91 protein-coding genes and 9 pseudogenes are annotated in these 110,935 nt (G+C 72.8%); 63 read left to right on the plus strand and 37 right to left on the minus strand.

Annotation, left to right across the window (positions count from 1 at the left end):
• Nucleotides 1-284: 284 nt before the first annotated feature.
• Nucleotides 285-734: pseudogene (locus ACFY2B_RS35505) on the minus strand (helix-turn-helix domain-containing protein); the annotation flags it as partial.
• A 222-nt stretch (nt 735-956) separates the two neighbouring features.
• Between ACFY2B_RS35505 and ACFY2B_RS35510 the strand changes: the two are divergent.
• From ACFY2B_RS35510 to ACFY2B_RS35545, 8 genes and pseudogenes are all read left to right on the plus strand, one after another.
• Nucleotides 957-1,400: pseudogene (locus tag ACFY2B_RS35510) on the plus strand (DNA-binding response regulator); the annotation flags it as partial.
• A gap of 376 nt (nt 1,401-1,776) precedes the next feature.
• Nucleotides 1,777-3,243 (plus strand): MFS transporter, encoded by a 1,467-nt coding sequence (locus tag ACFY2B_RS35515; RefSeq protein ID WP_390767167.1) that lies wholly within the window; start codon nt 1,777-1,779, stop codon nt 3,241-3,243.
• 318 nt (nt 3,244-3,561) lie between these two features.
• On the plus strand, nt 3,562-3,849 hold the full coding sequence (locus ACFY2B_RS35520; protein ID WP_390767168.1) for an ArsR family transcriptional regulator: 288 nt from the start codon (nt 3,562-3,564) through the stop codon (nt 3,847-3,849).
• Nucleotides 3,850-4,215: 366 nt separating this feature from the next.
• Complete coding sequence (locus ACFY2B_RS35525) at nt 4,216-5,052, plus strand: undecaprenyl-diphosphate phosphatase (protein WP_390767169.1); 837 nt, start codon at nt 4,216-4,218, stop codon at nt 5,050-5,052.
• Between the two features lie 110 nt (nt 5,053-5,162).
• A complete protein-coding gene (locus ACFY2B_RS35530; RefSeq protein ID WP_390767170.1) occupies nt 5,163-5,399 on the plus strand; it encodes a hypothetical protein in 237 nt (78 codons plus the stop codon).
• 294 nt (nt 5,400-5,693) lie between these two features.
• The gene (locus ACFY2B_RS35535) at nt 5,694-6,710 is read left to right on the plus strand and encodes an asparaginase (protein ID WP_390767171.1); all 1,017 of its coding nucleotides are present in this window, start codon (nt 5,694-5,696) and stop codon (nt 6,708-6,710) included.
• Between the two features lie 177 nt (nt 6,711-6,887).
• The gene (mptB, locus tag ACFY2B_RS35540) at nt 6,888-8,282 is read left to right on the plus strand and encodes a polyprenol phosphomannose-dependent alpha 1,6 mannosyltransferase MptB (RefSeq protein WP_390767172.1); all 1,395 of its coding nucleotides are present in this window, start codon (nt 6,888-6,890) and stop codon (nt 8,280-8,282) included.
• Nucleotides 8,279-9,649 (plus strand): glycosyltransferase 87 family protein, encoded by a 1,371-nt coding sequence (locus ACFY2B_RS35545; RefSeq protein ID WP_390767173.1) that lies wholly within the window; start codon nt 8,279-8,281, stop codon nt 9,647-9,649. Before mptB ends, ACFY2B_RS35545 begins: the two co-directional genes overlap by 4 nt.
• Nucleotides 9,650-9,732: 83 nt before the next feature.
• Here the strand turns inward: ACFY2B_RS35545 and ACFY2B_RS35550 are convergent.
• Together ACFY2B_RS35550 and rho are read right to left on the minus strand one after the other, a co-directional pair.
• Nucleotides 9,733-10,851, minus strand: a pseudogene (locus ACFY2B_RS35550) (D-alanyl-D-alanine carboxypeptidase family protein); the annotation flags it as partial.
• A gap of 166 nt (nt 10,852-11,017) precedes the next feature.
• On the minus strand, nt 11,018-12,166 hold the full coding sequence (rho, locus tag ACFY2B_RS35555) for a transcription termination factor Rho (protein ID WP_390767174.1): 1,149 nt from the start codon (nt 12,164-12,166) through the stop codon (nt 11,018-11,020).
• Between the two features lie 586 nt (nt 12,167-12,752).
• Here rho and ACFY2B_RS35560 point away from each other — a divergent pair.
• The 9 genes and pseudogenes from ACFY2B_RS35560 (at nt 12,753) to ACFY2B_RS35600 (ending at nt 22,859) form a co-directional block, all read left to right on the plus strand.
• A pseudogene (locus ACFY2B_RS35560) lies at nt 12,753-13,991 on the plus strand (cytochrome P450).
• Nucleotides 13,992-14,523: 532 nt separating this feature from the next.
• Nucleotides 14,524-15,939, plus strand: coding sequence for a cytochrome ubiquinol oxidase subunit I (locus ACFY2B_RS35565; protein WP_390767175.1), 1,416 nt, complete (start codon nt 14,524-14,526; stop codon nt 15,937-15,939).
• A complete protein-coding gene (locus tag ACFY2B_RS35570) occupies nt 15,936-16,925 on the plus strand; it encodes a cytochrome d ubiquinol oxidase subunit II (protein WP_390767176.1) in 990 nt (329 codons plus the stop codon). Before ACFY2B_RS35565 ends, ACFY2B_RS35570 begins: the two co-directional genes overlap by 4 nt.
• Before the next feature lie 20 nt (nt 16,926-16,945).
• Nucleotides 16,946-18,373 carry a S8 family serine peptidase gene (locus ACFY2B_RS35575; RefSeq protein ID WP_390767177.1) on the plus strand — a complete coding sequence of 476 codons (1,428 nt, stop codon included), beginning with the start codon at nt 16,946-16,948 and terminating at the stop codon, nt 18,371-18,373.
• 253 nt (nt 18,374-18,626) lie between these two features.
• Nucleotides 18,627-19,487: a formate/nitrite transporter family protein gene (locus tag ACFY2B_RS35580; RefSeq protein ID WP_390767178.1), complete on the plus strand. Its 861-nt coding sequence runs from the start codon at nt 18,627-18,629 to the stop codon at nt 19,485-19,487.
• A 181-nt stretch (nt 19,488-19,668) separates the two neighbouring features.
• Entirely contained in the window at nt 19,669-20,406 is a 738-nt protein-coding gene (locus ACFY2B_RS35585; protein WP_390767179.1) for a nuclear transport factor 2 family protein, read from the plus strand.
• Complete coding sequence (locus ACFY2B_RS35590) at nt 20,403-20,744, plus strand: YciI family protein (RefSeq protein ID WP_390767180.1); 342 nt, start codon at nt 20,403-20,405, stop codon at nt 20,742-20,744. Before ACFY2B_RS35585 ends, ACFY2B_RS35590 begins: the two co-directional genes overlap by 4 nt.
• Entirely contained in the window at nt 20,741-21,994 is a 1,254-nt protein-coding gene (locus tag ACFY2B_RS35595; protein ID WP_390767181.1) for an RNA polymerase sigma factor, read from the plus strand. The genes ACFY2B_RS35590 and ACFY2B_RS35595 overlap by 4 nt, the downstream gene beginning before the upstream one ends.
• Nucleotides 21,995-22,133: 139 nt before the next feature.
• The gene (locus ACFY2B_RS35600) at nt 22,134-22,859 is read left to right on the plus strand and encodes a class I SAM-dependent methyltransferase (RefSeq protein WP_390767182.1); all 726 of its coding nucleotides are present in this window, start codon (nt 22,134-22,136) and stop codon (nt 22,857-22,859) included.
• Between the two features lie 8 nt (nt 22,860-22,867).
• Here the strand turns inward: ACFY2B_RS35600 and ACFY2B_RS35605 are convergent, their stop codons facing one another.
• The 3 genes from ACFY2B_RS35605 to ACFY2B_RS35615 form a co-directional block, all read right to left on the minus strand.
• Complete coding sequence (locus ACFY2B_RS35605) at nt 22,868-23,722, minus strand: GntR family transcriptional regulator (protein WP_390767183.1); 855 nt, start codon at nt 23,720-23,722, stop codon at nt 22,868-22,870.
• A 203-nt stretch (nt 23,723-23,925) separates the two neighbouring features.
• On the minus strand, nt 23,926-24,894 hold the full coding sequence (locus tag ACFY2B_RS35610; protein ID WP_390767184.1) for an acetylxylan esterase: 969 nt from the start codon (nt 24,892-24,894) through the stop codon (nt 23,926-23,928).
• Nucleotides 24,895-25,238: 344 nt separating this feature from the next.
• Nucleotides 25,239-25,820, minus strand: coding sequence for a hypothetical protein (locus ACFY2B_RS35615; RefSeq protein ID WP_390767185.1), 582 nt, complete (start codon nt 25,818-25,820; stop codon nt 25,239-25,241).
• 461 nt (nt 25,821-26,281) lie between these two features.
• Here ACFY2B_RS35615 and ACFY2B_RS35620 point away from each other — a divergent pair, with 461 nt between their 5' ends.
• The gene (locus tag ACFY2B_RS35620) at nt 26,282-27,205 is read left to right on the plus strand and encodes an NADP-dependent oxidoreductase (RefSeq protein WP_390767186.1); all 924 of its coding nucleotides are present in this window, start codon (nt 26,282-26,284) and stop codon (nt 27,203-27,205) included.
• The gene (locus ACFY2B_RS35625; protein WP_390767187.1) at nt 27,202-27,951 is read left to right on the plus strand and encodes a GNAT family N-acetyltransferase; all 750 of its coding nucleotides are present in this window, start codon (nt 27,202-27,204) and stop codon (nt 27,949-27,951) included. The genes ACFY2B_RS35620 and ACFY2B_RS35625 overlap by 4 nt, the downstream gene beginning before the upstream one ends.
• A gap of 10 nt (nt 27,952-27,961) precedes the next feature.
• Here ACFY2B_RS35625 and ACFY2B_RS35630 read toward each other — a convergent pair whose 3' ends face one another.
• Nucleotides 27,962-28,363 (minus strand): MarR family winged helix-turn-helix transcriptional regulator, encoded by a 402-nt coding sequence (locus tag ACFY2B_RS35630; protein WP_390767248.1) that lies wholly within the window; start codon nt 28,361-28,363, stop codon nt 27,962-27,964.
• Nucleotides 28,364-28,868: 505 nt separating this feature from the next.
• Between ACFY2B_RS35630 and ACFY2B_RS35635 the strand changes: the two genes are divergently transcribed.
• Entirely contained in the window at nt 28,869-29,645 is a 777-nt protein-coding gene (locus ACFY2B_RS35635; RefSeq protein WP_390767188.1) for a putative protein N(5)-glutamine methyltransferase, read from the plus strand.
• A gap of 195 nt (nt 29,646-29,840) precedes the next feature.
• Here the strand turns inward: ACFY2B_RS35635 and ACFY2B_RS35640 are convergent, their stop codons facing one another.
• On the minus strand, nt 29,841-31,919 hold the full coding sequence (locus ACFY2B_RS35640) for a SpoIIE family protein phosphatase (RefSeq protein ID WP_390767189.1): 2,079 nt from the start codon (nt 31,917-31,919) through the stop codon (nt 29,841-29,843).
• 462 nt (nt 31,920-32,381) lie between these two features.
• Between ACFY2B_RS35640 and ACFY2B_RS35645 the strand changes: the two genes are divergently transcribed.
• Together ACFY2B_RS35645 and ACFY2B_RS35650 are read left to right on the plus strand one after the other, a co-directional pair.
• Nucleotides 32,382-33,263: a hypothetical protein gene (locus tag ACFY2B_RS35645; protein ID WP_390767249.1), complete on the plus strand. Its 882-nt coding sequence runs from the start codon at nt 32,382-32,384 to the stop codon at nt 33,261-33,263.
• A 126-nt stretch (nt 33,264-33,389) separates the two neighbouring features.
• Nucleotides 33,390-33,764, plus strand: a complete 375-nt coding sequence (locus ACFY2B_RS35650) for a hypothetical protein (RefSeq protein ID WP_390767190.1) — start codon at nt 33,390-33,392, stop codon at nt 33,762-33,764.
• Nucleotides 33,765-33,879: 115 nt separating this feature from the next.
• On the opposite strand, the gene ACFY2B_RS35655 is transcribed toward ACFY2B_RS35650, so the two are convergent.
• From ACFY2B_RS35655 to ACFY2B_RS35680, 6 genes are all read right to left on the minus strand, one after another.
• On the minus strand, nt 33,880-34,485 hold the full coding sequence (locus tag ACFY2B_RS35655; RefSeq protein ID WP_390767191.1) for a hypothetical protein: 606 nt from the start codon (nt 34,483-34,485) through the stop codon (nt 33,880-33,882).
• A 183-nt stretch (nt 34,486-34,668) separates the two neighbouring features.
• On the minus strand, nt 34,669-35,661 hold the full coding sequence (locus tag ACFY2B_RS35660; protein ID WP_390767192.1) for a fibronectin type III domain-containing protein: 993 nt from the start codon (nt 35,659-35,661) through the stop codon (nt 34,669-34,671).
• Nucleotides 35,662-36,054: 393 nt separating this feature from the next.
• Nucleotides 36,055-36,465, minus strand: coding sequence for a PTS-dependent dihydroxyacetone kinase phosphotransferase subunit DhaM (locus tag ACFY2B_RS35665; RefSeq protein WP_376531203.1), 411 nt, complete (start codon nt 36,463-36,465; stop codon nt 36,055-36,057).
• On the minus strand, nt 36,458-37,057 hold the full coding sequence (dhaL, locus tag ACFY2B_RS35670) for a dihydroxyacetone kinase subunit DhaL (protein WP_390767193.1): 600 nt from the start codon (nt 37,055-37,057) through the stop codon (nt 36,458-36,460). Before dhaL ends, ACFY2B_RS35665 begins: the two co-directional genes overlap by 8 nt.
• A 46-nt stretch (nt 37,058-37,103) precedes the next feature.
• Nucleotides 37,104-38,096: a dihydroxyacetone kinase subunit DhaK gene (gene dhaK, locus ACFY2B_RS35675; protein WP_390767194.1), complete on the minus strand. Its 993-nt coding sequence runs from the start codon at nt 38,094-38,096 to the stop codon at nt 37,104-37,106.
• A 445-nt stretch (nt 38,097-38,541) separates the two neighbouring features.
• The gene (locus ACFY2B_RS35680) at nt 38,542-39,483 is read right to left on the minus strand and encodes an alpha/beta hydrolase family protein (RefSeq protein ID WP_390767195.1); all 942 of its coding nucleotides are present in this window, start codon (nt 39,481-39,483) and stop codon (nt 38,542-38,544) included.
• Between the two features lie 201 nt (nt 39,484-39,684).
• On the opposite strand from ACFY2B_RS35680, the gene ACFY2B_RS35685 reads away from it, so the two are divergent.
• Nucleotides 39,685-40,275, plus strand: coding sequence for a TetR/AcrR family transcriptional regulator (locus ACFY2B_RS35685; RefSeq protein WP_390767196.1), 591 nt, complete (start codon nt 39,685-39,687; stop codon nt 40,273-40,275).
• A 116-nt stretch (nt 40,276-40,391) separates the two neighbouring features.
• Here ACFY2B_RS35685 and ACFY2B_RS35690 read toward each other — a convergent pair.
• Nucleotides 40,392-40,795, minus strand: a pseudogene (locus ACFY2B_RS35690) (LysR substrate-binding domain-containing protein).
• A gap of 10 nt (nt 40,796-40,805) precedes the next feature.
• Here ACFY2B_RS35690 and ACFY2B_RS35695 point away from each other — a divergent pair.
• On the plus strand, nt 40,806-41,858 hold the full coding sequence (locus tag ACFY2B_RS35695; protein ID WP_390767197.1) for an MFS transporter: 1,053 nt from the start codon (nt 40,806-40,808) through the stop codon (nt 41,856-41,858).
• On the opposite strand, the gene ACFY2B_RS35700 is transcribed toward ACFY2B_RS35695, so the two are convergent.
• Nucleotides 41,842-42,957 (minus strand): PP2C family protein-serine/threonine phosphatase, encoded by a 1,116-nt coding sequence (locus tag ACFY2B_RS35700; RefSeq protein WP_390767198.1) that lies wholly within the window; start codon nt 42,955-42,957, stop codon nt 41,842-41,844. The genes ACFY2B_RS35695 and ACFY2B_RS35700 overlap by 17 nt on opposite strands.
• A 256-nt stretch (nt 42,958-43,213) precedes the next feature.
• Between ACFY2B_RS35700 and ACFY2B_RS35705 the strand changes: the two genes are divergently transcribed.
• Complete coding sequence (locus tag ACFY2B_RS35705; RefSeq protein ID WP_390767199.1) at nt 43,214-43,351, plus strand: hypothetical protein; 138 nt, start codon at nt 43,214-43,216, stop codon at nt 43,349-43,351.
• A gap of 32 nt (nt 43,352-43,383) precedes the next feature.
• On the opposite strand, the gene ACFY2B_RS35710 is transcribed toward ACFY2B_RS35705, so the two are convergent.
• The 3 genes and pseudogenes from ACFY2B_RS35710 to ACFY2B_RS35720 form a co-directional block, all read right to left on the minus strand.
• Nucleotides 43,384-43,710, minus strand: coding sequence for a hypothetical protein (locus ACFY2B_RS35710; RefSeq protein ID WP_390767200.1), 327 nt, complete (start codon nt 43,708-43,710; stop codon nt 43,384-43,386).
• A 182-nt stretch (nt 43,711-43,892) separates the two neighbouring features.
• Nucleotides 43,893-44,048 (minus strand): DUF6131 family protein, encoded by a 156-nt coding sequence (locus ACFY2B_RS35715; protein ID WP_390767201.1) that lies wholly within the window; start codon nt 44,046-44,048, stop codon nt 43,893-43,895.
• 165 nt (nt 44,049-44,213) lie between these two features.
• Nucleotides 44,214-46,204, minus strand: a pseudogene (locus ACFY2B_RS35720) (heavy metal translocating P-type ATPase).
• Nucleotides 46,205-46,319: 115 nt separating this feature from the next.
• Between ACFY2B_RS35720 and ACFY2B_RS35725 the strand changes: the two are divergent.
• The 5 genes from ACFY2B_RS35725 (at nt 46,320) to ACFY2B_RS35745 (ending at nt 50,852) form a co-directional block, all read left to right on the plus strand.
• A complete protein-coding gene (locus tag ACFY2B_RS35725) occupies nt 46,320-46,703 on the plus strand; it encodes an ArsR/SmtB family transcription factor (protein ID WP_390767202.1) in 384 nt (127 codons plus the stop codon).
• 360 nt (nt 46,704-47,063) lie between these two features.
• On the plus strand, nt 47,064-47,306 hold the full coding sequence (locus ACFY2B_RS35730) for a hypothetical protein (RefSeq protein WP_390767203.1): 243 nt from the start codon (nt 47,064-47,066) through the stop codon (nt 47,304-47,306).
• The gene (locus tag ACFY2B_RS35735; protein ID WP_390767204.1) at nt 47,299-48,396 is read left to right on the plus strand and encodes a response regulator; all 1,098 of its coding nucleotides are present in this window, start codon (nt 47,299-47,301) and stop codon (nt 48,394-48,396) included. Before ACFY2B_RS35730 ends, ACFY2B_RS35735 begins: the two co-directional genes overlap by 8 nt.
• A gap of 236 nt (nt 48,397-48,632) precedes the next feature.
• Complete coding sequence (locus ACFY2B_RS35740) at nt 48,633-49,955, plus strand: PP2C family protein-serine/threonine phosphatase (RefSeq protein ID WP_390767205.1); 1,323 nt, start codon at nt 48,633-48,635, stop codon at nt 49,953-49,955.
• 237 nt (nt 49,956-50,192) lie between these two features.
• Nucleotides 50,193-50,852 (plus strand): SDR family NAD(P)-dependent oxidoreductase, encoded by a 660-nt coding sequence (locus ACFY2B_RS35745; RefSeq protein WP_390767206.1) that lies wholly within the window; start codon nt 50,193-50,195, stop codon nt 50,850-50,852.
• A 137-nt stretch (nt 50,853-50,989) separates the two neighbouring features.
• Here ACFY2B_RS35745 and ACFY2B_RS35750 read toward each other — a convergent pair whose 3' ends face one another.
• On the minus strand, nt 50,990-51,577 hold the full coding sequence (locus ACFY2B_RS35750; protein ID WP_390767207.1) for a TetR/AcrR family transcriptional regulator: 588 nt from the start codon (nt 51,575-51,577) through the stop codon (nt 50,990-50,992).
• Between the two features lie 87 nt (nt 51,578-51,664).
• On the opposite strand from ACFY2B_RS35750, the gene ACFY2B_RS35755 reads away from it, so the two are divergent.
• Both ACFY2B_RS35755 and ACFY2B_RS35760 read left to right on the plus strand, forming a co-directional pair.
• Nucleotides 51,665-52,588 carry an SDR family oxidoreductase gene (locus ACFY2B_RS35755; protein WP_390767250.1) on the plus strand — a complete coding sequence of 308 codons (924 nt, stop codon included), beginning with the start codon at nt 51,665-51,667 and terminating at the stop codon, nt 52,586-52,588.
• A gap of 117 nt (nt 52,589-52,705) precedes the next feature.
• Nucleotides 52,706-53,161 carry an RpiB/LacA/LacB family sugar-phosphate isomerase gene (locus tag ACFY2B_RS35760; protein ID WP_390767208.1) on the plus strand — a complete coding sequence of 152 codons (456 nt, stop codon included), beginning with the start codon at nt 52,706-52,708 and terminating at the stop codon, nt 53,159-53,161.
• Nucleotides 53,162-53,432: 271 nt separating this feature from the next.
• Here ACFY2B_RS35760 and ACFY2B_RS35765 read toward each other — a convergent pair whose 3' ends face one another.
• Entirely contained in the window at nt 53,433-53,798 is a 366-nt protein-coding gene (locus tag ACFY2B_RS35765) for a DUF6479 family protein (RefSeq protein ID WP_390767209.1), read from the minus strand.
• Nucleotides 53,799-53,936: 138 nt separating this feature from the next.
• On the opposite strand from ACFY2B_RS35765, the gene ACFY2B_RS35770 reads away from it, so the two are divergent.
• The 4 genes from ACFY2B_RS35770 to ACFY2B_RS35785 all read left to right on the plus strand — a co-directional run bounded on the left by ACFY2B_RS35770 (nt 53,937) and on the right by ACFY2B_RS35785 (nt 58,804).
• A complete protein-coding gene (locus ACFY2B_RS35770) occupies nt 53,937-54,311 on the plus strand; it encodes a ferredoxin (RefSeq protein ID WP_376531164.1) in 375 nt (124 codons plus the stop codon).
• A gap of 90 nt (nt 54,312-54,401) precedes the next feature.
• Nucleotides 54,402-55,580, plus strand: coding sequence for an acyl-CoA dehydrogenase family protein (locus tag ACFY2B_RS35775; RefSeq protein ID WP_390767210.1), 1,179 nt, complete (start codon nt 54,402-54,404; stop codon nt 55,578-55,580).
• 802 nt (nt 55,581-56,382) lie between these two features.
• Nucleotides 56,383-57,711, plus strand: coding sequence for a glycoside hydrolase family 25 protein (locus ACFY2B_RS35780; RefSeq protein ID WP_390767211.1), 1,329 nt, complete (start codon nt 56,383-56,385; stop codon nt 57,709-57,711).
• Nucleotides 57,712-57,904: 193 nt separating this feature from the next.
• A complete protein-coding gene (locus ACFY2B_RS35785) occupies nt 57,905-58,804 on the plus strand; it encodes an oxygenase MpaB family protein (protein ID WP_390767212.1) in 900 nt (299 codons plus the stop codon).
• Nucleotides 58,805-58,849: 45 nt separating this feature from the next.
• On the opposite strand, the gene ACFY2B_RS35790 is transcribed toward ACFY2B_RS35785, so the two are convergent.
• Nucleotides 58,850-59,608: a PIG-L family deacetylase gene (locus ACFY2B_RS35790; protein WP_390767251.1), complete on the minus strand. Its 759-nt coding sequence runs from the start codon at nt 59,606-59,608 to the stop codon at nt 58,850-58,852.
• Nucleotides 59,609-59,881: 273 nt separating this feature from the next.
• Between ACFY2B_RS35790 and ACFY2B_RS35795 the strand changes: the two genes are divergently transcribed.
• From ACFY2B_RS35795 to ACFY2B_RS35815, 5 genes are all read left to right on the plus strand, one after another.
• Nucleotides 59,882-62,107 (plus strand): tetratricopeptide repeat protein, encoded by a 2,226-nt coding sequence (locus ACFY2B_RS35795; protein WP_390767213.1) that lies wholly within the window; start codon nt 59,882-59,884, stop codon nt 62,105-62,107.
• Nucleotides 62,108-62,220: 113 nt separating this feature from the next.
• On the plus strand, nt 62,221-63,783 hold the full coding sequence (locus tag ACFY2B_RS35800; RefSeq protein WP_390767214.1) for a phytoene desaturase family protein: 1,563 nt from the start codon (nt 62,221-62,223) through the stop codon (nt 63,781-63,783).
• A 208-nt stretch (nt 63,784-63,991) separates the two neighbouring features.
• Nucleotides 63,992-65,104 carry a nitronate monooxygenase gene (locus tag ACFY2B_RS35805; protein ID WP_390767215.1) on the plus strand — a complete coding sequence of 371 codons (1,113 nt, stop codon included), beginning with the start codon at nt 63,992-63,994 and terminating at the stop codon, nt 65,102-65,104.
• Nucleotides 65,101-66,651, plus strand: a complete 1,551-nt coding sequence (locus ACFY2B_RS35810; RefSeq protein ID WP_390767216.1) for an acyl-CoA synthetase — start codon at nt 65,101-65,103, stop codon at nt 66,649-66,651. The genes ACFY2B_RS35805 and ACFY2B_RS35810 overlap by 4 nt, the downstream gene beginning before the upstream one ends.
• Nucleotides 66,652-66,779: 128 nt before the next feature.
• Nucleotides 66,780-68,282, plus strand: coding sequence for an acyl-CoA synthetase (locus ACFY2B_RS35815; protein WP_390767217.1), 1,503 nt, complete (start codon nt 66,780-66,782; stop codon nt 68,280-68,282).
• A 76-nt stretch (nt 68,283-68,358) separates the two neighbouring features.
• On the opposite strand, the gene paaK is transcribed toward ACFY2B_RS35815, so the two are convergent.
• Nucleotides 68,359-69,654, minus strand: a complete 1,296-nt coding sequence (paaK, locus tag ACFY2B_RS35820; protein ID WP_390767218.1) for a phenylacetate--CoA ligase PaaK — start codon at nt 69,652-69,654, stop codon at nt 68,359-68,361.
• 222 nt (nt 69,655-69,876) lie between these two features.
• On the opposite strand from paaK, the pseudogene ACFY2B_RS35825 reads away from it, so the two are divergent.
• Nucleotides 69,877-70,819, plus strand: a pseudogene (locus ACFY2B_RS35825) (alpha/beta fold hydrolase).
• Here the strand turns inward: ACFY2B_RS35825 and ACFY2B_RS35830 are convergent.
• On the minus strand, nt 70,777-72,396 hold the full coding sequence (locus tag ACFY2B_RS35830) for an acyl-CoA synthetase (RefSeq protein ID WP_390767219.1): 1,620 nt from the start codon (nt 72,394-72,396) through the stop codon (nt 70,777-70,779). The pseudogene ACFY2B_RS35825 and the gene ACFY2B_RS35830 sit on opposite strands and share 43 nt — an antisense overlap.
• A 175-nt stretch (nt 72,397-72,571) precedes the next feature.
• Here ACFY2B_RS35830 and ACFY2B_RS35835 point away from each other — a divergent pair, with 175 nt between their 5' ends.
• From ACFY2B_RS35835 to ACFY2B_RS35865, 7 genes are all read left to right on the plus strand, one after another.
• Nucleotides 72,572-73,372, plus strand: a complete 801-nt coding sequence (locus ACFY2B_RS35835; protein WP_390767220.1) for a crotonase/enoyl-CoA hydratase family protein — start codon at nt 72,572-72,574, stop codon at nt 73,370-73,372.
• A gap of 42 nt (nt 73,373-73,414) precedes the next feature.
• Entirely contained in the window at nt 73,415-74,356 is a 942-nt protein-coding gene (locus ACFY2B_RS35840) for a Zn-ribbon domain-containing OB-fold protein (protein WP_390767221.1), read from the plus strand.
• A complete protein-coding gene (locus tag ACFY2B_RS35845; protein ID WP_390767222.1) occupies nt 74,353-75,423 on the plus strand; it encodes a thiolase domain-containing protein in 1,071 nt (356 codons plus the stop codon). The genes ACFY2B_RS35840 and ACFY2B_RS35845 overlap by 4 nt, the downstream gene beginning before the upstream one ends.
• Nucleotides 75,420-76,586 carry a thiolase domain-containing protein gene (locus tag ACFY2B_RS35850; protein ID WP_390767223.1) on the plus strand — a complete coding sequence of 389 codons (1,167 nt, stop codon included), beginning with the start codon at nt 75,420-75,422 and terminating at the stop codon, nt 76,584-76,586. The genes ACFY2B_RS35845 and ACFY2B_RS35850 overlap by 4 nt, the downstream gene beginning before the upstream one ends.
• A gap of 82 nt (nt 76,587-76,668) precedes the next feature.
• On the plus strand, nt 76,669-76,911 hold the full coding sequence (locus ACFY2B_RS35855; protein WP_390767224.1) for a DUF397 domain-containing protein: 243 nt from the start codon (nt 76,669-76,671) through the stop codon (nt 76,909-76,911).
• A gap of 147 nt (nt 76,912-77,058) precedes the next feature.
• Nucleotides 77,059-78,003 carry a universal stress protein gene (locus tag ACFY2B_RS35860; protein ID WP_390767225.1) on the plus strand — a complete coding sequence of 315 codons (945 nt, stop codon included), beginning with the start codon at nt 77,059-77,061 and terminating at the stop codon, nt 78,001-78,003.
• A gap of 198 nt (nt 78,004-78,201) precedes the next feature.
• Nucleotides 78,202-78,699, plus strand: coding sequence for a hypothetical protein (locus ACFY2B_RS35865; protein ID WP_376534794.1), 498 nt, complete (start codon nt 78,202-78,204; stop codon nt 78,697-78,699).
• A 27-nt stretch (nt 78,700-78,726) separates the two neighbouring features.
• Here the strand turns inward: ACFY2B_RS35865 and ACFY2B_RS35870 are convergent, their stop codons facing one another.
• Entirely contained in the window at nt 78,727-80,697 is a 1,971-nt protein-coding gene (locus ACFY2B_RS35870) for an N-acetylmuramoyl-L-alanine amidase (protein ID WP_390767226.1), read from the minus strand.
• A gap of 354 nt (nt 80,698-81,051) precedes the next feature.
• The gene (locus ACFY2B_RS35875) at nt 81,052-82,191 is read right to left on the minus strand and encodes an aminoglycoside phosphotransferase family protein (protein WP_390767227.1); all 1,140 of its coding nucleotides are present in this window, start codon (nt 82,189-82,191) and stop codon (nt 81,052-81,054) included.
• Between the two features lie 254 nt (nt 82,192-82,445).
• Between ACFY2B_RS35875 and ACFY2B_RS35880 the strand changes: the two genes are divergently transcribed.
• Nucleotides 82,446-83,939, plus strand: coding sequence for a hypothetical protein (locus ACFY2B_RS35880; protein WP_390767228.1), 1,494 nt, complete (start codon nt 82,446-82,448; stop codon nt 83,937-83,939).
• Between the two features lie 81 nt (nt 83,940-84,020).
• On the opposite strand, the gene ACFY2B_RS35885 is transcribed toward ACFY2B_RS35880, so the two are convergent.
• Entirely contained in the window at nt 84,021-85,475 is a 1,455-nt protein-coding gene (locus ACFY2B_RS35885; protein ID WP_390767229.1) for a SpoIIE family protein phosphatase, read from the minus strand.
• A gap of 362 nt (nt 85,476-85,837) precedes the next feature.
• On the opposite strand from ACFY2B_RS35885, the gene ACFY2B_RS35890 reads away from it, so the two are divergent.
• Complete coding sequence (locus tag ACFY2B_RS35890) at nt 85,838-86,251, plus strand: SsgA family sporulation/cell division regulator (RefSeq protein ID WP_390767230.1); 414 nt, start codon at nt 85,838-85,840, stop codon at nt 86,249-86,251.
• 91 nt (nt 86,252-86,342) lie between these two features.
• On the opposite strand, the gene ACFY2B_RS35895 is transcribed toward ACFY2B_RS35890, so the two are convergent.
• Both ACFY2B_RS35895 and ACFY2B_RS35900 read right to left on the minus strand, forming a co-directional pair.
• On the minus strand, nt 86,343-87,362 hold the full coding sequence (locus ACFY2B_RS35895; protein ID WP_390767231.1) for a Gfo/Idh/MocA family protein: 1,020 nt from the start codon (nt 87,360-87,362) through the stop codon (nt 86,343-86,345).
• A 61-nt stretch (nt 87,363-87,423) separates the two neighbouring features.
• On the minus strand, nt 87,424-88,518 hold the full coding sequence (locus ACFY2B_RS35900; RefSeq protein ID WP_390767232.1) for a chemotaxis protein: 1,095 nt from the start codon (nt 88,516-88,518) through the stop codon (nt 87,424-87,426).
• Between the two features lie 128 nt (nt 88,519-88,646).
• Here ACFY2B_RS35900 and ACFY2B_RS35905 point away from each other — a divergent pair, with 128 nt between their 5' ends.
• Nucleotides 88,647-89,072, plus strand: coding sequence for a hypothetical protein (locus ACFY2B_RS35905; RefSeq protein ID WP_390767233.1), 426 nt, complete (start codon nt 88,647-88,649; stop codon nt 89,070-89,072).
• A 351-nt stretch (nt 89,073-89,423) separates the two neighbouring features.
• Complete coding sequence (gene asnB, locus ACFY2B_RS35910; RefSeq protein ID WP_390767234.1) at nt 89,424-91,265, plus strand: asparagine synthase (glutamine-hydrolyzing); 1,842 nt, start codon at nt 89,424-89,426, stop codon at nt 91,263-91,265.
• On the opposite strand, the gene ACFY2B_RS35915 is transcribed toward asnB, so the two are convergent.
• Together ACFY2B_RS35915 and ACFY2B_RS35920 are read right to left on the minus strand one after the other, a co-directional pair.
• Nucleotides 91,258-91,773 carry a DUF4232 domain-containing protein gene (locus ACFY2B_RS35915; protein ID WP_390767252.1) on the minus strand — a complete coding sequence of 172 codons (516 nt, stop codon included), beginning with the start codon at nt 91,771-91,773 and terminating at the stop codon, nt 91,258-91,260. The two genes, asnB and ACFY2B_RS35915, sit on opposite strands and share 8 nt — an antisense overlap.
• Nucleotides 91,774-92,014: 241 nt before the next feature.
• Nucleotides 92,015-93,580, minus strand: a complete 1,566-nt coding sequence (locus ACFY2B_RS35920; protein ID WP_390767235.1) for an alpha/beta hydrolase — start codon at nt 93,578-93,580, stop codon at nt 92,015-92,017.
• A 237-nt stretch (nt 93,581-93,817) separates the two neighbouring features.
• Here ACFY2B_RS35920 and ACFY2B_RS35925 point away from each other — a divergent pair, with 237 nt between their 5' ends.
• Nucleotides 93,818-94,504, plus strand: coding sequence for a chaplin (locus ACFY2B_RS35925; RefSeq protein ID WP_390767236.1), 687 nt, complete (start codon nt 93,818-93,820; stop codon nt 94,502-94,504).
• A 243-nt stretch (nt 94,505-94,747) separates the two neighbouring features.
• Here ACFY2B_RS35925 and ACFY2B_RS35930 read toward each other — a convergent pair whose 3' ends face one another.
• Nucleotides 94,748-95,230, minus strand: coding sequence for a nucleoside deaminase (locus ACFY2B_RS35930; protein WP_390767237.1), 483 nt, complete (start codon nt 95,228-95,230; stop codon nt 94,748-94,750).
• A gap of 272 nt (nt 95,231-95,502) precedes the next feature.
• Here ACFY2B_RS35930 and ACFY2B_RS35935 point away from each other — a divergent pair, with 272 nt between their 5' ends.
• Nucleotides 95,503-96,288: a GNAT family N-acetyltransferase gene (locus ACFY2B_RS35935; protein ID WP_390767238.1), complete on the plus strand. Its 786-nt coding sequence runs from the start codon at nt 95,503-95,505 to the stop codon at nt 96,286-96,288.
• An 81-nt stretch (nt 96,289-96,369) separates the two neighbouring features.
• Here ACFY2B_RS35935 and ACFY2B_RS35940 read toward each other — a convergent pair whose 3' ends face one another.
• Complete coding sequence (locus tag ACFY2B_RS35940) at nt 96,370-96,633, minus strand: GlsB/YeaQ/YmgE family stress response membrane protein (RefSeq protein ID WP_390767239.1); 264 nt, start codon at nt 96,631-96,633, stop codon at nt 96,370-96,372.
• Nucleotides 96,634-96,848: 215 nt separating this feature from the next.
• Here ACFY2B_RS35940 and ACFY2B_RS35945 point away from each other — a divergent pair, with 215 nt between their 5' ends.
• Nucleotides 96,849-98,297 carry a hydrolase gene (locus tag ACFY2B_RS35945; protein WP_390767240.1) on the plus strand — a complete coding sequence of 483 codons (1,449 nt, stop codon included), beginning with the start codon at nt 96,849-96,851 and terminating at the stop codon, nt 98,295-98,297.
• 48 nt (nt 98,298-98,345) lie between these two features.
• Here ACFY2B_RS35945 and ACFY2B_RS35950 read toward each other — a convergent pair whose 3' ends face one another.
• Together ACFY2B_RS35950 and ACFY2B_RS35955 are read right to left on the minus strand one after the other, a co-directional pair.
• On the minus strand, nt 98,346-101,114 hold the full coding sequence (locus ACFY2B_RS35950) for a sugar-binding domain-containing protein (RefSeq protein WP_390767241.1): 2,769 nt from the start codon (nt 101,112-101,114) through the stop codon (nt 98,346-98,348).
• 233 nt (nt 101,115-101,347) lie between these two features.
• Complete coding sequence (locus ACFY2B_RS35955) at nt 101,348-102,529, minus strand: ROK family protein (RefSeq protein WP_390767242.1); 1,182 nt, start codon at nt 102,527-102,529, stop codon at nt 101,348-101,350.
• Between the two features lie 174 nt (nt 102,530-102,703).
• Here ACFY2B_RS35955 and ACFY2B_RS35960 point away from each other — a divergent pair, with 174 nt between their 5' ends.
• Both ACFY2B_RS35960 and ACFY2B_RS35965 read left to right on the plus strand, forming a co-directional pair.
• Nucleotides 102,704-104,158 carry an APC family permease gene (locus ACFY2B_RS35960; RefSeq protein ID WP_390767243.1) on the plus strand — a complete coding sequence of 485 codons (1,455 nt, stop codon included), beginning with the start codon at nt 102,704-102,706 and terminating at the stop codon, nt 104,156-104,158.
• Between the two features lie 107 nt (nt 104,159-104,265).
• Nucleotides 104,266-105,033, plus strand: a complete 768-nt coding sequence (locus ACFY2B_RS35965) for an ArsR/SmtB family transcription factor (protein ID WP_390767253.1) — start codon at nt 104,266-104,268, stop codon at nt 105,031-105,033.
• 69 nt (nt 105,034-105,102) lie between these two features.
• Here the strand turns inward: ACFY2B_RS35965 and ACFY2B_RS35970 are convergent, their stop codons facing one another.
• Nucleotides 105,103-105,564: an SPW repeat protein gene (locus ACFY2B_RS35970; RefSeq protein ID WP_390767244.1), complete on the minus strand. Its 462-nt coding sequence runs from the start codon at nt 105,562-105,564 to the stop codon at nt 105,103-105,105.
• 778 nt (nt 105,565-106,342) lie between these two features.
• On the opposite strand from ACFY2B_RS35970, the gene ACFY2B_RS35975 reads away from it, so the two are divergent.
• The 4 genes from ACFY2B_RS35975 to ACFY2B_RS35990 all read left to right on the plus strand — a co-directional run bounded on the left by ACFY2B_RS35975 (nt 106,343) and on the right by ACFY2B_RS35990 (nt 109,342).
• The gene (locus ACFY2B_RS35975) at nt 106,343-106,510 is read left to right on the plus strand and encodes a hypothetical protein (RefSeq protein ID WP_390767245.1); all 168 of its coding nucleotides are present in this window, start codon (nt 106,343-106,345) and stop codon (nt 106,508-106,510) included.
• Nucleotides 106,511-106,944: 434 nt separating this feature from the next.
• The gene (locus ACFY2B_RS35980) at nt 106,945-107,022 is read left to right on the plus strand and encodes a putative leader peptide (RefSeq protein WP_353962852.1); all 78 of its coding nucleotides are present in this window, start codon (nt 106,945-106,947) and stop codon (nt 107,020-107,022) included.
• 517 nt (nt 107,023-107,539) lie between these two features.
• Nucleotides 107,540-108,094, plus strand: coding sequence for an NADPH-dependent FMN reductase (gene ssuE, locus ACFY2B_RS35985; RefSeq protein WP_390767246.1), 555 nt, complete (start codon nt 107,540-107,542; stop codon nt 108,092-108,094).
• A gap of 105 nt (nt 108,095-108,199) precedes the next feature.
• On the plus strand, nt 108,200-109,342 hold the full coding sequence (locus ACFY2B_RS35990; protein ID WP_390767247.1) for an LLM class flavin-dependent oxidoreductase: 1,143 nt from the start codon (nt 108,200-108,202) through the stop codon (nt 109,340-109,342).
• Between the two features lie 102 nt (nt 109,343-109,444).
• On the opposite strand, the pseudogene ACFY2B_RS35995 reads toward ACFY2B_RS35990, so the two are convergent.
• Nucleotides 109,445-110,510: pseudogene (locus ACFY2B_RS35995) on the minus strand (acyl-CoA dehydrogenase family protein).
• Between the two features lie 239 nt (nt 110,511-110,749).
• On the opposite strand from ACFY2B_RS35995, the pseudogene ACFY2B_RS36000 reads away from it, so the two are divergent.
• Nucleotides 110,750-110,935, plus strand: a pseudogene (locus ACFY2B_RS36000) (chitinase); the annotation flags it as partial.

Raw genomic sequence — 110,935 nt, forward strand, 5'->3', positions numbered from 1 at the left:
ACACGCGAAGGCCCCGCCCGCGATCACGCGGAACAAACAGGGCGAACCGACGGCACGGACATGCACTCACGACCGCTGAAGAATCGAGGCTAACGGGGCTTCTGACACCGGTTCAGTTTCCTTACGCCTTCGCGTCCTCGCTAGCGGGCACGAGCCGTCTGGCAGTACCGACCCGCCCCTACATTGTCGAGGCCGCTTCCAGCCTCACCCCCAACCCGGGGCTCAGCCTGCCTCCAGCTTCGACCAGTCACTGCGATGACCGGCGGCGGGCTCTTCCTCCCGTGCGGGTCCCTGGACAGCTTGAAGGTGTCCGCCAGATGCGGTCTGAGGCCGAAGGTCCGCCAGATCCGCGAGACGGTCGACTGGCTCAGACCGCTGGCTGCGGCCATTTCCCGTGTCGACCAGTGCGTGGCGTTCTTCGGAGTGGTCTCCAGGGTCCGCACGACCACCTCCTCCACCTTTTCGTCGCTCACCGTGCGCGGCGGGCCGGGCCGCGGTTCGTCGGACATCCCCTCAAGCCGGTCGGCCGCGAACCGCTTGCGCCACTTCGCCACCGTGACCGGGTGGACCCCAAGCTCCGCCCCTACCGCGGTGTTCGAACCGCCATCAGCACACGCGAGCACGATCCGGCACCGCAACGCCAGAGCCTGCGCGGACGTCGCCCGCCGCGACCAGCGCAGCAACGTCTCCCGCTCCTCATCCGTCAGGACCACTTCGACCGTCGGCCGACCCATACGCGCCATGAGCCCAGCCTACTTCTACAGCGAAATAAAGACTCGGGACACTAGTGTCGCTGGTGCACCTCGTGCAACCGGCGAGCACAGGGCTGGCGAGCACAGGGCCGACGTACACAGCCGACCGCGGTATTCCGGCATCCCGGCACCCTGCATCGGTGCTTGTGCTGCTTCCGCTGCTAGTGCTGCATCCACGCCCAGTCGCCGTGCAGCACCTCCGCGCCGGGCTGCCGGGTGCTGATCCTGACCACCTTCGACCTGGACCGGTACGTGTACACGGTCCTGTCGCTCGGGGCCGGCGGCGTCCTGCTGAAGGACGTCACCCCGGCGTACCTGGCGGCGGCCGTGCGGCTGGTCGACACGGGTGACGCCCTGCCGGCGCCGTCGATCACCCGGCGGCTGGTGGAGCGCTGCGCCGCGGAGACCGGCCGGTCGCCCGACGTGCACGGCGACCTCGCCGCCCTGACGCCGCGCGAGCGGGAGGTGCTGGCCCTGATGGGCCGCGGCCGGTCCCACACGGAGTTGGCGGCCGAGCTGACGTCGAGCGAGGCCACGGTCAAGTCCCATGTCAAGTCCCATGTGGCCCGGATCTTCGCCAAGCTGGGCCTGCGCGATCGTGCTCAGGCCGTCGTCCTCGCCTATGAGACGGGACCCCGCGAACGGTGAACGAGCCGCCCGGCTTCCCGGCCGATGCCCCGGCCGGCTCCGAGGCCGATTCCCTCCGGCGGCCGTTCGGCCTGGTCCCGTGGCCGAGTTCTGGGTGCCTCGGTCTTTTCGGCCTGGTCTCGTCGCCCAGTTCTCCGTGCTTCGGGCCTTTCGTCGCCCCGGTCTCCGCGCCCATCCCTCCGCATCCGAATCCCTCGGCTCATCCTCCGTCGGCCCCGGATCCACCGCGGGAACGGAGCCGCATCACGTTCCCGATCTTCCGCCTTTACCTCCCCTCGGGCTGGATGTCAAGACTTGATCTTCGCCGCAGGCGGGTTCAGATTGGCAAGCGCTTTCTAGAAAGCATTGCCCACCACGCAGCGTCAAGGGGGACGCCATGCGCAGCACCATGTCCGCCGGACCCGCGTACGCCGAGGCGGCCGAACGGCCGCTGTTCACCGGCAAGTACCAGCACCTGTGGGTCTTCCTGCTGTTCGGCTGGCTGGTCAGCTACGCGGACCGCTCGGTCACCGGCCCCGTCGTGGCCTGGATGATCGAGAACAAAGCCGGCCTGATCGGCGGTGCCTCGCATCCGGCCACCCTCGGTGGCTTGATCGGCTCGATGTTCTTCACCGGCTACGTGCTCACCCAGTACGCGGGCGGACGCCTGGGCGACCGTTTCGGCCGACGCGAGATGCTCGTCCTCTCCCTGCTGTGGGCGGGTCTGCTCACGCTCGTCTCCGGACTGGTGAGCGGCCTGATCGCCTTCGTCGTCGCCCGGGTCCTGACCGGGCTCGGCGAAGGCGTCTTCTACTCCAACGACCGCGTGCTGGTGATCGCCACCACGCCCGAGAGGCGCCGCACCCTGGGCCTGGGCGTGGTGCTGTCCGGCCTGTCGATCGGCCTGACCGCGGCCGTGCTGGTCACCCCGCACCTGCTCGACTGGGGCACCGGATCGCTGGGCCTGGGCAAGGACGCCTGGCGGGTGCCGCTGTTCGTCTTCGGTCTCGCCTCCCTGGTGGTCGCCTGCGCCACCTGGCTGTTCTTCCGCGCCCGCGGTGACCGCCCGCTGCGCCTGCTGCGGCCGGCGCTCCACCTGCTCGGCTATGCGCTGCCCGCCGCGGCCGCGATCACCGGGCTGTTCCTGCTCGCGGACGGCTTCGGCTGGCCCGACTGGCTCACGGCCATCGGTTCCGGCGTCCTCGCCGCGGCCGTGATCGCGTACGTGGTGCGCGGCATCGCCCGCCGCGGCCTGGCTCGCGAGGTGCTCAACGGCAATGTGTGGCTGATCTACCTGTCGTTCATCGCGGTGATGTGGAACCTGTGGTTCTTCTCGTTCTGGTCGGTGCAGATCGTCGCCCAGGCGGCGCACAGCACGCTCACCGCCTCCGCGCTGACCGCCGCGTTCAACGCCGGAGCCGGCATCATCGGCTTCCCCGTGGGCGGCTGGATCGCCGACCGGCGGGCCAGGCGGGGCAAGGGACGCAAGCCGCTGGCCGTCGTCTGCGCGAGCGTGCACACGGTGCTGGCCGTGGCGTTCGGGTTCAGCATCGCGGCGGGGCGGCCGTCCATGCTGCTGCTCGGCCTGATCCTGTTCGTCTCCGGGTTGTTCTTCAACGCGCTCCAGCCGATCGTGCACAGCATCCTCGGCGACCTGGCCGGACAGGAGCGGCGCGGTGAGGTGTTCGGTGTGTTCAACCTGGTGGCCGAGGTCGGCGCGGTGGCCAGCCCGGTGGTCGGCGGCGTGCTGTACGACGCCACGGGCAGTTGGGCGCCGGGTGTGTTCACCGCGGCCGGGGTGATGGCCGTCGCCGTCGTCCTCTACGCCTTCCTGCGCGAGCGCATCCCGGCCGTCGAGGCGTAGGCGCTTCGCCCTAGCGGCGCCGCGCCCGGCGGCGGCCGTACCTCCGTTTGCGGCCGTACCCCCTGCGGCCTGCGTCTGCCCTCGTCGTCGCGCCCGGCGGCGCACGGTCTCCTCCCCGACCGTGCGCACGGCGCGTACCGTCCCTCGTCCCGGGCCGGACAGGTGGGCACGGCCGGTCCGGGACGAGGGCACCGAACGGCCTTCGGCCGCACGGCCGTTGGGTCCCGGACAAGGGCCGACGAGTCCCGGACGCGGCCGGGCCGGCTACGGGACAGTGGGGGGTCGGGGCACGAGGGCGGCCCCGGTGGAGGTGACGAGGTGCTGCGGACTCCCGCGGGCAGGACGCGCCTGGAGATCCTCGCTTGGCTGAAGGACCCGGATGCCCACTTTCCGCGTGGGCGCCGCGTGGATCCGGCCGTGGACGGCGTACCGGCGCGGGCCGTCGCCGCCAAGCTCGGCGTGCCCTGCCGCGTCGCCGAGAACCATCTCCGTCTCCTGGCCCGGATCGGCCTGCTGCGCACCAAGCGGATCCGGCACCGCACCTATTACCGACGTGACGAGGCCCGCATCGCCGAGGTGTCCCGGCTGTTCGAGAAGGGCTGGTAGCCGGGCCGGCACGCAGACCGGCCATGGCCGGTCTGCGTGCCGCGCCGTCGAGTCCGACCCCAAGGGCGGAGTAAATCAGGACAATACGGGCGTAGAAGGTAAGAAGTCGTTGTGAAGCCGTGAGTGGCGCCGCGCCGACGGGGCCGGTGCGGCGCCCGGCCGTCCGGACCGACCGTACGGTGTGGTCGGGGTGTGACCCGGTTCCTCCTCGTTCTTCCTCCGGTGTCCTCGCGGGCACGCACCGGGTTCCCCGGCCCGGGGCCGTCGGCGGTCGCGGCCGTCGTCCGGGTGCCGGTACCTGCTGGCTGCCCGAGCGTAGTAAGACTGTCTACAGCACTGTCGACCAACTCCTCAGAACTGGATCCCATGAGCGCCATCTCCGTCGGTCAGGCCGCCGTCCTCGGAGTCGTCGAGGGGGTGACCGAGTTCCTCCCCGTGTCCTCCACCGGCCACCTCAAGATCACCGAGGGGCTCATGAACATCCCGGTCGACGACCAGTCGGTCGTCGGGTTCTCCGCCGTCATCCAGGTCGGCGCCATCGCCGCCGTGCTCGTGTACTTCTTCAAGGACATCGTGCGGATCGTCTCCGCCTGGGGCCGCGGCCTGCGCAACCGCGAGGAGCGGGTCCACCACGACTACAAGTTCGCCTGGTGGGTGATCTACTCGACCATCCCGATCGTCATCGTGGGCCTGGCCGCCAAGCCGCTGATCGACGGCGCGCTCGGCTCGCTCTGGGTGGTCGCCGGCTCGCTGATCGTCGGCAGCGGCGTCATGTGGGCCGCCGACCAGATGGGCCGGCACAAACGCGGCGAGGACGACACCTCCTTCAAGGACGCGATGCTGGTCGGCTGCTCGCAGATCCTCGCCCTGCTCTTTCCCGGCTTCTCCCGCTCCGGCGCCACCATGTCCACCGCGCTCATCCTCGACCTGGACCGGGTCGCCGCCACCCGGCTGTCCTTCTTCCTCGGCATCCCGGCCCTGACCGGCGCCGGCCTCTACGAGCTGAAGGACGCCCTGGGCGCGGGCGTGGGCGCCGCCCCCCTCGCGGTCGGCACGCTGGTCTCCTTCGTCGTCGCCTACGCCTCCATCGCCTGGCTGCTGAAGTTCGTCGCCCGGCACTCCTTCAACGCCTTCGTGATCTACCGGATCGTCATCGGCGTGGTGCTGTTCGGGCTGCTGGGCGCGGGAGCGCTGAACAGCTGACACCCACGGCGCGGACGGGGGCGTGCAGCCGGTACTCCAGGCTCCACGCCTTCGCTGTGCTTGCCCGGCCGGTCTTGACACCGTCCACCGCGCACCCGGAACATCGCTCCGTGAACCTGTCGGACAGCCGGACCGGTGGTCCGGGCCCATGGCGTGTCGGCGCGACGGAAGCGGCCCCCGGCCACCTCCGCGGTGCCGTCGAGCGCGATGGCATCGAGTGCGGCGTCATCGAGCGCGCCGTCCACGCGACAGGCGAAGCCTCCCGGCCCGCGCTCCGCGCGGCCCCGCGGACGACGGGCCCGACGGTCACCCGGACCGCCAAGGGCACCTTCGTCGTCGAGGCATGAGCGTGCGGTTCCCCGAAGGCGCGGCACACCGCTCGCACCCCGGACCGCCGACGGCCCCCTCTCTTGGACCGTACTCGTGACGCCGGCCTTCCCCGCCGCCGTCCCTGGTCCTCGTCCTCACGTACGCCGACGGCGGCGCCGCCGCACGCACCACAGTGCCGTGCCCGTCGCCGGCCGTCGGATCGCCGGCGGGCGGGCCGGTACCCCGGCCACGGCCGCCCGGCGCGTCGCCCACCGGAACCGGCGTGCGAACCCTGTGCCGGTCCCTCCCGACTCACCCACGAGCAGGTAGTGATGGACAGCAGCTCTCCCGCGGACGCACCCGTCGTCCGCGCTCCCCTCCACGCCCCCGTCGCCCACCTCGTACGCGGCGGGGTGATCGAGGGCGTCCACCACGGTTCCGTCGTCGTGCTCGGCGCCGACGGCGAGGCCGCGTTCCGACTGGGCGACACCGAGGCCGCGTTCTATCCGCGCTCGGCCCTCAAACCCGTCCAGGCCGTGGCCATGGTGCGGGCCGGGCTGCCGCTCGACGGCGACCTGCTGTCGCTCGCTGCCGCCAGCCACTCCGGCGAGGAGCGCCATCTCGCCGGGGTCCGGCGGATCCTCGACCTGGCCGGCCTCGGCGAGGAGGACCTGCGCAACGTGCCCGACATGCCGTTCGACCCCGTCGTACGCGACGCCTGGGTCCGTGCGGGCCGGGGCCCCTCGCGGCTCGCCCAGAACTGTTCCGGCAAACACGCGGCGATGCTCAGCACCGCCCGGCTCAACGGCTGGTCCCTGGCGGACTGTCTCGACCCGGCCCACCCGCTCCAGCGGGCGATCGCCGAGACCGTCGAGGACCTCACCGGGCAGCGTGTCGCCCGGGTCACGGTGGACGGCTGCGGTGCCCCGCTCTTCGCCGTCTCCTTGCACGGCCTGGCCCGTGCGGTCGCCCGGATCGTCACCGCCGCACCCGGCACGCCCGAGGCGCGCGTCGCCGACGCGCTGCGGGCGCACCCCGAGATGGCGTCCGGGGCCCGCCGGGACGTGGCCGCGCTGATGCGGGCCGTGCCCGGTCTGCTCGCCAAGGACGGGTTCGAGGGGGTGCAGGCCGCCGCACTGCCCGACGGACGCGCGATCGCCGTCAAGATCGCGGACGGCGCGTCCCGGGCCCGGATCCCGGTCGCCGCGGCCGCGCTGGCCCGCGCCGGGGTCGACCCCGCGCTGCTCACCGAGTTCGCGGGCGAGTCACTGCTCGGCGGGGGAGAGCCGGTCGGCTGCATACGCCCGGTGCCCCCGCTGGATCCCCACCCGGTGAGTGCCTGCGCCTGACACGTGGTGCCGTGACCGGCGGCCCTCGGCTCCCACCCCGCTCACCGGGCGGTCCGGGTGCGGACCGGCGTGCGCCGTGCGGGCTGGTAACACGCCGGTCACGAGCAGGTCTCTCGCCGGTGAGTGGCGCGTCGCCTTCCGGCCACCCGGCGTTGACACGCTTGCCGAGTGTTGGCCATGGCTTTCCCCGTCGATCTCCGCCGCTGCCAGATGCTCGGTCTGGCCGGTACCGCCTTCCTCGCGCTGGGCGGTGAGAGCGCCGGGGCCTTGCCGGTCCAAGAACTCCTGGCGCCCTCGTCGGCCCGGGCGGCCCTCGGCCTGGTCGGGGTGTACTTCGGCGTCGTCCTGCTGATCGCGGCCTGGGCGCTGCTCGGCCGCGTCGTGCGCGGCCCCGAGCCCCCGACGCCGCGCGCCCTGCTGCTGGTCCTCGCCGTCTGGGCGAGCCCGCTGCTGCTCGCGCCGCCGCTGTTCAGCCGGGACGTGTACAGCTACCTCGCCCAGGGCGCCATGGTCGACGCGCACCTGGACGTGTACACGCACGGACCCGCGCAGCTCGGCGGCCCGCTCGCCGACGAGGTCGCCCCGGTGTGGCAGCACACCGCGGCCCCTTACGGACCGGCCTTCCTGGGCGTCGCCGCGGCCCTGTCGGGCCTCACCCGCGGCGAACTCCCCGCCGGGCTCGTCGGGATGCGGCTCGTCGCCCTTGTCGGCGTCGCCCTGATGGCGGCCGCGCTGCCCCGGCTGGCCCGGCACAGCGGCGCCGACCCGGCCGCCGCCCTCTGGCTCGGCGCGCTCAACCCGCTGGTCCTGCTGCACCTGGTCGCGGGCGCGCACAACGACGCGATCATGCTCGGGCTGCTCGGCGTCGGCCTGGTCGCGGCGCTCGGCCGGTGGCCCGCCCTGGGAGCCGTTCTGGTCACACTGGCCGCCCTGGTCAAGGCGCCCGCCGCGCTCGGCCTCCTCGCCGTGGTGGTGCTCCAGGTGCGCGCGGGCCGCGGCCCGTTGCGCGCCCTGCTGACGACGGCGGCCGCGGCGGGCGCCACCACGGTCGCCGCGACGGCCGTGGCCGGTACCGGATACGGCTGGATAGGCGCCCTGGACACCCCGGTCTCCTCGCACAACTGGGCGCTCACCAGCCTGCTGGGCCGGGTCACCGGAGCGCTGCTCGAACACCTCGGCAGCGGCCTGGCCCCCCTCGCCGTCCCCGCCTGGCACGCGCTCGGTCTCGCCGCCACCGCCGTCGCCGTCCTCGCCATATGGCTGCGGCAGCGCCCCAAACCCGTGTACGCGCTCGGGCTCAGCCTCGCGGTCGTGGCCGCCTTCGGCCCGGCGATCCGCCCCTGGTACGCCCTGTGGGGCCTGTTCCTGATAGCGGCCGCGGCCCCCAGCACGTCGATACGGCACCGGGTGGCCGCCGTCACGGCCACGCTCGCCCTGGCCGTGCTGCCCAGCGGTGACCCCGCCGACACCGGACAACTGGTGCTCGCCGTCTCCGGCGGTGTGCTCGCCGTGGTCGTGCTGTGGCAGGCCCACCAGGCCGCGCAGGCCCCGGCGCTGGGCCGGGCCGCATGAGGGCACCGCGTACGGAACGGGGCCGGCTGCTCCTCGTTCTGGTCCTCGTCGCCGCCGTGACCGCGTTCACGGCCACCGTCCCGCTGATGCGCGACTTCTTCGACCTGCGGGTGTACTACGGCGCCGTCGACACCTGGGTGCACCACGGCGGCCGGCTCTACGACTTCCGGGTCCCGGGCACACCGTACGGCTTCACCTACCCGCCGTTCGCCGCGGTCGTCATGCTGCCGATGGCCCTGATCGGACTGCACCTGGCCATGGCGGTGTCCCTGCTGTTCAACCTGGCCGCGCTGGCCCTGGTGCTGCGTCTGCTGGCCGGGTCGCGGTGGCGCCGCCACGGCTGGTACGGCTGGTCGCTCGCCGCGTGCGTGCTCGCGCTGTTCGAGCCGTTGCGCGACACCTTCAGCTTCGGCCAGGTCAACCTGCTGCTGCTGGCGCTGGTCCTGGTCGACGCCAGGCTGCTGGCGACGGGCCGGAGCCGCTGGGCGGGCGTGGGGACGGGCCTGGCCGCCGCCGTCAAGCTGACGCCCGTCGTCTTCATCGGCCTGCTGCTGCTCGCCCGCCGCTGGCGGGCCGCGGCCTGCGCCTCGGCCGTCGCCCTGGGCGCCACCGCCCTCGCCGCCTGGGTGGACCCGCGGGCCTCGCGTTTCTACTGGACCGTGGCGCTGTGGGACACGAACCGGGTGGGGCACCTCGACTACGTGTCGAACCAGTCGCTCCAGGGCGTGCTGGCCCGGCTCGGCGAGACCGGCCGTCCGCTGTGGGCGGCGGCGGTGCTGCTGGTGCTGTGCCTGTGGGCATGGCGGACGCGCCGGGCGGTGGCGGCCGGGGACTGGACGGGCGCCTTCGCGCTGACCGGCCTGCTGGCCTGTCTGATCAGCCCGATCACCTGGGTGCACCATCTGGTCTGGCTGCTGCCGTCCTTCGCGGTGCTGCTCCGCGCCGGGCACCCGCGGATCGCGGGTGCCCTGTACGCGGTGCTGTGCACCAGCGTGGTGTGGCTGTGGTTCGACGACGCGTCCGGCGTGGACGGGTTCCTCGGCAGCAACATCTACACCTGGATCACGCTCGGTCTGCTGACCGGTCTGCCGGTCGGTCAGCCCCGGGCCGCCCGCCCGTTCTTCTTGGCCCGCAGCGCCAGTGCCACGGCCCCCGCGCCCAGACCGGCCACGCCCGCGATGACGCCGAACTCCGACCAGCCGGAATCGCCGTCGGGCACGGACGCGGCGACCGGCGCGGCGGACGGGGTCCGGGACGGGGCCGCGGTCGGCCGGGGCTTGTCCACCAGCGCGTCCAGCGAGCCGACCGGATCGACGCGTCCACCGGCCGCGAAACCCCAGTCGAGCAGTGCGCGCGCCTCCTCGTAGACGGTCAGCCCGTCGTCCTCCTGGGGGTTGAGCACCGTCACGACGAGAGTGTGGCCGCCCTGGCGGGCGGCGGCCACGAGCGTGTTCCCGGCGTCGCTGGTGTAGCCGTTCTTGATGCCGATCAGACCCGGGTACCGTGCCACGCCGTCCGCGCCGGTCAGCAGCCGGTTGGTGTTCTCGATCCCGTACGACCCGCCCTCGCCGGGGAAGGCGGCGTCGACGGTGGAGCAGTAGCGGGCGAAGTCGGGGTTGCGCAGCCCGGCCCGGCCGAAGACGGCGAGGTCGAACGCCGAGGACACCTGGCCGGGCGCGTCGTAGCCGTCGGGCGAGATGACATGGGTGTCGCGGGCCCCCAGGGCGCGCGCCTTGGTCTGCATCCGGGCGACCGTGGTGTCCCAGCCGCCGTCCAGCGAGGCCAGTACGTGCACGGCGTCGTTGCCCGAGCTGAGGAAGACGCCTCGCCACAGGTCGGCCACCTCGTAGGTCAGGCCCTCCTTGACCCCGACGAGGCTGCTGCCGGGTCCGATGTCCGCCAGTTCCTGCCCGCTCACCGTGTGCTGGACACTGCCGGGCACGACCGGGAGCACGGTGAGGGCGAACAGCGTCTTCAGGGTGCTGGCAGGCGGCAGCTCGCGGTGTGCGTCGTGCGCGGCCAGCACCTCGCCGCTCCCGGCGTCGGCGACCAGCCAGGACAGCGCCGTGACGTCGGGCACCTCGGGCGCCCCGGAGCGCGGCCTGACCTGGATGCCGGAGTCGAAGAGGAGCGCGGGCCGCGGCACCGCGGCCTTCGCCGGGCCCGGCGAAGGGGCGACGGTCCGCGGGCGGGCGATGGCCGCGGGGGGCGTGAGGGCCAGCACGCCCGCCACACACAGCGCGCAGGCCGACACGGCCATCCGAGAGGAAGATCCGATTTTCATATGAGCAACGTAGGAACGGAGGTGTCGTGCTCCGCGCTGCCAGGGCCGCACGGCGTTCGGGAGCAACCCGGATGCCCCACACGAGTCACCCCGAGCCTGCCGCCCCGGCATCCGGGGACGCCGTCCGCCGCGGACGGACCTCGCCGGACCGTGTGCGTCTCCGGCGCCGCGGTGTCCCTGACGGCGCGTCGCTCCCGGAGGCGTGTCGTGTGTGGTGGGGCATGGCCTCCGGTCGTGTCCGGCCCGGCTGCGTACGGTACCGGCGGTGTGCCGCGCACGGCGCATCGCCCGGCGGTGTGCCGCGCCCACTGGTGTGGCGACGGCTGGTGTGGCCACTGACGGATGGGGCGGCCGATGGTGTGGCGACCGATGACGCGGCCACTGGCGGAGGTGGCGGCCGGGCGGTGCGGCAGTCGCTGGTGCGGTGTCCGGTGGTGTGGTGGCCGGTGGTTCAGCCGGGCGGCAGGGTCGGCTGGACGCGGCGCAGAAACGTCGCGTTGTCGGGGGTCTCCCGCATCCGCTGCAGCAGGGTCTCCACGTTCGCGGGCCCGCCGTCCCTGCTCCACAGGGCTCGGCGCAGGCCCCGTACGGTGGTCAACTCGGCCGGGGGCAACAGCAGTTCCTCGCGGCGCGTACCTGAGACGGTGAGGTCGACGGCGGGGAAGACGCGGCGCGCGGCGAGTTGCCGGTCGAGGCGCAGCTCCATGTTGCCCGTGCTCTTCAGCTCCTCGAAGAAGAAGTCGTCGGCCCGGGAGCCGGTCTCCACCAGCGCGGTGGCGAGGATCGTGAGCGAGCCGCCCTCCTCGGCCTGGCGGGCGGCGCCGAAGAACCGCTTGGGTCCGAGCAGCGCCGCCGCGTCGACGCCGCCGCTGAGGGTGCGGCCACTGGTGCTCGCCGCGTTGTTGTGGGCCCGGCACAGCCGGGTCAGCGAGTCGAGGAGGATGACGACGTCCGCGCCGTCCTCGACCTGCCGCTTGGCCCGTTCGATCACGAGTTCGGCCAGCGCAATGTGCTGTTTGGGCGTCCGGTCGAAGGTCGAGGCGTACACCTCGCCGTGCACGGAGCGCCGCATCTCGGTGACTTCCTCGGGGCGCTCGTCGAGCAGCACCACCATGAGACGGCACTCCGGGTGGTTGCCGGCGACGGCGGCCGCGAGCTGCTGGAGCAGCACGGTCTTGCCGGTCTTCGGCGGGGCGACGAGGAGTCCGCGCTGGCCCTTGCCGACGGGGGTGAACAGGTCGACGACGCGGCCGGCCGCCCCGGACGCCGGGTGCTCCAGCCTCAGTCGCCGGTGCGGGTGCAGGGGGGTGAGGTCGTGGAAGTGGGGTCGGGCGCGCAGTTCTCCGGGTGTCCGGCCGTTGACGCGCTCGATCCCGGTCAGCGCGCGCTGCGGTCCGCGGACGCCTTCGACGAGGTCGCCCTTGCGCAGGCCGTACCGGCGGACGAGCGCCGGCGGGACCTGCGGGTCGGACGGCGCGGGCAGGCAGTTCTCCGCCCGTAGCTGCCCCTTCCCGTGTGCGTCGACGTCGAGGACACCGACGACCTGCCGGTCGTCCGGAGCCTGTGCTTGTGCAGGGGGGTGTTCGAGTGTGGTGGTCATGAAGGGGGTCCTTTCGCGGACACGGGGCCCGGTGTCAGGCGGGTGAGGGGAGGGGGAGGGGCCGCGAGGGGCGGGCGCACGAGAGCGCCGCGGCGGCGGACGACACCTCGGTACGGGCAGGGCGTCAGTGACTGCCGACAAGGTGCTGTGGGAAACCGACGTACCGGCCGGAGAACGGCCGTGATGACGGTGACTTGAGAGAAAGAAGCACTGGCGCCCTCGACGGGGCGTGGAAAAGTGCTGCTTGCACTGTACCACTCGTGGCGGAACCTTGGAGGCGGCCCGAGCCCAATGGGTTTGACCGGCGGGCTCACGGTGGCCCGAGTCGGAGGGGACGGCACGCGCTGCCCGTGACGACGTCCGGTAGATACGGCGGTCGACGGCCGGCCGTGGAGCGCCACTCCTGACCAGCACAACGCATCGGTGGCCTCCTCTGTTCCCCCCGACCGTCCGCGCACCGGTGCGCGGACCCCTGCGGGTGGGCAGAATCGGATCCGCTCCACCGGGCCCGATCGACTTCGTGCACCGCCCCCGGTTCGTCCCCCGTGCCACGCCCGATCCACCCCCCGTCCCGAGGAGTTCAGCCATGAACAGGACGCCCGCGGAACCGCATCGCATGGACCCCGCCGGCGGCTGCCCGCACGCGGCCAACGCCCGGCTGCCGGCCCGCGGAGCCGTCGCTCCGGTCGTGCTGCCGGGGGAGGTCGAGGCGATGGCGGTCCTCGGGCACGACACACTCAGGGAGTTCCTCACCCACCCCGATGTGGCCAAGGACGCCCGGCACTTCACCGCGCTGGTCGAGGGGCGGATCCCCGCGGGGTGGCCGCTGGCGACCTTCGCGACCGTGCGGGGCATGACGACCGCCGACGGGGACGACCACCGCCGGCCGCGCGCTCTGGTGAGCAGGGCTTTCACACCCCGGTGCGTCGCCGGACCGCGGCCCCGCGTCGAGGAGTTGACGGTGGCCCTGCTCGACGACCAGGTCCGGGCGGCAGCGGCGGACGACGGAGTCGTCGATCTGCGGCGGCAGTTCGCGCTGCCGCTCCCGCTGGGCGTCATCAGCGAGTTGCTGGGCGTGGACGCGCGCCACCGCAACCGGCCGCACCACCTGTGCAACCAGGTCGTCGCCACCGGTATCACCCCCGCAGGCGGTCGCCGCCAACCGCGAACTCGTCGCCGTCCTGGGCGAGATCGCCACGGCCCGGGCCGCGGCCCCCGGCGACGATCTCACCAGTGCCCTGATCGCTGCCCGTGACGACGACGGCGACCGGCTCGACGCGCAGGAACTGAGCGGCACGCTCGTCCTGATGACCATCGCCGGGCACGAGACCACGCTGAACCTGATCACCAGCGCCGTACGAGCGCTCGTGGCGCACCGGGACCAGCTCGACCTCGTCCGGGCGGGCAGAGCGAGCTGGGACGACGTGGTGGACGAGACGCTGCGCTGGGACGCGCCCGTGAGTTACTTCCCGTTCCGCTACCCCGTACGGGACCTGACGCCGGACGGCACCGTCATCCCGCGGGGCACCCCGGTGCCGGCCGGTTACTCCGCCGCCGGCCGCGATCCCGCCGTGCACGGGCCGGACGCCGGCCGGTTCGACGTCACCAGGGCCGCGCGGCCCGGCGCCGTACGGAATCTGTCCCTCGGGCACGGTGCCCACTACTGTCCGGGCGCCCCGCCCGGCTGGAGGCCACCGTGGCGCTGGAGCGGTTGTTCGGCCGCTTCCCCGGGCTCGACCTCGCCATGGCGGAGGACGACCTTCCGCGGCATGCCGGTTTCGTCGGCAACAGCGCCGGGACGCTGCCGGTGCGGCTGGGCGTCTGAACCGGCGACGGGCAAAGGCGACGGCGGATTCCGGCGTCCGCAGGATCAGCCCCCGCTCACACCTTGATCAGACCCCGCTCCGACCCTGCTCGGATCGTGACCAGGCCACGATCACACCTCGATCGGACCCCGCTGTTTCCGCTACTTGGCACTCAGGAGATGGCACCAAGGGGGGAAACAACGGCGCCGTCGCCCGTCGTGGCAAAGGTGGTTCCCCTCCGCTGACTACCATGCGCGGGATCTGTCTTCACGCAATTTCGGATTGTCTAGGGGTAAGGGCCGTGAAGGAATTGAACGACATGGGCGCGACGATTCCACGACATGCCGCGAACGAATGCCGCGCACTGGACCGCGGCGGTTGCGTGCCCGGGTGAGCCGTCGCCGGTCCGATCGCCGCGGGCGCCCGCGGCGCGCCCGCGACGAACAGCCCCGATGAAGCTTCTCAGCGTCCCTCGGACCTGATCCCCCACGGCGGCGAGCCCGAGACCATTCCGCGGCCGGCCCGCCGCTGCCCGAGCCGGAAAGAGAATTCATGCTGTTGTCTGCCCTGCTGGGAGCCGCCGATCCACCGCAGCTCCTTCCCGCGCGTGAGCAGATGGCGTTCACCCTCGGCTTCCACATCATTCTGGTGCCCTTCGGGGTCGCATTCACCTTCATGATGCTGATCTGCCACTACCGGGCGCTGCGCCATGACGATCACCAGGCGCTGCTCCTGGCACAGCGGTGGTCCAAGGTGGCCGCTGTCCTGTTCGCGGTCGGGGCGGTGTCCGGCACCGTGCTGACCTTCGAACTGGGGCTGCTCTGGCCCGGACTGATGGGCACGTACGGGGCGGCGTTCGGATTTCCGTTCGCCTATGAAGGGCTGTTCTTCTTCCTCGAAGCCATTTTCATGGCCATTTACATCTACGGCTGGAAGAGGCTTCCCGCGTGGCCGCACTTCTTCACCGGCGTCGTGGTCACCCTGGCGAGCGTCGGCGGAACGGCCTCCGTCATCGCGGCGAACAGCTGGATGAACCAGCCCGCGGGCATTGTCGTGAAGGACGGACGGGTCACGGACGTGTTCCCGGGCAAGGTGTTCTTCAACGGCGCCTTCTGGTGGGAAATGGTGCACATGCTCCTCGCGTCGTACATCGTCGCGGGGTTCATGGTCGCCGGAGTCTATGCGTGGGGCCTGCTGAAAGGACGCCGGGACCGCTACCACCGGTTGGGATTCCTCGTGCCGTTCACGGTCGGGGCGATCGCCATGCCCTTGCAGTTCCTGGTCGGTGACACGATCGCCCGGCAGGTCTTCGACCGGGAACCGGCCAAGTTCGCGGCCATCGAGATGGTCCCCAGGACCGGTGACCACGTACCCGAGGTCCTGGGCGGCGTCTTCATCGACGGCAAGGTCCGTTACGGCATTCCCCTGCCCGACGTCGCGTCGATCCTCGCGGGTTTCAGCCCGTCCACCACGATCAAGGGTTTCGACGCCATCCCCCCTGCGGTACGTCCCGACGACGCGGTGGTCAGCGTCGTACACCTCGCCTTCGACGTGATGGTCGGGACCGCCTCCCTGCTCCTCCTGCTGGCCCTGTGGTTCGGCTGGCTGTGGTGGCGGCGGCGCGAGGTGCCGACGAACCGCTGGTTCCTGCGCGGTGCCGCGGTCTCCGGCGTGGTCGCGCTGCTGTCCCTGTGGAGCGGCTGGGTGGTGACCGAGGTGGGCCGGCAGCCGTGGACCGTGGTGGGGCTCCTGCTGACGAGGGACGCGGTCGCCACGCAGGGCAATCTGTGGCCGCTGTTCGCCACGGTCCTCGCCATCTATATCTGCGTCGGCACCGGCGCCCTGCTGGTCCTGCGCGCCATGCACCGTCGCTGGCTGCGCGAGGGCACCGACGCCGTCGTGGTCCCGTACGGTCCCCAGCCGGCGCCGGCGACGAACGGGCGCACACCCGGAGCTGATGACGTATGAGCACACTGATCGCCGCGGTCCTGTTCGTCGGCGTCATCGCCTACGCCCTGTTCGGCGGGGCCGACTACGGAGCCGGCTTCTGGGACCTGACCGCCGGCGGCCGCGAGCGGGGACGTCCCGTCCGGGAACTGATCAACCGCTCCATCAGCCCGGTGTGGGAGGCCAACCACACATGGCTGATCTTCTGCCTCGTGACGATCTGGACGGCCTTCCCACAGGCGTTCACCGCCATCACCACCACCCTGTACATCCCCCTGGGCCTGGCCGCGCTGGGCATCGTGGCGCGCGGGGCGAGCTTCGCCTTCCGGCACGCGCTGTCCCACAGCCGGGGCGAACTGGCCACCGGTGTCGCCTTCGCCTGCTCCTCGGTGGTCACCCCCTTCTTCTTCGGCACCATCGCGGGCGGGATCGCCTCCGGCCGGGTCCCCTCGGCGGGCCGCGGCGACCCGATGTCCAGTTGGCTCAATCCGACCGCCGTGCTCGGCGGCGTGCTCGCGGTCACTGTCTGCGCCTACCTCGCCGCCGTGTTCCTCACCGGACAGGCCCAGCGCCGGGGGAGCACCTCGCTGGAAAGGGGGTTCCGCCTCCGGGCCGTCGGCGCGGGCGTCGTCACGGGACTGGTGGCCCTCGCGGGCGTGTTCATCCTGGACCTGGACGCCCCGCGGCTGTTCCACCAGTTGAGCACGGTGGGCGCGGCACTCCTGGCCGTCTCCGGCCTGTGCGGTCTCGCCGCGCTGCTGCTGTTGCGCAAGGGCCGACCGCCCGTCGTGCGCACCCTCGCGGCCCTCGCGATCGCCGCCGTCGTGGCGGGGTGGGGAGTCGCCCAGTACCCCTACCTCCTGGGCACGCACCTGACCATCCATGAAGCGGCGGCCCCGGCGGCCTCCTTGTGGATGCTGTTCGCGGTCTCCTGCGTGGCGGCGATCCTGATCGCGCCCTCCCTCTACCTGCTGTACAGCCTGCAACTGCGCCGCAAACTCGGCTGACGACGGAGCACGATCCCACGATGACGACCACTCACCCGGTTCTCAGGTCCGCCGCCTGTGCCGCCCTGCTCGCGCTGGCCGCCGTCGGCTGCTCGGGCGGCGGTGACGGCGCGGGCCGCGCCGAGACACCTCGGCGGACGGCCACGGTGCGGGCCTCGCCGTCCGCCACCGCGCACCCCTTCCGGCAGGTGCCGAGCAGCGCGGAGTGCCGCAGGGTGCTCGGCTCTGCCTGCTACACACCGGACCTGGTCCGCACGGCCTACGGCATCGACCGGCTCAACTCCTCCGGGCTGACCGGCGAGGGCCGCACGGTCGTGGTCTACGAGCAGGTGGTTCCGGACACGCTGAGGCGGGACTTGGAGACCTTCAGCCAGGCGATGAAGCTGCCGGAGCCGGAGCTGACCGTCGACCGCTACGATCCGGCCGGGCGCATCGCCCCGTTCGACCCGAAGAACTCCCAGATGGCGGTCACCGCCATGGAGACCACCCTGGACGTGCAGATGGTCCACATGGTCGCCCCGGACGCGAAGATCGTCGTCACACAGATCGGACTGCCCGCCGCCGTCTACCGTCCCGGACCCTCCCCGTCCGGCACCCCCGAGCCCACCCCGGACGAGGAGGCGGCCCGGCAGGCCGCCGACGGCGCGGCGGTGGGCGCCGGGCTCATCCTCGACGGCATCGCCGACAGTCTGAACAGGCATCACCCGGACGCGATCTCCATCAGCTTCGGCGTCGAGGAGTACACGGCGGCCGGGAACAGCGGCCGGCCCGCCCAGAACCTGGCGCGGTTCAGCGGTCTGCTCGCCCAGATCGTGGCCGGTGGGGTGTCCCTGGTGGCCAGCGCGGGCGACTCCGGTGCCGCCCCGCCCATCGGGCCGCACGGCGAGCGGGTCAAGTCGGTGTCCTGGCCCGCGTCCGACCCCAGCGTCCTCTCCCTGGGCGCCTCCCGGCTCCACCTCGACGACCAGGGACGGCGGACCGGCCCCGACACCGTCTGGCACGACCAGTACGGCGCGACCGGCGGCGGCCCCTCCCAGACCTTCACCCGCCCCGCCTACCAGGACGGTGTCGAGGACCGTGTCGGCGGCAGGCGCGGCACACCGGACATCTGCATGGACGGTTCGGCCTCCGGCGGCACCCTGATCTACCAGGGTTTCCTGCCGGCGGGCCCGGGGTGGGTGCCGGTCGGTGGCACCAGCGAGGCGGCTCCCATGTTCGCCGCGGTGATCGCGCTGGCCGACCAGAAGGCGGGCCGGCGGCTCGGCGCCGTCCACGGCCCGATGTACGGGTTGCAGAACGACCCCTCCGGAGGCGTCATCGACATCACCGTCGGCAACAACGGCCCGGACGGGTACCAGGCCGTGAAGGGCTACGACATGGCCTCCGGACTCGGCACCATCGACGCCTCGGCTTTCGTGCCGAAACTCGCCACCACCGCCACCGGATGAAGCCCGCCGAATGGGCTGTGACAATTCTCACGGTCGGCGATAAATGCGCTCTCACGTCGGTGAATCGGATTTCTGCCATTTTGTCATAGCTTTTAACTCCATTGACGCAATTAGGCTACGACTGGGATAAACATCGAAGGTCTGCACTGATGCATGCGTAGACCACGCATGTCGTCAGGTCCCTCGGCGAGAGCGGTGGCACCGCGAGGGAACCACGGAAAGACCAGCAAGTCGAGCACAACGAGGTGAAAGCATGCCCATCCCCGTAACCGAGGCTCTGATGGAGCAGGGGCAGGTGGCTGCCGACAAGGTTGACAGTCTTCGCAAGCCCGGTCATTACCTGGTGAGTTCAGCACTGGGCGGCGCTTTCATCGGGGTGGGAGCAGTCCTTCTGCTCAGTGTCGGCGGACCACTGCTCGTCGCGTCGTCGCCGCTCACCAAACTCGTCGAGGGCCTGGTGTTCGCCGTGGCCCTGACCCTGGTGGTCTTCGCCGGTGCCGAACTGACGACCAGCAACATGATGACCGGGGTCCAGGGAGCGATCACCCGGCGCTGCACGGTCGGCAACGCGATAGCCCTGATCGTCGGCTCGTTCGTCGGCAACCTCATCGGCTCGGTCCTGTTCGCCTGGCTCGTGTACGGCAGCGGCGTCATCGAAGCCGGTGCGACCCCCGGCCACCCTGCCCCGGCCCTCGCGCTGCTGACCAGCCTGATCAAGACGAAGACGGCGGAGTCCGGCGCGGCCCTCTTCTTCCGCGGTGTGCTCTGCAACTTCCTCGTCTGCCTCGCCGTGTGGATGGCCGCCCGGACCAAGTCCGACGGCGCCAAGCTGATGCTGATCTTCTGGGCCATTCTGGCGTTCGTGGCGTCCGGCTTCGAGCACGTCGTGGCCAACATGACCTATTTCGCGCTCGGCATGTTCGAGCACGTGCCGGGTGCGACCGCGAGCGCCTTCGCCCAGGACCTCGGCCTGGTCGGGCTGGGCAACCTCGTCGGCGGCTGTCTGCTGGTCGGCGCCGTCTACGGCTTCATGGGCCGGCGCCCGTCGAAGGACACCGCCCCGGACCCCGCCGACCCCGCCGTCATCCCGGAACAGTCGGCCGTCTCCGCCTGAGCCGCGGATTCCGGCCCGCCCAGCGGGAGTCAGCCCGGCTGACTCCCGCTTCTTCATGTCCGCGGCCACCCGCCCAGCTCCCCGAAGAGTCCCGGTGGAAAACTTCCCGCCCGGTGTGTCGATTCCGCCCGGCCCCGTTCGTCGGTGGGGTGTAGGAAGACCCTGAGGACCGGGAGGAACCATGAAATACATGCTGCTGGTCTGCGGCGACGACACCGCGGACGCCTCCGGCATGAAACCCGTCGAGCCCTGGGTGGAGGAGCACGGCGTCCGCAGCGGCGCCCGGCTGTACGGCCACCGGCTGCGGCTTCCCGGCGACGCGGTCACCGTCCGTGTGCGTGACGGCGAGGTGCTGTGCACCGACGGGCCCTTCGCCGAGACCAAGGAGTACGTCGCCGGGTTCGACGTCGTGGACTGCGCGAGCCTCGACGAGGCCGTGCGGATCGCCGCCGGGCACCCCGTGGCGACGATCGGGGCCATGGAGGTGCGCCCGTTCTGGGACGAGGGCGGCGCGGACGCCGAGACGAGCGTCCGACGGCTCGACGCCGAGCTGACCGCGGCCGCCCGCGAACGTGACCTCGACCGGATGATGGCCTGCTACGACCCGGACGTGCAGGTGTTCCACCTGGCGGGCGGCGAGTCGACGGGCACCGACGCCCTTCGCGCGTCGCTCGGGGACCGGCTCGCGCGGCTGACCGGGCCCGTCCACCGCGAGGTCCTCGACCTGCGGGTGCGCCCCGGCGAGGGCAGCGCCTTCAGCCACGCCCTGGTGCGGCTGCGCGCCACCGGCACCGACAACGGGCCCCTGGACCGCCTGGTGCGCGTGACCACCGGCTACCGCGACACCGGCTTCTGCTGGCTGATCACCCACGAACACCTCTCGGCGCCGGAGGCGGGCGCCACGAAGGAGCGGTCATGAAGTACGTGTTCTTCATCTGCACCCCGGTCGGCGGCGAGGACCTCAGCCCCGCCGAGATCGCCGGCGACCCCCGCTTCACCTCGTACATCGAAGAGGTGCGCGAACGGGGCGTCGTCAAGGGCGGGGCCCGCCTGCGGCCCGTCACCGACGCCACGACCGTGCGGGTGCGCGGCGCCGAGGTGCTGCTCAGCGACGGCCCCTTCGCGGAGTCGAAGGAGTACGTCGCGGGCATCGACATCGTCGAGGTCGCCGACCTCGACGAGGCCATCTCGCTCGCCTCGCGGCACCCCGCCGCGCTGGGCGGTGGCACGGTCGAGGTGCGGCCGGTCTGGGAGTGAACGCCACGCACGACGTCGAGAAGGCGGTCGCCGCCGCCTTCCGCGAGGAATGGGGCCAGGTCGTCGCCACCCTGATCCGGGCGACCGGCGACTGGGACCTCGCCGAGGAATGCGCCCAGGACGCCTTCGCCCAGGCCCTTCAGCGCTGGCGGCGCGACGGAGTGCCGCGCCGCCCCGGTGCCTGGCTCACCACGACCGCCCGCAACCGGGCCGTGGACGTGCTGCGCCGGCAGGAGGTGGGCGCCGGGAAACTGCGGGAGGCGGCCTTGCTGACGCGCGACGAGGGGACCTGCGACGACGACGGCGACGACAGCGGGGTGCGGGACGACCGGCTGCGGCTGATCTTCACCTGCTGCCATCCGGCCCTGCCCGTCGAGGCCCGGGTCGCGCTGACCCTGCGCACCCTCGCGGGCCTGACCACCCCGGAGATCGCCCGCGCCTTCCTGGTGCCCGAGGCGGCCATGGCACAGCGCCTGGTCCGGGCGAAGCGGAAGATCCGCAACGCGGGGATCCCGTACCGGGTGCCGCCCGTGCATCTGCTGCCGGAGCGCACCACGGGCGTGCTCGGCGTGCTCTACCTCCTGTTCAACGAGGGCTACACGGCCACCTCCGGCAGCGGTCTGGTACGGGTGGACCTGTGCGCGGAGGCCCTTCGTCTCGCCCGGGTCCTGGCCCGCCTCATGCCCGACGAACCGGAGGTGGCGGGCCTGCTCGCCCTCCTGCTGCTGCACGACGCCCGCCGCGCCACCCGCGTCGACGCGCACGGCGACCTGGTGACCCTGGAGGACCAGGACCGTTCCGCGTGGGACCGCGCGGAGATCGACGAGGGCACGGCCCTGCTGGAGCGGGCCCTGCGCCGCGGACGCCCGGGTCCCTACCAGATCCAGGCGGCCATCGCGGCCTGTCACACTGGCGCGGCCACGGCCGAGGACACTGACTGGGCCGAGATCGCCGCCCTCTACGGCGAACTCCGGCGCCGGGTGCCCTCGGCGGTGGTAGGGCTGAACCGGGCGGTCGCGGTGGGCATGGCCGAGGGCCCCGAGGCGGGCCTGGCCCTGGTGGGGGAACTGGCGGACGAGGGCGGACTGGCGGGATACCACCTGCTGCCCGCCACCCGTGCCGACCTGCTGCGCCGCCTGGGCCGCACCACCGAGGCCGCCGCGGCGTACGAGCGGGCACTGGAACTGGTCGAGAACGACGCGGAGCGGAGGTTCCTCAAGCGGCGGCTCGCGGAGTGCAGATCCGGCTGAGGGCCGATCGTCGGCAGGACGACAGAGATCCGGCGTACGCCGCAGCGGCGCCGACGACCGACGCACCGGACCGCCGGCTCGCGCGGCCGTCGTACCCGAGCGGCCGACCGCCGCCGCCGCGTGCGCCTAGGCTGATCGGATGTTCAGCCCCGAGGGACCCAGCCTGCGCGAACTCGTCGTCCAGGCACTGTCGTCCGTCGAGCACGGCTACGACCTGCTCGCGCCGAAGTTCGACCACACGCCCTTCCGCACCCCCGACGACATCCTGGAGTCCGTCGCCGCGGCGCTCGGCCGGCTCGGTCCGGTCGACGACGGGCTGGACCTGTGCTGCGGCACGGGCGCGGGGACGGAGGTGCTGGCGCGGGTGTGCCGGCGGAGCGTCACGGGCGTCGACTTCAGTGCCGGCATGCTCGCCGAGGCCGCCCGGCACGGCCGCGCCGAGGGACCGCGCGTCCACCTGGTGCGCGCCGACGCGCGCACCCTGCCGTTCGCGTCCGCCTTCGATCTCGTGGTGAGCTTCGGGGCCTTCGGGCACTTCCTGCCGCGCGAACTGCCGGGGCTCTTCCGCCAGGTCCGCGCCGTGCTGCGGCCCGGCGGCCGCTTCGCGTTCCCGGTACTCGCCCCGCCCCGGCCCTCGGGCCCCGGGTTCTGGATGCTGCTCGGCTTCGACGCGGTGATGCGGGTGCGCAACGCCGTGTGGCGCCCGCCGTTCGTCATGTACTACCGGGCCTTCCGGCTCGGCGCGGTGCTCGACGGATTGGAACGCGCCGGCTTCGGCGCGGAACTGCACGCCCTGCCCGAGTTCGGCCGGCGTGCCGACGGCAGCCCCCGCGCCCGCCTGGTCGTGGCGCGGCGGCTGCCCTGACCGGTGGCCTAACCGACTGCCGGGGCCGTGTTCCCCCGTAACCCGCCGCCCGGTGAGCCGACACCCCGCGCGCGGCCGTCGTCCCGCCCACGGTCGCCCGGCACGCCGTCGTCCGTGCCCACCGCGGGCAGGGTGAATTCGTAGACGAGGGTGTCCTGGTGGGCGTCCACCACGAGATCGGTGATCTCCAGCGGGCGGGCGTACTGGTCGTGCACGTGCCGTGTCACCCGCACCGAGGAAGTGTCCGCGACCTGGGTGATGGCGTCCCGGTGGTGCAGGGCCAGACCCGCCTTGCGCATCCAGTCGTAGGCGCGCCGCAGCTGCGCGGTCGCGGCGGCGCCGGCCCGGGCCCGGTAACGGCCCAGCTCCGCGACCTCGGCCAGGGCCACCGCGGAGAACGAGGTCACCGCGCTGCGCAGGGTGCGGCCGTCCGGCGCCGCGGACTCGTAGCGGTGCACCAGGGTCGGCCGGTGCGGGGCGATCCCCAGAGCGGCGGCGTGCTCCGGCGGGGGAGCCTCCCAGGTCACGGTGGCCCTCTCGACCATGTGCGGGTCGGCCGCCCGCACTCCCAGCGGGAAGGCGAGGAACGCGCCGGCCTGCACGGGACGGCCGTGCAGGCCGGCGTGGCTGCCCCGCCGGTCGGTGCTGACCAGCCCGTCCCGCCGCAGTACCTCCAGGGCCTGCCGGACGGTCTCCCGGCTGACTCCGAAGTGCTCGGCCAGCCGCCGTTCGCCCGGCAGCCGTTCGCCCGGCGGTACGGTCCCGTCGCGCAGCTCGCCGAGCAGCTCGGCCGCGACCCGCCAGTACAGGGGCGTGGCGGGGCCGTCGGTGCGGGGGTGGTCGTGCGGGGTGGTGCGGGCCATGCCGCGCCTCCTGTTGGTCACAAGACGTAGCCACTTGGGCTCATTGCGTGACAAGATCTAGCATTGGTCTAAACCAACAGGGAAGGCCGGTCCGCCGGAACGTCCGAAACCCAACCGCCCCCCTCACCGGCCGGCGCCGCACCCGGGATTCCGCCGGTCTCCCGGTGCGACCGGTCCCGCACACCGGAGGGTGGGACGGGCTCTCAGAGGCGCGAGCGCAGCCAGCGCACCTTCGCCTCGTCCTGGTAAGGCCCGCCGCCCTCGTGGTCGTTGAAGTCGTACACCTCGATCGCCTTGTCGTCGTGCGCCCAGGCGTTGTACGCGGCGAACACCGTGGACGGCGGACAGGTCTGGTCCTCCAGCGCCGTCGAGAACAGGGCGGGCGCCCGGCCGCGGGCCGCGAAGTGGACGCCGTCGAAGTACGACAGCGTGCGCAGCACGTCCTCGGTGTGTCCGCGGTGCGTCTTCAGGTAGAGGCCGATCTCCCGGTACGGGTGGCGGTCCGTGAGCTTCGTCGCCCGCGGGAAGTCGCACAGGAACGGCACGTCAGGGGCGATGGCCACCAGGTCGGGGACCAGTCCGCCGACGGCGAGCGTGATGCCGCCGCCCTGGCTGCCGCCCGTCGCCACGGTCCGGGTCGCGTCGGTCAGCGGGTGCGACCTGGCCGCCTCGACCGCGCGCACCGCGTCGGTGAACACCCGCCGGTAGTAGTAGTTCTCGGGTGCGTCCACACCCCGCGTCATGTACCCGGGGTACGCGGGCGCGGCGCCCACGTGGTCGGCGGTGCCGCCCCCGCCGCCGGAGGCGCTGCCCTGCCCGCGGGTGTCCATCACGAAGTGCGCGCGGCCCGTCGACGCCCACAGCAGATGCTCGTAGGGCAGCCCGCGTCCGCCGCCGTAACCGATGAACTGCACCACCAGCGGCAGCGGCTCCTCGGCGTCGGCGGGCAGGATCAGCCAGCCCCTGACCGGGTGTCCGCCGAATCCGGCGAACGTCACGTCGTGGACCCGGACCGTGGACAGGCCCGTGTCCACCGGTTCGAAGCGCGCGTCCAGGTCGTACTCCTGTGCTTCCTGGAGCGTCTTGGACCAGAAGGCGTCGAAGTCCTCGGGCTCCGTGGACGCGCTGCGGTAGTCGCGGAGTTCGTCGAGCGGAAGGTCGAACAAAGCCATCAGCAGTCGCCTTTGTGAAGAGTGCGTGCGGATGATCACACCGTACGTGGACGGTCGGAGCGTTCGCCAGAGGCGCAACCCTTTCCGCGGCGTCGAGACTGCGGAGTGGGCGACCCTGGTCAGGGAACAGGAAGCGCTTGCCCCGGTGGCTGTGTCAAGGGCTCGGCGGCAGACGGCGGGGACGGGACGACCGGGTCGACCGGGCCCGCATCCGGTCGGACACGCCGGGCATCCCCGTGCCGAACAGGCTCCGCGTCCACAGGATGTGGCGGCCCGCCACGCCGCTCACCGGGCCGTGCGGGTCGGGGGCGGTCCGGTCGGTCCGGCGGTCCGGTCGGTCCGGTTCAGGCCGCCCCGGAGGTCCAGTCCGGGCCGGTACGGGCCCACTCCTGCTCCCACTCCAGCAGTCGGCGGCGCATCGCGGTCCGGCGTGCCGCGCCGTGGCCGAGGACGACGAGCAGGCCCGCTCCGCCCGCCGCACACCCGCCGACGGTCACGGTGTGCTGCCACACGGCCGCGTCGCCGGGAGGCGCGCCCACACCGTGCCCCCGGGCATCGATCCAGACGTCCACCACGTCTCCGGCGCGGGTACCCGTCGGGACGCGCGCCTCGGCCGTGTGCTCGCCGGTGGCGGCCTCCGTCCAGCGCACCGTGGCCCGGCGGGGATCCTCCTGGCCGTCCGCCGCGGGAAGCGGCCGGGACGGGTTCCCGGTCACCTTCGCGCGCACGTGATGCCGCTCGGCCCGTTGCACGGCCGCGACGGTCGCGGCCTGGCGGTGGGCCCACAGGCCCGCCCACACCCCGGCCAGCGGCGCGCCCGCGAACAGCAGCACCGCGACACCGAGCGTCGACCACGCCGCCACGACGTCCGAGCGGCGCACCAGCGGATTGCCGCGGCGAAGCCGGCCGCGCACCAGGATCCGCATGTCAGACCTCCTGGCCGCCCGGGGCCGGAGGGCCGGACGGCGTCCTGCCGTGGCTCACCGCGCGCCGCGCACGCGGGGATGCGTCCGTACCGCCGTCGTACCCGGGTCGATGCGGCTCCGTCAGCTTGCGGGCGCCGGCGACGGACGCGACCGTCGCACGGGAGCCCGCGGCGGCGCTCCACACCCGCGGACGCGCCCCCCGTACCGGCTCCCCGGAACCCGACCCGGACGACCCGGGGGAGTCGGCCCGAGGACGCACGGCTGCCCGGTGACGACCCGGATGACGCTGCATCGTTCAACCGTACGTCGTGCTCCGCGGCTCCCTGGTGCGGCCCCGCGCCCCGAGGATTGCGGCCGTATGAACTCGGCGCCGGACCGGGAATAGCCGCCGGGTGCCCCGCCTTGCCGCTGGGTGTTGGCACTGGTGCGCCGGTGACAGTGCAAGGAGAGCGAGGAAGCAGATGCCCAAGGCATACGTGTTCACCCGGTACGGGGGTCCCGAGACGGAGGCACTGGCCGACGTCGGCCGGCCGGGGCCCGGCGCCGGTCAGGTCCTGGTCGCGGTCCGTGCCGCGGGGGTGAATCCCATCGACTGGAAGCTGCGGAACGGCCTGCGGCGCCCCGGCTCCGGTGAGCGCACGTTCCCGTCCGTCTTCGGCAGCGAGGTCTCCGGTGTCGTCGAAGAGGTCGGGGACGGCGTGACCGGAATCTCCGCCGGGGACGAGGTCTTCGGCAACACCGTCAGCGGCGGATACGCCGAGTACGCCCTGCTGTCCGTCGCGGGGACCGCCCACAAGCCCGCCGCGCTGTCCTTCGCCGACGCGGCGACCCTGCCGGTCGCGGCGGCCACCGCCTACGACGGCCTCCACCAACTCGACCTGCCCGCCGGCGCGACCCTGCTGGTCACCGGCGCGGGCGGCGGTGTCGGCGCGGCGGCCCTGCAGATCGCCCGGTCCCTCGGGCTGCGCGTGGTGGGCGTGGCGAGCGCGGGCAAGAAGGACTTCGTCGAGTCCCTCGGCGCCGTACACGTGCCCTCCGGGCCGGGCCTGGCCGACCGGGTCGGGGCCGCGGCACCCGACGGGATCGACGCCGTCTACGACCTGGTCGGCGGCGACGTGCTGACCGAGGCGGCCGCCCTGCCCGCCGACCCCGCCAAGGTGATCACCGCGGCCGCGCTGCCCGAGGCGCTCGCCCGGCTCGGCGCCTCCCGGGTGGCAAGGGCCCGCACCGCGGCCGTGCTCGACGCGGTGGCCCACCTCGCGGTGACCGGCGCGCTCGACCCCCAGGTCACCCGCACCTTCCCGCTGGAGCAGGCCGGAGCCGCGCTGCGGGCCGTCGAGGAGGGCCACACCCAGGGCAAGATCGTGATCGAGGTCGCCCGGTGAACGAATCCAGCCACGGGACCGGCGCGCCCGCCGGAACCGAGCACGTCCTCGACAATCCTGCCCTGACCTCGCTGACCGGCCCGCACGCCTTCTTCGCCGAGCGCCGCGGCCGGGTGCTGCGCTATCCCGTCGACGTGTCCCCGTGGATCGGGATGCCCGACGAGCCCGATGCCGACGACTGGGCGGACCTCGCGGCGCTCGCCGGGCCGGGCGCCGAGGTTCCGCTGCCCGGCTTCCGGGGAGAGGTGCCGCCGGGCTGGGAGGTCGTCTTCCGGATCGAGGGTGTGCAGTTCGTCGACGACGGCCTCGCCGCCGCGCCGGACCCGGAGGCGGTCCGCCTCGGCCCCGCCGACGTCCCGGAGATGCTCGATCTGGTCGGGCGCACCAGGCCGGGCCCGTTCCTGCCGCGCACCGTCGAACTCGGCACGTACCTGGGCATCCGGCGCGACGGAGCCCTGGTCGCCATGGCGGGGGAGCGGCTGCACCCGCCGGGCTGGACCGAGATCAGCGCGGTCTGCACCGACCCGGCCGTCCGCGGCCAGGGCCTGGCGACCCGGCTGATCCTCGCCGTGGCGCACGGCATCCGGACCCGGGGCGAGACGCCGTTCCTGCACACGAGCGAGGACAACACCAACGCCATCCGGCTCTACGAGTCGCTCGGCTTCCGGCTCCGGCGCAGGACGCAGTTCCTCGCGGTCCGGGCACCGCAGCGCCTCGCGGACGGGCGGACCGCCGTACCGGTCTGACCGGGACCGGTCAGTCGGTGGCGACGGGGCCGGGCCCGGCCCCGTTGTAGCGCCTCAGGAAGTCGGCGAACCGGGTCAGGTCCTCCTCGGGCCAGTCCGCGAGCCGCTCCTGGACGGCGGTACGGCGGCTCCGGGTGACCTGGGCGAGTATCTCCTGGCCGCTCGCGGTCAGGTGCAGCACCTGGACCCGATGGTCCTGCGGGTCCGGGCGCCGCTCGATGAGCCCGGCCCGCTGAAGGGCGGCCACCTGGCGGCTGACCGTGGACTTGTCCAGGGCGTAGTGGGCCGCCAGGTCCGTGGCCCGGCAGCCGCCGCTCTCCTCCAGGTGGCCGAGCAGGGTGAACGACACCAGGGACAGCTCAGGGTGCATACGGCCGGCCAGAGTCCGGGCCCGGCGGGCGAAGACCGTCATCTCGTACTGGATGGTCTCGATCGCCGCCTGCGCTGCCGTCACGGCCATGCCTCCTCCGAGCCTCCGGTCCTCCTTGGTTGCACGATACAACTCGGCTCGCCCGCGGTCCGGGCGCCGGCCCGCGGGCGAGCGGCCCTGCGGGGCGGGGGGCGGCCCGGGCCGGGCGGCGTCCGGGGGACCGGGGAACGGGACCCTCCAACGCAAGGGGAGAACGGGGCCGCGAGACCGCGGCGGCGCCTGGACGCGGCCAGGGCCGGGAGGGGGTCGGGGCTCCGGGACGGCCGGAGTCGTGCGGGAGACCGGAGCCGCCGTCGGTGTCCGGCCGTTGGGGTAGGGTGGCCGTCCGGCCGTGGAACGTCCCGGCCCGTGTGCCGTCGAGGAGGTGAGACCCATTACCGCTCTGCCAGGTCGGGTGCTCACCCCACACCGCGGCGTCCATCGCCGGTAGCCGGTGCCCGCGGGGAGCGCCCTTCGGCCCCAGGTCACCGAAAGGCTCTCGGCTTCCATGCCCCTGCTCACCCCTGCCACCGTCGTCGCCGCGCTGCGCGCCGCCGGCTGTGTCTTCGCCGAGGACGAGGCGGAACTGATCCTCGCCACCGCCCGCACACCGGACGAGGCCGCCGCGATGGTGGACCGGCGCGCCGCCGGACTGCCCCTCGAACAGGTCCTCGGCTGGGCCGAGTTCCACGGACTGCGGATCACCGTCGAACCCGGCGTCTTCGTGCCCCGCCGCCGTACCGAATTCCTGGTCGACCAGGCCCTCGCCCGCCGTCCGCGCGCCCGGGTCGTCGTGGACCTGTGCTGCGGTTCGGGCGCCGTCGGTGCCGCCCTGGCCGCGGCGCTGGGACGGGTCGAACTGCACGCCGCCGACGTGGACCCGGCCGCCGTGCGCTGCGCCCGCCGCAACATAGCCGGCCACGGCGGGCACGCCCACGTGGGCGACCTGTTCGAGGCGCTGCCCCCGGCACTCCGGGGCCGCGTCGACATCCTCGCGGCGAACGTGCCGTACGTCCCCAGCGGCGAGGTCGGTCTGCTTCCCGCTGAGGCCCGTGACCACGAGCCGCTGCTCGCCCTCGACGGCGGCGCCGACGGCCTGGACGTGCTGCGGCGCGTCGCCACCGCCGCACCGCACTGGCTCGCCCCGGGCGGCTGCCTGCTGGTGGAGACGAGCGAGCAGCAGGCGGGCCCGGCCGTCGACACCCTGGCCAGGGCCGGCCTGACCGCGGCCCTGGCGGTCTGCGACGAGCGGTACGCACAGGTGGTGATCGGGGTCAGGGAGTAGGCACCACGGCTGGGGAACCGGACGGCCGGAGGTGTCTTTCAGACGCCGCCGGCCGTACGCCGCTCCGGGCCGCGCCCCGTCCCGAGCCGTACGCCGTCCCGTTCCCTCGGAGCGGCGCCGAGGACAACCCGGTACTCGGCACGCGGTACTCGGCACCTGGTACCCGGCACCCGGCACCTGGTACGCGACGGGGGATCACGCGGCCCCGGCATCCCGGGCCCGCGCGATGAGCAGCGCCACGTCGTCGTGGTTGTCGGGGTGGTGGAGCGTTCGCAGCAGCAGGTCGCAGATGTCCTCCAACGGGCGGTCCGGGCCGTCCAGGAGGGCCAGCAGGGCGTCCAGGCGCTCGTCCAGCGAGTGGCTGCGGGTCTCCACCAGTCCGTCGGTGTAGAAGACCAGCCGGTCGCCGGGGGCGAAGCCGACGGTGGTGGTGGAGAAGGAGACGCCGCCCACGCCCAGCGGCACCCCCGTGGGCAGCGTCAGCAGCTCCGGAGCACGCCCGGCGCGGACCCGGGCCGGGGGCAGATGCCCGGCATTGGCGATCCGGCACTGGCCCAGCCGGGGATCGTGGACGGCGTAGACGCAGGTCGCGATGGAGTGGTCGAGACCCGAGGCGATCTTGTCGAGGTGCTGGAGGAGCACCGCCGGATCGAGGTCGAGCGAGGCGAGGGTGGTGGTGGCGGTGCGCAGTCGGCCCATGGTGGCCGCAGCGTCGATGCCGCTGCCCATCACGTCGCCCACGACGAGCGCCGTCTTGCCGCCCTCCAGCGGGATGACGTCGAACCAGTCACCGCCGACCTCGGTGGTGGCGCCCGCCGGCTGGTAGCGGGAGGCGACCTCAAGACCGGTCGTCACGGGCGGCCGGCCCGGCAGCAGGCTGCGCTGCAGGGTGAGGGCCGTGTCACGGGCGTTCTGGTACCAGCGGGCGTTGTCGATCTGCACGGCCGCGCGGCCGGCCAGCTCCCGGGCCAGCAGCACGTCGTCCTCGTCGAAGGGCCGCGGATTGCGGGTGCGCTTGAGGTCGAGGGCGCCCAGCACCTCGCCGCGTGCGATCAGCGGCACCGCCAGATAGGAGTGCACGCCCGCCTGCCGCAGGAACTCGGCCGCCTCGGGCGAACGGGCGATGCGGTCCAGGTCCGCGTCCGTCACCCGCGGCACGACGACCGGGCTCGCCGTGCGTACGCACCGGGCGACCAGCCGGTCGGGGTCGTAGCTGACCCGTCGGCCGGGCAGGTCGGCGGCCCGGACCGCGTCCGCGTCCGCCGCCTGCTCCGCCCGGACCGCGAGTGGCCGGATCAACGCGGGCCCGGCGGGCTCGAACGTGCTGCGGCGGCCGTCCACCACGGCGTCGAGCAGATCCACGACAGCCACGTCGGCCAGCTCCGGCACGGCGACGTCGGCCAGTTCGCGGGCGGTGCGGTCCAGGTCCAGGGTGGTGCCGATGCGGGCGGACGCGTCCGCGACGATGGCCAGCCGCCGTCGCGCGGCCTCGGCCTCGACTCCGGCCCGGTACTGCTCGGTGATGTCCACGATCGACGTCGCGACGCCGAGCACCCGGCCCATGGCGTCCTCCAGCCGGTACAGCGACACCGACCAGGCGTGGTCCTCGTCCGGGTCCGCCGGGGTCCGGCCGACGGTGGGGCGGTCCACCAGCGGCCGGCCGGTCTCCAGCACCCGGTGGGTCGCCTCCTCCAGGGTGTCGGCGTCCAGCAGCGGCAGCACCTCGCGGGGGGTCCGCCCGACGTGCTCCTCGGCGGGGAGACCGTTCATCCGCTCCAGCGTCGGATTGACCGAGACGTACCGCATTTCGGTGTCCAGCACGGCCAGCCCGATCGGCGACTGGGTGACCATCCGCTCCGACAGGGCGACGTCCTGTTCGAGGCGGCGCACCGTCGACCGGTCGGCCGCGAGTCCCAGCGCGAACACGTCACCCCGGTCGTCCATCAGCCGCATGTTGCGGAACTCCACCAGCCGCGTGCTGCCGTCCTTGATCCGGATGGGGAACGCCCCGGCCCAGCTCTGGCCGGTCGCCATCACATCGGCGAACAGCTTCCCGACCAGCTCGATGTGCTCGTCGTGCACCATCAGACGGGCCGCGTACTCGCCCAGGGCCTCCTGCGCCGAGTAGCCGAACAACTCCTCCGCCTGGGGGCTCCACAGCACGATGCGGCCCTTGTCGTCCAGTACGACCGAGGCCACATTGAGCACGTCGAGCAGCCCGCTCGGCCGTACCGGACCTTCGCCCTCGGCCACGGGAGCCTCGGCTGCACTCATCGCACGCACCGCCTTCGACCGTCCCTGCGGCACGCCATCCTCTCTCGTGCCGTCACCCCATGTTCTCCCGCGCCCACACCCGACTCTCCGACGCCGCCGTCCGTTACCTCCACCATCCCTCACGATCGGGCCGGGCGTCCGGCGAAACAGCCATCCACCGGTCATCAACCGGTGGACACCGGCCCGAAAGCGGGCGGCAGTCTGCAGTTCACCAGGCATCAGTTCGCCGTGGGCCGGTCCGGTCGAGCATCGGTTCGCATCTGCGCGCCTCGGCGGCTGCCGGCCGCCGGTCCCGCCGCGGTCCGCCGTCTTCCGCCGTGGTTCGACGGCAGCCGCTGCCCGCCGTGGGTCCGTGAGTTCACCCTCAAGTTCCCCTGTTGGTCTGTACATGCTCAGCAGATGCGGGACAGACTGTCCGCCGGAACTCGTAACCCGCCCCCCACCACCGAGGAGTCGGCCTCCATGCCCGCGTCCGCCCGGCAACGTTGTCACGCAGTCCTGACCGGACTCGTCGCCCTCGCCACCGCCGTCGTCGTGTCCGTGTCCGCAGCACCGCCCGCCTCCGCCGCCGACACCTGGACCGAGGTCGGCTCCGACCGCGCCGACCCGCTCACCGAGAGCCAGGGCCTGACCTCGGTCGAGGTCCCGGCCGGCAGCCCCAACCGCTACACCGGCGTCGGCACCATCCCCGTGGACCTCGCCGTCCGTGGCTGGAACCACGTCGGCGACCCCGACGCCTCCTACGACGGTCACTACATCGAGCCCTACCAGGCGGACTCCGGCAACGCCAAGATGTTCCGGGTCCAGGCGCCGGGCGGTGCCTGGACCGAGTACGTGCACACCCTCAGTGCCGGGGAGGCGCTGAACAACTCCTGGGTCGCGATCTCGCCGGACGGGCAGTGGATGCTGTCGGGTGAGTACGGCACGATGAACAGGCTCCTGGTCTTCCCGACCCCGGGCGTCAATCCGAGCACATCGCCCTCCGCGAACCTGCCGCAGGCCGCCACCGTCAACCTGGACCACGCCGTGCGCGACGTCCAGGGCTGCGACTTCTCCGGGCCCACGACCCTGCTCTGCTCCTCCGACGACCCGGAAGGCAGCCTGTTCGGCATCACCAAACCGCTCCTGCAGATCGACCTGTCCGCCCAGCCGAACGGCACGGCGGACGTGTCCGGCCACGTCACGGCGCTGCGCCAACTCCCGCTGCGCAGCGGCTGTTCCGGCACTTTCGAGGCCGAGGGCATCGACTACGACCGGCGCACCGGCACCCTGCGCGTGATCGTCGTCTCGCCTGGCTTCTGTGTGCTCACGGACAGCAAGACGTACCGGTTCACGCGTGGCTGACCCGGCGCTCCCGGATGGCGCCCGCGCCCGGTAGTGCTCCGGGGCGGGCGGTGCTTTGCTGAGGTGGGACGGGGTTGCCGCGAGGCACCCCCGTGCCGCCGCAGCGCGGCCACGAGAGGAGCGATCATGAAGAACATGGAGCGGTCGCACCCGGAATCCGTCTCGGTGGAGATCAGCGGGTGCTCCAAGGAGGACGCCCGGGTCGTCTTCGACGCCCTGCGGGCCTGCTTCACGTGCGACCGGGGCGCGGACGAGGTGCCGCAGCAGCTCCACGAGACACGTCCCATGGTCTGGCTGGGCACCTACGACGTCGCGGACGCCCATGCGGTGCCCGCCCCGCCCGCCCTGCGCGGGACGTGCGTCGTCGCGGACGTCCAGGGCGGCTACTGGGCCGTGGACCGGTTCCGCACCACCCTGGACTCCCTGTTCCGCGTGCAGGAGACCTGCACGGCCTCCGGCGACCAGGAGCGGGACCTGCATCTGCGGCTGGAGAGCCGCTGACCGTCCCGTCCGTCCCCACGGGCCCGTCGTCCGTACGGCCCGTCCGCCCGCACGCCCCGGCCGGCTCCTCGCCGCCGGGGCGTGCGGCGCGCAGCGGCCGTGGGCGGCGCCGGGCTCACAACCCGTGGGGACGGGCGCGGCGCCGGAGGTACCAGGCCGTGGCGATGACCCCGCTGCCCACCAGGGCCGCGCCGGCGCCGAGGGTGAGCGGTCCGTAGTCGCGCACGGTGCCGCCCAGGCCGCCCAGCACCCCCCGCTGCGGGACGGCCGGGGGCGGGACCGCCGGGACCGCAGGCACCGCCGGGGCCGCAGGCACCGCCGGGGCCACCGGAGCCGCCGGGGCCTTTCCGGTCTGCGGGACCTTCGGAGCGGAGACCACGACCGACTGGGAGCCGGCGGATGTGCCGTTCGAGCACACCACGACGACCGTGTACGTCCCGGCGGCGACGTTCGACCAGGCCGCGGACTGACCGGCGGTCGTACCCGAGAGCGGCGTCTGGCGCCCCTCGGCGAAGTTCCGCTGCTCGCCGGTGAGCAGGGAGGCGCTGCCCCAGTTGCCGTTGATCTGGGTGCAGGCGCTGGTGGTGACCGAGACGGTGGATCCGTTGGTGCTGGCCGAGATGCCCGAGGCCGCCGCGGACGGCCCGGCGAGGCATATCGGCAGCGCCGCGGCGAACGCCAGGATCGGCCCGGAGCGGATGAGGAGTCGAATAGTGCGCATTGGGCTGCCCTCCGGCGGCACGGGTGGCGGAACGTCCCATGCGCCGCCGGGGGTCGGGAAACGTCCGTGCTGCCTCATCGGCATCCCATGCGGAGCCGGGCCCTGCCGCATCCGGACCGCCTCCGTCCGGGTGGCGATGTCCTCCGTTCCGGGCAATGCCGTGCGCGGCGGCTTCCCCGCGGCCTACTCGGTGGCGCCGGACCCCGCGCCCGTCGTCACGGACCGCTCCGCCGAGTATCCGCCCCAGGTGCCGTCCGACAGCCTGGCCCGGATCCGCACCCGGTGGTCGGCCCCGGCCTCCCGGCCGACGTAGAAGCTGTACGTCGCGCGGCCCTTCGGCGGGGTGCCGCCCCACACCAGCGAGGTGGGCTGCCCCCGGTCGAGCTGGATCTGGTACTCCGTGACCACACCGTCGTCGGCCGGCGGGTCCCAGGACAGGTCGAGGTAGTACGCGCCGTCGGTGAGACGGCTCGTCACGCGGAAGCCGGCGGGGGCGGTGGCGCTGCCGTCGTCGGTGCCCGGCGTGGTGAGGCGGACGGCGCTGCTCGCGGGCGAGAGGTTGTCCGCGGCGTCCCGGGCCCGGACGGTGAACGTGTACCGGGTGCCCGGCCGCAGCCCGCCGACCACCGTCGCGGTCTGGTTGCCGCCGACGCTGTGGATCTTCGCCGTTCCCTGGTAGATGTCGTACGACACGACGGCCCGGTCGTCCTTCGCCGCGTCCCAGGACAGCTGGGCCGCCCGGCTGCCGACGGCCCGGCCCGTCGGCTCGGCCGGACGGGAGGGCGCCGAGCGGTCCGCCGCGACGGCGGCCGATGTCTTCGCCCGCACCTGCCGGCTGTCCGCGCTGAGCCGTCCCCCAGTGTCCCGGGCCCGCACGGTGAAGGCATACGTGGTGGACGGCCTGAGCCTGGTGACGTCCACCATGCGTTCGGAACCCGGCACTTCGGCGACTTTCGTGGAGTCGCGGTAGACCTCGTAGGAGTCGATGCCCGGTTCGCTCGGCACCGCGTTCCACATGACGTGCACGCTGGTGGCGCTGCCTGCCTCCGCGGTGACGCCCGTCGGCGCGCCGGGCGGCCGCTCACCCCCGTTGTCGGAGGACGAGCCCCAGCCGCAGGCCGAGACCAGCGCCAGGGCCGCCAGGGCCAGCACGTGGGGTACGGAAACGCGTCGCACGGCTGTGCCTCCCCGAGGACGGTCACGGCAATGGTCCGGACCAATATGGCCCGACCGGTGCGATCGCAGCAAGGGGGCCGCGTTGGTGACCACCCGCGAAGGTTACGTATGCTGAGGTTCCTCACGGCCGAACTCTCCTGCGGTGCAGGGGAGTTCGCGCCTGTGGCGCGGAACGCTGTCGTCGCTGATCCCGCGCCGTGCGCGGGTGGTCGGGGTGGCCTGGGCCGGCACGGCCCAGGCCCCCGGCCCCTGTCGGAGGCCGGATGCGGGCGCCCCGTCCACGACGACCGCGGCGCCCCGGGCCGCGCGGCCCTTGGTTCCGGCGACCCCAGGACCTTCCGTTACTCGGACCTTCCGCTACTGAGACCTTCCAGTACTCAGACCTTCCAGTACTCAGACCTTCCGGTACGAGTACGCCTCGACCGCGGCCGCCTCCACCGCCGCGAGGTCCGCGCCCGCCGCCGCGGTGACGACCGCCGCCACCGCGCCCTCCACGAACGGCGCGTCCACCAGACGCGTGCCGTCCGGCAGTTCGTCACCCTCCGCGAGCAGGGCCTTCACGGTCAGCACCGCGCTGCCCAGATCGGTGAGGACCGCGACCCCGGCGCCCCGGTCGACGGCGGCAGCGGCGGCGGCGATCAGTTCGGCGCTGGTGCCCAGACCGCCGTCCTCCGTGCCGCCCGCCGGCGCGACGGACACCCCCTCCGCACCGCCCGCCAGGCCCTTCGCCAACTCGGCGACCGAGGCGGCCACCTCGGCGCTGTGCGACACCAGCACGATGCCGACCCGCTGCCCGTCAGTCATCTGCGGCCTCCTCCAGCGCGGCGACGAGCAGGGCCGACGAGGTGGCCCCCGGGTCCTGGTGGCCGATGCTGCGTTCGCCGAGATAGCTCGCCCGGCCCTTGCGCGCCTGCAACGGCGTGGTCGCCACGGCGCCCGCCTCGGCGGCTGCCCGCGCCGCCGCGAAGCCGTCACCGAGCGCGTCCACGGCCGGCAGCAGGGCGTCGATCATGGTCTTGTCGCCCGGCGCGGCCCCGCCGAGCGCCATCACCCCCTCGACGCCCGCCCGCAACGCCTCGGCGAACTGCGCAGGCGCGACCTCGGCGGCATCACCGAGCGCCTTGCCGGTACGGCGCAGCAGGGTCCCGTACAGCGGGCCGGACGCGCCGCCCACCGTGGAGACGAGCCGGCGTCCCGCCAGCGTCAGCACGGCACCGGGCGTGTCGGGCGCCTCCTTCTCCAGCGCGGCCGTCACCGCATGGAAACCGCGCTGCATGTTGGCGCCGTGGTCGGCGTCCCCGATGGCCGAGTCGAGAGCGGTGAGCCGTTCCGCCTCGCGGTCGACGGACGCGGCGGTCACGGTCATCCAGCGGTGGAAGAAATCGGCGTCGAGCACAAGATCTCCTTGCGTGGTAGGTACGTTGGTCGGTGCGTCCGCCGGGTCACATCCCCCAGCGCAGGGCCGGCGTCCGCACCGGCGCGTCCCACAGGCGCAGCAGGTCCTCGTCGACCTGGCACAGGGTGACCGAGGCGCCCGCCATGTCCAGGGAGGTGACGTAGTCGCCGACCAGGGTGCGGGCCACGACCACGCCCCGTTCGCCGAGCACCCGCTGCACCTCGGCGTTGAAGCCGTACAGCTCCAGCAGCGGGGTGGCGCCCATGCCGTTGACCAGGACCAGGACCGGACTGCGCGGGGTCATGTCGTCCAGGATCGCGTTCACCGCGAAGTCGGCGATCTCACCGGACGTCATCATCGGCCGCCGCTCACGGCCCGGCTCGCCGTGGATGCCGATGCCCAACTCCAGCTCGCCGGGCGGCAGATCGAAGGTGGGGCTGCCCTTGGCGGGCGTGGTGACCGCGCTGAGCGCGACGCCGAAGCTGCGGGAGTTCTCATTGACCTGCCGGCCGATGGACTCGACCCGCTCCAGCGGCTGCCCCTCGGCGGCCGCGGCGCCCGCGATCTTCTCCACGAACAGGGTCGCGCCGGTGCCGCGCCGCCCCGCCGTGTAGAGGCTGTCGCTGACCGCGACATCGTCGTTGACCAGCACCTTCGCGATCTGGATGCCCTCGTCCTCGGCCAGTTCGGCCGCCATGTCGAAGTTGAGGACGTCGCCCGTGTAGTTCTTCACGATGAACAGCACACCGGCGCCGCTGTCCACGGCCGCCGCGGCGCGCGCCATCTGGTCGGGCACCGGTGAGGTGAACACCTCACCCGGGCAGGCGGCCGACAGCATCCCGGGCCCCACGAAGCCGCCGTGCAGCGGCTCGTGCCCGGAGCCGCCGCCGGAGACGAGCGCGACCTGTCCCGCCACCGGTGCGTCCCGCCGTACGATCACCCGGTTCTCCACATCCACGGTCAGCTCGGGATGGGCCGCCGCCATCCCGCGCAGCGCGTCCGCCACCACGGTCTCCGGGACGTTGATGAGCATCCTCATGGGCGTCTCCTACTTAGCTCGGCAAGCATGCTTCCATACCTACGTCTTAGCTGGTCAGCTTATATATGAGCGGTCGTCGACGGTGGCGGTCCGGGGTGGTGGGCACGGTCTTGGGGGTACGGCGCCGACTGGATGCCGACTTTCTGACGGAGGTTCAGGTGCATCGGATGGACGGGGCGCGGCCACGCTGAAGTGCGCTATCGGCAGTATCGGCCTTGTGGCAGCGAAGGTCACGTGCGGCGACCGCTCGGGTGAACGAGGGTGCGGGCCGCGGCGGACGGGCGAGCCGCGGCTGTGTTTCGTGCGGGCCGCGCTCTGGGGTGCATGGCGGCGCACGCGCCGGTGCCCGCCATGGCGCTCGACCGGGTGTTCGGTTGCCGCGGCCGTCCCGCAGAGTGCGCGCGGGGCCCGCCGCGCGGCGCGGCGGGCCCCGGGCGGGGACGGGCTACTTGCTCTGGAGCTTCCCCAGCGGGCTGGGGTCCGCCGCCAGCGCGGCGACGGCGGCCTTCCAGCCGGTGTCCTCGGTGCACAGGGCGCTGCGCAGGAAGGCCGTGCTGAGCCGCTGGATCAGGGCGACGCGCGCGGGATTCTCGTCCGTGGTCGCGGTGGCCCCGTACCCGTTGATGCCGCCGAGCGAGTGCTCCGCTCCGAACAGCGTGAGCAGGCTCTTCTCTCCGGGGCTGTAGGTGTAGGGGTCGGTGAACCAGTCGGGTCCGCGGGTGGACAGCGCGGACTGGTCGTGGTCGCCGGCGACGATGAGGGCCGGCGCGGTCATGGTGTCGAAGGACGGCTTCATGAAGGGGAAGTTCTCTTCGGCGAACGGGGTCAGGTCGTCGCCCAGACCGGTCAGGGCCAGCAGCACCCCCGCCTTGACGCGGGGGTCGGACATGTCCTCGCCGGGGACGCCGTCGGCGTCGAGGACGCGTGCGCCCAGCAGTGTGCTCACCGTCTGGGCGCCCCAGGAGTGGCCGGCCACGGCGATGCGGCTGCGGTCCAGGCGTCCGCCGAGGCCCGGGACGGCGGCTTCCAGGACGTCGAGACTGTCCAGCACACGTGTGACGTCCTCGATGCGGAAGCGCCAGATCCGCGGTGTGCGGGGATCGTCGGCGGGGACACCGAGCGTCCTGGAGTCGAGGTGGGTGGGCTGGAGGACCACGAAGCCCCGGGCGGCCCAGAAGTCCGCCAGCGGAGCGTAGTCCTTCATCGACATGCCGAAGCCGTGCGAGAAGACCACGACGGGGAGGTCGCTTCCGGTGGCGGGGGCGGACACGGCGACCTGGAGGTCAGCGCCGCGTCCCGGGGCGGGCAGTACCACCGGCCGTGCGGATGTCACCGTGACGGGTGCATCCGCGGTCAGTCGTGTGGGGGCGGTGATCGAATCGGACATGGACGTGCCTTCCGTTCAGTTGCTTCGCGTTCTTCGGTCCGTTCGGCCCGGCGGGTGGCGGGCCGTCGTCGCCGGGCCCGCGGCCCGGTGGACGGCTTGGTCGCCGGTCGTGGGTCTGCCACAATGCGCGAAACGGAACCTCGCTCCGCAAAGATACGGAGCGACGTTCCGCTTTGCAAGTCTCGGAGAAGGGTCGCCTCGGTGAACGACAGCGGTCACAGCACGAACAGCACAGCCGGATCCAGGCGCAAGGACGCCCGGCGCAATCAGCAACTCCTGCTGGATGCGGCCGCGGCGGTCTTCGTCACCTCGGGGGTGGAGGCGCCGGTACGCGACATCGCGGCCGAGGCCGGCGTCGGGATGGGGACGATCTACCGCCACTTCCCGACCCGGGCGGACCTCGTCATCGCGGTCTACCGCCACCAGGTCGACGCCTGCGCCGAGGCCGGCCCGGCGCTGCTGGCCGACTGCCCCACCCCGTATGCCGCGCTGGAGCAGTGGATCAACCTCTTCGTCGACTTCCTGGTCACCAAGCACGGACTCGCTGCCGTGCTGCAGCCGGACAACAGCAGCTTCGAGTCGCTGCACGCCTACTTCCTCGACCGGCTCGTACCCGTGTGCGACCGGCTGCTCGACGCGGCGGCCGAGCGCGGCGAGATCTGCCCCGGACTCGACGGCCTTGACCTGATGCGGGGCGTGGGCAACCTCTGTGTGGGTGCGGAGAGCGATCCGCGCTACGACGCACGCAGGCTGGTCGCCCTCCTCGTCACGGGACTGCGCCGGCCGCGCTGACGCCGGTCGCGGAGACCTGGGGGAGAAGCTGCCGCGCCGTCCGGACCCGGGCCGCGGCCCCACCGGACCGGGGGTCGTCGTAACCGCTGTACCCGGCGTCCCCCGCCGGGCGTCCGTCAGTTGGCCGGATCCGTGGCCGGGTGGGTGGCCAGCACCAGGTCGATGAAGGCGCGGGCGGCGGCGGAGACACGGCGGCGGCCGGGTGTGATGAGCGAGACCTCGAAGCGGGGCTCCGGCTGCACCCGGCGCGGTGCGAGGTGTTCGGTCGCCGAGCCGTGGAGCATGGAGTCACCCAGGAACGCGCAGCCGAATCCGGCCCTGACCAGGCCGATGGCGGCGGGGATGTCGGTCACCTCCACGGCGATCTCCCGGCGGAGCCCGGCCTGAAGGAAGACACGGTCGACGCTGGCCCGGTTGCCCAGCCGACGGGGAAGTCCACGAACCGCTCGCCGTCCAGTTCGGCGATCGGCACGACCGGGCGGACGGCGAGCGGATGGTCCCGGGGACAGGCCAGTACCAACGGCTCCGACTTGAGGCTCTACCAGCAGCGTGATCACTTCTCCACGATCATGCTGACGGTGATCTACGCGCTCTACGCGGTGGGTGTGATCGTCAGCCTCTTCCTCGGCGGGCACCTGTCGGACTGGGTGGGACGCAAGCGGGTGCTGGTGCCCGCGCTGCTGCTGAACGCCGCCTGTGCGCTGATCAATCTGGGCGGCATCGGATTCGGGCCGCTGGTCGCGGGGGTGCTCGCCCAGTACGCCCCTCGGCCGCTGGTCCTGCCGTACGTCGTCTTCCTCTGCGCGCTCATCGTCCTCGCGGTCCTGGTCGCCTTCTCGCCGGAGACCGCCGACCTGCCGGATCCCGCGCCGCAGTACCGGCCGCAGCGGATCGCCGTGCCCGCCCACGCGCGCGGGCTGTTCTTCGCCGCCACCGCAACGGGTCTGGCCGCGTTCGCCGTCTTCGGCATCTTCAACTCCCTCGCCCCGTCGTTCCTCGCCGGGGCCCTGCACGAGGACTCGCACGCGGTGGCCGTCGCCGTGGCGTTCGCCGCGTTCGCCGCGGGCGCCGCCGCCCAGATGGTCCTGAGCCGCGCCGGACTCGCGCTCACGCTGCGCACCGGCACGCTTGTGCTCATACCGGGCCTGGCGCTCCTGGCGGCCGGGATGTGGCTGCCCAGCCTGGCGATGTTCGTGATCGGCGGCGTACTGACCGGTGGCGGCGGCGGGCTGGCCTTCCGTGGCGCGCTCACCGCCGCGGGTGCGGCAGCCCCGGCCGAGTCGCGGGCCGAGGCGCTCGCGTTCTTCTTCCTGGGCGCCTACACAGGGCTGTCGGTGCCGGTCGTCGGACTGGGCATCGCCACGCAGTACGTGTCCACGCGCGTGGTGATGCTCGTCTTCGTGGTGCTCGTGGGCGCCGCCGCCGCGCTGCGCCCGCACGGTGCGTGCCCGGTACGTCCGCGGATGAGGGCCGGCCAGGCAGGCCGGGGGTCCGCACCGGTCTGCCGGAAGCGGCCGGAACCCCGGTGCTCGGGTGGGCCCTTTCCAGTCCAGATGGGCCGCCGGATCACAGACGCACGATGACGAGGGCGGTGTCGTCGGTGATGCCCTGTGGCGGGGACAGGTCGGTCAGCAGGGCGTCGGCGAGGGATTCGGGGTCGGCGCCGCGGTGGCGGGTGAGGGAGTCGGCGAGCCGGGTGAGGCCGGTGTCGATGTCCTCGTGGCGGCGTTCGATCAGGCCGTCGGTGTACAGCGCGAGGGATGAGCCCTCGGTGAAGGAGGTGGCGGCCTGCGGCCAGGGGCCGTGTTCGGGGCGGGCGCCGAGCGGCGGGTCGGTGGCCCGGTCGAGGAACTCGACGGTGCCGTCGCGGTGCAGGAGGGCCGGCGGGGGGTGGCCGGCGCGGCTGTAGGTGATGGTGTGGGTGTCCCAGTCGACGAACGCGTTGGTGACGGTGGTGTTCTCGGCGCCGGCCACGGAGCGGGCGTACAGCTCCAGGACTTCCAGGGCACGGGCGGGGCTGCCGGCGGAGCGGGAGGCGGCGCTGAGCGCGCTGCGCAGTTGCCCCATGACGCTCGCCGCGGCCAGCCCGTGTCCGACCACGTCGCCGACGGCGACCCCGAGGCGGTCGCCCGGCAGGTCGACCAGGTCGTACCAGTCGCCGCCCACCTCCAGCGTGCCGATGGCGGGCCGGTAGCGGACGGCCACGGGACGGCGTCCGGCCGGGCGGGGAGCGGGCAGCATGGCCTCTTGCAGGCTGAGCGCGACCACCCGGGCGCGGATGAGTTCGGTGACCTCCTCCATCCGGTGCAGCAACAGCGCCACCCTCCCGTCCTTGCCGAAGACGGGGACGTTGGTCATGCTCCAGAAGCGCCCGTCACCCATGTGGGGCCGGTCGCACGGCCACGGCTCGAACCGCTGCAGCTCCATCGTTTCGGGCTTGCCGGTTTCGGCGACCAGACGCAGCGATGCCTCGACCTGGCGCGCCGCCGCCGCGTTGGGATGGTTCGGCATGTCGGCGAAATCGTCGGGCATATAGCGGCCGATGACGTCCTCGCGGCAGCGGCCGAGCAACCGCATCCATTCCGTGTTGACGTCCGTGAAAACCAGCTGCGGGGTCAAGAGTGCCGCAGCCCCGGGAAGGGTCTGGAAAACCGCGCTGTAGTCGATCTCCGATTCCGTCATGTCCGTCTCGTCCGATTCCGGTGCTGCCCCTTTCGTACGATATGTGTTCCCGTCTGGCGGTCGGGGTTTCGGTGCCGTGAAGCTGGTCACGTTCCACCGGCGGCATCGCTCGCGGTCCGACCGGTGTTCGCCCAAGCGCTACGGAAAATGCACCCGCAGGGCATCCGCGGCGGAGGAAAAGAATGCATTGTCTGCTTTCAGAGACCCGTATCCGGGTTTCGCAGACCCGTATCCGCAGCAAAGGAAGCCGACCGACATGGGCGAGATCCTCATAACCGTGGCAACGAAGGTCGCCGTCGCGCTCGCCGAGGCGATCATCCTGCGAGTCCTGTGGGAGCTGTGGGCCGCCTGCTCACGTTCCCTGCGCGGCACCGCCCGGCCGGTCGGCGCGTGAAGAACCCGCCCCGACCGTAGGTATGCCTCTCGTCACGCCTGTGTCTTGGCGCCTGCCTCTTTCTTCTCCTTCCGTCCGCTGCGCAGCAGCCAGGTGGCTCCGCCGACGGCCAGTGCGACGGGCCATTCCAGGACCCCTGCCACCGTCAACGCTCCGAGACCTCCGTAGAACGCGAGTTCCTTGGCCGGGGGCCTACTGGGCAGATGCGCCGTCGCCTCGCGCGCGGTGCTCGTCACGTCCTCCTTGGTGAGATACGGAATCGGCACCGAGGGATGCAGCGTATGCATGTGCACATGCAGGCCCGCGCCATTGCGCGATCGGGATTCCGCCTGCCGGGAGCCTTCCGTTGTCCTGGCCATCGTCCTGCTCCTTTCATCGGAGTCGGCATGATGTGCCCCTTCGATTCTCGCGCGTTTTCGGTGGCGTGTGCGCGTTCACGCCGGTGCGACGGAAAGACGGGACGCCCGCCCACCGGGCACGCGGAGTCGGGTGCCGGGCGGCGGGAAGCCACGGCCGGGACGCGCACGCATGGTGGTGACGCTCACCAATAGTGACGTCGACCGGCGACCGCGTGGCCCATGGTTCCCAAGAGCCACAGGACGACGCCGATCACGGCCAGGATGATGCCGATGGTCCACAGGATCGAGATGCCCGTGAGGAATCCGATGATGAGGAGGATGACGCCGAGGGCAATCATGAGGTGCCTCCTGCCGTTGGCTGGTTCCTCAGCTCCGAGTGCCCCGAAGCGGTGCCCTCATCCCTCGGATGCCCGCATCCCCCCGCGTCCGCCGCCCGCCTCCAGGTGCGCACAGCACGGGCGAAGACCTGGTCCGGCGGCGCGGGCGAACCCGCCGGCCGGTTCTCACACCGGACGCGCCGGGCCGCCGTCCGGCCGTACCCGCCGCCAGGCCGCCTCGGTCAACAGGCGCAGGCCGTTGAGCCCGACGATGACGGTGGAGCCCTCGTGTCCGGCGACGCCCAGGGGCAGCGGGAGGGTCCCGGCCTGGTCCCAGAGGACCAGGGCGGCGATGAAGGTGCCCGCGATCACGAGGTTCTGGACGACCAGGCGGCGGGCGCGACGGGAGAGGCCGACCGTGGCGGGGATGGCGGTGAGGTCGTCACGGACCACGACGGCGTCGGCCGCGTCCAGCGCGAGGTCGGCTCCGACGCGGCCCATGGCGATCCCGGTGTGGGCGGCGGCCAGGGCCGGGGCGTCGTTGACGCCGTCGCCCACCACCAGGACCCTGCGTCCGTCCTGCTCCAGTTCGCGTACGACGGCGACCTTGTCCTGGGGCAGCAGGCCGGCGCCGACGTCGCTGATGCCGAGGCCGTCGGCCAGGTGACGGGCGGCACGCGGGTTGTCGCCGGTGACCAGGACGGGCGCGCGACCGGTCAGGTCGGTGAGCGCGCGGGTCGCCGGGCCGGCCGCGTCGCGCGGCTGGTCGGCGGCGCCGAGGACACCTGCCGGTTCGCCGTCGATCATGACCAGGACGGCGGTGCGTCCTGTTTCCTCCACTTCCTCCACCTGCTCGACCACGGCGAGGGCGGGGTGCCGCCCGGGCAGCAGCCGGGCGGGACTGCCGACGGTCACGGTACGGCCGTCGACGGTGGCGGTGACCCCGGTGCCGGGTGTGGAGCAGAACTCCGTGGCGGTGGGCAGAGCGAGCCGGCGGGTCCGGGCGGCGTCCACGACGGCGCGGGCCAGCGGGTGTTCGCCGGCGTGCTCGGCCGCTGCCGCGAGCCGCAGCAGCTCGTCCTGGCCGAGCCCGCTGCCGGTCAGGGGCCGCACGTCGGTGACGAAGGGCGTGCCCTCGGTGAGGGTGCCGGTCTTGTCCAGGGCAACGGTGTCGATCTGACCGAGGCGTTCCATGACGACGGCGGACTTGACGAGGACGCCGTGCCGACCGGCGTTGGCCATGGCCGACAGGAGCGGCGGCATGGTCGCCAGGACGACCGCGCAGGGCGACGCGACGATCATGAAGGTCATCGCGCGCAGCAGCGCGGCCTGGAGCGGGGAGCCCAGCAGCATCGGCACGGCGAAGACCAGGGCGGTGGCGGCGACCATGGCGAGGCTGTAGCGCTGTTCGACCTTCTCGATGAACAACTGGGTGGGCGCCTTGGTCGCGGCGGCCTCCTCGACCATCTTCACGATCCGGACGATGACCGAGTCCGCCGGGTCGCTGTCGACGCGGACCCGCAGGGCACCGGTGCCGTTGACGGTTCCGGCGAAGACTTCGTCCCCCGGCTGCTTGGCCACCGGCAGCGGCTCGCCGGTGATGGTGGCCTGGTCGACCTCGCTGCTGCCCGCCACGACCTGGCCGTCGGCGCCGATCCGCTCCCCGGGCCGCACCAGGACGAGGTCCCCCACGGCGAGACGCTCCACCGGGACGGTCTCCTCGCCGCGGTGGGTCAGCCGGGTCGCGGTGCCGGGTGCGAGATCGAGCAGTCCCCGGACCGAGTCGGCGGTACGGGCGGTGGCGACCGCCTCCAGGGCGCCGGACGTGGCGAAGATGACGATCAGCAGCGCACCGTCCAGGATCTGGCCGATGGCCGCCGCGCCCAGCGCCGCGACGACCATGAGCAGATCCACGTCCAGCGTCCCGCCCCGCAGGGCCTTCAGCCCCTGCCACCCCGGCTCCCAGCCGCCGGTGACGTAGACCGCGGCGAACAGCGGCCCCCACAGCCAGAGGGGGGCACCGGGCAGGTACAGGGCGAGGGCCGCCAGGAACAGCACCAGCGCCGCCGGCGCCCACCGCGCCTCGGGCAGGACAGCAGACGGGTGCGTCGCGCGGGCGGCGGCGGGCTGAAATCGGTCAGGCCCGGGGCCGGACGTTGATCCAGAGCAGAGGACATTGGCACATCAACCCTTCACGGGCGTGGTCGGCCCGGTACGGGCGTGGCCGACGCGTCTCCTCACCATACCGGAACACATGAACAAGTATTCACATGTGATAGCTATGCTGTCCTCATGGGCCACGGAGTCGTCACCACCAGCACCGCGACCACCCGCGAACGTCTCGATGTCGTCGGCACCGCCGATGTCGCCGCCACCCTCCAGGCCCTGGCCACCCCCTCGCGACTGCACATCCTCGCCCGGCTCCAGGAGGGCCCCTGCTCGGTCGGCGACCTGGCCGCGGCCGTGGGCATGGAGCCGTCGGCCTGCTCCCACCAGCTGCGCCTGCTGCGCAACCTCGGCCTGGTCACCGGCGAACGCAACGGGCGCTCGATCATCTACGCCCTGTACGACAACCACGTCGCCGAACTCCTCGACCAGGCGCTCTACCACGTCGAGCACCTGCGCCTGGGCCTGCGCGACACCCCGGCCACGGACCCCGCCGCCGGGATCGACTGACTTCTCCCGGCCCGGCCGGACTCGGCACCCTGCCCGCGGGTGATGCGGGTGATGCGGGTGATGCGGGTGATGCGGGTGATGCGGGTGATGCGGGTGATGCGGGTGTGATGCGGGTGTGCGGACGGACGCGGGTGCCCCGGGTGTTGCCGCAACACCTGTCGTGCGGCGGCCCTGACCTCGGGCGGGAAGCGTTGCGGACGGCGCACGGGGGCGGCAACGGACCCGGGCTGTTGCCGGTTTGCCGGTTGCCCGGCGCAACGGATTCACCTGCCGTCATTGTGTAGCTCATCGCGAGGCGGGTCCGTCCGGGGCCGCGCCGTCCCGGCCGGCGTGCGGCGGGGGTGAGGAGAGGTGGGTTCGATGGATCGTTCGCTTGTGTCGGTGCGGGCCGCGCTGGTGCTCTTACTCGCGGCGCTGGCCGGTGTGACCGCGGGACTCCTGTCGGTGCTGGCCGGCGACGGGGCGGCGGGCGGCCTGCTCGCCGGGCTCGCCGCGGCGGGCGGGGCCCTGCCGGTGTTCAACCAGGTGATCGCCCCGGACCCCGGCCGGCCCGGTCCCGCCCCGCGCGAGGCCCGTGCGAAGGGCGGACAGGCCCGTGGGTGAGCTGCGTCCGCTGCCGTCGGATCTGACACCGGAATCGCGTGCCCTGGCCATGGCGCTGCGCGAGTTGTTCGAGAGCCTGGACGTCTCCGTCCGCCGCTACGCGGCCCGCCGCCTGCGCGACGCCGGTACGTTCTCGCGCTACCTCAGCGGCACCCGCGTCCCGCCCTGGGAAGTGGTGATGGACCTGTTCACGGACGCCGCCGAACACCGGGGCATGGCCGCCACCCCGGACGCCATCGAACTGGTGCGCCGACTGCACCGGGCGGCCGTCGAGACCAGCGTCTCGCCCCGCCACGCGGTCGAGGTACTGGAGCAGCAACTCGCCGAAGCGGACCGCGTCTCACGCCGTTCCACCGCACGCGGCGACGCGCTGAGCGACGCGCTGCTGGACCGCAAGCACCGCATCGCCGACCTGGAGGTGCGCCTGAACCAGCTGGAAGCGGCCTGGAGCGCGGAACGCGCACGCGCCGAACGGCTGATCGCCGCAGGCCCCGACGCCACCGAACTGCTGCACGAACGCGACCAGCTGCAGGACGAGGTCACCCGCCTGTCGGCCCTGCTGCACGAGGCCCAGAAACAGCGTGACGAAGCCGAACAGCGCTGCACGCTGCTGGAACGCCAACTGGACGCGGTCGAGCAGGTCCAGCAGACCGCCGCGGCCGTGACCCCGGCCGTCTCCCAGGCCATGCCCAAGGTCCTCATCGTCGACGACCAGGCGGACAACCTGCTGGCCATGAGCGCCGTCCTGGCCACGCTCGACCAGGAACTGGTCGCCGTCCCCTCCGGCCGGGAAGCCCTCAAGGCCCTGCTCGACCACGACGACTTCGCCGTGATCATCATGGACGTCCAGATGCCCGACATGGACGGCTACGAGACCGCCGCCCACATCAAACGACGCCCCCGCACCCGTGACGTCCCCATCATCTTCCTCACCGCCATGGGCACCGACCCCGAACACTCCGCCCGGGGCTATGCCGCCGGCGCGGTCGACTACATCGGCAAACCCTTCGACCCCTGGGTCCTGCGCGCCAAAGTCGCGGTCTTCACCGGTATCTACCTCGAACAACGGCGCCTCACCGGAGCGGGGTGACGACCGGACCGACCGCGCCACCGGCCCGGCGGCGCCAGGCGTTCCGATCATGTGTGACATACCGCTTTCGGTGCAATGCCCGGTGTCGTGCCGTCCGGCGGGTCACGCTGTGCGGACAGTCGGGCACGGTCGGGGCAGGGAGTCATGGGGCGTAACGGGCGTACGGGTAAAGATCGTGTGAGCGGCATCCACGCGAGCGCCACCGGGTGCGGACGTCGGACGGACGGCCGCCGGTGATGCCGAGGGAACCGAACGCCGCAGAGCCGCCGGACGACCCGCCGCGGCGGCGGCTCGGCGCCGAGCTGGAGGTGATCGCCGAGCAGCTCCGGTCGCTGGCGCGGGCACAGGACCGGTTGCACGAGCTGTACGAGGCGGTCCTCGGCCGGAACGTGGACCTGTCGGTGCTGCTGAGGCTGATCGTCGACACCGCGAGGGAACTGGTCGGTGCCCGCTACGGCGCCCTCGGCGTCCTCGACGCGAAGGGCGAGTCCCTCATCCGGTTCATCACGGCGGGTCTGTCCGAGCAAGAGCGGGCCGACCTGGCCGATGTCGAGTTCCCGCACGGCCGCGGCCTGCTCGGACGCCTGATCGCCGTCCCCGAACCGCTGCGCGTCGATGACATCGCAGCCCACCCGGACGCGGCCGGGTTCCCGCCCCGCCACCCGCAGATGCGGTCCCTGCTCGGAGCCGCGATCAGCACCCGCGGCAAGGTCTACGGAGACCTCTACGTCGCCGACCGACGCGACGGGCAGCCCTTCGACGCCCATGACGAGGCGCTCATCGTCTCGCTCGCCGGCGCCGCGGGCCTGGCCATCGACGACGCGCGCCTCTACCGGCAGGCCCGGCTCGACGCCGAACTGTTCCAGCGGCTCCTGCTGCCCAGCCTGCCGGACCTGCGTCCCTTCGAAGCCGCCGCGGCCTATCGTGCCGCCGTCACGCCGGGCCACATCGGCGGGGACTGGTACGACGCCCTCCTGGTCCCCGACGATTCCTGCGCGGCCGTCATCGGCGACGTCGCCGGCCACGACCTGCAAGCCGCTGCCGCCATGGCCCAGATCCGCAACATGCTGCGCGTGCTCCTCTACGACCAGCGCACCCCGCCCGGCGCCGTCCTCGCGCACCTCGACGGGGCGCTCCAGGTGCTCACCGAGCAGCCTTTCACCACGGCGTGCCTCGCCCGCATCGAACCCGCTCCGCCGGACGGCTGGAGCTTGAGCTGGAGTACCGCGGGCCATCTACCGCCCCTGCTGCTCACCCCCGACGGCCGGACCCGGTACCTGAACGCCGACCCCGACCTGCCGCTCGGCATCGACACCTCCGAACCGCGCACCGACCACACCTGCCTCACGCCGGGGGGTTCCACGGTGGTCCTCTTCACCGACGGCCTCGTAGAGCACCTGCGGTACCCGATCGAGACGGGACTGGAACGTCTCGCCGCCCTCGCCACCACGCACGCAGCCCTGCCCCTGCAGGAGTTCGTCGAAGCCCTGGCCGACCATCACCCCAGCGACGGCCACGACGACATGGCCGTCCTGGCGCTCCGCATCCCGCACTCCTGACCGCTGTCACCACCGTCACGGCCGTCATCGCCGGGAACCGCCGAGTCGCTCCGCCTTATTCATACTCACCGGGTATCAACGGTGCCCGAATCGGTCCTTAAGGTCCGCCGCCGTACCGGGTTGACTGCAAGGAGCACGTGCCCGGCCGCGGCGGGAAGGCCCGCCCGTCGCGGGCACGACGTCGTGCCGCGGCGCTGTCACCGGGCGCAGGAACATCCGGTAGTTGGAGGAACGAGCATGAGCAAGGGATCCGCACTCATCGTGGGGGTGGGCCCGGGCCTGGGTCTGGCCCTGGCGGAGACGTTCGCCAGGGACGGCAACCCGGTGGCGCTGTTCGGCCGTGGTGCCGAGCGCCTGGAGGGATACGCGTCCGCGCTGACGGCCGAAGGCCACACGGCGCGCGCCTACCAGGCGGACGCCGCCGACCCGGAGGGACTGCGGGCCGGGCTGGAACGGGCCGCGGACGACCTCGGGGCGCCGGAACTGCTCGTGTACAACGCGGCCGTGCTGGGTCCCGACACTCCCACCGGAACCGACCCCGCGGACTTCGCGCACACCTTGGCGGTGAACGTCACCGGGGCCGTGGTCGCCGCCCGGACGGTCCTTCCGCTCCTGTCGGGCGGCCGGGGAAGCCTGCTGTTCACCGGTGGCGGCTTCGCCCTCCGTCCCTCACCCGAGTACACCTCGCTGTCGGTGGGCAAGGTGGCGCTGCGGGCGTACGTCCAGACCCTGCACGCGCAGCAGCAGGGATCCGGCGTTCACGTGACCACCGTGACCGTGGCGGGTTACATCGGAGGCGAGGACCCCCGGTTCGCTCCCGCGTCCCTGGCCGCGGCCTACCTCGATCTGCACCGCCAGCCGCAGGACCAGTGGCAGGCGGAACTCCTCTACGCCTGATTACCTACAGGCCCCCCGGGCCCGTGCCCCGTCCGGGTGCGGGCCCGCGGTGCTTTGTCCAGGCCCCGGCCGACAGGCACGTCCGCGCCGCCGGGACCGGTTCGCACCCCGCCCGGGCGGCCCGTCCCGCCCGTCGGTCACGGCGACGGCTCGGCGAGGCCGCCCGCCGTCATCAGGTCCCGCACCCCGTCCAGCGATTCCCCCAGCCACTCGGTCATCTCGCGTTCGTCGTCCGCCGTGAGCCAGCGTGCGAAGCCGACCTTGAAGACGGCGACCCCCAGTTCGCCGGTCAGGCTCGCGGCCGGCTCCCCGACGCCGCGTCCGCGCAGGGCCTCGGCGACCGCGGCCGACAGCGTGGCGAGCTTGGTCGTCTCGCGTTCCCAGAGTTCCGGGTTGGCCTTGATGACGGCCTGTCGCCGCCGCGCGAATTCGCGCCGGTCGGTGAAGATCGCACAGGCCGCCGTGAGCCCCGCCGTCACCGCGTCGAGGGGCGTGGCGGACCGCGGGGACTCGGCGACCCCGGTCACGAACAGGTCCTGGAGCAGGTCCGTGCCGCCGAACAACACCTCGCGCTTGTCGGCGTAATGCCGGAAGAAGGTCCGCTCGGTCAGACCGGCCCGGCCGGCGATCTCCGCCACGGTGGTCTGCTCGTAGCCACGCTCGCTGTAGAGCTCCAGCGCCGCCACAGCCAGGCGTCCGCGTGCATCCGGCTGCCATCTTCCCATGCGCAGATCCTACGTGATGTCAGTGCCTGACATCGCATGCTACGGTCGATGACAGTCACTGACTTCAAGGTCTGGGGTGTCTTCTCCATGCGTATCTTCGTGACCGGAGCGTCCGGCTGGATCGGCTCCGCACTCGTTCCCGAACTCATCGCCGCGGGGCACCGGGTCGTCGGGCTCGCCCGCTCCGACGCCTCCGCCGCCGCCCTCACCACCGCCGGAGCGGAGACGGTCCGGGGCACCGTCGACGATCTCGACGTCCTGGCCGGCGCCGCGGCCGCGTCGGACGGCGTGATCCACCTCGCCTACAAGCACGACATCGCCTTCAGCGGCGACTACCGGGGCGCCGCGGAAGCCGACCGCCGCGCCGCCGACGCCGTCGGCGACGTGCTGGCCGGCACCGACCGGCCTTTCGTTCTCGCCTCCGGCCTGGTCGGCCTCAGCCCGGGGCGGGTGGCGACCGAGCGGGACATGCCCGCCGACGACGGCTCACCGGCTTCCGTCCGCATGACCACCTCCATGGCGGTGCTCGCGCTCGCCTCGCGCGGCGTGCGCTCCTGCGTGGTCAGGCTCTCCCCGACCTGCCACGGCGACGGGGACGCCGGGTTCATGGCGTCCCTGGTCGCCGCGGCCCGGGCCAAGGGCGTCTCCGGCTACCTCGGCGACGGTGCCAACCGCTGGCCGGCCGTCCACCGCCTCGACGCGGCACGGATGTTCCGGCTGGCGGTCGAGCGGGCCCCCGCGGGTTCGGTGCTGCACGGGGTCGCCGAGGAGGGCGTCGCGGTCCGCGACATCGCCGAGGTCATCGGCCGTCATCTCGATCTGCCGGTGAGGCCCGTGGCCCCCGAGGCGGCGGCCGGGTACTTCGGCTGGCTGGCCGGTCTCGTCGGGCTCGACATGGCGGCCTCGAACGCCCTGACCCGTGAGCTGATCGACTGGCAGCCGGTCCACCCCGGCCTCCTCGACGACCTCGACAAGGGCCACTACTTCGCCGCCCCCGCCCCCGCCTCCTGAACACGCGGTCGCGGTCACTCGTCCCGCCGCCCGCCCGCGCGGCCGAGGGCCCGGGGGCGGTGCGGCACCGGCCCCGGGCGGTGGGCCCGGAGACGGCGGTCGGTTAGGCTCCGCGGCATGCGGATCTCTGTCTCCTCGGACATGGACGAACCCGTCGCCCGTCTCCTCGTCGCGGAACTGCGCGAGCGCGGGCACGAGGTGCGCGTACACGGGGCTCTGGAGCCGGGGGCCGACCCCCAGTGGGCGGTCTGTTCGGAGGCGGCGGCCCGTGACGTGGCCGCCGGGACGGCGGACCAGGCCGTCGTCTGCTGCTGGACCGGCACCGGCGCCTCGATCGCTGCGAACAAGGTTCCGGGCGTGCGCGCGGCGCTGTGCACGGACGCCTACACCGCCGAGGGCGCCCGACGCTGGAACGACGCCAACGCCCTGGCCCTCGGTCTGCGCCTGACCTCCGAGCCGGTCCTCAAGGAGATCCTGGACGCCTGGTTCGCGACCGGGCCCAGCGACGACGCCGAGGACCGGGGCAACGTGGCCCACGTCGGGCGCCTCGACGCCGGGCGGGCGGATTCGTAGTCCCTGTTCGCCTCTCGCGCTTCCTGCACGGTGGTGGCAGCGGCGCGGGCGAGCACGGCCGGGCTGTGACCAGGGTCGGTGACGGTGAAGGCGGTGGCTTCTCGCGTCCGCCGCGCGCACCCGCTCCTCACGGCCGGTCCTGCGGCCCTGACGCCCGGCCCCCGACGCCTGGACCCCGGCATCGGGGGCCGGGCGTCGGGGGCCAGGGGGGAGGGGCGAGGGCCGTACGGGTGGAGCCCGGCGGCCGCCGGGGCGGACGGGCGGGCGCCGGTCAGTGGGCGCCCAGGCCGCCCCCGCCGAACGAGCCGCTGGAGCCCTTGCTCCAGCGTGGTCGCTCCTTGGCGGTGCTCGGCCGGGTCTGCTGGTTGCTCAGCTCGTACGGGGTGAGCGGACGGCCGCCGTCGAGCGTCTTCGGCACCTCTTCGGACTCCCGGTTCTCCCGGATCTCGCGCACCGCGCCGCCCGGGGGCAGTTGCGGCTGTTCGTCGGGGCGCGGCCGGGGCGGCTCGCGGAACTTGATCCGGGAGCCCAGCCAGAAGCTGCCGGCGAGCACCGCCAGGACGGCGACGGCCACCGCGAACAGCGCGAGGCTCCACAGGCCGCTCGGCGCGGCCATCTGTATCGAATGTGTGCTCATAGCGCTGACCTACCCCTTTGATAAAGGTGCGAACCGGACATATCCCATTCTGGGTGGTCGGTGCTCCTCCTGAACAGCCGGCGGCCGTCGATCCCGCAGCCCGGGTTTCATCCGCCTCGCCGGGGCAACCCGGTGCGTGTGACACCGACGACTTCCGAGCAGGAGCTGTACCGCTTCCTTGAGGACCGTTTCGCCTGTGCGCAGGCGTGCACGGAGTGCGCGCGGGCATGTGCGCTGCGCGCGAGTCTGCTGGATCCGGACGGGACCGACGGGCCCGAGCGGGCGCGACGGCAGGGCATCCTCTGCGCCGAGGTGTGCGACAGCACCTGTCGCATGCTGATCGAGCAGAACTGCCAGGACGAGGCCGGCGTCCGGGTCCAGCTGGAGTGGTGCCGCGCGGTCTGCGCCGACAGTGCGGCGGCGTTCGACGGGCGGCCGGGCGCGCAGTCGACGGCGGAGGTGTGCCGGGTCTGCGCCCGCGCCTGTGCCGACTTCGTCGCGCTGCTGGACTGAGACTTCCTTCGAGGCGTGCCATTCACAATTTCTGTAACACGTTCTACGGTGTGCGCCGTCAGGACCGGCCATCGGGAGCCTGGAGGCGCCGTGCATCTCGACCACACGCCCGAGCAGCAGCGGCTGCGCACCGAACTGCGCGCCTACTTCGCCAGCCTGGTACCGGACAACGCGTACGCGCGCTACGCGGACCCGGCCGCGCAGAAGCGGTTCTACCGCGACACGATCCGGCGGCTCGGCGCGGACGGCTGGCTCGGCGTGGGCTGGCCCGAGGAGTACGGCGGACGCGGGCTGACGGCGATGGAGCAGTTCATCTTCTTCGACGAGGCCGCGCAGGCCGGCGTACCGCTGCCGCTCATGGCGCTGAACACGGTCGGCCCGACCTTGATGCGGTTCGGCACCGACGAGCAGAAGGATTACTTCCTGCCCCGGATCCTCTCCGGCGAGATCGACTTCGCCATCGGCTACAGCGAGCCGGACGCCGGTACGGACCTCGCGTCCCTGAAGACCCGCGCGGTGCGCGACGGCGACGAGTACGTGGTCAACGGGCAGAAGATCTGGACCACCAACGGCGACACCGCGGACTGGGTGTGGCTGGCCGTGCGCACGGATCCGCAGGCCCCGCCGCACAAGGGCATCACCATGCTCCTGGTGCCGACCGCCGACCCCGGCTACACCTGCACCGTGATCAACACCCTCGCCTCGCACGACACCACGGCCAGCTACTACGAGGACGTCCGGGTCCCCGTCTCCCGGCGGGTCGGTGCCGAGGACCAGGGCTGGCGGCTGATCACCAACCAGCTCAACCACGAACGCGTCACCCTCGCCGCGCACGGCACGATGGCGATCCGCGCGCTGTGCGACGTCCAGCGCTGGGCGACACAGACCAAGCTCACCGACGGCCGCCGGGTGATCGACCTGCCCTGGGTGCGCAGTCGGCTGGCCCGGACCCACGCCAGGCTGGACGCGATGAAGCTCCTCAACTGGCGGATGGTGAGCGCCGTCCAGGACGGCAGCCTCACCCCGCAGGACGCCTCCGCGGTGAAGGTGTACGGCTCCGAGGCGCGCCGGGACGCCTACGCCTGGCTCATGGAGATCGTCGGCGCGGCGGGCCCGCTCAGGGAGGGTTCGGCGGGCGCGGTCCTGCACGGCGAACTGGAACGCGGCTATCGCTCGGCGGTGATCTTCACCTTCGGCGGCGGCAACAACGAGATCCAGCGCGAGATCATCTCGTGGATCGGGCTGGGGATGCCGCGGGTGCGGCGCTGAGCCTGGGCGAGCGCGCCGGAGGCAGCGACTCCGGCGGAGGCGGCGACCGCGCAGAGGGCGGCGACGGCACGGACCTCGACCGCTCGGAGGCGTCGGCCGCGGTGGAGGCGTCGGCGGAGGTCACGGCGACGGGTTCGGGACCGGCCCCGAGGGAGTCGGGGCGTGCCGAGCGGTGACACCGGCCGCGAACAGGGCATGCCGGACCGGTGGGTTGCCGCGCGGGCGCGCTCGGCGCCGTGGACGCGGACGGCACGGCCGGGTGCGGCGGAGCCGCGCACACCGTTCTCGCCGCTCCCGGCATTCCGAAGCCCAGGTCCAGCCCCCGGCCGTCCGGCGCACAGCCCCCGGCTGCCCGGCGCACAGCACCGCGCCACCCGGGCCGCCCAGTTCGGACCCGGCGTGGTACTCGTCACCACCTGCTCGCCCTGCGCGGACGCGACCGGCCCCCCGCTCGCGGACCTGCGGGCGGCCCGGACCGGCCGCGAGGCAGCCGCCGGACCGGAGCCCCGGCCGCCCGCCGTGGCCCTGGCCGCGCTCCTTGCCGACCCGTCCTGCACCGCCGCGCGCGCCCTCTGCGCCGGTGACCGGACGTCGGCCGCACACCTGGAGGACGGGAAGAAGCCGTCGAGCCGGGCAGCCGTCGACCGTGGTCCGACCCTGTCACCGCCCGTCGACCGTGCCGCCCGCCCGAGCCGTCCCCAGGGCGATGCCACCCCGGGCGGCGACGCCTCCACCGTCCCGTCCGGTGCCGGCGGCGACTTCACCGTCGGCCGAATCAACAGGGGAGCACGACAACGCCCTTATGGGTATCACCATCTCGGCGGCCGGCACGGTCGCCGTGGCGAACACCGGCGGAACCGCGAACGCCTCCGTCGTCGTGTTCCGACCCGCGGCCCGGTGGCACACCTGGCCGCCCGCCCATCGACAGGACCGCCGCAACCACCGTGACGACAACCTCGATCAGCTCCACGTTCACCTCAAGCAACGCCATGGGCACCGCAGTTGTGGCCTGGGCGTTGGCCGGGCCCGCGTAGTATCCGCGCTGCGCCAGACACAGAAGGAGGTGCGGATGGCCACCTGCCGCGGCATGGACGTGTCCGCCCATCAGGGCACCCAGGACTGGGCCGCCCACAAGAAAGACGGCGTCGTGTTCGCTTTCGCCAAAGCCAGCGAAGGCCAGCACACCCGGGACCCCAAGTTCGACAACCACATCACCGGGATCACCAGGGCCGGGATGGTGCCCGGCGCCTACCACTTCGCCTGGCCCAACCAGGACGTTGCACAGGAGGCCGCGAACTACATCGGCGCGGTCAAGTCCCATGCGAAGAAGGGGTTCACGCACTGGCTGGACCTCGAACGCTACTCGGACGGCCGCAACTACAGCGGCCGCAGCGCGGCCCAGATCCGGAGCTGGGCCGCCGCCTGGACCGCCGCCGTGCGGAAGGCGTTCCCCGGGCAGCGCGTAGGGATCTACACCAGCGGCGAGGACCTCGCCGCGGGCCATGTGCCCGCCGGGGTTCCCCTCTGGTACCCGGCCTATCCCTGGGGCGCCGCCCCCTACAGCAAGGCGGAGGCCGCGGCCCGGCCAAAGCCCAGCGGACGGGCCCCGCTCGTCTGGCAGTTCACCAGCCAGCCCCTTGACCGATCCATCGCCTATCTGTCCGAGGCGGGCCTGCGCGCCTGGGCCGCGGGTGACACCTCCGAGGAGGACGACATGCCCCAGTACGTGAACCTCGGGCTCGCCAAGCCCTACACGCTCCGCCCCGGAGGGTGGGACTCGATCGAGTTCACCAACGAGTGGACCGACGAGACCGGTGACCACGCCACCAACGGCAGCGTCTGGGCGCGCGGCCCGGCCCGCTTCACCGGCAGCATCAGCCTGCACATCGCCGGACTGCCGGCCGGCGCGGTCGTCCAGGCCCGGATGTCCGAGTACGAGGGCGACACGCACCAGGCCGACCACCCCATCCACGAGATCATCGGCACCGCCGACGGGACCTTCGCCGTGATCCCGTTGACGAAGCGGCTCGGCAAGGGCCACGGCATGCGCGTACGGCTGCTCAACCAGGCCAAGGCCCCGGTCACCGTCAGCAGCGCCGTGCTGACCCTGGTCGTCTGGAAGGAGGGCTGATCCGCGCGGCTGCGGAGGACCGCCGGGGATGTCGTGGCACCGAACGGGGTGGGTGCCGGTGACCGGGCGGAGTGCGCCGGTACCGACGCGGTGACCGCGCCGTCGCGGACCCGGGAGCACCCCCGGGTCCCTTTCCCGCCGACCGGAGACAATGGAGCCGGAACGACGGCTGCATCGGATCGCGGAGGCATGCGTGGGGCTGCGGACCCGGGTCGCGGACGAACTCAGGGCGACCGTGCACGGCGGGGACCTCGAACTGCACCGGTACGAGGGGCCGCCCGGTGATCCCGGGCTGCTCGGGATCACCCCCGGCGATCCCGCCTGGCGGGTGCACGGGCATCTGACCGGCATGCTCACCGGCGGGTTCGCCGCGCTGATGCTCCAGTCACTGCACCCGCTGGCCATGGCCGGGGTCGACCAGCACTCGGACTTCCGGTCCGACCCGGTCGGCCGGCTCGCCGGCACCGCGCGCTTCGTCACCACGACGACCTTCGGCTCCACGCCGGCCGCGCACGAGGCGATCGCCCTGGTGCGGCGTATCCACACCCGGGTCCGGGGCACCGCACCGGACGGGCGGCCCTACCGCGCCGACGACCCCGAACTGCTGACCTGGGTGCACACCGCGGAGGCGCACAGCTTCCTGGCGGGCTACCAGACGTACGCGCCGCGCCGGTGCCGGCTCACGCCCGCCGAGTGCGACACGTACTACCGGCAGGTCGCCCCGGTCGCCGAACTGCTGGGCGCGGAGCAGGTGCCCCGCGACACCCGGCAGGCCGAGCGCTACCTGGCCCGCATACGCCCCCGACTCCGGGCGACCGAGGCCGCGTGGGACTCCGTGCGGTTCCTCCGCGGCTTCGGCCGGACCGCACGGGAACGGCTGGTCGTGCACCAGTTGATGAACGCCGCGGTCGGCCTCCTGCCGGACTGGGCGCGGTCCGAACTCCGCATCGGCCGCCCGGCGGCCGTTCGCGCCTGCTGGGACCGCCCGGCGGCCACGGCGGTCGGCCGCACGCTCGAATGGGCACGCGGCCCCTCGGAGATACACACGGCGGTGCGCCGCCGCCTGGCCCAGGAGACCGTCACGAGGCCCTGACCGCAGCGCGCGAACCGGGAACACGGGGGCAGCGGGCCGGTGTCGTCAGACGCTCAGCTCCGTCCGGGCCGCCGCCTCGGCCGCAAGAGGGTGACGGATGAACCACTCGGTGGCGAACAGCCGCTCCCACGCGGCCGACGGAAGGCCGGAGACGATCCCCGGCAGACCTCCCCGCGTCACCTCGGAGCGATGCGCCAGCACCGCGGCGACCTTCTGCTCCAGCCAGGGGCCGACATCGACGGTCGCGGTGACCTGCTCGTCCGGAACGCTGTATGCCGCCTTGCGCGCACCGATCACGTCCTTGAGCGCGGGCACGGCCGAACGCGGGTGCGTGGCCAGGTAGAGGGCACGCGGCTGCCAGGGGGCGCCGGCGTCCGGGTAGAGCTGCCCCAGCCCGGCGGCCTGGGCGGCGAGCACGGTCACCCGGTGGGTGTGCAGATGGTCCGGGTGACCCGTCAGCCCGCCGTAGCCGTCATGGGTGATGATGACGTCCGGACGGAATTCCCGGATGTGCGCCACCAGGCGCCCCACCGCCTCGTCGAGCGGTGCGTCGCACAACCGCGGACGGTCCGGGGCCGAGTGGGGTACGCGCGCGTCGGCGTAGCCGAGCAACCGCGGCCCGCCGGCGCCGAGGATCCGCAGCGCCTCCGCCAACTCCGCGGCCCGCGGGGTGCCCTCGGCCCAGGTCGCCGTGACGACCGCGGTCCGCGCGCCCCCGGCCGCGTGCCGGGCGAGCACACCGCCCGCCGAGAGGGATTCGTCGTCGGGGTGGGCGAACACCGCGAGCAGGTTCGGCAGGGGCATCGACGGACCGCCTTCCAGCGCGAAGAGAGTTGATCGTACGGCACGGGGCGCCTCGCCCGCCCGGCCCGCCGGAGCGGAGACGGTGCGCGGAGCACCTCCTGCCCGCCCCGGGCAGGAGGTGACGCGGTGTTCGTCCGCGGCCATACAAAGTCGGACGATAGGCCGCCATACTGGACTTGCGGGGGGAGTGTCATGCATCGGGGCGGCTCGGCCGTACCGTGGCGCGGTCCCCGGGGGAGGGCTAGCGGCGACGGACGGGGGCGACGGCGCGCCATGGCGGACACCAGACTGGTCCAGGGCCGGTACCGGCTGCTCGACCTGATCGGGCGGGGCGGGATGGGCGAGGTGTGGCGGGCACACGACGAGTCGCTCGGGCGGCAGGTCGCCGTGAAGTGCCTCAAGCCCCGCGGCCACCAGCACGACCAGGCATTCACCCGCGTCCTGCGGGAACGGTTCCGCCGTGAGGCACGGGTGGCCGCCGCGCTCTCCCACCGCGGGGTGACCGTCGTCCATGACTTCGGCGAGTGCGACGGCGTCCTCTACCTGGTGATGGAACTGCTGGAGGGCCGCAACCTCAGCCAACTGCTGGAGGACAACAAGCAGCACCCGCTGCCGGTCGACGACATCGTGGACATCGCCGACCAGGTCGCCGCCGCCCTCGCCTACACCCACCGGCAGGGCATCGTGCACCGGGACCTGAAGCCCGCCAACATCATGCGGCTCACCGACACGACCGTGAAGATCTGCGACTTCGGCATAGCCCGCCTCGGCCACGACATCGGCTTCACCGCCCGGCTGACCGGCACCGGCATCCCGATGGGCACCCCGCACTACATGTCCCCGGAACAGATCAGCGGCACGGAGGTCGACCGGCGCAGCGATCTGTACTCGCTGGGCTGTGTCCTGTACGAGATCGCCACCGGCGTGCCGCCGTTCGACCTGGGCGACGCCTGGGCGGTCCTCGTCGGCCACCGCGACACCCCGCCGGTCCCGCTGCGCCGCCACCGCGCCGAACTGCCCGAGTACTTCGAGCGGATCGTGCTCGACCTGCTGGCCAAGCGGCCCGAGCAACGGCCGTACGACGCGAGCGAGGTGGGCCTGCGGCTGACGACCGGCCGTACAGCGCCCGCCCGTGCCGCGACGGTGGTGACGCCCCGGCCGTGGCCGCCCGAGCCGGCGTCCCGCGTGCCCGGGCTGCCGTCCTGGACCCGGGGCATGACCGCCGGACCCAAGGCGGGCGGCGGCGCACTGCGTACCAGGCCCGCGGAACCCCCCGCGGCCGGGCTCTCCCGCGCGTGGACCCCCCGGCCGCACACCGGTCCGGACCGGCCCGGCGCGTCCTGCGCGCCGCCGGAGGCGGCCCGCGCGCTCGTCGGACGGCACGACGCCGGCCTCGGCCTGGGACGGCTCGGCCGCTGGGCCGAGGCCGGCGAGGTGCACCGCGCCGTCGCCGCCGACCGCGCCCGGCTGCTCGGCCCGGCCCACCCGGACACCCTCGCCAGCCGCTACGAGATCGCCTTCACGCTGAGCCGCACCGGTCGCGCAGCCGACGCCCTGCGCGTCTTCACCGAGGTCGCCCGGGAACGCAACCGGGTGCTGGGCCCCGACCATCCCGACTCGCTCGCCGCCCGGCAGGAGATGGCGTACGTCCTCGGACAACTGGGCCGCCACTCCGACGCCCACCAGGTCTACGCGGCGGTGCTGGCCGCCCGCGAGCGCACCATGGGCCCGGACCACCCCGACACCCTGCGCTGCCGCCACAACCTCGCCTTCAGCCTCAGCCGGCTCGGCCGCCCGGACGACTCGTACCGGACGGCCCGCGAGGTGGCCGCCGCCCGCGCCCGGGTGCTGGGCCCCGACCACCCCGACACGCTGGTCACCCGGTACGAGGTCGCCTACGCCCTGGGACAGCTGGGCCGCTGGGAGGAAGCCCTGCGCGCCTACCGCGAGGTTGCCGAGGCGCGTGCCCGGACCCTCGGGCCCGACCACCCCGACACCTTCGCCGCCCGCTACGAGATGGGCATCAGCCTGGGCCGCCTCGGCCGCAGCGCCGACGCGCTCCGGCTCTACCGCGGCCTGGCCGACGACCGCACCCGCGCCCAGGGGCCGGCCCACCCCGAGACCCTGCGCGCCCGCCACGGCCTCGGTGTCAACCTCGGCCGGCTCGGCCGCTGGGAGGAGGCCCTCGCCGAGTCCCGTGACGTGTGCGCGCTGCGGACCCGCGTCCTCGGCCCGGACCACCCGGACACCCTGGTCAGCCGCCGTGAGGTCGCCGTCGGCCTGGGCTGGCTCGGCCGCTGGCCGGATGTGCTCGGGGAGTACCGCCGGGTGTCCGCCGCCCGCGAGCGGGTGCTCGGCCCGGCTCACCCCGACACCCTCGCCAGCCGCAGTGACGAGGCCCACTGCCTGCAACAGCTCGGCCGGAGTGCCGAGGCGGGCGAGCTGTTCCGGAGGCTGGCCGTGCTGCGCCGACGGCAGGCTACGTCCGGCGGACGCTGAGCCCGCGGACGCCGAGTCGGCGGAGCTGGCTGGTGGCTGGTGGCCGATCGGGTCGCGGGCCGCGGTCCGGCACGCCTCTGGCCGACGTAGATCATCACGTGTTACGAAGAACCATGCCTGCACACGAGGGATCCCGGACCTACGACGCCGTCATCGTCGGCGGCGGCCACAACGGACTGGTCGCCGCCGCCTACCTGGCCCGGGCCGGACGGTCCGTGCTGGTCCTGGAGCGGCTGGAGCACACCGGCGGCGCGGCCGTTTCGACCCGCCCGTTCGCCGGCGTCGACGCCCGGCTCTCCCGCTACTCCTACCTGGTCAGCCTGCTGCCCCGGAAGATCGTGCGGGACCTGGGCCTGACCTTCCGCGTCCGCGGCCGCACCATCTCCTCCTACACCCCGACCGAGCGCGCCGGGCGCCCCACCGGACTGCTGGTCGGCGGCGGCGAGCGGCGCACCCGGGACGCCTTCGCGCGGCTGACCGGCGGCGAGAGCGAGTACGCGGCCTGGCAGCGCTTCTACGGCATGACCGGCCGGGTCGCCCAGCGGGTCTTCCCCACCCTCGTCGAACCGCTGCCCACCCGCGACGAACTGCGCCGCCGCGTCGACGACGAGGACGCCTGGCGGGCCCTGTTCGAGGAGCCCATCGGGGTCGCGATCGAGCGGGAGTTCAGCGACGACCTGGTGCGGGGCGTCGTCCTCACCGACGCGCTCATCGGCACCTTCGCCGACGCCCACGACCCCGCCCTGCCGCAGAACCGCTGCTTCCTCTACCACGTGATCGGGGGCGGCACCGGTGCCTGGGACGTGCCCGTCGGCGGCATGGGCGCCCTCACCGACGCGCTGGCCGCCGCCGCGCGCACGGCCGGCGCCACCCTCGCGACCGGGCACGAGGCCGTCCGTATCGACACCGACGGACAGCACGCCGAAGTCGTCTACCGCACGGCCGACGGCGAGGGCGTCGTCGCCGCCCGGCACGTGCTCGTCAACGCCTCGCCGCAGGAACTCGCCGCCCTCACCGGCGATCCGCGGCCCGCCCCCGCCGAGGGCGCCCAGCTGAAGGTCAACATGCTGCTCAAGCGGCTGCCCGCGCTGCGCGACACCACCGTGGATCCACGGGAGGCGTTCGCCGGCACCTTCCACATCGCCGAGGGGTACGGGCAACTGGCCGCCGCCCACGCCGAGGCCGCGGCCGGTCGGCTCCCCGCCGCACCGCCCTCGGAGATCTACTGCCACTCCCTGACCGATCCCTCGATCCTCGGTCCCGACCTGGTCGCCCGGGGATACCAGACCCTCACCCTGTTCGGGCTGCACACACCGGCCCGGCTCTTCGCCGAGGACAACGACGCCGTACGCCGTGACCTGCTGAAGTCGACGCTCACCCAGTTCGACGCCCAGCTCGCCGTCCCCCTCGCCGACTGCCTGGCGACCGACGCCGACGGCCGCCCGTGCATCGAGGCGAAGACCCCTCTCGACCTGGAGCACGACCTGCGGCTGCCCGGTGGCAACATCTTCCATCGCGCGCTGGCCTGGCCCTACGCCCAGGAGGACACCGGACGCTGGGGCGTCGAGACCCGGCACGCCAATGTCGTGCTGTGCGGTGCGGGTGCAGTGCGCGGGGGCGGGGTGAGCGGAGTGCCGGGGCACAACGCGGCGATGGCGGTGCTGGAGCGGGACTGAGGACGCGGCGGTACCCGCCCGGCTGCCGCCTCCGACCGGGACGGGGCCCGAACCGCGGCGGTGCTGTCGCGGGCCGGAGTGCGCCGACGGCACGTGCGGCTCCGGGCGCGGCCCCCGAAGAATCCGACGCCCCGCACCCGACCCCGAAATCTGACGCTGTATCAGAAAACCTCTTCCGTCGTCCCGGGGACTGCGGCATCCTGCGCCCATGCAGACGGAGCTGAGCAAGCAACTGGGAGTCGAGCACGCCGTCTTCGGCTTCACGCCGTTTCCCGCCGTTGCCGCGGCCATCAGCCGGGCCGGCGGCTTCGGGGTGCTCGGCGCGGTCCGCTACACCGCCCCCGACGAACTCAGACGCGACCTCGACTGGATCGAGGCCCACGCCGAGGACCGGCCCTACGGCCTCGACGTCGTCATGCCCGCCAAGAAGGTGGAGGGCGTCGGCGAGGCCGACGTCGAGGCGATGATCCCCGAGGGACACCGCCGGTTCGTCACGGACACCCTCGCCAAGTACGGGGTGCCCGAACTCGCCGCAGGCGAGGCGTCCGGCTGGCGCATCACGGGCTGGATGGAGCACGTGGCCCGCACCCAGCTCGACGTCGCCTTCGACTACCCGATCCGGCTCCTCGCGGGCGCCCTCGGCTCCCCGCCCGCCGACGTCGTGGCCCGCGCGCACGACCGGGACGTGCTCGTCGCCGCCCTCGCGGGCAGCGCCCGGCACGCCCGCAAGCACCGGGACGCGGGCATCGACATCGTCGTGGCGCAGGGCTACGAGGCGGGCGGCCACACCGGGGAGATCGCCTCCATGGTGCTGACACCCGAAGTGGTCGACGCCGTCGCCCCGCTGCCCGTGCTGGCGGCGGGCGGCATCGGCAGCGGACAGCAGGTGGCGGCCGCGCTGAGCCTGGGCGCCCAGGGCGTGTGGCTGGGCTCCATCTGGCTGACCACCACGGAGGCGGACCTGCATTCCCCCGCCCTCACCCGCAAACTCCTCGCCGCCGGGTCCGGCGACACCGTCCGCTCCCGCTCCCTCACCGGCAAGCCCGCCCGTCAGTTGCGCACCGAGTGGACCGACGCCTGGGACGCCCCGGACGGACCAGGCACCCTGCCGATGCCGCTCCAGGGACTGCTGGTCGCCGAGGCGGTCTCCCGGATCCAGAAGTACGAGGTCGAGCCGCTGCTCGGCACCCCCGTCGGACAGATCGTCGGCCGGATGACCACCCAACGCGACGTCCGGGCCGTCTTCGACGATCTCACCCGCGGCTTCGAGCGGGCCGTCGACCGCATCAACCGCATCGCCGGAAGGAGCGGCCAGTCGTGAGCACACCTCCCACCGGTTTCTGGGCCCAGGCCGCCCAGGACCCCGACCGCATCGTCCTCATCGCCCCCGACGGTGAGGCATGGACCGCCGGCCGACTGCACGCCGCCGCCAACCAACTGGTCCACGGCCTGCGCGCGGCGGGCCTGGAGCGCGGCGACGCCCTCGCCGTCGTGCTGCCCAACGGCGTCGAGTTCTTCACCGCGTACCTGGCCGCCAGCCAGGCCGGGTTCTACCTCGTGCCCGTCAACCACCACCTCGTCGGACCCGAGATCGCCTGGATCGTCTCCGACTCCGGCGCCAAGGTGCTCGTCGCGCACGAACGGTTCGCGCAATCCGCCCGCCAGGCCGCCGACGAGGCCGGCCTCCCGGCGACACACCGGTACGCGGTCGGCACCGTCGAGGGCTTCAGGCCGTACGCCGAACTCCTCGCCGGACAGGACGCGTCGGCGCCCGCCGAGCGCACCCTCGGCTGGGTGATGAACTACACCTCGGGCACCACCGGCCGGCCCCGCGGCATCCGGCGCCCACTGCCCGGAAAACCCCCCGAGGAGGCGTACCTCGGCGGCTTCCTCGGCATCTTCGGCATCAAGCCGTTCGACGACAACGTCCACCTGGTCTGCTCGCCGCTCTACCACACGGCCGTGCTCCAGTTCGCGGGTGCGTCGCTGCACATCGGGCATCTGCTGGTGCTGATGGACAAGTGGACGCCCGAGGAGATGCTCCGCCTCATCGACACCCACAGGTGCACCCACACCCATATGGTCCCGACCCAGTTCCACCGCCTGCTGGCGCTGCCGGAACGGGTCCGGCAGTCGTACGACGTGTCGTCCATGCGGCACGCCATCCACGGCGCCGCGCCCTGCCCCGACCACGTGAAACGGGCCATGATCGACTGGTGGGGGCACAGCGTCGAGGAGTACTACGCGGCCAGCGAGGGCGGCGGTGCCTTCGCGACGGCCGAGGACTGGCTGAAGAAGCCCGGCACGGTCGGCAGGGCCTGGCCGATCAGCGAACTCGCGATCTTCGACGACGAGGGCAACCGGCTCGCGCCCGGCGAACTCGGTACCGTCTACCTGAAGATGAACACCGGCGGATTCTCCTACCACAAGGACGAGGCGAAGACCCGGAAGAACCGGATCGGCGACTTCTTCACCGTCGGCGACCTCGGCTACCTGGACCAGGACGGCTACCTCTTCCTGCGCGACCGCAAGATCGACATGATCATCTCGGGTGGTGTGAACATCTACCCGGCCGAGATCGAGTCCGCCCTGCTCGCCCACCCCGGCGTCGCCGACGCCGCCGCCTTCGGCATCCCGCACGACGACTGGGGCGAGCAGGTCAAGGCCGTGGTGGAACCGGCCCCGGGGCACGAGCCGGGACCCGGCCTCGCCGCCGCCCTGCTCGACCACTGCGCGCGGCACCTCGCCGGCTACAAGTGCCCCAAATCCATCGACTTCGTCGCCGAACTGCCCCGCGACCCCAACGGCAAGCTGTACAAGCGACGGCTGCGGGAACCCTACTGGGAGGGCCGGAACCGCCCCGTATGACCGTACGCCGGGCCCCCGCGACGGCGGGGGCCGGCGCACCCACCGGGACCACCGCCGCGCGACGCCGGGACCGCGCCGTGCCGCCGCGTCCTTGACCCGCTCGCGCACCGCCCGCAGGATCGGGTGCCATGACGCAGGGACACGGCAGCACGGTCGACGGGATGCTGCGGCGCAGCGCCCGGCGCACACCCGCGCGGATCGCGGTGGAGTACGGCGGGCGCCGCTGGACCTACGCGGAACTCGACGACGCCGTCTCCCGCGCCGCCGGCCTGCTGCGCGCCCGCGGCCTGGCCCCCGGCGACCGGGTCGGCGCCTACGGCCACAACTCCGACGCCTATGTGATCGCCTTCCTCGCCTGCGTTCGGGCGGGCCTGGTCCACGTGCCGGTCAACCACCACCTGACCGGCGACGACCTCGCCTACGTCGTCACCCAGTCGGGCAGCGCACTGGTGCTCGCCGACCCGGCCCTCGCCGCACGGCTGCCGGACGGCGTCCCCGTGCTGCCGCTGCGCGACGCCGACGACTCCCTCCTCGCCTCGCTCGCGACGGCGGCGCCGTACGACGGTCCCGAACCGTGCGCCGAGGACCTGGCGCAACTGCTGTACACCTCCGGCACCACCGCGCTGCCGAAGGGCGCGATGATGACCCACCGGGCCCTGGTCCACGCCTACTTGAGCGCGATCACCGCCCTCGACCTGCGGGCCGGCGACCGGCCCGCGCACGCCCTGCCGCTGTACCACTCGGCGCAACTGCACGTGTTCCTGCTGCCCTACCTCGCCGTCGGCGCCACCAACACCGTCCTCGACGCGCCCGACGGCGACACCCTCTTCGACCTGATCGAGGCCGGGCGCGTGGACAGCCTGTTCGCGCCGCCCACCGTGTGGATCGCGCTGTCGAACCGGCCCGACTTCACGACCCGCGACCTCGGCGGGCTGCGCAAGGCGTACTACGGGGCGTCGATCATGCCCGTACCGGTCCTGGAACGGCTCCAGGAGCGGCTGCCCGAGCTGGCTTTCTACAACTGTTTCGGGCAGAGCGAGATCGGCCCCCTCGCCACCGTGCTCGGCCCCGGCGAGCACGCCGGCCGGCTCGACTCCTGCGGCCGCAGTGTGCTGTTCGTGGACGCCCGCGTGGTCGACGAGAACGGCGCGGACGTGCCCGACGGCACACCGGGCGAGGTCGTCTACCGCTCGCCGCAGCTGTGCGAGGGCTACTGGGACAAGCCCGAGGAGACCGCCGAGGCGTTCCGCGACGGCTGGTTCCGCTCCGGCGATCTCGCGGTGCGGGACGCCGACGGATACCTCACGATCGTCGACCGGGTGAAGGACGTCATCAACTCCGGTGGGGTGCTGATCGCCTCACGGCAGGTCGAGGACGCCCTGTACACGCACGAGGGGGTGGCCGAGGCCGCTGTCGTCGGGCTGCCCGACGAGCGCTGGGTCGAGGCCGTCACGGCGGTCGTCGTGCCGCGCGGCGAGGTCACCGAGGCCGAACTGATCGCCCACGCACGCGAGCGGCTCACCTCGTTCAAGGCACCCAAGCGCGTGCTGTTCGTGACCGAACTCCCGCGCAACGCCAGCGGCAAGATCCTCAAGCGGGAACTGCGGGACCGCTTCGGCCGCCGGGACTGAGCGGGCCGGGTGCGGGCGCGGTGGACGAACGAGGGCGCGGCGAGCGCATCGCATCGCGGCACGGCCGGCGGAGCGCTCAGCGCGGGCGCAGGTCCACGATCCGGCGGATCTTGCCCACCGACCGCTCCAGCGACTCCGGGTCGACGATCTGCACGTCGGCCGACACGCCGATGCCGTTCTTGACGGCCGCGGCGACGAGCCGGGCCGCCTCCTGGCGGGTCTCGGGGGTCGCGTCGGGGCGTGCCTCGATCCGTACGGTGAGGGCGTCCAGGCGGCCCTGACGGGTGAGGCGGAGCTGGAAGTGCGGGGCGAGGCCGGGGACGCGCAGCACGATCTCCTCGACCTGTGTCGGGAACAGATTGACGCCCCGCACGATCACCAGGTCGTCGCTGCGGCCGGTGATCTTCTGCATCCGCCGGAACACCCGGGCCGTGCCCGGCAGCAGCCGGGTCAGGTCGCGGGTCCGGTACCGGACGACCGGCATGGCCTCCTTGGTGAGAGAGGTGAAGACCAGTTCGCCCTCCGCGCCCTCGGGCAGCAGCTCGCCGGTGACCGGGTCGACGACCTCCGGATAGAAGTGGTCCTCCCAGATGTGCAGGCCGTCCTTGGTCTCCACGCACTCCTGTGCGACGCCCGGACCGATCACCTCCGACAGCCCGTAGATGTCGACGGCGTCGATCCCGAACCGCTCCTCGATCTCCCGCCGCATCTCCTCCGTCCACGGCTCCGCACCGAAGATGCCCACCCGCAGCGACGTGCCGCGCGGATCCACGCCCTGCCGCTCGAACTCGTCGAGCAGGGTGAGCATGTACGAGGGCGTCACCATGATGATCCGGGGCTCCAGGTCCGTGATGAGCTGGACCTGGCGGGCGGTCATGCCGCCGGACGCGGGGATCACCGTGCACCCCAGCCGCTCGGCGCCGTAGTGGGCGCCGAGGCCGCCGGTGAACAGCCCGTAGCCGTACGCCACGTGGACGGTGTCCCCGGGCCGCCCGCCCGCCGCCCGGATGGAACGGGCCACCATGTCGGCCCACAGCGAAAGATCGTTCTCCGTGTAGCCGACCACGGTGGGGCGTCCTGTCGTGCCGCTCGACGCGTGGATCCGGCGGATCCGGTCGCGCGGCACGGCGAACATCCCGAACGGGTAGTTCTCGCGCAGGTCCGCCTTGGCGGTGAAGGGGAAGCGCGCCAGGTCGTCCAGGGACCGGAGGTCCTGCGGGTGGACGCCCGCGTTGTCGAAGGACTCGCGGTAGAACGGCACGTGGTCGTAGGCGCGGCGCAGGGTGGTCCGCAGCCGCTCCAGCTGAAGCCGCCGCAGCGCCTGCGCGTCGAGCCGTTCCCCCGCGTCGAACAGCTCACTGGCCTCCGTCATGGGGTACCTCTCCCTCACCGGGCACATCTGCTCACATGGGCTTATGTCCACCCACATCGACGTGCATCGACCCGGACGACCGATCATTCGGTCGCCGTGTCCGGGATCAGTAATTCAGGCCGGGGCAGGCGCGGGCAAGGGGGCGGCCTGCACTTTCTCGCCCGTCCGGCCGATCCGGAGTCCCGTTGCGGGCCGCCCAGGCGGAGCCGGATGATCGGCGGCCTGCCCGCGTTCACCGCGCCGGGCGGGAGCCATCCCGCGTACCACGTCCGCGGCGAGAGGGAGCCACTCGTCGTGCTGCCCGGAGGCCCCATGCGGGCCTCGGCCTACCTCGGCGACCTGGGCGGACTGACCGCCCGTCGCCGGCTGGCCCTGCTCGACCCGCGCGGGACCGGTGACTCGGCGGCGCCGGCGGACGCGGCGGCCTACCGCTGCGACCGGATGGTCGACGACGTCGAGACGCTGCGAGGCCACCTGGGGCTCGACCGCATGGATCTGCTCGCCCACTCGGCGGGCGGAAGCCTGGCGATGCTGTACGCCGCCCGGTATCCGCACCGGGTACGGCGACTCGTGCTGGTCACCGCCAACCCGTCGGTCCTCGGTCTGCGGGCCACGGCGGCGGACCGGCTGGCGGCGGCCCGGCTGCGGGCGGCCGAACCGTGGTTCGAGCGGGGCTTTTTGGCCTTCGTGGCCTGGCTGCGCGACGGGGGCGACTTCGACCCGGCCTGTGCGCCGTTCTTCCACGGCCGCTGGGACGCTGCCGCCGCCGCGCACGACGCGGCGGCCGACGCGTACTTCGCGTCCGGTGCCTTCCTTCGCCCCGGACGCCACCCGCGCCGCCCTGGGCCGTCTCGCCGCTCCCGTCCTCGTCCACGCGGGGGAACTCGACGGCGGCCCCTGCCCCGGTCCGGCCCGCCGCACGGCGGAGGCGTTCCCGGACGCGGTCTGCGTCATCCAGCCCGGCGCCGGGCACTGTCCCTGGCTGGACGACGCGGAGCGGTTCGTGCGCCGGATCGCTGCCTTCCGCGACCCGGAACCGGCGGTCTCCTCGCCCCCTCCGGAGCAGGGGCGGGCGCCGTCCGGCGGTCCGCCGGTGTGCGCCGGACGCCCGGGGCGCGCGTCCTACCGGTCGGCGGCAGCCGCCACCTCCCGCGCCCACCGGTAGTCCGCCTTGCCGCTGGGCGAGCGCTGGACCGCCTCCGTGAGCACGAGCTGGCGCGGGATCTTGTAGCCGGCCAGCTGGGTGCGGCAGTGCCGCTGGACGTCCGCCAGGGACAACGGGTCGGCGCCCGCGCGCAACTGCACCACCGCCGCCACGTGATTGCCCCAGGTGGCGTCCGGCACCCCGGCCACGAGCGCGTCGTACACGTCCGGATGCGACTTGAGCGCCTGTTCGACCTCTTCCGGGTAGACCTTCTCCCCGCCGGTGTTGATGCACTGCGAGCCGCGGCCGAGCACGGTGACGACGCCGTCCTCGTCGACGGTGGCCATGTCGCCCAGCAGCACCCAGCGCCGGCCGTCCTTCTCGAAGAAGGTCTCGGCGGTTTTCGCCGGGTCGTTGTAGTAGCCGAGCGGGACGTGCCCGCACTGCGCGACCCGCCCCACCTCACCGGCCGCGACCGGTTCCCGGGTGGCCGGATCGACCACCAGGGTGCGGGAGTTGACGCGGATGCGGAACCCGCGCTCCGGTCCGGAGTCGTCCGTCGCCGTGCCGTTGAACCCGGACTCGGAGGACCCGAAGTTGTTCAACAGCATGGCGTTCGGCACGAGTTCGCCGAACTGCCGGCGCACCGTCTCCGACATGATCGCCCCCGACGACGAGACGCTGAACACCGACGAGCAGTCCGTGCCCTTCATCGGGCCCCGCAACGCGTCGATCAGCGGCCGCAGCATCGCGTCGCCGACCAGGGACACGCTGGAGACCTTCTCCTTCTCGACCGTCCGCAGCACGTCCTCGGGCGTGAACTTGCGGTGGAGCACCACGCGCTGCCCGAAGTTGAACCCGATGAACGCCGTCAGCGTGGACGTGCCGTGCATCAGCGGGGGAGTGGGGAAGAAGGTGATCCCGGCGCCGCCGGCCGCGACCCGCTCGGCGAGTTCCTCCGGTGTGCGCACCGGCTCACCGGTCGGTGCCCCGCCTCCCATGCCCGAGAAGAACAGGTCCTCCTGACGCCACATCACGCCCTTGGGCATCCCGGTGGTGCCGCCGGTGTAGATGATGAACTGGTCGTCGGCCGAGCGTGCCGCGAAGCCCCGCTCCGGCGACCCGGCGGCCTCGGCGTCGGTGAACGCCACGGCGGGCACCTCGGCCGCGCCCGGCCCCGCGGCGCCCACCCGCACCAGATGCCGCAGCCCCGCGGAGCGCGGCAGCGCCGCCGCCACCCGGTCCGTGAACTCCGCGTCGAAGACGAGCGCCACCAGATCCGCGTCCCGGTAGAGATAGGCCAGTTCGTCCTCGACGTAGCGGTAGTTGACGTTGACCGGAACGACGCGCGCCTTCAGGCAGCCGAGCACCGTCTGCAGGTACTCGACGCCGTTGTAGAGGTGGAGCCCCAGATGCTCGCCCGGGCGTATCCCGCTGTCGGCGAGATGGTGTCCGATGCGGTTCGCCGCCGCGTCCAGCTCCGCGTACGTCAGGCGGCGTTCCGCGCCGGTACCCGGGTGGTCGATGTACACGAGGGCTTCACGGTCCGGGACCGCGTCGACGACGGACTCGAACAGGTCGGCAAGGTTGTACTCCACCGTTCCTCCTGACCCGGGCGTACCTGGCATCCGACGGTTCGCCGGTCATCAGAGCAAAGGGCGCCGCAACTGTGAAGGCTTCCTGCGAAGAAATCTGACTGGCTGTCAGAAAACCCTTGAAGTGCCCACCCGCCTACTGCAACCTGTTCTCGTTCCGGCAGAGGGGAGATGGGTCATGGCCGGCACCGAACACCTCACCGTGCGGCGCGAAGGCGCCACACTGGTACTCACACTCAACAGGCCCGAGGCCAAGAACGCGCTCTCGCTGCCGATGCTCGTCGGCCTGTACGACGGCTGGCTGAAGGCCGACGCGGACGACACCGTCCGCTCCATCGTGCTCACCGGCGCCGGGAGCGCCTTCTGCGCCGGGATGGACCTCAAGGCCCTGGCCGGCGGCGGCATGGTGGGCGAGCACTACCGGGACCGGCTCAAGGCCGACCCCGACCTGCACTGGAAGGCCATGCTGCGCCACCACCGGCCGCGCAAACCGGTGATCGCCGCCGTCGAGGGGCACTGCGTGGCCGGCGGCACGGAGATCCTCCAGGGCACCGACATCCGGGTGGCCGGCGAGTCCGCGACCTTCGGCCTCTTCGAGGTCAGGCGCGGTCTGTTCCCGATCGGCGGCTCCACCGTCCGACTGCAACGCCAGATCCCCCGCACCCACGCCCTGGAGATGCTGCTCACCGGCCGGCCGTACAGCGCCCGCGAAGCCGCCGGCATCGGACTCGTCGGCCACGTCGTCCCCGACGGCACCGCACTCGCCCACGCCCTGGACATCGCCGAGCGGATCAACGCCTGCGGCCCGCTCGCCGTCGAGGCCGTCAAGGCGTCCGTGTACGAGACCGCCGAGATGACCGAGACCGACGGGCTCGCCGCGGAACTCGAACGCGGCTGGCCGGTCTTCGACACCGCCGACGCCAAGGAGGGCGCCCGCGCCTTCGCGGAGAAGCGGCCCCCCGTCTACAAGCGCGCCTGACCCCGTGCCGGGCCGCCCGAACAGCGAAGGAGACAGCCGCCGATGCCCGATGTCCTCAAGGCCCCCCTCGTCCTGGAGTTCCCCTTCACCCGCTCGCTCGGCCCCGTCCAGAGCGCCTTCCTCACCGGCCTGCGCGAACGCGTCGTGCTCGGTGTGCGCACGGACGACGGCCGCACCCTGGTACCGCCCGTCGAGTACGACCCGGTGACCGCCGAGGAGATCCGCGATCTCGTCGAGGTCGCCCCCACCGGCACGGTCACCACCTGGGCCTGGAACCACGAGCCCCGGCCCGGCCAGCCCCTCGCCACCCCCTTCGCCTGGGTCCTGGTCCGGCTCGACGGCGCCGACACCCCCCTGCTGCACGCCCTGGACGCCCCCGGACCCGACTCCGTGCACACCGGCCTGCGCGTGCGGATCCGCTGGGCCGAGGAGCGCACCGGCGCCATCACCGACATCGCCTGCTTCGAACCGTACGACGGCACCGCCGCCGAACCCACCGGCCACAGCGGCACGTTCGCGGACCCCGTCACCGGCATCGTCGCCCCCGCCCGCCTCGACTACACCTACACACCCGGCCGCGCCCAGAGCGCCTACATCGAGGCGCTCGCCGAACGACGCACCGTCGGCGAACGCTGCCCGTCCTGCCGCAAGGTGTACGTCCCGCCCAGGGGCGCCTGCCCCACCTGCGGCATTGCCACCGCCGAGCAGGTCGAGGTGGGCCCCCGCGGCACGGTCACCACCTACTGCATCGTCAACATCAAGGCCAGGAACCTCGACATCGAGGTGCCCTACGTCTACGCGCACATCGCCCTCGACGGCGCCGGCCTCGCGCTGCACGGCCGCATCGGCGGCATCCCCTACGACCAGGTGCGGATGGGCCTGCGCGTCGAACCGGTGTGGACCGAGGGCGCCCGCCACCCCGACCACTACCGGCCGACCGGCGAACCCGACGCCGACTACGACACGTACAAGGAGCTGCTGTGACCCGTGCAGACGCGCCGGCCCCCCGGGAGATCGCCGTCGTCGCCTTCGCGCAGACCGCCCACCGGCGCGCCGACGAGGAACACTCCGAGGCGGAGATGCTCCTGCCGGTCCTGCACGAGGTGCTGGAGAGGACCGGCCTGAAGACCTCCGACATCGGTTTCACCTGCTCCGGCTCCAGCGACTACCTGGCCGGCCGTGCCTTCTCCTTCACCCTCGCCCTGGACGGCGTCGGCGCCTGGCCGCCGATCTCCGAGTCGCACGTCGAGATGGACGGCGCCTGGGCGCTGTACGAGGCATGGACCAAACTGCTCACCGGTGACGCCGACACCGCCCTCGTCTACTCCTACGGCAAGTCCTCGCCCGGCTCCGTCCGGGACGTCCTCACCCGCCAGCTCGACCCGTACTACGTCGCCCCGCTGTGGCCGGACGCCGTCGCCCTCGCCGCGCTCCAGGCGCAGGCGCTCATCGACGCGGGGGAGACGGACGAGCCCGCGCTGGCCGCGCTCGCCGCCCGCAACCGCGCGTCCGCCGCCGCCAACCCCCATGCCCAGCTACGGGGTTCTGTCCCACCGGGGGAGTACGTCGTACGGCCCCTGCGCACCGGCGACTGCCCGCCCGTCGGCGACGGCGCCGCCGCCGTGATCCTCGCCGCGGGCGACCGGGCCCGTGAACTGTGCCCGCGGCCCGCCTGGATCCGGGGCATCGACCACCGCGTCGAGGCGCACGCCCTCGGCCTGCGCGAGCTGACCGACTCGCCCTCCGCCCGGCTCGCCGCCGAGCGCGCCGGTGCCTTCGAACGGCCCGTCGACACCGCCGAGTTGCACGCGCCGTTCAGCGCGCAGGAAGTCGTCCTGCGCAAGGCGCTGCGGCTCGGCGACGACGTGTGCGTCAACCCGTCCGGCGGCGCCCTCGCCGCCAACCCGGTCATGGCGGCCGGGCTCATCCGCATCGGCGAGGCCGCCGCCCGCATCGCACGCGGCGGGTCCGACCGGGCGCTCGCCCACGCCACGTCCGGCCCCTGCCTGCAACAGAACCTGGTCGCCGTACTCGAAGGGGATCCCCGATGAGCAAGGAGCCCGTGGCCGTCATAGGGATCGGCCAGACCAAACACGTGGCGGCCCGCCGGGACGTGTCGATCGCGGGCCTGGTCCGCGAGGCGGCCCGCCGCGCCCTCGACGACGCCGAACTGACCTGGTCCGACGTCGACGCCGTGGTCATCGGCAAGGCGCCCGACTTCTTCGAGGGCGTGATGATGCCGGAGCTGTACCTGGCCGACGCGCTCGGCGCGGTGGGCAAGCCGCTGCTGCGGGTGCACACCGCCGGTTCCGTCGGCGGCTCCACCGCCCTCGTCGCGGCCGGCCTCGTCGCCTCCCGGGTGCACGCCACCGTGCTCACCCTCGCCTTCGAGAAGCAGTCCGAGTCCAACGCCATGTGGGGCCTGTCCCTGCCGATCCCGTTCCAGCAGCCGCTGCTGGCGGGCGCGGGCGGCTTCTTCGCCCCGCACGTGCGCGCGTACATGCGGCGCAGCGGCGCCCCCGACACCATCGGCTCCCTGGTCGCCTACAAGGACCGGCGCAACGCCCTCAAGAACCCGTACGCCCACCTGCACGAGCACGACCTCACCCTGGAGCAGGTCCAGGCGTCCCCGATGCTGTGGGACCCCATCCGCTACTCGGAGACCTGCCCCTCCTCCGACGGGGCCTGCGCGATGGTCCTCACCGACCGGGCCGGCGCCGCCCGCGCCCCCCGGCCGCCCGCCTGGATGCTCGGCGGCGCCATGCGCAGCGAACCCACCCTGTTCGCCGGGAAGGACTTCGTCTCCCCGCAGGCCGGCAAGGACTGCGCCGCCGACGTCTACCGGCAGGCGGGCATCGCCGACCCGCGCCGGGACATCGACGCCGTCGAGATGTACGTGCCGTTCTCCTGGTACGAGCCCATGTGGCTGGAGAACCTCGGCTTCGCCGCGGAGGGCGAGGGCTGGAAGCTCACCGAGTCCGGGGTGACCGAACTCGACGGGGACCTGCCCGTCAACATGTCGGGCGGTGTGCTGTCCACCAATCCGATCGGCGCCTCCGGCATGATCCGCTTCGCGGAGGCCGCCCTCCAGGTGCGCGGGCAGGCCGGGGAACACCAGGTGGAGCGCGCCAGGAAGGTGCTCGGGCACGCCTACGGCGGCGGCTCGCAGTTCTTCTCCATGTGGCTGGTGGGAGCGCGGCCGCCCGACTTCTGAAAGGTCCCCCACACGTGGCCTGTTGGCCGTCGGAACCGATCGCTAGGCTGGCCGCGGACGACGAACCGGGAGGAGCACGGACGTGGCCGAGAGCACCACCCAGCAACAGCCGCTCAGGGGCTGGGACAAGCCGGAACTGGACCTCAGCAACGCCGATTGGCAGTCCAGCAGCCGAGGGCTTGGCGATGTCCAGATCGCCTTTGTCGAGGGCTTCATCGCGATGCGCAACAGCGGCCGCCCGGAGAGCCCTTCCCTGATCTTCACTCCGGCCGAATGGGGTGCCTTCGTCTCCGGCGCACGGGAAGGCGAGTTCGACCTGACCTGATCCGCACGGCGCCGGGTGCGCCGCCGAGCCGATCCGGGGGACTTCCGCACCGATTTCCGGACACGCGCCCGACCGGGCCGTCCCGGGACCGGCACCTGAGCGAGGCTGGCCCCGCATGGCACAGCCGCATCCCGGAGGTCAGGAACCATGAGCACGCTGCCGGTGATCGCCGCCGTCGACGGTTCGGACGACAGCCTGCGCGCCCTGGACTGGGCCCTCGACGCCGCCAGGCGCCGCGCGGCTCCGCTGCGTGTGGTCCATGTGCGGCAGTACGCGCCGTGGGGCCAGCCCGAGGTGCTGATCGCCGGCCCGCCCGAACCGGACGACGACGACATCCTCGACGCGGTACGCACCCGGCTGCGCGGCCCGGCGGCCGGGCAGGCCGTCGAGTACGTCGCGTTGTCGGGCGCGCCCGCCGCGGTGCTGCCCGCCCTGGGCACCGAGGCACAACTGCTGGTGCTCGGCTCCCGGGGGCGGGGCGGCTTCGCCAGCCTGCTGCTCGGCTCCAACAGCCTGGCCGCCGCCCGCGCCGCGGAGTGCCCGGTCGTCGTCGTGCCCCGGCCCGGCCGCGACCCGGGTGCCGCCGCGACGGCGGGGGAGCACGGCGAGCCGTCGGCCGGGCCGGGTCCCCGGGTGGTCGTCGGCGCGGACGTGGACGACCCCGACGACGCCACGCTCGCGTTCGCCTTCACCGAGGCCGGTCTGCGCGGGGCCCGCCTCCGGGTGATCGCCGCCTACCGGTGGCCCGCGCTGCCGCTGCCGGCGCCCGGCGGCCTCGTCCCGCCCGGCATCGACCAGGCCGCCGTGGAGCACGAGACCAGGACCCTCACCGAGGACCTCCTCGCACCGCACCGCGCCCGGCACCCGGATGTCCGCGCCGACGCCCTGGCGCTGCCCGGCGACGCGGCCGGCAACCTGGTCGCGGCCTCGGGCGGGGCGGCTCTGGTCGTCGTCGGCCGGCATCGGCGGCGGCTGCTCGCGCCCGCCCCGATGATGGGCTCCGTCACCCAGGCCGTCCTGCTGCACGCGGCGAGCCCGATCGCCGTCGTACCGCCCGCACCGCCGGAGGAGTCCGCACCGCCGCGGGACTGACCCGGCTCCCTCGCCCGGCCCACCGGACCCCCGGCCCACCGGCCCCCCACCGAACGCCACCCGCCGAAACCTGTCCGCCGGAACGCCGCCCACGGGCCGCGCGGCCGGTCGCCCGCGGGTTCTGCGGCGGGGCGCGGCTCCCCTGATGGGACGCCGCCCGGGCGCCATCGACCGGGCCCGGGCACGTACCATGGCCGCATGTCGTTCCTCCGTCGCCGCAGCGCCACGCCCGCCGGGCCCGACTTCGACGTCCTGGCCATGGACCCGGGCGACTGGCCCGGCAATCTGGGCGCGGGCCTGCTGCCCGCCCCCGACGGCAGCTGCCAGGGCGTCTTCCTGCGTTACGACCTGTTCGGCGGCCGTGGTCCTGCCATGATCATCGGCAATCTCCCGGAGGGCTCCCCGGCCCGTGACGTCGCCGAGGGGGAGATCCCCTTCGAGGTGGCCCAACTGCTGCTGGCGCTGGAGAACGACGAGGAGGTCACGGTCACCGGCACCGAGGACATGCCGGTGCTCCAGGGCGACAACCTGCTGATCGTGCGCCGGCTGAAGCTCACCGAGACCCGGATCTCATGCGTCCAGTTCGACCGCAGCGACGGCATCCTGGTCACCATCGCGGCCTGGGACCGGCCCATCACCGACGACCTGTACGCCCTGCTGAAGCCGCTCCCGGCGGAGCTTTTCCAGCAGGGCTGACGGCGGCCGTTCAGCCGGCCGGCGACGTCATCCGGCCGACGACCGAACGTCCACGTCGGCGGCGCGCACATACGCCACCCGGTGACCGTACTGGATCTGGTAGTACAGGTCCTTGCCCACCACGACCCGGTGCGAGTCGGTGGCGAAGGTGACCGCGTAGAAGTACTCGCCGGGCAGCTCGTCACCGACGACGTACTCCTGGCCCGCCGGGATCGTGTACGACAGCGGAGACACCGCCTGCGCGGGCACTCCCGTAGGGTACGCCTCCTTCTCCGGGTAGGCCCGGCCGTACACCGGGACGCTCGCACGCCCCGCCTTGGGCGTGATCACGAGCCCGGAGGCGTTCACGGCCGTCGGCTGTCCGGCCGGGTTCCGGAACCACGCCTGCTGTCCCAGGTACCAGATCGCCGTCCAGTCGCCCCAGCGGTCGGCCAGCGCGTACTGCTGCCCGGTCGAGACCCGCGAGGACAGGTCGTTCACCCCGGTGGTCGGAGCGGTGCCGAGGCCGATGTCCTTGACCAGCGCGGAGTTCTCGTCATGGTCCGAGTACAGCCGCACCTCGCTCGACCCGTGCGCTGGGCACGGCTCGCCCGCCGTGGTGCAGCCCGTGTAGACCGGCTGGTTCTTCGCATAGTCCGGCAGGATCGTGACCAGCCCGCCGTTCTTGCCCGCCGTGCGCTTGAACGGGTGACCCAGCAGCTCGAAGTAGTGCCGCCAGTCCCAGTACGGACCCGGGTCGGTGTGCATGCCGGGCACGGACGATGTGGTCGGCCCCGGCACGTTGTCGTGGCCGAGAATGTGCTGCCGGTCCAGCGGGACGCCGTACTCGGCGGCGAGGTACTTCACCAGCCGGGCCGACGACCGGTACATCGCCTCCGTGTACCAGGCGTCGGGCGAGGCGAGGAAGCCCTCGTGCTCGATGCCGACCGACTTGGCGTTGACGTACCAGTTGCCCGCGTGCCACGCCACGTCCTTCGCCTTGACGTGCTGGGCGATCAGGCCGTCCGTGGAGCGGATGGTGTAGTTCCACGACACGTAGGCCGGGTCCTGGATCAGGTTGAGGACGCCGTCCCAGGTGCCCTCGGTGTCATGGATGACGATGTAGTCGATGCCCTGCGAGGCCGGCCGGTTTCCCAGGTCGTGGTTGCCGTAGTCGTTGTCCCCGAACTCCTCGTACGGGGCCGGCAGCCAGGTGCAGGACACCGACGCGGGGCACTCCGTGCCGTCCTGGTCGGCCGGGCCGAGACCGGCCCGCTTCAACTGCCCGGTGTCCGCGGACAGGCCCGGCCGCGCGGCCAGCGTGACCGTCTGCCCCTGGTCCGTGGTGTGCTTCGCGCCGGTACGCAGCACGTCGTACACGTCGTTCGCGTACGAAGCGGCGGTCGCGGTGTCGTCCGCGCCGGAGAACCGGGCCACCGCGCCGTACCACTCGGCCGGATCGGAGCCGAGGGGCCGGCCCAGCTCCTTCTGGGCCGCGGCGAGCAGCGCGGCACCTCCGGCCACGTTGGCGGCCGGGTCGGTGCGCAGCTCGGCCGCCGGGATCCCGGTCAGCCGGGCGGCCCGCGGCAGCGTTTCGAGCCGGTCGGGGAGAGCGGCGGCGTCCGGCACGCTCACCTTCGGATGCCGGGCCGGGCGGGCGCTGTCACCGCGTGCGTCCTCGGTGCCCTCGCTGTGGTGCGGTGCGGCGGCGAGCGCGGTGTGCGCGTCGGTGAGGTGCATCGGGCCGTAGCCGCCGGACACGCTCGGCGCGCCGGCGTGCGTGTCCCAACGGGACTGGAGGTAGGAGACGGCCAGCAGGACGCTCTGTGGCACGTGGTACTCGGCTGCCGCGGAGGCGAAGGTGCCCTGGAGGTCGCCGGCGGCGGACCGGCCGACGCCCTGGGACGGTGCGGCGCCCAGCAGCGGCAGCAGCAGCGCCGCGGCGGCGATGCCTCCGGCGGCCCTGCGCGTACGTCTGCCGCGCGGAGCTGACGTGGGGTCGGTGGCGGATCCTCGCAATGCGGCCTCCTGGACGATCGAGCGCGGTGGGGCGTGCGGGGCTGAGCGATGCTCAGTGGTACCGGTTCGCCGACGATCCGTCAATCATGCCCAGGAAACCGCGATTTCCCACGTCAGACGGGGGTGAGAGAGTTTCGTGGCTGCGCCGCGCGGGCCTGCGGGGCGTCAGTGGCGTACACCAATGACCCAGGTGCGCACCGGGAATGCGGGGGACTGCCGGGGGCGTGCATCGGGCCGACTGCGCCCGGCGACATGGAGCAGCGGAAGCGCCGCCCGGCGACTTGGAGTACGGAACCGGCGCGCGGCGCGGCCCGCGGTGCGCCGCCGCCTCGGGCGCACCGCGGGCCGGTTCCGTCAGCGTGTGCCGACCGCCGCGCGCACGGCCCGGCGGGCCAGCTGGCAGTCGTCGTGCAGGCGCCGCAGCAGCAGGCGCTGCTCCTCCCCGGACGGTACGCCACCCGCCGCGGCCGGGCCGGAGGCCGCCGGGGGCGCGTCGTGCATCGAACGCTGCACGGCCGTCTCGTAGGTACGGATCTCCCGGGTCAGGACGAGCATCAGGTTCACCAGGAAGGCGTCCCGCGATGCCGGGCCCGCCGACTGGGCGAGCTGGCTGATCTGCCGCCGTGCCACCGGCGCGTCCCCGAGGACCGACCACAGCACCGCCAGGTCGTACCCCGGCAGGTACCAGCCCGCGTGCTCCCAGTCCACCAGCACCGGGCCCGTCGGAGAGAGCAGGAGGTTGGAGAGCAGGGCGTCGCCGTGGCAGAACTGGCCCATGCCCTGGCGGCCCGTCGCGTGCGCGATGCCGTGCAGCAGCTTCTGCAGGTCGCCAAGGTCCCGGTCGGTGAGCAGCCCCAGTTCGTGGTACCTGGCGATACGGGCCGCGTAGTCGAGGGGCGCGTCGAACGTGCCCGCCGGTGGCCGCCAGGCGTTGAGCCGGCAGATCGCGCCGAGGGCCGCACGGATGTCCGGGCGGGGCGGGGCCTCGGTCGGATGCCGTTGCAGCGCCGCCACCCGGCCCTGCATGCGCTCGATCACCAGGGTGCAGTTGTCCGGATCCGCCGCGATCAGCCTCGGCACCCGGACGGGCGGCCGGTGCCGGACGAACGTGCGGTACGCCGCTATTTCGTGGCGGATGCGCTCCGCCCAGGCGGGCGACTGGTCCAGGAGACACTTGGCGACGGCCGTGCTGCGTCCCGTCGTGCCGACCAGGAGCACGGACCGCCCGCTGCGCCGTAGCAGCTGCACCGGAGTGAACTCCGGGCAGATGCGGTGCACCGACGCGATGGCCGTGCGCAGTTGCGCCCCCTGGGGACCGGACAGGTCGAGTCTCCCGCTGAGCGGTTGAGTGCCCGGCCCCGCGGCGCGCGGTGGCCGCCCCACGCCCGGCACGCCGGTCCCCGGATGCGCGGGAGCGAGATAGGGTCCGCCGCCCGCGGGGCGGGGACGCAGCGGCCGGGGCGGAGCGGACACGGAGGACGATGCTGCGTACATGGGCGATACAGATCCCTTCGTGTTCCTGCGGTGTCTGCCTGGTGCGCGCGCCCACCCGGCCCGGTTGCCCGGGTGCATCCTGGGGAATGCGCCCGTCTGGAGGAGTGGTAGCCAGGTCGGGGTGGCGCGTTCCTACCTGACACCCGATGTGCAGTGGCACACCATCTGGCGCACCCTGGCGAACCCTGGCGAATAGTCGCCCGGCACCTTACGCCGGGCTACTGTCAACTCAGCCGAGAACCTGGGGGCTTGACGTGAGCGGACCATCCAACACCCGGCTCGCGGATCTGTTCGGCCTGGCCGGCTGGTCCAAGGGCGAACTCGCGAGGCTGGTCAACCGGCAGGCGGCGGCCAATGGCCACCCCCAACTGGCGACCGACACCTCCCGGGTGCGGCGGTGGATCGACTTGGGAGAGATCCCGCGCGATCCGGTGCCGCGGGTGCTGGCGGCCCTGTTCACCGAGCGTCTCGGTCGTGTCGTGACCATCGAGGACCTCGGTCTGGTGCGGCACGGGCGTACGGGGAAGCGGCCGGCCGGCGGGAGAGTGGAACATCCCGACGGTGTGCCGTGGGCGCCCGAACGGACTGCCGCGGTCCTCACCGAATTCACGGGAATGGACCTCATGCTCAACCGACGCGGCTTGGTGGGTGCGGGTGCAGCGCTCACCGCGGGATCCGCACTCAGCAGTGCCATGCACGACTGGCTGCACACCGACCCCACACTCAGGGCCGACGCCCCTGCCCTCCAAGACCCTCTGCACGCCGACCCCGCTGGGTTCGACCGTTACGAGGCCGCCCCCATCGGGTCGCAGGAGATCGAGGAACTGGAACGTTCGGTCGAGGTGTTCCGGGTGTGGGACGCGGCCCGCGGTGGCGGGTTGCAACGCAAGGCGGTCGTGGGCCAGCTCAACGAGGTGGGCGGCATGCTCGCCTACCGTCACCCCGGCCATCTGCAGCGGCGCCTGTGGGGCGTCGCGGCCAATCTCGCCGTCCTCGCCGGCTGGATGTCGCACGACGTCGGCCTGGAGCTCACGGCCCAGAAGTACTTCGTCATCGCCGCCCACGCGGCCCGGGAGGGCGGCGACCGGCCCCGCGCCGGGGAGGCGCTCTCCCGAGCGGCTCGCCAGATGGTGCACCTGGGCCGGCCCGACGACGCACTCGACCTGATGAAACTCGCCCAGTCCGGCTCGGGCTCCGAGGTGCTGCCGCGCACCCGGGCCATGCTCCACACCATCGAGGCCTGGGCACAGGCGTCGATGGGCAAGGGGCAGGCGATGCGCCGAACCCTCGGCCAGGCGGAGGACCTCTTCGTCTCGGACCGGGGCGACGTGCCGCCGCCGAGCTGGATGCAGATGTTCAAGGAGGAGGACCTGTACGGCATGCAGGCCCTGGCCTACCGGACCCTGGCCGAGTTCGAGCCGGGGGCGGCCGTGCACGCCCAGCACTTCGCGGAGAAGGCCCTGGCCCTGCGGGTCGACGGCCGCCAGCGGTCGAAGATCTTCGACTTCCTGTCCATGGCGTCGGCGTGCTTCATCGCCGACGACCCCGAACAGGCGGACCGGTACGCCCGGCTGGCCCTGATGTCGATGGGATCGAACTCCTCCCACCGCACCTGGGACCGGTTGCGCCAGATGTACCGGCTCACCGCCGAATTCACCGGCTATCCGAAGATCAACGAACTGCGGGAGGAGATCGAGCTGGCCCTGCCCAAACCCAGGAGCAGGGGAAGCAGGAGCGCACAGGCGTAGGGCGTCCCTGCGCGCATTCCGGCGGGGTGCCCTCGCGGGTCCTGGCCGGAGCATCACCGGGGGCAGCGCTCCCGGGATTTTCTAAGCGGGCAGCCTGGCGATGAGCACGCAGGCGTCGTCCTCGCGCTCGCCCGCGCCGAACTCCTCCACGACCAGCCGCACGCAGTCATCCGCGGTGGGCGCCGCGGCGAAGCGCGGGGCCAGGTCGAGGAGGCGGTCCACAGCGTCCGTTCCGCTGTGCCCGCGTACCAGGGCGTCGGTGCGCAGCAGGAGCAGGTCGCCGGGTTCGAGGGTCGCTTCGGCCTGTCCGTAGGCGGCTGACGGGGTCGTGCCGAGCAGGACGCCCCCGGTAGCCGCCAGCACGCGCCCCGCCCCGTCGCGGTACAGCAACGGGGCGGGGTGTCCTGCTTGGGCCCATTCGAGGGTCCGGTCGGCGGGCCGGTAGCGGCAGCAGACGGCGCTGGCCGGCGCGGGGTGTGCGGCGGTGTCCAGTAACTGGTTCAGCAGGTTCATCAGCCTGCCCGGCCGGTTGCCCGCCAGCGCCATGCCGCGTACGGCGCCCATCAGCATCGTCTTGTCCGAGGCGACGGTGATGCCGTGCCCGGTGAGGTCGCCCACGCCGAGCAGGGTGTCGCCGTCCGGCAGTTGGAGCGTGTCGTACCAGTCGCCGCAGGTCGGCGGGCCCGCCGCGGCGGTGAGCCGGCGGGCCGCGATGTCCAGGGACCGCGGTCCCCGGTGCGGGAGCGCGGGCGCCTCGTGCGACGGGGGCAACATGGGCTCCTGCCGTTCGGCCGGGAGTCCGCCCCCGGTCTGCGCCTGCCGGCGGTGACGTCGCAGCGAGTCGCGGGTCTCGCGCACCGTCCACTGGCTGCGCCGCAGTTCACTGACGTCCCGCAGGACGGCCCACATCGCGGCCGTGCTGCCGTCGGCGTCCGGCACCGGCTCGCCCATCATGTGCACGGTGCGCACGGCCCCGTCGGGCCGTACGACCCGGAATTCCCCGTCGATCGGTTTGGCGTCGACGAGGCAGTCCGTGACCATCGCCGTGAGCTTCGGGCGGTCCTCGTCGAGGACCAGGGACGGCAGTTCGTCCAGCGTGAGCGCCGGCGCGGACGGGGAGAGGCCGAGGATCCGGTACAGGTCCTCGGACCAACTGGCCTCGTCCGTGAGCAGGTTCCACTCCGCGCTGCCGACCCGGCTGAGCAGTGAGCCGGTGGGCCCGCGGCCGAGACCACCGGGGACGGGCCCGGCCGGTCCGGCCGTCCGGAGCACCGGTTGCGCGGGGACGGGCGGTGTCGGCGGCGGGTCGTCCCGCAACTGCGCCAAGTGCTCGTCGAGGTCGTTGAGCTGATGCAGCGCCAGGTCGTACAGTGCGCGCTGCCAGCGCTCGTGCGGGTCCTCGGTGTCGCCGTGCGTGTCCCTCCGTACGGCGTCCACCTCGCCCTTGAGCCGCCGCGTCTGCGATATCAGCGCCTCGACCGAGCCGCGCGCGGGCGGCTGGGCGGCGGGGCGATCCGCAGAGAGGTGGGGGGGCATGACGCACTCCGATGCGGGGATGGTACGGCCAAGAAGGAAGGGGGACCGGTTACGACTGTTGCACAGCCCGCGACGCCCTGTAAGGGATTTGGCAATACACGATACGGTGGTGCTTCTGACATATGCCAGAGTCTCAATGCCAAGCCTGCCCCATGTCATCAGCGTACGCGGCCGGGCGGCGCAAGTCGTAGCCGGAGTACGCGGTTTGACCGATCGGCGGACCTGTCGTTGTGGCGCACCGTTCAGGTGTTCGGCCCGCTGAGGTTCCGTGGCGCTCATGCCGGCTCGCATGGTGACGTACATCACACGACAGGGTGCCGCGCAGGGTGTCATACACCCGGGTCCCTCGTGCTCGTAAGAACATGGACATCTGTATCCGGCAGCCCGCCCGAGCCCGTCTGATCACGGCCGAGGACCCGGAAGTCCCCGTGCCCGCCACCCTGCGCTACTCCGTGCAGGATCCGCTCGCCGTGTTCGTCGACTTCCCACCGGAGGCGGCCCTCGACGGCGAGAGCGTCACCTGGACCTTCGCCCGCTCCCTGCTGGACGAGGGGCTGGCCGCGCCCGCCGGAGGCGGTGACGTGCACGTCCGGCCGTGCGGTCGCGGCTGCACGGTCATGGAGTTCCATTCGCCGTACGGCGTCGCCCTGCTCGGGTTCGAGACCGCGGAACTGCGCCGCTTCCTCGCGCGCAGCTACGCCGTGGTGGCGGAGGGGGAGGAGGACATCGGGGCCGTCGTCGAACGCGGGCTCGGCACGCTGTTCGGCAGCGTCTGACCCGTGGCGGCGGCCCGATCCCGCGTGGCGGCGGGAGCGCATCCGGCCCCGGCTTCGGGGGATCTCTTGGCGGCCGGCGGTCCACGGAGTGTCAGTCGCCGGCGTACAGGTCGGGGCGGCGCGGGAGTTCGACGGTCGTACGGCGGCCCGTCTCCAGCGCCCGGACCCCGGCCTCGGCGACGACCGAGGAGGCGTAGCCGTCCCACACGCTCGGACCGGTGACCCGTCCCCGGCGGGTGGCGTCGACCCAGGCGCGCAGCTCACGGTCGTAGGCGTCGGCGAAACGGACGACGTAGTCCTGCGCCACCTCCTCGCGGGCGCTGCCCCGTGCGGTGACCACCATGGTGTGCTCGTCGCCGATGCGGGCGCTGCCCGCCTCGCACACGGCCTCGCAGCGCACCTGGTAGCCGAAGCCGCAGTTGACGAAGATCTCCACGTCCACGAGGGCGCCGTGCTCGGTCTCGAACACCACGAACTGCGGGTCGGCCAGACCGTCCGGGGCGCCGCCCGAGGGTGTGGGGCGCAGCACGGTCACGGCGGTCAGCTCCTGGCCGAGCAGCCAGCGGGCCGCGTCGATCTCGTGCGAGACGGAGCTGTCGATCAGCATGGCGCTGGTGAAGCCGGGCGGCGAGGAGACGTTGCGGTGGGTGCAGTGCAGCATCAGCGGACGTCCCAGACTGCCGCCGTCCAGCAGGGACTTCAGGCGCTGGTACTCGGCGTCGTAGCGCCGCATGAACCCGATCTGCGCCAGTCGCCGGCCCAGCCGGGTCTCCGCCTCAAGCACCCTGAGCGCCCCTTCGGAGTCGGGCACCATGGGTTTCTCGCACAGGACCGGCAGCCCGCGGTCGAAGGCGGCGAGGAGGGCCTCCTCGTGCGCGGGTCCCGGCGAGGCGATCAGGACGGCGTCCACGCCGGGCGCGTCCAGCGCGGCCGGCGCCTCGGTGTGCACCGACACGCCGTCCAGGCCCGACACCGCCTCCTTGACCCGCTGGGTGTCGGGATCGGCGACGGCGGCCACCCTGGCGCCGCTCACCCCGTGGGCGAGGCGTCGGATGTGATCGGCCCCCATGTGTCCGGCGCCCAGTACCGCGACGCCCAGCACCTCAGCCATCTGTGCCCTTCCTCCCGGCCGGTGATCACGCCGTAGCGTACGCCGCGGTGGGAAGGAGCCGTCAGTACCGCAGCACGCCGGCGATGCCGTCCGCGTGATCCAGGGTGCCGTCCGGCACGAAGCGCACGTCGGCGCCGGTCTCCAGGCACTGTTCGACGATCTCGTCCACGATGTCCTCGCGGGCGTCGAGGTCGCCGGTGTCGGCGGGCACCAGATGGTCACCGTCGTCGCGGACGGTCACCCGGTGGTTCTCCTCGACGGCGAGCAGCCGGATCCGGCCCTCGCGGGCGCTGCGCCAGACCTCGTCGACACCTGCGGCGAACTCCTTGCGGCCCCGGGCCACGTCCAGTTCCTCGGCCACGCGGTCGGTGGCCTTTCCGGCCTCCGCGTCGATCACCGGCCGGACGGCCTGCCACACCGCTTCGGGGGTACCGTTCGCCAGGCCGCCGTGCGGGATGTGCACGGCCTCCTTCGCGACGGCGCCGACCTCGTCCAGCAGGGAGAGTGCGGCCTGTTCACCGGTGACGTACAGCGGTCTCGGGTGCTCGCGCAGGACCGCGGTCATCGCCGTGTCGGCCTCGCGCAGGAACTGCCGGGTGCCCTCGTCACGGAAGATGCTCGGGACGTCCCCGATCCGCTCCTGGCGCTCGGCGTCGAAGTTCTCCCGGTTCCGGGACAGCGGGAAGCCCTCGGCATGGCTCTCGGCGACCCGGTCGACCGCGCCGGTCCACAGGGTGACGCGGTCGGCGGAGACCGAGAGCACCCAGAACGGCCGCTCCGCGGCGTGCGCGGAGACGAGGTTGCGGGTCAGGAAGGTGTCCGAGAGCACCACCCGCTCGGGCACGGTACGGGCCAGCGACCACACCTGGTGCTCGCCCGGCGCGGCGAAGATCACCAGGCCGTTCTCGGCGTGGGCGAGATCCACCTCGGTGAGGGCCCGGTCCAGCTGGCCGACCACGTCCGCGCGCCGGTCCCGGGTGACGGCGGGGTCGGACTCCAGTTGCTTCTTGGCCTCGGCCAGCACATTGCGCAGCCGGACCGGATCCTGCGCGTTGCCGGGCTCGCGGCGGTGTGTGGGCGTCAGCACGGACACCGCCGGATAGGGACGCGGGCGTCGCAGTTCGGCGAGGGTCGCGGGACTGAGTGCGTGCTCCATAAGAGCACGATAGGGCGGATTCACATGTGGGGCATTTGGGGTAAATAGCTGCATGTGCCATGACTCTCGCCGTGCCGTCGCGATCGGTGGACGGCGACGGGGGCCGCGGCGGCAGGAGGTGAGTGCAGATGGCCCGGCTGGTCGTGGAGGGGCAGGATCTGGTCCTGCGCCTGAGTGGACCGGAGCGGCTGCTGGTCCGGCGCCCGCGCGCCGTCCGGATCCCGTGGGCGGCGGTGCGCGACGCGGCGGTCGAGCCCGACTGGTGGCGCGCGCTGCGCGGCCTGCCGCGGTTCGGCCGGTGGCTGCCCGACCGGTTCTGTGTGGGGGAGTGGCGTCACCACGAGGGCCGGGACCTGGTCGCCGTCCGTGAGCACGGACCGGTCGTCGTGGTCGACCTGTGGCCCGGCCGGGCCCGGTATGCCCGCCTCGTGGTTTCCGTCGCCGGCCCGGAAGGTGTGGTCCGGGCCGTTCGGCGGGCGATGCGGACGGCATCCCTGCCGGACGGTGCTCGGGGTGCGCCGACGGGTTCGCGGGAGCGGTCCCGCCGAGGGTGACGGCGACCGCACCGTACGCACACTCTGCGCCAGGTTCGCTTGATCAAAACTGGAAAACATACGGCACGCGGAGAGGGAGTCGGGCGGTTTGGGCAGATTTTTACCAATGGTCGGTTCCTGGCGGATTCTGCCGGTCGGCACCCGGAATTGCGGGTCTCGTACGGGCAAAGTGCGTCCGAAAGTGTGAAGCGGCGGGGTCCGCCGCGTTGCGTCCGTGTTGACCGAGCGCCGTCCCAGGCGCACTCTCGATATATAGGTGCTAACTACAACTTGTTCGGTGACGGACCGGACCCACCCACGAAGACGCAGGTGAGCGCGGTACCGAGGCCGGACTGGAAGCAGGAGGAAGGTATGTGCGGCATCACCGGCTGGGTTTCCTTCAACCGCGACCTGCACTCCGAGGCCGCGACATTGGATGCGATGACCGAGACGATGGCCTGCCGCGGTCCGGACGACCGCGGCACCTGGATCGACGGTCCCGCCGCCCTGGGCCACCGCAGGCTCGCCATCATCGACCTGATAGGCGGGCGGCAGCCCATGACGGTCAGCACACCGGAGGGAACGGTCGGGCTGGTCTACTCGGGCGAGGCGTACAACTACACCGAACTCCGGCAGCAGCTGACCGCCCGCGGCCACCGCTTCACCACCGACTCGGACACCGAGGTCGTGCTGCGCGGCTATCTCGAATGGGGTGACGCGCTCGCCGAACGGCTCAACGGCATGTTCGCCTTCGCCGTCTGGGACGGCCGGGTCAAGAAGCTCGTGATGATCCGCGACCGGATGGGCATCAAGCCCTTCTTCTACTACCCGACACCCGACGGCGTCCTGTTCGGCTCCGAGCCCAAGGCGATCCTCGCCAATCCGCTGGTCCGGCCTCGCGTCGGCATGGACGGCCTGCGTGAGCTGTTCACCTTCGTCAAGACGCCCGGACACGCCGTGTGGGAAGGCATGCACGAGGTGAAGCCCGGCACCGTCGTCACCGTCGACCGCTCCGGCCTGCGCACCCGCGCCTACTGGCGGCTGGAGACTCGGCCGCACACCGACGACCAGGCCGCCACCGTGGCCAACGTCCGCACCCTCCTCGACGACATCGTGCGCCGCCAGCTGGTCGCCGACGTGCCGCGCTGCACCCTGCTGTCCGGTGGGCTCGACTCCTCCGCCATGACCGCGCTCGCCGCCCGGCAGCTCGCCGAGCAGGGCGAGAAGGTGCGCAGCTTCGCCGTCGACTTCGTAGGCCAGACCGATCACTTCGTGCCCGACGGGCTGCGCGCCACCCCCGACACCCCGTTCGTGCACGACGTGGCCCGGCTCGCCGGCACCGACCACCACGACATCGTGCTCGGCTCTGAGGCCCTCGCCGACCCCGCCGTCCGGGCGAAGGTACTGCGCGCCCGCGACCTGCCCACCGGCTTCGGCGACATGGACTCCTCGCTCTACCTGCTGTTCCAGGCCGTGCGCGGCCAGTCCACGGTCGCCCTGTCCGGCGAGTCCGCCGACGAGGTCTTCGGCGGCTACCAGCAGTTCTTCGACGAGGAGGTGCGCCGCGCCGACACCTTCCCCTGGCTCCACATGGCGAACCAGCACATCGGCAGGGACACCGACGTGCTGCGTCCGGACCTGGCCAAGAGCCTGGAACTCGACGCGTACATCGGCGACGCCTACAGCGCCGCCGTCGCCGACATCGTCCGCCTCGACGGCGAGAGCGACTTCGAGTACCGGATGCGCCGCATCTGCTACCTCCACCTGACCCGCTTCGTCCGCGCCCTGCTCGACCGGAAGGACCGGATGAGCATGGCCGTCGGCCTGGAGGTCCGGGTGCCCTTCTGCGACCACCGGCTCGTCGAGTACGTCTACAACACCCCCTGGTCCCTGAAGTCCTTCGACGGCCGGGAGAAGAGTCTGCTGCGCGAGGCGACCGCCGACGTCATCCCGCGGTCGGTGTACGACCGGGTCAAGAGCCCCTACCCGTCCACCCAGGACCCCCAGTACGGCCTTGCCCTCCAGGAGCAGGCCAAGGACCTGGTGGCCCGGCCGGACCACCAGGTGTTCTCCGTCGTGGACCGGGAGCGGGTCGACCAGGCCGCCCACCGGGAGCTGCCCGCGGGTTCGCAGGCGGCCCGGCGCGGCCTGGAGCGCACCCTCGACCTGGCCCTCTGGATGGACCTCTACGAGCCCGAGCTGATCCTCAGCTGAGCCCGATCGCCCGGTCCGCGGCCGCCGCCGACGGCTGCCACCAGGTCGTCACCGGCTCCCACACGCGTACGGCCGCGCCCGCGCCCAGCTCCGCCGCGCTGAACCCGCGTCCCCGGTGGGCCGGGTCCGCCGCGACGGAGACGGTGTCCACCAGGCGGGCCTGCGGGTCCGCCGGGTCGGCGACGGTCCGCACGGCGGCGTACGCGGTCCGGCCCGCGCCGATCCGGTAGGTGCCGGCGGCGCCGTCGGGCACCGGCTGGGCCGCGCCGTCCAGGTCGCCGAAGGTGACCGTGGGCACGCGGTCGACGACACAGGCGCGGCCGGAGCGGTTGGTCACCCCGATCCGCAGCACGGACGGATCGGCGGGTGCCACCGCAGCCCGCACGGTCAGTGCCCGCTCCGGACAGACGGCGTCGCGGGCGGCCACCGCGCCGTGCGGCGCGGCGAGCAGCGGGGCCGCGGCGGCGAGGGCGAGGGCCGGGACGGCCGCGGCGGTTCGGACACGCATCATGGATTCCCCCTGGACAGTCGGTCGGTACGGCTACGGCGGGACGCGCCCGCCTGCTTCATGTGACGGCCAGGACGGCCCGGAGGTTGTGGCCGGTCGGCACCGTCACTCGTCCGTGGCACCGCGCGCCGAGGGCGCGCATCGCGACGAGGGCGCGCATCGCGACGAGGGTGCGCACTGCGACGGGGGCCTCACCCGCTCCTGCCGCCGTCCGTATCGCGGGGCCGCGCGGTGCGGGGCGTCACCCGGCCGGGTCCGCCGGGCAGGAACTCCCGTCGGCGGGGAGCGAACCGTACAGCAGGAAGTCGTCGATCTTGCGGTGGACACACTTGGACGACGAGTAACCGGTGTGGCCCGAGCCCTTGTTGTCGAGCACCACCGCCGAGGTGCCGAGCCTGCGGGCGGTCTCCATGGTCCAGCGGTACGGCGTGGCGGGGTCGCCGCGGGTGCCCACCAGGAGCAACTGCGCCGTGTCGACGTCCTTCACCCGGTCACGGACAAAGTCCGTCCCCTCGGGCCGCCCGTAGCACATCAGGAGGTCGGCCAGCCGGTACCGGCCGAAGACCGGCGACGCCTTCTCGTACGCGGCGCGCAGCCGCCCGATGTCCTTGGTGATCTGCTCGGCGCCGGGGCGGTCCGGGTCGTCCGCGCAGTTGATCGCCATCAGCGCGGCCGACAGGTTGTCCACGGGTATGTCCGCCTCGTCGACGAGGCCGCCGGACCCGCGCGCCGGCGTCAGCCCACCCGTCGCGAGGCCCGCCACGCCACGTGTGTCCCCGTCGTTCACCAGGGAGACCACGGCACGTTCGAGCGACGGCCACAGCTCCTTGCTGTAGAGGCCCTGGCCGATGGCGCTCACCAGGTCGTGTCCGGAGAGCCGGCCGCCGAAGCCGGTGGGCGCCGGATGCGCGTCGAGCCCGCGGACCAGTTTCAGGACCTGGTCCCCGGCCGTGCGCCGGTCCTGGCCGAAGGGGCAGCCGCGGTCCCGCACGCACCACTGCAGGAAGTCGTCCAGCGCGGTCTGCTGGCCCTGCGCGCTCGCCAGTCCCTGTTCGGACAGGGGTTCGGTGAGGGTGTCCACGCCGTCCAGCGCCATCCGGCCCACCTTGCCCGGGAACTGGGCGGCGTAGACCGCGCCGAGCCGGGTGCCGTAGGAGAAGCCGAGGTAGTTGAGCTTCTCGTCGCCGAGGGCCTGGCGTATGACGTCCAGGTCCCGGGAGGCGTTGAGGGTGCCTATGTGGGGCAGGACGGGGCCGGAGTGCCGGGTGCACTCGGCGGCCACCTTCCGCAACAGCTCCATCAGCGCCTTCGGGTCTCCGCGGTCGGTGCCGTCACCCGTCACGGCCGAGGCGTTGGTGGCGCCCTCCCCGCAGCTGACGGGCGAGGACCGGCCGACCCCGCGCGGATCGAAGGTGACCACGTCGTAGCCGTTGGTCAGCCCGAGGTACGCCTTGCCGGACGTGGCGAGCGAGCTGACGCCCGCGCCGCCCGGACCGCCGAAGTTCAGCAGCACGGAGCCCCGGGACGTGCCGGTCGCCCGGTACCGGGCCAGCGCGACGTCGAGCGTGCCGGCCTCGGGCCGCGCGTAGTCCAACGGGACCGTCACCTTGCCGCACTGCATGTCCTTGCCGGCCCCGGATCCCTGGCAGGCCGACCAGGTGACCTGCTGTCGGTAGAAGCGCGACAGATCGGGCTGGGCCGAAGCGGCGGACCCGACGGGCAGTCCGGCGCCGAACAGGGCCAGCGTGAGGACTCCGGCACTCGCGCAGCGCCGGACGGCGGGCCGCGTGGGGAGCTTTGCCGGCATCGATGCCTCCAGGGGAGCCCCGCTGCGGACCGGGGCAGCGCTTCCGCTCACCATAAGCTGGCCGCGGAATGCACGCCTCCGGACGCATTGATTCCATTTTCGAGGGATTCACGACTGGTTCGATAACTGTGTAGCTCAATAGGGTGAAAGGTCGATAAGCCATAACTCGGACGGGTCGTAGGCGTTTATTCCGATACGGGCGAGCGCCCGTGACGATGTCTGGAAGGCAGGGAGCCTATGAAACGGGTTACCCGAAACGGTGTGATCGCCGTCGCCGCCGCCTCGGGGGCGATGGTCGTGACGATGCCGGCGCACGCCGACTCCGCCGCGAACGGTTCCGCGGCCGGATCGCCGGGGGTGATCTCCGGCAACACCATTCAGCTCCCGGTGCACGTCCCGGTGAACGTGTGCGGGAACACGGTGAACGTGGTGGGACTCCTCAACCCGGCCGCGGGCAACGCCTGCGCCCACAAGGGCGGCAGCGGCGCCGGGAGCGATGGAACGGCCCCCTCGGGCGGAGCGACCGCCCACGGCGGGGCAAAGGATTCACCCGGTGTACTCTCCGGCAACGGCATCCGGTTGCCGGTCGATCTCCCGGTCAACGTGAGCGGCAACAGCGTGAACGTGGTGGGCATCGGCAATCCGGTCTTCGGCAACCACTCCGAGAACACCCCCGGTGACCACCCGGCGAAGCCGACTCCGCCGCGGGCCACGCCACCGGCGGCCCCGCCGGTCAAGCCGCCGACCACGCCCCGGGCCCAGCCCCCCGCCTCGGCGGTGAGCCACCCCGCCGCGCCGCCGGCCGACGCCGTCCTCGCCCACACGGGTACGGACCTGACTGCACCCGCGGTCGGGGCGAGCGCGGTGCTGCTGCTCTCCGGCGCTGCCCTGTACCGCCGGTACCGGCCGGGCGCGGCGCGCTGACGCACCCCCGGGGCCGTGGCCGGTGCCTCCGCCGGACAGTGACCGGCCTGGCATCCGCCACGGCCCCGGGGAACGGGTCCTCGTCGGCCGCCCTTCGGGGCGGCCCGGTCGACCCGCGGGTCCGGTGCACGGCACCGGACCCGCACCGCTCAGGACGCTCTCGCCGACGTGCCCGCCGGGCGGGCCGTGCGGTGCCGTAGGGCGGGAGCGCTGCCGCGGGCGCTTTCGCGGCGCCCGGGTGAGTCAGTCCGCGGCTCCGTGAAACCTCCGGTGCAGCGCGCGCACCTCCCCGGTCAGTTCCGGCGCCGGACCCTCGACGCGCACCTCGGGCGCCACCGCGCTGATCGGCAGCGGCCGTACCGGCGCCGCCGGCGCGCCCAACTCTCCCAGCCAGCCCACCAGTTGTTCCGTGGACGCCGCATAGACGATCCGGCCGAGCCCGACCCAGGCGTGCGCCGCCGCGCACATCGGGCAGTGCTCGCCGGACGTGTACACGGTGGCGGCGGCCCGCTCCCGCGGGGCCAGCCGTGCCGCGGCCCAGTGGGCCAGCTCGAACTCCGGATGCCGGGTACGGTCCCCGGAGGCCACCCGGTTGTGGTCCTCGGCGAGCACGGTCCCGTCCGCGGCGACGAGGACCGACCCGAACGGCTCGTCGCCCGCCTCCAACGCCTCGGCCGCCAGCTCCACACACCGGCGCAGATACGGCAGCTCGTCGTCCCTCACCATGGCGCACACCCTTTCTCGCTCTCTCGCCGTACGGTGTCGGGCGCACGGTACGGCGGACGGGCCCGGAGCCACCCCCTTGGACGGACGGCACGGCGTGGCGCGCCTCGTCGCGGTGCGTTCCTTTCGGCCGCGCGCCGCAGGGCGCATCGCCCCGTACCGGTCCGCACCGCCCCACCGCGTCCCGCCCCACCGAGCCGACCCCGCCGCGGACCTCCGGTGCGCCGCCCCGAAATTCCGTTGCCGTGTTCGACCTCTGCTGCTGGAGTGACCCCATGGACCACACAGCCGTACTCGCCCACTACGACCAGGACATGCGCGCGGGTGCACAACCCGACGGTCCCGGGGCCCGGATCGAACGCACCGCCACCGTGGTCCGGCAGGTCGCCGACGCCCACGGCTGGAACGGTGTCCTGTGGTCCGCCCTGGACGAGACGAACGCGGACGCGGTCATCGCGGCGCAGATCGCGTACTACACCGGTCTCGGCCATCCGTTCGAGTGGAAGCTGCACGGCCACGACCTTCCCGGCGACCTCGGGCCGCGCCTGGCCGCGGCCGGATTCACGTCCGAACCCGAGGAGGCGCTGATGGTCGCGGAGACCGCCGAGGTGGTCGCGCTGACCGCGGACGCCGAACTGCCCGAGGGTGTCCGGATCCAGCGTGCCGACGACGCGGCGGGGATCGCGCGCGTGGTCGACGTGCACGAGAAGGTGTTCGGCACGGACGGGAGCGGGTTGCGGCACCGGCTGCTCACCCATCTCGCCGTCGATCCCGGCTCGCTCCTCGTCGTCGTCGCGCTCGCCGGCGACGAACCGGTGAGCGCGGCCCGGCTGGAACTGGTGCCGGGCACGCGGTTCGCCGGGCTGTGGGGCGGCGGGACCCTGGCCGCCTGGCGCGGCCGTGGCCTCTACCGCACCCTGATCGCCCACCGCGCCCGGGCCGCCGCGGCCCACGGTTTCCGCTACCTCCAGGTGGACGCCTCGCCGATGAGCCGTCCCGTTCTCGAACGCCTCGGATTCCACGTCCTGACCACCACGACGCCGTACCTCTACGAGGCGTAGGGGCCGGCCGCTGGCGCCGCGGTCCGCCGGGCCGCGGCGGGCGCGGGCGCCGTCACCGCCGGTTCGGCGTGGCCGCCGGATTCAGCGCTGCGGCCGGGCCCGGTCCAGGGCCGCCACGCCCACCGCCGCGAGGCCGATCTGGATGAACCACTCGATCCAGTCCGGTCCCTCGGTGTCGGCGACCCCGAATCCGGCGGCGATCGCCGAGCCCAGCAGCGCGGCCACGATGCCGACGAGGATCGTCAACAGGACGCCGATGCGCTGTCGGCCGGGCACGACCAGCCGCCCCAGCACGCCGATGACGATGCCGATGACAACGGCACTGATGACACCTGAGATCCCCATCTCCACCCCTCTTCGTCGAAATCCCCCGTTGTTGTGCAATGTGCCCGCTGAATCCGGAGGCAGTCCGCTCCGGTTGGTGCCAGAACTCTCTGTTCATAACCCAGACACGCCATGTACCTTTCAATCGATTGACGCGGGTAGAACCATCAACTCTGTTCTACGCGCGCAGACTTGGCGCCCGCACCGCCTCTACCCCACCCACGGAGGTCCGCCGGATGCTCGGAATCAGAACGTCCCCCCGCAGACTCACCACCGTCCTGGCCGGGTTCGCTCTGCTCGTCGCTGGAGCGGCCCTTCAGGTCGGTACGGTGGCCGGCCCCGCGCACGCGGCCACCACGCACCGCATCCTGTTCGACAACGCCCATGCCGAGACGGCCGGAAACGCCGACTGGATCATCTCCACCAGCCAGCCCGACCCGCTCGGCCAGGACTCCTCCCCGTCCGCCGAGACGGACTGGACCGGCGCCCTCTCCTCCTGGGGCGTCGCCCTGCAGAAGGCGGGCGGCTACAGCCTGAAGACGCTGCCCTCCGGTTCCAGCCTGAGCTACGGCGGCTCCTCGACGACCGACCTGTCGAACTTCGACACCCTGGTCCTGCCCGAGCCGAACACCCTGTTCACCAGCGCCGAGAAGACGGCGATCATGAACTTCGTCAAGAACGGCGGCGGCCTGTTCATGATCTCCGACCACAACGGGTCGGACCGCAACAACGACGGCGCCGACTCGGTCAAGATCCTCAACGATCTGATGACCAACAACAGCGTCGACTCGACCGACCCGTTCGGTTTCTCGATCGACGTGCAGAACATCAGCTCCGGCTACCCCGCGGCCATCAGCGACAGCAGCGACCCGGTCCTGCACGGCTCGTTCGGCACGGTCACCAAGAGCCTCATCGCCAGCGGCACCACGGCCACCCTCAAGCCCTCCGACAACCCCGCGGTCAAGGGCCTGCTCTACCGCTCCGGCTACTCCGGGAACACCGGCGCCTTCTTCGCCACCAGCACCTTCGGCACCGGCCGGGTCGCCTTCTGGGGTGACAGCTCGCCGATCGACGACGGCACCGGCCAGTCGGGCAACACCCTGTACGACGGCTGGAACGACACCGGCGCCACCAATGCGGCCCTCGCCCTCAACGCCACCGCCTGGCTCGCCGGTTCGGGCAGCAGCGGCGGCGGGGACGGCGGCTCCGGCACCTGCACCGCCGCCCAACTGCTCCGCAACAACGGCTTCGAGTCGGGCAGCACCACCTGGAGCGCCACCAGCGGTGTCATCACCGACTCCAGCGGTGAGGCCGCCCGCACGGGTTCGTACTACGCCTGGCTCGGCGGCACCGGCACCGCTGTCACCGACACCCTCTCCCAGTCGGTGACCATCCCGTCCGGCTGCTCCGCGACCCTGAGTTTCTACCTGCACGTCGACACCGCGGAGACCACCACCAGCACGGCCTACGACACCCTGAAGGTCCAGGTCCTGAACAGCTCCGGCACGGTCCTGAGCACACCCGCGACGTACTCCAACCTGAACGCCGCCGCCGGCTACACCCAGCGCAGCTTCGACCTGGGCGGGTACGCGGGCCAGACCGTCACGGTCAAGTTCACCGGCACGGAGGGTTCCAAGCTCCAGACGTCGTTCGTCGTCGACGACACGGCGGTGAACGTCAGCTGACCCGACCGAGGGGGCGGGCCGCCCGGCCCGCCCCCCCGATCGGCTCGGTCAGCGTGCCGCCACGGTCCGCTCGGGCGTGTTCCAGCCGGAGACGCGCACCCGCGGTGCCGCGCCGCGCAGGTCGGCCGTCCGGTAGACGGCGGTCAGTGTCGCCGTCTCGCCCGGCCACAGGGTGACCTGGTTGTCGGACCAGCGCACCGGCAGCACCGGCGTGCCCGCGGCGTCGACGAGGTGGACGTCCGTCAGCAGCGACGGTGTCCGGCCGCGCCCCGTATTGCGCAGCGTCACCGTCGTGGTCGACGTGCCGCCCGACGACACCGTGGCCGCCCGCGCGGACACCGGTACCGGGGCCATGTGGCCGAGGCCCGTCAGATCGGCGTAGCTCGTGGTCGGTGTGTGGTACCAGTCGGTGCGGGCCCAGTCGAGGGTGTCGGGCCGGGTGGACAGCCAGTACACGTTCCGGCTCACCTCGTGGCCCGCCGCGTCGGTGAGCAGGAGCCGGACCAGATACGTCGTCGGCAGACCGCGCACCGACCGGGGCAGGGTGAGGGCCGTGGTGTGCGCCCCGTCACCGGGTGCGGTCACCCCGGACACGGTCCGGTCGAACTTCGCCGTCCCGTCGGTGCCGAACAGCGTGGCCCGTGCGGTGAGGGGTCCGGCCGTGGTGTGCCGGTTGTTGACGACGACGACCGTGCGGTCGTCGTACGAGTACTGGATGTGCAGCGGCTCGCCCGCCTTCTTCGCACCGAAGTAGGCCCCGCCCTGGTCGAGGAAACGGTCCGTCAGCTGCCAGTGCAGAGAGGTCCAGCCGCTGTTGAACATCCAGTAGACCAGCCCGGTCGCGGGCTTGGCGGCGTCCGTGGCATTGCGGGCGTACGCCTCGAACTGGGCGCGCACGTTCTCGTACTGCAGGAGCTGCGCCTTGCGCACGTACTCGGCGAGGCCGGCCGGGGCGCCGTAGCGGCCGGCGAGGGCGGCGTCGTGGATCCGGAGGGTACCGAACGTCGCCGACGGGGAGCGGTGGTACTGCCGGGCGTCCGGATCCCGCCAGAGGACGTCCGACTCGGCCGGTGTCAGCATCCGGCGCAGGGTGTCACGGGTGGGGATGTCCGGGCCCGCGCTGGTCTCGGAGTTGAAGCCGGTGGCCCCGCCCTCGCGCTTGGCGTACCAGTAGCCGGGCGGCACCCAGTCGTAGGGCCCGGTCATCTTCATGCCCGAACGGCCCAGCCGCGGTGAGGACTTGCCGGCGGCGGCGGGCACCACGGGTACCGGCCAGTCGGCGGCCCGCAGGGCGTCCAGGTAGTTCCGTTCGATCGTGGCGTCGGGTGCGGCGTCGCTGCCGATCAGGAAGGAGAGCACGCTCGGGTGGCTGCGCAGCCGGGCGGCCTCGGCGGCCATCGACGCCCGGGCGACCGCGTGGTCGGCCGCGCTCCACCGCTCCCCGGACCCCTCGCTGTTGGTCTGGCCCTCCCACTTGTCGCAGCATTCCCAGCCCGGCAGTGTGAGGACGCCGTGGCGGTCGGCCAGGTCGAAGAACTCGTCGGGCTCGATGTGGCCTTCCAGGCGGATCGTGTTCAGCCCCAGGTCGAGGGCGTACTTGAGCCGGTCCTCGGCGTACGTCCTGTCCCAGCGCAGGAATTCGTCGGGTGACCAGCCGCCGCCCTTGATCAGCAGCCTGCGCCCGTTGACCTGGTACTGGCGGGCGCCGTCGGCGTTCAGGGGGGCCCGGACGTCGCGGATGCCGAAGGCCGTGTGCGCGGTGTCCGAGGCGGTGCCGGAGACGGAGGCGGTCAGATCGAGGTCGTACAGGGGCTGTCCGCCCAGTCCGGCCGGCCACCACACCCGGGGCGAGGCCAGGTGCAGACCGGGGACGTCGGCGGGGGTGAAGGTGACCGTCCTCGTCTGGTGTGCGGCGAGCGGTACGGTCCTGCGCAGGGCGGTCCCGGCGACGCCGCCGGAGACCTCGGCCGTGACGGGCGCGTCGGAGTCGTTGCGGACCCGCGCCTCGACGGTGAGGTCGGCGGTGGCCAGCGAGGGCACGTCCAGCCGGGTCAGCACGTGCGCGTCACGCAGCGCGACCGGGCCGCCGCGGCGGACCAGCACGTCGCGCACGATGCCCATGTTCGCGTCGGGCGGCGGCTGGAGCCAGTCCAGCCAGCCCATGGTGAGGTGCTTCTTCGGGTCGTTGGGCAGGACACGGAAGGCGACCGTGTTGGTGCCGGCGCGCACCAGCGGTGTGAGGTCCAGCTCGTGGTGGGTGTAGGCGCCGCTGACGTCCGTCGCCGTGGCCACCCGCCGGCCGTTCACGTAGACGTCCGCCGCCGAGATCACACCGCTGAAGTCGAGGTAGGTGCGCCGGGAGGGGTCGGTGACGGTGAGGTCCGTGCGGTACCACCACGGGACCCGGAAGTCCGCCTCGGGGATCTTCCGCTGGTTGGTCGAGAAGAACGGGTCGGGATACCTGCCGTCGGCGAGCAGCGCGGCGAGCACCGTCGAGCGGGGGCCCGCGGGGTGCCAGCCGGTCACCGGATAGCCGGGGGAGGAGACGGCCCCGGGGGAGTCGGTCACCTTCGCCGTGGACTGGATCGCGTAGCCGGACAGCGGAGTGGCCGTGCCGGCCGTCGCCGGGACCCGGGTCACCGCCACGGGGCCTTTGACCGCCGGGGAGGGCTCCCAGGGCCCGGCCCAGGCGCCGGTGGCCAGGGTGCAGATCAGGCCGAGGGCGAGGAGGGAAGCGGCGGGGCGGCGTCTGGCGGCGGGGCGAGGAAACCGTGGAAACCGAGGAAACCGAGGAAACCGAGGAAACCGAGGAAACACTGCGTCTCCAGCCTCGTAAAGTTAGGAAACTTTACTAACCCGGGCCAAGCTAGAGCGCGGGGAAGTCCGTGTCAATCATCGTGCGGTCGTGTCCGTCGGGGCGTGGGTGGGGCCGCGCCGACAACCCTGGGGGCCGCGTCGATGACCGCCGGCGGGCGTCCCGATCGCTGACCGGCCGTGCGGATCTCCGAACCGGCCAGGTCAACGGCCCTGCGCGGCAAGGGACGTGGGCGTCACCCGGTCGACCTGCGGTCGAACACCAGTTCCCGCGCCGTGTCCAGTGCCGTGGCCACCGCGCCCAGCAGGACCGCGTCCTCGCCGAGCCGGCTCGCCGCGATCCGCGGCCGCAGCGGGGTGAGCGTGCGCAACTGCTCCCGTACCGGCCGCAGCAGCAGGTCCACGCTGTGCCCCACCCCGCCGCCCACCACCACCAGATCCGGGTCCAGCACCGCGGTGGCCGCCGCCACGGTGTGCGCGATCCGCTCGCCTTCGAGGCGGACCGCCTGGACCGCGGCGGGGTTCTGCTGCCGCGCCGCGTCGAAGACGGACTTCGCGGTGAGCCGGCCGCTCATCCCGAACCGCCGCGCCGCCTCGACCACGGCCACCCCCGAGACCGCGTCCTCCAGCCGCTCCGGCTGCCGCTGCCCCGGCCAGGGCAGGAAACCGATCTCGCCGGCCAGCCCGTGCGCCCCCGTGAACAGCCGTCCGCCGCTCACCACTCCCATGCCGAGCCCCGTGCCGACGAGGATGTACGCGAACAGCCGGCTGCCCGCGCCGACCCCGTACGTGTACTCGCCCAGCGCCGCCAGATTCGCGTCGTTGTGCACCTCCAGGGGAACGCCCAGTTCCTCGCCCATCCGGTCGAACAGCCCCGCGCGTCCCCACCCGGGCAGATGCATCGCGTACCGCACCCGGCGCTGCTTCGTGTCGTACACGCCGGGCGTGCCCACCACCGCGTGCACCACCTCGGCCGGATCCACCCCGGAGCCGGCCACGACCTGGCGGGCGGTGGTGACGACGAGGTCGGCCATGGCGGCCGAGCCGCGGGCCCGGTTGCGCACATCGGTCCGGGCCACCACCGTGCCGTCCAGGTCGGCCACTGCCACCCGCAGCCAGCCGCGTCCGACGTCCACGCCGAGGACGTGGCCCGCGGCCGGGTCGGCGGCGTACAGGACGGCGGTGCGGCCCCGTTCGGGCGCGTGGGTGCCGACCTCGTGGACGAGTCCCGCCGCCGCCAGGGCGGCCAGCGCGCTGGAGACCGTCGGCTTGGACAGCCCGGTCTGACGGGCCAGTTGGGCACGTGACGCCGCGCCGAGAGTGCGCAGCCGGTCCAGCAGCAGCCGCTCGTTGGTGCTGCGCAGCCGCCGCCGGTTCCAGGGCTGGTCCTGCTGCTCCGTCACGTCGCTGGCGGCCATCCGACCATTCTCATGCATTTCTGACGCGTACTTGACGCATCTAGTAAGGCTCCTTAACTTTATCGGCCATCCGGCTCGTCGGGCGCAACTACCCGTCTCCGCGTGCACCTTCCCCTCCCCGTCCGCACCTCCCGTGTCCGCGTGCACCTCCCCGTGTCTGCGTCAGGAGTCCCCATGTCCGGTAGTCCCTCACCCGAGGGCGGTTTCGTCCGCCGCGTCGGACTGTTCCAGGCCACCGCCATCAACATGAGCCAGATGTGCGGCATCGGCCCGTTCGTGACGATCCCGCTGATGGTCGGCGCGTTCGGCGGCCCCCAGGCGGTGATCGGATTCCTCGCGGGCGCGGTGCTGGCCCTGTGCGACGGACTCGTGTGGGCCGAGCTGGGCGCGGCGCTGCCCGGCTCCGGCGGCAGCTACGTCTATCTGCGCCAGGCGTTCCAGTACCGCACCGGCCGGCTGATGCCGTTCCTGTTCGTGTGGACCGCGATGATCTTCATCCCGCTGATCATGTCCACCGGTGTGGTCGGCTTCGTCCAGTACCTGGGCTATCTCGTGCCGGATCTGGGGCAGACACCGGGCGACCTGATCGGGCTCGGGGTCATCGCCCTGGTCGTCGTCCTGCTGTGGCGCGGGATCGAGCACATCGCCCGGATCACCGCCGTGATGTGGACGGTGATGATCGCTTCGGTGCTGCTGGTGATCGTCGCGGCGGCCACGGACTTCAGCCCGCACCTCGCCTTCACCTACCCCGCGCACGCCTTCGACCTGACGAGCAATCACTTCTGGCTCGGCTTCGCCGCCGGACTGACCATCGGCATCTACGACTACCTCGGTTACAACACCACCGCCTACATGGGCGCCGAACTCAAGGAACCCGGCCGTACGCTGCCGCGCTCGGTCCTCTTCTCCATCCTCGGCATCATGGCGATCTACCTGCTCCTCCAGATCGGCACCCTCGGGGTCATCGACTGGCACCGCATGACCGACCCGCACGACATCGCGGCCACCTCGGTGGCGTCGGCGGTGCTGGAGGAGACCTGGGGCAAGGGTGCCGCCGACACGGTGACCGTGCTGATCCTCATCACCGCGTTCGCCTCGGTGTTCGCCGGTCTCCTCGGCGGCTCGCGCGTGCCCTACGACGCCGCCCGCGACCGCGTCTTCTTCCGCCCGTACGCGCGGCTGCACCCCCGGCACCGCTTCCCGACGCTGGGTCTGGCGACGATGGGTGTGATCACCGGGGTCGGCTTCCTGATCGGCCGCCACACGGACCTCGCCACCCTCATCCAGCTCCTGACGACCGTCATGGTCATCGTCCAGGCGCTGGCCCAGATCGTGGCCCTGACGGTGCTGCGCAGGCGTCAGCCGGCCCTGCGCCGCCCGTACCGCATGTGGCTCTACCCCCTGCCCGGCATCGTGGCGCTGGTCGGCTGGTGCGTGATCTACGGGTACGCCGACCGGAACTCGCCGGGCCGTCACCCCATCGAGTGGTCCCTGGCCTGGTTCGCCCTGGGCTGTGTGGCCTTCCTGGTGTGGGCGCGGCTGGAGCGGGTGTGGCCCTTCGGCGGCAAGGAGATCAGCGAGGAGTATCTCCCGGCGCCGGCCTCCGACACGAGCCCCAGCAGGGCCTGAACAGCGGCGCGGTGCTCACCGGCGGATCCGGCAGCGGATTCGGCAGGGTTGATATGCAGGTGATTGCCTGCATAACGTCGAGTGTGCGATCAGAGGGCGACACCGGTGTGGACAAGGTCTTCAAGGCGCTGGCCGACGGAACGCGCAGGCGGCTGCTCGACCGCCTGCACGAGGCGAACGGACAGACGCTCGGCGAACTGTGCGAACACATCGACATGACACGTCAGTCGGTGACGCAGCACCTGGCCCTCCTGGAGGAAGCCAACCTGATCGGCACGGTGCGGCGGGGGCGGGAGAAGCTGCACTACCTCAACCCCGTACCGCTCCACGAGATCCAGGAGCGGTGGATCGACAAGTTCGAGCGCCCGCGCCTGCGCGCGCTCGGCGCCCTGAAGCGACGAGCCGAGGAAGCCATGAGCGACAAGCCGAGCTATGTGTACGTCATCTACATCGAGAGCACGCCCGGGACGGTCTGGGACACGCTCACCGACGCCGATCTCACCGCCGGGTACTGGGGGCACAGCAACGTCTCCGACTGGCGGCCGGGATCCCGCTGGGAGCACGTGCGCACCGACGGCTCCGGCGTCGCCGACGTGGTCGGCGCCGTGGAGATCAGTGAGCGCCCGACACGGCTGGTGACGACCTGGGCCGCCCCGGAGGACGCGGACCGGCCCGAGCGGCATTCCCGGGTCACCTTCGACATCCAGCCGCACGCGGACATCGTCAAGCTCACCGTCACCCATGAAAACCTGGGCGGGGAGGACGAACTGCGTGACGTGTCCGCCGGCTGGCCCGCGGTGCTCTCCAACCTCAAGTCCCTCATCGAGACCGGCAGTCCGCTGCCGCAGGAGCCGTGGCTGGTGCCGGGTCACTGAGCGGGTGCGGCGGGGCCGTCCGGCTGCTGCCGGACGGCTCCCGCCTCCCGAAGGCGCTTCACGGCGCCGCTACAGCGTGTGTGGCCTGTCCTGCATCTGCGGCCTGTCCTGCATCCTGGGCGTGCTCTTCTTCGCCGCCTTCGCCGACGCTCCGGCGCAGAGCAGCCCGAGGGCCACGGCCAGCCCGCCTATGACGACGTTGTTCGCTATGACGCCCGCGTCCGGGTGGCTGCCGACGATCCACGGCGCGATGATCATCCAGACTCCCAGGGCGCACAAGCCCCAGCTCAGGCCGTACATGCGCTCCGGTGCCCTGGTGAACCCCAGGGCCAGCAGCCCGATCGCGATCCCGATGATCAGGTTGTGCACCGCGAGGGCGGGCTGGCCGGCCGTGTAGTGGACTATCCAAGGGGACGCCGCGCAGTACAGACCGAGTAGGAACAGTGGTCCGTCCATCAGTGCCACATCGCGACCGCCGAGCATGCGGGCGTAGCGCTCCCGCATTTCGGAGACATCTGGGTGGCTCGTCATGTCACCTCTGGTGTGCGAGACATCACCTCTGGTGTGCGAGACATCGGCCATGATCCGTCTCCTTCGTGACTGGCAGGCTTGACTGCGTCTGATGTGATGTGCGGTAAAGAGCCGCTTATACGCATTCTCCCCTTATTTGACCCTTATGTGTAGTGGAAGTGGCTCGGGCGGCCGGTCACCGCGGATCGATCTTGTGCCGGCCGGCCCTGTGCGGGCCCGCGGCGCCCGCCACTGTCCGGCCGCGTCCTGCCGTCAACTCGGCGTCGTCGCCCGTCCCGTGGCGAAGGACCGGGTCCGCGGTCGGCCCCGGACCGCCGGGCGAGAGGTCCCGCCGCGCCTGCCCGACGGCACCGGCACCTGCCCGCGAGCCTTCTTGCCGCCGATTGTCACGATGCCCCGGGGCATTGCCGCACGGGCCCCGCGTCGTACGGGCCCCGCGCGCTACCGGACCCATGCGTGCGGGCCCGCGGGCCGCAGGCCGGCCGACGGTCACGAGCGTGTTTCCCGCGAGGACGCCGGCTGCCGGCCGAAGTGCTCGGCCGGGGCCTCGGGGCACGCCGGGTCCTTCGGCCGTCACGGTGCGCGCGCCGTGTCGCGCCGCGATGCCCCCACCCCTTGCCCGAGGGCCCGGAGCGAACGACGCCGGCGTCCGCCCGGCCGGGCCGCTCGCCCATGCGGCGGTCCATCGTCCGGGGGACAGCCGGACATGGTCGTGTCCGTCCGGGGCAGACGCAGGACAAGGGCGTCGACCGTCCTGGAACGAGAGGTGGCTGCCGCTATGAGTGCGAAGGTGTTGGAGCGCTTTCCGGCCGGAGCCCCGCGCGGATCGTGGCCGGCGGAGGAGTGCGCGGCACGGCGACGGGCCCAGGGAGAGCCCGCGACCGTGGTGATGGACCTGAAGTCGGACGCCTTCCTCGTCGTGGTGCCGACGGGCGACGAGGACTGACATCAGTAGGGGCATCCGGGCGGCGACTCCCGGTCGGCCGAGCGACCCGGGCCGCGGCGCGTGGCCGGCCCAGCCGCCCTTCGGGCGCTCCGTCCCGGCCGCCCGGGAGCAGGCGCACATGAGGGTGCGTCACCTGCTACGACCGGTCCACGGTGTTCGGGACGAACGGCTGTGCACGGGGCAGAGGTTCTCGGCCCACGGCGGCTCGTCCCGGCCCGAACGCTGCATTCGGGCCCCTCTGTTCGCGCGGCCGGAGAAGACGGGCGCATTCCCGTTCCTGTTCCGGCTCCGTTTCTGTTTCTGGTTCTGTTTCTGCTTCCGGTTCAAGAGTTTCTCTATGACAGTTTCGTGAAATTCCGAGGTCCGCGATACGAGACCCGTCGGGTGCTTCTTGACTGCCCTCACCGGCGACTGTCACGATCGGGAGTATGAAGATGCGACTGGACCTCACGCGGCGACGCCACGTCGACCTCGCACGCGTCTCCAGCGCCTCCTGTTGCCCCGCGGCCTGATCCCCGTACCGATCCGCCGCGCTTCCCGCGCGCCGCACCCGTCTCCGCCCCGCCCCCTGGCACGACGTCGTGCCCTGCCGTCAGGCACCGCCTGAATTCCCGGGTACTTCCGCCTGTCGGATTCGGCGCCCCGAAAGAATTCCGCAACGGGGGTTCCGCAGGCCCCTAGCGCCCCCGGAATTCACGCCTGCGCGGGATCCGGACCGACGACCACCCCGAACCCATCGTGGAATGCCCCGGGTTGTACGGCTCAAGCGCACATCCCAGCCCCTCCTCGAACCCAAGCTCCTCGGCACCCCCGAAACGCCCACACCCACGCCCACACCCGCACCTGTATCCGTACCCACACCCCGCACGCCCCGGCCGCCCGCGAGCGGCGCGGGACCGCCCGGTCCCGGGGGCCGTACGGCACGGACCCACCCGGTACTCCTGACCGCTCGGCCCGAGGCGTCCGTCGCGCGCGGACCCTCCGGACCCGGAACAGCGGACCCCGGACCAAGGAAAAAAGAGGGACCCCATGGCCACCGTCCTGTCCGTCTCCGGCAGCCCGTCCGCCTCATCCCGTACCGGCCGGCTGCTGCGCCACCTGGACCAGCGGCTGATCGCCCAGGGCCACGAGGTGATCCCGCTCGACGTGCGCACCATCCCCGCCGAGGCCCTGCTCGGCGCCGACGTGCGCCACCCCGCCATCGTCGAGGCCGCCCGGCTGTTCGACCGGGTCGACGGGGTCGTCGTCGGCACGCCGGTCTACAAGGCCGCCTACTCCGGCGTCCTCAAGGCGCTGCTGGACCTGCTGCCGCAGTACGCGCTCGCCGGCAAGACGGTGCTGCCGCTCGCCACCGGCGGCACCACCGCCCATGTGCTCGCCATCGACTACGCGCTCCGCCCCGTCCTGGCCTCCATGGGGGCCGGGCACATAGTCCAGGGCTGGTTCACCCTCGACAAGGACATCACCGTGCACGAGGACGGCTCGCTGACCGTCGCACCCACCGCCGCCGGGGCCCTGGCCCAGGTCGTCGACCAGTTCTCGGCCGCCCTGGGCCACACCCCGCTGCTGGCGGCGGCGGGCTGAGCACGACGGCCGTCCCTGTGTTCCCCGACGGCCGCTACGTGCCGGGCGGCACCCGGCCGCCACGCCGCGGCCCGCTCTGACGGTCACTCGCGATCGGAGACCCACGTGTCCCTCACCTTCCACTGGTTCCTGCCCACCAACGGCGACAGCCGGCACGTCGTCGGCGGCGGCCACGGCGCTCCTGTCACCGCCTCCGGCCGGGACCGGCCGCCGACCGTCGGCTACCTGAGCCAGATCGCCCGCGCCGCCGAGGACCTCGGTTTCGTCGGCGCGCTCACCCCGACCGGCGCCTGGTGCGAGGACGCGTGGCTGACCACGGCGATGGTGAGCCGGCACACCGAGCGGCTGAAGTTCCTGGTGGCCTTCCGCCCGGGTTTCGTCTCGCCGACGCTCGCCGCGCAGATGGCCTCCACCTTCCAGCGGCAGTCCGGCGGGCGGCTGCTGCTGAACGTCGTCACCGGCGGCGAGAGCCATGAACAACGGGCCTACGGGGACTTCCTCGACAAGGACGCCCGGTACCGCCGTACCGGTGAATTCCTGCGGATCGTACGGGAGTTGTGGCAGGGCAGGACCGTCGACCTGCACGGCGAGCACCTTCGCGTCGAGGACGCGCGGCTGACCCGGCTGCCCGATCCGGTGCCCGAGGTGTACTTCGGCGGGTCCTCGCCGATCGCCGGCGAGGTCGCGGCCGAGCACGTCGACGTGTATCTGACGTGGGGCGAGCCGCCCGCGCAGGTCGCGGCGAAGATCGAGCGGATCAGAAGGCTGGCGGCGGCCCGGGGCCGCACCCTCCGCTTCGGCATCCGGCTGCACGTGATCACCCGGGACACCGCCGCGCAGGCATGGGCCGAGGCGGACCGGCTGCTCGCCGGCTTCGACCCCGAGACCGTACGGTCCGTGCAGGCGGGCCTCGCCCGCAGCGAGTCCGAGGGCCAGCGGCGCATGCTCGCGCTGCACGGCGGCGGCCGCGACGGACTGGAGATCCACCCGAACCTGTGGGCGGGGATCGGGCTGGTGCGCGGCGGGGCGGGGACGGCCCTGGTGGGCAGCCACGACGAGGTCGCCGACCGGATCGAGGAGTACCACGACCTCGGCATCGACGAGTTCGTCCTGTCCGGGTACCCGCACCTGGAGGAGGCGTACTGGTTCGGTGAGGGCGTCCTGCCCAGGCTGGCCGCCCGGGGCCGGTGGCGGCACCCGGCCGAGCACCCGCAGGTCTCCTCGTCCCCGGTGCCGTCCACGAGGTGAGCCGGACGCGGCGCGGCTCGGCGGAGCGTGCGCTCAAGGCCGGGTCCGCCGCCGGAGCGTGTGTGCACAGCCGGGGCCGCCGCAGGCCCGTGCCGGCCCCCGTCAGTGCGGTCCGCTCGCGAGGGCGTGCAGATGGGCCCGGCGTGATTCCGCCGTCTGGCCCTGGACCAGGAGGAACAGGGCCTCGCGGGCCAGCCGTTGGGCGGGCGAGGAGAGCGACAGCGCACGCCCGCCGCCGGCGGCGACCGCCGCGGTGGTGGCCGCGCGCAGCACCTCGTACGCCTCGGCCCGCACCGTCAGCCGCTCCTCGGGGCGTGCCGTCGGCCGTTCCCCGGCGCGCTGCTGCGGTGCGGGCAGATCGGCAAGGGCGTAGGCCCGGCCGCGCACCTCGGACAGCCGGGCCCGCAGCGCCGCCGCCGTGTCCTCGTCGAGCAGGGCGAGCGCCGCCTCCGCGACGCCGAACACCGCCGGGCTGGTGTTCAGCGTCTTCGGCCGGTCGGTCGCGGCCCAGTCCGGGTACGGCAGCCGCAGGGCCACCGCCTCGTCCGGCAGCCACAGGCCCGTCAGCTCCAGTGACACCGTGCGGGACGCGGTCAGCGCCGCCAGGCGCAGCGGCGCGGACGCGCGCAGACCCGGCTGCTCCCGGGCCTCGGTGAAGGCGAACAGCGCTTCGTCGGCGTCGGTCACCCCGGCCAGCAGCATGACGTCGTTGAGCCCCCACCCGGTGTACCAGGGGACGGTTCCCGCGAACCGCCAGCCGCCGCCCTCCCGTGTCACCCGCACCGGAGTGCGCGGATGGGACCGCAGATGGGCGTAGGCCACCCCCGGACAGCAGTTCGCCGCGGGCGAGCGGGCCCAGCAGGCGTTCACGCACCGGGAGTTCGCTGTTCGCCAGGGTGAGCACGGGCGTGTGGTGCTGGGTCTGCACGAACCACGTCGAGCAGCACGCCCCGGCCAGGATCTCCGCGGTCCGCCGGGCGACGGCCGCCGGCGCCGCCGCACCTCCGTACGCCACCGGCGCGCTCACCCCGAGCAGCCCCGATGCCTTGATCGCCGCGAGGTGGGCCGCGGGCACCTCCTCCTGGTCGACGCGTTCCGCCGCGGGGGCGAGCAACTCGTCCGCGAGGCGGCGGGCGCGGGCGACGAGCGGGTGCGCTGCGTTGGTCATGGCAGGGATTCTCCCGATCCGGTGGAGCGTGGGGCGGAAGCGGGGGGTCTGCCGGGTGTTCGGCCCGTGACGCGTGCCGGTTCCGCTGTCGCGGCGGACCGGTCCGGACCGGACTCCTCCGCACTTGACTGGTCTAAACCCTTGACTGGTACAGACCAAGGCGGTTGAGTGTGCCTCCACCCCCCACCACGGCCGTGCCCTTCGCGGGGTACGGCCGTGCTCCGCAGAGGAGTTGATTCATGTTCAGGCGTCGTATCGCCGCGCTCCTGGCCTCGCTCGCGCTCGGAGCCGCCGCCCTGGTGTTCCAGTCGGCCCCCACCGCCTCCGCCGCCGGTTTCGTGGTCAGTGAGGCGCAGTTCAACCAGATGTTCCCGAGCCGGAACTCGTTCTACACCTACAGCGGACTGACCGCCGCGCTCAGCGCC

Origin of the sequence: Streptomyces sp. NPDC001270 (assembly GCF_042896695.1) — a bacterium.
Lineage (GTDB): Bacteria > Actinomycetota > Actinomycetes > Streptomycetales > Streptomycetaceae > Streptomyces.

What these genes read in the sequence shown, in the direction of transcription:
- ACFY2B_RS35545 (WP_390767173.1), top strand. Translation starts at nt 8,279, where the DNA reads ATGAGGGCACCGCGTACGGAACGGGGCCGGCTGCTCCTCGTTCTGGTC.
- ACFY2B_RS35635 (WP_390767188.1), top strand. Translation starts at nt 28,869, where the DNA reads ATGCCCCTGCTCACCCCTGCCACCGTCGTCGCCGCGCTGCGCGCCGCC.
- ACFY2B_RS35585 (WP_390767179.1), top strand. Translation starts at nt 19,669, where the DNA reads ATGAAATACATGCTGCTGGTCTGCGGCGACGACACCGCGGACGCCTCC.
- ACFY2B_RS35895 (WP_390767231.1), bottom strand. Translation starts at nt 87,362, where the DNA reads ATGGCTGAGGTGCTGGGCGTCGCGGTACTGGGCGCCGGACACATGGGG.
- ACFY2B_RS35940 (WP_390767239.1), bottom strand. Translation starts at nt 96,633, where the DNA reads ATGGGGATCTCAGGTGTCATCAGTGCCGTTGTCATCGGCATCGTCATC.
- ssuE (WP_390767246.1), top strand. Translation starts at nt 107,540, where the DNA reads ATGGCCACCGTCCTGTCCGTCTCCGGCAGCCCGTCCGCCTCATCCCGT.
- ACFY2B_RS35890 (WP_390767230.1), top strand. Translation starts at nt 85,838, where the DNA reads ATGGACATCTGTATCCGGCAGCCCGCCCGAGCCCGTCTGATCACGGCC.
- ACFY2B_RS35605 (WP_390767183.1), bottom strand. Translation starts at nt 23,722, where the DNA reads ATGGCCCGCACCACCCCGCACGACCACCCCCGCACCGACGGCCCCGCC.
- ACFY2B_RS35945 (WP_390767240.1), top strand. Translation starts at nt 96,849, where the DNA reads ATGCTCGGAATCAGAACGTCCCCCCGCAGACTCACCACCGTCCTGGCC.
- ACFY2B_RS35645 (WP_390767249.1), top strand. Translation starts at nt 32,382, where the DNA reads ATGCCCGCGTCCGCCCGGCAACGTTGTCACGCAGTCCTGACCGGACTC.
- ACFY2B_RS35805 (WP_390767215.1), top strand. Translation starts at nt 63,992, where the DNA reads ATGCAGACGGAGCTGAGCAAGCAACTGGGAGTCGAGCACGCCGTCTTC.
- ACFY2B_RS35575 (WP_390767177.1), top strand. Translation starts at nt 16,946, where the DNA reads ATGACGACCACTCACCCGGTTCTCAGGTCCGCCGCCTGTGCCGCCCTG.
- ACFY2B_RS35740 (WP_390767205.1), top strand. Translation starts at nt 48,633, where the DNA reads ATGCCGAGGGAACCGAACGCCGCAGAGCCGCCGGACGACCCGCCGCGG.
- ACFY2B_RS35905 (WP_390767233.1), top strand. Translation starts at nt 88,647, where the DNA reads ATGGCCCGGCTGGTCGTGGAGGGGCAGGATCTGGTCCTGCGCCTGAGT.
- ACFY2B_RS35565 (WP_390767175.1), top strand. Translation starts at nt 14,524, where the DNA reads ATGCTGTTGTCTGCCCTGCTGGGAGCCGCCGATCCACCGCAGCTCCTT.
- ACFY2B_RS35730 (WP_390767203.1), top strand. Translation starts at nt 47,064, where the DNA reads ATGGATCGTTCGCTTGTGTCGGTGCGGGCCGCGCTGGTGCTCTTACTC.
- ACFY2B_RS35840 (WP_390767221.1), top strand. Translation starts at nt 73,415, where the DNA reads ATGCCCGATGTCCTCAAGGCCCCCCTCGTCCTGGAGTTCCCCTTCACC.
- ACFY2B_RS35765 (WP_390767209.1), bottom strand. Translation starts at nt 53,798, where the DNA reads ATGAGCACACATTCGATACAGATGGCCGCGCCGAGCGGCCTGTGGAGC.
- ACFY2B_RS35600 (WP_390767182.1), top strand. Translation starts at nt 22,134, where the DNA reads ATGTTCAGCCCCGAGGGACCCAGCCTGCGCGAACTCGTCGTCCAGGCA.
- ACFY2B_RS35760 (WP_390767208.1), top strand. Translation starts at nt 52,706, where the DNA reads ATGCGGATCTCTGTCTCCTCGGACATGGACGAACCCGTCGCCCGTCTC.
- ACFY2B_RS35665 (WP_376531203.1), bottom strand. Translation starts at nt 36,465, where the DNA reads ATGACTGACGGGCAGCGGGTCGGCATCGTGCTGGTGTCGCACAGCGCC.
- ACFY2B_RS35815 (WP_390767217.1), top strand. Translation starts at nt 66,780, where the DNA reads ATGACGCAGGGACACGGCAGCACGGTCGACGGGATGCTGCGGCGCAGC.
- ACFY2B_RS35515 (WP_390767167.1), top strand. Translation starts at nt 1,777, where the DNA reads ATGCGCAGCACCATGTCCGCCGGACCCGCGTACGCCGAGGCGGCCGAA.
- asnB (WP_390767234.1), top strand. Translation starts at nt 89,424, where the DNA reads ATGTGCGGCATCACCGGCTGGGTTTCCTTCAACCGCGACCTGCACTCC.
- ACFY2B_RS35655 (WP_390767191.1), bottom strand. Translation starts at nt 34,485, where the DNA reads ATGCGCACTATTCGACTCCTCATCCGCTCCGGGCCGATCCTGGCGTTC.
- paaK (WP_390767218.1), bottom strand. Translation starts at nt 69,654, where the DNA reads ATGACGGAGGCCAGTGAGCTGTTCGACGCGGGGGAACGGCTCGACGCG.
- ACFY2B_RS35650 (WP_390767190.1), top strand. Translation starts at nt 33,390, where the DNA reads ATGAAGAACATGGAGCGGTCGCACCCGGAATCCGTCTCGGTGGAGATC.
- ACFY2B_RS35850 (WP_390767223.1), top strand. Translation starts at nt 75,420, where the DNA reads ATGAGCAAGGAGCCCGTGGCCGTCATAGGGATCGGCCAGACCAAACAC.
- ACFY2B_RS35900 (WP_390767232.1), bottom strand. Translation starts at nt 88,518, where the DNA reads ATGGAGCACGCACTCAGTCCCGCGACCCTCGCCGAACTGCGACGCCCG.
- ACFY2B_RS35925 (WP_390767236.1), top strand. Translation starts at nt 93,818, where the DNA reads ATGAAACGGGTTACCCGAAACGGTGTGATCGCCGTCGCCGCCGCCTCG.
- ACFY2B_RS35535 (WP_390767171.1), top strand. Translation starts at nt 5,694, where the DNA reads ATGGACAGCAGCTCTCCCGCGGACGCACCCGTCGTCCGCGCTCCCCTC.
- ACFY2B_RS35960 (WP_390767243.1), top strand. Translation starts at nt 102,704, where the DNA reads ATGTCCGGTAGTCCCTCACCCGAGGGCGGTTTCGTCCGCCGCGTCGGA.
- ACFY2B_RS35715 (WP_390767201.1), bottom strand. Translation starts at nt 44,048, where the DNA reads ATGATTGCCCTCGGCGTCATCCTCCTCATCATCGGATTCCTCACGGGC.
- ACFY2B_RS35570 (WP_390767176.1), top strand. Translation starts at nt 15,936, where the DNA reads ATGAGCACACTGATCGCCGCGGTCCTGTTCGTCGGCGTCATCGCCTAC.
- ACFY2B_RS35800 (WP_390767214.1), top strand. Translation starts at nt 62,221, where the DNA reads ATGCCTGCACACGAGGGATCCCGGACCTACGACGCCGTCATCGTCGGC.
- ACFY2B_RS35610 (WP_390767184.1), bottom strand. Translation starts at nt 24,894, where the DNA reads ATGGCTTTGTTCGACCTTCCGCTCGACGAACTCCGCGACTACCGCAGC.
- ACFY2B_RS35935 (WP_390767238.1), top strand. Translation starts at nt 95,503, where the DNA reads ATGGACCACACAGCCGTACTCGCCCACTACGACCAGGACATGCGCGCG.
- ACFY2B_RS35970 (WP_390767244.1), bottom strand. Translation starts at nt 105,564, where the DNA reads ATGACGAGCCACCCAGATGTCTCCGAAATGCGGGAGCGCTACGCCCGC.
- ACFY2B_RS35615 (WP_390767185.1), bottom strand. Translation starts at nt 25,820, where the DNA reads ATGCGGATCCTGGTGCGCGGCCGGCTTCGCCGCGGCAATCCGCTGGTG.
- ACFY2B_RS35725 (WP_390767202.1), top strand. Translation starts at nt 46,320, where the DNA reads ATGGGCCACGGAGTCGTCACCACCAGCACCGCGACCACCCGCGAACGT.
- ACFY2B_RS35865 (WP_376534794.1), top strand. Translation starts at nt 78,202, where the DNA reads ATGTCGTTCCTCCGTCGCCGCAGCGCCACGCCCGCCGGGCCCGACTTC.
- ACFY2B_RS35640 (WP_390767189.1), bottom strand. Translation starts at nt 31,919, where the DNA reads ATGAGTGCAGCCGAGGCTCCCGTGGCCGAGGGCGAAGGTCCGGTACGG.
- ACFY2B_RS35885 (WP_390767229.1), bottom strand. Translation starts at nt 85,475, where the DNA reads ATGCCCCCCCACCTCTCTGCGGATCGCCCCGCCGCCCAGCCGCCCGCG.
- ACFY2B_RS35915 (WP_390767252.1), bottom strand. Translation starts at nt 91,773, where the DNA reads ATGCGTGTCCGAACCGCCGCGGCCGTCCCGGCCCTCGCCCTCGCCGCC.
- ACFY2B_RS35620 (WP_390767186.1), top strand. Translation starts at nt 26,282, where the DNA reads ATGCCCAAGGCATACGTGTTCACCCGGTACGGGGGTCCCGAGACGGAG.
- ACFY2B_RS35795 (WP_390767213.1), top strand. Translation starts at nt 59,882, where the DNA reads ATGGCGGACACCAGACTGGTCCAGGGCCGGTACCGGCTGCTCGACCTG.
- rho (WP_390767174.1), bottom strand. Translation starts at nt 12,166, where the DNA reads ATGACCACCACACTCGAACACCCCCCTGCACAAGCACAGGCTCCGGAC.
- ACFY2B_RS35630 (WP_390767248.1), bottom strand. Translation starts at nt 28,363, where the DNA reads ATGACGGTCTTCGCCCGCCGGGCCCGGACTCTGGCCGGCCGTATGCAC.
- mptB (WP_390767172.1), top strand. Translation starts at nt 6,888, where the DNA reads ATGGCTTTCCCCGTCGATCTCCGCCGCTGCCAGATGCTCGGTCTGGCC.
- ACFY2B_RS35790 (WP_390767251.1), bottom strand. Translation starts at nt 59,608, where the DNA reads ATGCCCCTGCCGAACCTGCTCGCGGTGTTCGCCCACCCCGACGACGAA.
- ACFY2B_RS35580 (WP_390767178.1), top strand. Translation starts at nt 18,627, where the DNA reads ATGCCCATCCCCGTAACCGAGGCTCTGATGGAGCAGGGGCAGGTGGCT.
- ACFY2B_RS35930 (WP_390767237.1), bottom strand. Translation starts at nt 95,230, where the DNA reads ATGGTGAGGGACGACGAGCTGCCGTATCTGCGCCGGTGTGTGGAGCTG.
- ACFY2B_RS35590 (WP_390767180.1), top strand. Translation starts at nt 20,403, where the DNA reads ATGAAGTACGTGTTCTTCATCTGCACCCCGGTCGGCGGCGAGGACCTC.
- ACFY2B_RS35680 (WP_390767195.1), bottom strand. Translation starts at nt 39,483, where the DNA reads ATGTCCGATTCGATCACCGCCCCCACACGACTGACCGCGGATGCACCC.
- ACFY2B_RS35920 (WP_390767235.1), bottom strand. Translation starts at nt 93,580, where the DNA reads ATGCCGGCAAAGCTCCCCACGCGGCCCGCCGTCCGGCGCTGCGCGAGT.
- ACFY2B_RS35745 (WP_390767206.1), top strand. Translation starts at nt 50,193, where the DNA reads ATGAGCAAGGGATCCGCACTCATCGTGGGGGTGGGCCCGGGCCTGGGT.
- ACFY2B_RS35705 (WP_390767199.1), top strand. Translation starts at nt 43,214, where the DNA reads ATGGGCGAGATCCTCATAACCGTGGCAACGAAGGTCGCCGTCGCGCTC.
- ACFY2B_RS35750 (WP_390767207.1), bottom strand. Translation starts at nt 51,577, where the DNA reads ATGGGAAGATGGCAGCCGGATGCACGCGGACGCCTGGCTGTGGCGGCG.
- ACFY2B_RS35835 (WP_390767220.1), top strand. Translation starts at nt 72,572, where the DNA reads ATGGCCGGCACCGAACACCTCACCGTGCGGCGCGAAGGCGCCACACTG.
- ACFY2B_RS35700 (WP_390767198.1), bottom strand. Translation starts at nt 42,957, where the DNA reads ATGACGGAATCGGAGATCGACTACAGCGCGGTTTTCCAGACCCTTCCC.
- ACFY2B_RS35980 (WP_353962852.1), top strand. Translation starts at nt 106,945, where the DNA reads ATGCGACTGGACCTCACGCGGCGACGCCACGTCGACCTCGCACGCGTC.
- ACFY2B_RS35860 (WP_390767225.1), top strand. Translation starts at nt 77,059, where the DNA reads ATGAGCACGCTGCCGGTGATCGCCGCCGTCGACGGTTCGGACGACAGC.
- ACFY2B_RS35955 (WP_390767242.1), bottom strand. Translation starts at nt 102,529, where the DNA reads ATGGCCGCCAGCGACGTGACGGAGCAGCAGGACCAGCCCTGGAACCGG.
- ACFY2B_RS35975 (WP_390767245.1), top strand. Translation starts at nt 106,343, where the DNA reads ATGAGTGCGAAGGTGTTGGAGCGCTTTCCGGCCGGAGCCCCGCGCGGA.
- ACFY2B_RS35875 (WP_390767227.1), bottom strand. Translation starts at nt 82,191, where the DNA reads ATGTACGCAGCATCGTCCTCCGTGTCCGCTCCGCCCCGGCCGCTGCGT.
- dhaK (WP_390767194.1), bottom strand. Translation starts at nt 38,096, where the DNA reads ATGAGGATGCTCATCAACGTCCCGGAGACCGTGGTGGCGGACGCGCTG.
- ACFY2B_RS35780 (WP_390767211.1), top strand. Translation starts at nt 56,383, where the DNA reads ATGGGTATCACCATCTCGGCGGCCGGCACGGTCGCCGTGGCGAACACC.
- ACFY2B_RS35525 (WP_390767169.1), top strand. Translation starts at nt 4,216, where the DNA reads ATGAGCGCCATCTCCGTCGGTCAGGCCGCCGTCCTCGGAGTCGTCGAG.
- ACFY2B_RS35710 (WP_390767200.1), bottom strand. Translation starts at nt 43,710, where the DNA reads ATGGCCAGGACAACGGAAGGCTCCCGGCAGGCGGAATCCCGATCGCGC.
- ACFY2B_RS35755 (WP_390767250.1), top strand. Translation starts at nt 51,665, where the DNA reads ATGCGTATCTTCGTGACCGGAGCGTCCGGCTGGATCGGCTCCGCACTC.